This window comes from Gordonia sp. LMA484 (genome assembly GCF_058129505.1).
The window spans coordinates 1-115,343 of the sequence record NZ_CM176700.1; the positions used below are offsets into that span (position 1 = coordinate 1).

The following is a 115,343-nucleotide window of genomic DNA, read 5'->3' on the forward strand; positions in this document are numbered from 1 at the left end:
ATGCATTGTGTGGTCGTGGGTGGGGGACTGGCCGGAATGGCCTCGGCGGTGTGGCTCGCGGAGGCGGGCCAACGGGTCACCGTGCTGGAACGTCGCGGATCGCTGGGCGGACGTACCATCGCGATGCCGCTGGCCGCGGTCGACGATGTCCCCGACAACGGTCAGCACGTCTTCGCCAGCGGGTACGAGCACTTGATGCGATATCTGGACAGCGTCGGCACCCGCGAGCACGTGCGTTTCCCCGGCCAGATGACGGTGCGGATGCCCGGGGGAGCGTCGCGGCGGTCGTCCTTCGGCGGGGTGACGGGTGTGCGTGCGGCGGTCGGTGATCTGCCCGGTGTCCGCGGTCTGGACCGGCTGCGCACGGCTCGCGCGCAGGCAACGCTGATCCGGCAGGCGCTCCGTCAGCCCGCGTGGCTCGACGACATCACCGCCGACGAATGGTTCCGCCGCATCGGGATGCCGCAGTCGGCGCGGGACGCGCTGTGGGACGGCATCGTCATCGGTCTGACCGGTGACAAGCCCGACATCTCGTCGGCGAAGGTGCCGGCCGATCTGCTCGTCACCGGTATCCGGCGCGCGCGTGAGACCCGAACACCGATCTCGATCGGATACCCGACCGTCGACCTCGACACGTTGTTCGTCGACGGGGCGGAGAAGGTGTTCGCCGATTCCGGGGTGCAGGTGCGGCACCGGGCGGTGGTGGCCTCGATCGACGTCGCCGACGATCAAGTCTCCGGAGTCACACTTGCCGATGGGGAACGGATCGCCGCCGACGCGGTCATCTGCGCGGTACCGGTGTGGAACGTGACCGGCATGCTCGACCAGGTGCCGGGCCACGAAGAGATCTACGCGGCGGCCGAGCAATTGACCCCGGTACCCATCGTGAGCGTGAACCTCTATCTCGACCGGTCCATCGGCATGACGGACTGGGGCGAGATCCTGCACGGCGGTGAGGGTGTGCTCGAACAGGTCTGGGACCGCCAGCGCATGCACGGCCGCGACGCGTCACGACATCACCTCTACTCGACGACCGTTTCCGCCGCCTACGAGCTGACACACAAGCGGAATGACGAGATCACCGCCATCCAGATGGATATGCTGCGGCGGTACTACCCCGCAGCCGCCGACGCCGAGGTCATCCACAGCCATGTGGTGCGCATGCCGAAATCGACGTTCGCGCAACGACCGGGTACGGCAGGTGTCCGGCCCGATCAACGCACCGCCGTGCGTGGGCTCGCGCTGGCCGGTGACTGGACCCGCACCGACTGGACCACGACGATGGAGGGTGCTGCGCAGAGTGCTGCGCGTGCCGTCGAGGTCATTCTGGAGCACGTAGGACAGTCACGCTGATGGTGGAACCCGCGACGCGCGTTGCGCGAGTTCCGGCAGAAGATCGCCGCAAGACTCAGGTGCCGAGCCAACGCCGATGTCGCGACACCCGGCGCGTACGTGCGATCGACCGACTCGAGACATGCTGCGGGGGTTGGGTGTCGAGGATGTGATGGACCTGTGCGAAGAACTCGCAGGGCTCGACTCCGAACCGGGCGCGGATCTCCTCGGCCGACCCTCCGCCGAGACTGCTCCACGTCATCGCAAAGCTCAGCACGTCGTCATCGCTGTGCGTACGGGTCATCGATCGTCCTTCCGTCTCGTCGCTGCCGGGATCACCGACAGGTGGCCACGGCTTCGGAGACCTGACGCCACGGGGCGGTGAGGATGTCGAAGTCGTTCTGGGAGAACAAGCCGTGGCCGACCAGGTCGCCGACGCTCAGGGCCGCGGCGACATCACGCACGGCGAGCACGACCTCCCGCGCCGCCGGATCCTCGATCCGCAGCGGCGAGGTGTCGACATAGCGGGGCTCCCACGCGGCCGCCTGGGCGCGGTACCACTGGTCGACCCGCCCGAACTCCCAGGCGATCTCGCGCGCATGTAGCCAGGCGCCGAGACGTCGGTGACTGTCCGTGGCGGTGGGCACCTTCGCGGTGCCGTTGTCGTGCAGGAGGTCGGAGACCCGGAAGGCATGGCTGGTGACCGCCCGGAAGTTGGGCCCGAACGCGTACTCGAGTTCACTCTCGGACACCACGAACCGGTCGAGAACGTCTCGGACGTCTTCGACCGTGTCGAGACGGACATCGTTCGATCCGGGGAGAAACGGGGACAGCAACTGGAACACGACGAAGGCGGAGCCCCGGTCGGCGGCACACCGGAGCAGCACGTCGAGTGCGCCGGTGTGGACTCCGCTGCCGAAGATCGTGCGGCGTGGTGCAGGCGTCCTGCGGAGGAACGCCGCGGCTGCCGACGGCACCGGTGCCAGTCGCGCGATCAGGTCGTGGTCGGTCAGGGTCATCTCTACCTCCGTGTCCGTCAGCATTCGACGAAGTTGACCGGGACATTGACCGCCAGCCCACCGGTGGAGGTCTCCTTGTACTTGGTGTGCATGTCGGCGCCGGTCGTACGCATCGTCTCGATGACCTGATCCAGGCTGACGCGATGAGTCCCGTCGCCGCGAAGGGCCATCCGGGCCGCGTTGATCGCCTTGCCCGCCGAGATTGCGTTCCGCTCGATACACGGGATCTGGACGAGGCCTCCGATCGGATCGCAGGTCAGCCCGAGACTGTGCTCCATGGCGATCTCCGCGGCGTTCTCCACCTGCTCAGGGGTTCCGCCGAGTATTTCGGCGAGTCCTGCGGCGGCCATCGATGCGGCCGAACCGACCTCGCCCTGGCAGCCGACCTCGGCGCCCGAGATCGACGCCCGCTGCTTGTAGAGCGAGCCGATGGCGCCGGCGGTCAACAGGAACCGGATCGCGGTGCTGTCTGGGTCGTCGCGCCCTGTCGGCGTGTAGTGCAACGCGTAATGCAGTACGGCGGGGACGATACCGGCGGCACCGTTGGTGGGAGCGGTGACGATCCGACCGCCCGAGGCGTTCTCCTCGTTGACCGCGAGTGCGACGAGATTGACCCAGTCCTCGGCGAACTCGGGTCGACGGTCCGGGTCCTCGGCGTCGAGGCGTTCGAACCAGTCCTTCGCCCGGCGCTTCACCCGCAGGGCACCGGGCAGGTAGCCGTCTCGGGCGATGCCACGGTTCTCGCATTCGACCATCACGTCACGGATGTGGAGCAGACGGTCGTGGATCTCGGCCGTCGTTCGTAGGTCACGCTCGAGCGACATCATCACGTCGCTGATGCTGCAGTGGTCACGATCGCACATCTCCAGCAGTTGCTTGCCCGAGTCGAAACCGCGATCGCCGCGTGGGGCGTCGTCGCCCTCGGTCGCACGGCTCTCCGTCTCGGTCACCACGAATCCGCCGCCGACCGAGAAGTACGTCTCACGGTGTAGCTCCACGCGTCCGACCCCGTATGCCGTGATCGTCATCGCATTGGGGTGGAACGGCAGGACCGTCAGCGGACGCAGGACCATGTGGTCCTCGCCGTAGCGGATCTCGCGCACCCCGGCGAGCCTGATGGTGCCGGTTTCGCGCATCGCGTCGATGCGCGCTTCCATCTCGTCGGTGCGGATCTCCTCGGGCCGGTGGCCTTCGAGTCCGAGGAGGATGGCGGTCATCGTTCCGTGGCCGGCGCCGGTGGCTGCGAGCGAGCCGAAGAGATCGACGCGGATGCCCAGCAGATCATCGACCGCGCCGATGGTCTGCAGGTCCGCGACGAAGCGCGACGCCGCGCGCATCGGCCCGACGGTATGAGAACTCGATGGGCCGATGCCGACGGAGAAGAGGTCGAAGACGCTGACGGTCATACCGCCTCCTGTCCCGGTCGGATGGTGAGGGTGTGCACGATCATCCCCTTCGTCTCGACAGCTGAAGACTTATTGATCACCAAGTGATATATAAGTTGTGGGTCTGAACGGTAGAGTACCCGGGGACGCAGGTCAAGGGGTCCGGGACGCTCGACGGCGAGGTCGGATTTTGTGGTCCACAACCCTTGACCGCCAGGCTCCACGTGACATACATTTCCGGCAACATGATGTGTTAGAGAACGCATCAAATATTTCAGAGGGTCTAATCGGAATGTCACAACAGCTCATCGATCCGCTGCTTCAGCCGTTTCGCCTGAAGAATGTCACCCTGCGCAATCGCGTGGTCAGCACCTCGCACGAACCGTCGTACACCGAGGACGGGATGCCCAAGCGGCGCTACCGCCTCTATCACGAGGAGAAGGCGAAGGGCGGCATCGGGCTGACCATGATGGGCGGATCGGCCGTGGTTGCCCCCGACAGCCCCGCGGCATTCGGAAACCTGCATCTCTACAAGGACGAGATCGTGCCCTGGCTGCGGGAACTCGCCTACGGGGTGCACGAGCACGGCGCCGCTGTCATGTGTCAGGTCACCCACCTGGGCCGGCGCACAAGCAACTACGACGGGGACTGGCTACCGGTCATCGCACCCTCGCCGCTCAAGGAACCCGCGCATCGCTCGTTCCCGAAGGCGGCCGAGGAGTGGGATCTCGACCGCGTCGTAAAGGCCTACGCCGATGCGACCGCACGATGCCGCGAGGCCGGACTCGACGGCATCGAACTCGAGGCCTATACCCATCTGCTGGATTCGTTCTGGTCGCCGCTGACCAACCAGCGCGACGACGAGTACGGCATCGGCAGCCTCGAGGACCGGCTGCGCTTCCCGCTGCGGGTGATCCGCGCGGTCCGCGAGGCGGCGGGCCCGGACTTCGCCGTGGGCATCCGGATGTCGCTCGACGAGGACGAGCCCGGCGGGCTGCAGTGGGACGAGGGGCTCACCATCGCCAAGCGCGTCGTCGACGAGGGTATCGACTTCATCAGCGTCATCAAGGGATACATGGCCGGCGACGAGGCGCTCTCGCGGGTCATCCCGCCGATGGGTACGCCCGTGGCCCCGCACCTCGACTTCGCCGCCCAGGTCAAGCGCGAGGTGTCCGTGCCGGTGATGCACGCGTCCCGGATCAACGACGTGGCCACCGCGCGGCATGCCATCCGCGACGGCCTGATCGATCTCGTCGGCATGACCCGCGCACATATCGCCGACCCGCACATCGTCGCGAAGATCCAAGGCGGAGAAGAGGATCGTATCCGTCCCTGCGTCGGCGCGAGCTACTGCCTGGACGAGATCTACCAGAACCGCGACGCCAAGTGCGTGCACAATCCGTCGACCGGCCGTGAGGATCGGCTGCCTCATGAGGTACCGGCCGCCGACGGCCCGGCCCGGACCGCAGTCGTGGTCGGTGCCGGACCCGCCGGCCTGGAGGCCGCCCGCGTGCTCGGCGAACGTGGCCATCGGGTGGTTGTCTTCGAGGCCGCCGACGCGCCGGGCGGGCAGATCCGGCTGGCCTCCTCGGCCCCCCGGCGCCGCGACCTCATCAGCATCGTCGAATGGCGGCTCGACGAGTGCAAACGACTCGGTGTGGACATCCGCACCAGCGTGTACGCCGACGCCGCCGACATCCTCGCCGAGAATCCCGAGATCGTGGTGATCGCCACGGGTGGCGTGCCGGACACCCAATTCCTCACCGAGGGTGACGGTCTCGTCTCCGACGGGTGGGACGTGCTGTGTGGCGCGGTACGCCCGAAGGGAGAGGTCCTCTTCTTCGACGACAACGGTGGGCACCCGGGTCTGGATGCCGCCGAGGTGTTGGCGCGCAGTGGTGTGCAGGTCGAGTTCGTCACGCCGGAGCGGACTCTCGCACCAGACGTCGGCGGTGTCAACTATCCCGGCTACTTCAAGGTGTTCGCCGAGCACGATGTGCGGGTGACCCTCAACGAGCGGCTGACCGCGGTGCGCCGCAAGGACGGATGTCTCGAGGTGGACCTGTACAACGAGTACGCCCACGCGACGCGTCATCGCATCGTCGATCAGGTGGTCGTCGAACACGGCACGCTTCCGCTCGACGACATCTACTTCGAACTCGTCGCGGGATCGACCAACCTCGGCGAGGTGGATCAGCAGGCGCTGCTCGATCTGCGGCCGCAGGCGGTCGACAGGAACCCGCAGGGTACTTATCAGCTGTTCCGGATCGGGGACGCGGTCGCCAGCCGCAACATCCACGCCGCCGTCTACGACGCGTTCCGGCTCTGCCTGGTGCTCTGAGCACCAACCGATCTCCGCTCCACCATCCCCACACGCAAGCATCACCCCAAGGAGTTCTGCCATGTCACAACAGGTTCGCGGTGTCATCGCCCGGTCGGCGAAAGCCCCGGTCGAGGTCGCGATGATCACCGTTCCCGATCCGGGGCCGGGTGAGGTCGTCGTCGCGGTGCAGGCCTGCGGGGTCTGCCACACCGACCTCACCTATCGCGAGGGCGGCATCAACGACGAGTTCCCGTTCCTGCTCGGCCACGAGGCCGCCGGGCTCGTCGAGCAGGTCGGCGAGGGTGTCGACTCGGTGGCCGTCGGGGACTTCGTCGTGCTCAACTGGCGCGCGGTGTGCGGCCAGTGCCGCGCTTGCCGCCGCGGCCGAGGCCAGTACTGCTTCGACACCCACAACGCGAAACAGAAGATGACCCTCGACGACGGCACCGAACTCACGCCCGCACTCGGCATCGGCGCGTTCGCGGAGAAGACGCTGGTGCATGCCGGACAGTGCACCAAGGTCGACTCCACCGCCGATCCGGCCGTCGCCGGGCTACTCGGCTGTGGTGTGATGGCCGGTCTGGGCGCCGCGGTCAACACCGGCAACGTCTCCCGTGGCGACTCGGTGGCCGTCATCGGCTGCGGCGGGGTGGGTGACGCCGCGATCATGGGTGCGCATCTGGCGGGTGCGACGACGATCATCGCGATCGACCGTGATGCGCGAAAGTTGCAGTGGGCCAGAGACCTCGGCGCCACCCACACGGTGAATGCCGCCGAGGTGAACACCGTCGAGGCGGTGCAGGAACTGACCGGCGGATTCGGCGCCGACGTGGTCATCGACGCCGTGGGTCGACCCGAGACCTGGCGTCAGGCGTTCTACGCCCGTGACCTCGCGGGTACGGTCGTGCTGGTCGGTGTGCCCACGCCCGATCTGACCCTGGAGATGCCTCTGATCGACTTCTTCTCCCACGGTGGAGCACTCAAGTCGTCGTGGTACGGCGACTGTTTACCCGAGCGTGACTTCCCGATGCTGATCGACCTGCACCAGCAGGGTCGGCTTCCGCTGGACCGTTTCGTCACCGAGCGCATCAAGCTCGACGAGGTCGAAGAGGCGTTCCACACCATGCACAACGGTGAGGTGCTGCGGTCAGTGGTCGTGTTGTGATCCGGTTCGGGCGGGCGGCGAGGACCCTGACGTCGTGAAGTCATCCGACAGATACGAGTTCGACGAAGACGAGGTCGTCGTCACCCACGAGAAGTCCTATGCTGCGGGCGTTCCCGCGGTGATGGTATCGCTGCGGCGCGGCCTCGAGCAGATGGGGCCGGTGCGCACTGCGCGCACCCTGGCACGGCTGAACCAGCGCAACGGTTTCGACTGTCCGGGCTGTGCGTGGCCGGAGACCCCGGGTCATCGCAAGCACGCGGAGTTCTGTGAGAACGGTGCCAAAGCGGTCGCCGAGGAGGCCACCACCCGTCGTGTCGGCCCGGACTTCTTCGCCGCGCACCCGGTGTCGGAGTTGTTGGGCCGCACCGACTACTGGCTCGGGCAGCAGGGCAGGCTCACCCACCCGATGGTGTTGCGCCCGGGTGCCGACAACTACGAGCCGATCGGCTGGGACGAGGCCTTCGGTCTGATCGCCGACGAGTTACACGCTCTCGACACGCCGGACGAAGCCGCCTTCTACACCTCGGGCCGCACCTCCAACGAGGCGGCGTTTGTCTATCAGCTGATGATCCGCGCCTTCGGCACGAACAACATGCCCGACTGCTCCAACATGTGTCATGAGTCGTCGGGCACCGCGCTGGTCGACAGCATCGGCATCGGTAAGGGCTCGGTCTCGGTGCCCGACCTCGAGAACGCCGATCTGATTCTGATCGCGGGGCAGAACCCGGGGACCAACCACCCCCGAATGCTGTCGGTGCTGGAGAAGGCGAAGGCCAACGGCGCCAAGGTCATTGCGATCAATCCGCTGCCCGAGGCCGGGCTGCTGCGATTCAAGGACCCGCAGAAGGTCCATGGCGTCATCGGCGACGGCGTGCAGATCGCCGACGAGCTGCTGCAGATCCGCATCGGCGGCGATCAAGCACTGTTCCAGGGTCTGGCCAAACTACTGCTCGAGGCAGAGGATGCCGCGCCCGGAACCGTGCTCGACCACGCCTTCATCACCGACCACTGCGCCGGATTCGAGGCATTCGCCGACCACATACGGCAGGTCGACTTGGACGTGGTCGCCGAGGCGACCGGGCTGACCCGGGCGCAACTCGATCAGACGGCCGCGACGATGCTCGACTCGACCAAGACGATCATCTGCTGGGCGATGGGTCTGACCCAACAGACCCACGGCGTGGCGACGATCCAGGACGCGACGAGTCTGCTGCTGCTGCAAGGCATGATGGGCAAACCGGGTGCGGGTGTGTGCCCGGTTCGCGGCCACTCCAACGTCCAGGGCGATCGCACGATGGGTATCTGGGAGAAGATGCCCGAGTCCTTCCTCACGGCGCTGGACGCCGAGTTCGGGATCACCAGCCCACGGCGCCACGGTTACGACGCGGTGGACGCGATCCGGGCGATGCGCGACGGCCGGGTCGGTGTGTTCATGGCGATGGGCGGGAACTTCGTGTCCGCGACACCGGACACCGAACTGACCGAAGCGGCTCTGCGCCGCTGCTCGCTCACCGTGCAGGTGTCCACCAAACTCAACCGTTCTCATCTCGTCACCGGCCGCACCGGGCTCATCCTGCCCACCCTCGGGCGCACCGACAAGGACGTCGTCGACGGGCGCAAACAGCTGGTCACCGTCGAGGACTCCATGTCGGTGGTGCACCTGTCCCGCGGCGGGTTGACGCCCGCGAGCGACCAGCTGCGCAGCGAGGTCGCCATCGTCTGCGGTCTCGCGCAAGCCCTGTTCGGGCCCGACCATCGCGTCCCGTGGCAGGCCTTCGCCGGTGACTACGACCGCATCCGCGACTCGATCGCGCGGGTGGTACCGGGATTCGCCGACTTCAACACCCGGGTCCGGCAACCGGACGGATTCGTGCTGCCACATCCGCCCCGCGACGAACGACGGTTCGACACAGCCAGCGGCAAGGCGAACTTCTTCGTCAACGAGCTGTACCGGATCACCGTGCCGCCGGGGCGCCTTGTCCTGCAGACGATGCGCAGCCACGACCAGTACAACACCACGATCTACGGACTCGACGATCGCTACCGCGGCGTCAAGGGTGGCCGTCGTGTGGTCTTCGCCCACGCCGACGACATCACCGACCTCGGGTTCCGCCCCGACGACCGGGTCGATCTGGTGTCGGAGTGGCCCCTCGCGGACGGGACGGTGCAGGAACGGCGTGCCGAGGACTTCCGGCTCGTGCCGTATCCCACCCCACGCGGCAATGCCGCCGCCTACTATCCCGAGACCAATCCGCTCATCCCGCTCGATCACGTTGCCCGCGAGTCGAACACCCCGGTGTCCAAGGCCGTGACGATCCGCCTGGAACGTCGGTCCTGATGGGCCGGGTCACCACCCGCACCCGGGTGACCCGGCTCGATGTCGGCCGCACCATCCTTCGGCCCGACACCGTCGCCGTGGAGGAACCGCTGGAGATCCGGGTCGCCGGGCGTCCTCTCGCGGTGACGATGCGGACGCCGGGCTCAGATGTCGAGCTGGCACAGGGATTCCTGCTGACCGAGGCACTCATCGGCGGCCGCGACGACATCGTGTCGGTGCGGTACTGCAACAGTCGCGGTCCGGACGGGGTCAACACCTACAACGTACTCGACGTCGACCTCGCGCCTGGAATCGTGCTGCCGGACAACGGAATCGACCGCAATTTCTACACGACGTCCTCGTGTGGTGTGTGCGGCAAGGCGTCGCTCGAGTCCATCCGGCAGCGCACCCGTCACGATCCCGCATCCGATCCTGTCGAGGTCGAGCGGGCGACGCTGACGGGGATGCCGGACACGTTGCGCGCGGCGCAGAAGGTGTTCGACTCGACCGGCGGCCTGCATGCCGCGGGCCTGTTCACGGTGGACGGTGAACTTCTCGTGCTGCGAGAGGACGTCGGGCGTCACAACGCGGTGGACAAGGTCATCGGCTGGGCCATCGAGCACGGACGGGTCCCCCTTGCCGGGACGGTGCTGCTGGTCAGTGGTCGCGCCTCGTTCGAACTGGCGCAGAAGGCGGTCATGGCCGGTATTCCGATTCTTGCCGCGGTCTCGGCGCCGTCGTCGCTGGCCGTGGAGCTGGCCGCCGAGGCCGGCCTGACGCTGGTGGGATTCCTTCGCGGACCGACGATGAACATCTACGCCCACCCCGGCCGCATCCGCTCGTGAGCAGTTCGTCCCCGCTTGCTGTTGAGTGGGGGTTTCTGTCCGGTGGTCGAGTAGTCCGAGCCCCCTGGGGCGAGGGCGTATCGAGACCTGGTGACTGGTGCACCTCAACGGGTCTCGATACGCTGTCTCGCTGCCGCTCGCCGGCTACTCGACCGGCGGAAAACCACTGTCGCTCTATCGTCGGCGAGCAGTTCGTCCCGGTTGCTGTTGAGTGGGGGTTTCTGTCCGGTGGTCGAGTAGTCCGAGCCCCCTGGGGCGAGGGCGTATCGAGACCTGGTGACTGGTGCACCTCAATGGGTCTCGATACGCCGTCTCGCTGTCGCTCGCCGGCTACTCGACCAGCGGAAAACCACTGCCGCTCTGGCTCATTGTGCGGATCGGATTTCTGTGTGGACCGGCGATGGCATCTCGCATCGTCGGCGAGCAGTTCGTCCCCGCTTGCTAGAACATCGTGCGGATGCCGTCCTCGAACTCGCGCACGTGTGATTCGGCGAGGGTGCGGGCCCGGGCGCCGTCGCGGTCGAGGATCGCCTGGAGCACCTCGGTCTGACCGTGGACGTGGTGGTTCAGGTCGGGGAGGCGTTCCCGGGCGAGGTTCCACATGCGGACCGACAGATCCAGACTCTGGGTGAGACTGTCGAGCAGATAAGGATTGTGCGACATCCGATGGATCGCCCGGTGGACGTCGACGTCGATCTCGAGCAGCACCGCAGGGTCGTCGCAGGAATCGACCTTGTCGAGCAATGCCTGGAGTTCGGTGCGTTCCTCATAGGTCGCCGCCGTGGCCGCGCGCTCCGCGGCGAGCCCCTCGAGTCGCTCGCGCATGTCGCAGATCGCTTCGAGGTCGGCCAGGTGGAGGTCGGCGGCGTAGCTGCCGCTACGCGGGTAGATGACGACCAGCCGCCCGTACGCGAGGCGTTTGATCGCCTCCCGTACGGGTGTCCGGCCGAACCCGAGTTCGGCTGCGAGCTGCTCCTCCTCGATCGGCGCGCCCGGAGGTATTTCCAACGAGACGATCTTGTCCCGAATGGCCTCGAAGGCCTGGTCGGAGAGCAATCGTCCGCTCGCGGTCTGCCGGTCCGCAGCGCGTGGGGCGCGCACAGCCACGTCGATCACCTTCCTGGCGGATATACGACATCACCCAACTGAGATGTCAGCTCCCTTTGACCGTACATCAGATCCGGGTGTGGACGGCACTGCCGTCACCACTCGACGCCGAACTCCTCGGTGGCGTCGAGCAACCATTCCGCCAGGTAGCCGGCGAACGACGACCGGACGATGATCCGGTAGTCGGTTGCCGACTCGTCTCCGGGGATCAGGACCACGCCGGCCAGGGCGAGCGTGGTCTGCGCCGCAGAGCCCCGCCCGAACACGCTCGGGTGCAGGTCCAGGGAGCAGCCCTTGGCCAGCACATCCCGTGCGTGAGTCCCGCTGAGCCGGACGACCGTGCGCTGCGCCGAGACGTCCACAGCGGCGCCGCCCTGAGCGGCGACCGCATTGCGCAGCCGCGCCTCGAGGTCTTCACCGTCCAGGCTGGTCGAGATGATCAGCCACTCCTGCGGTCCCATCCAGATGACCTCGACGGCGTCGCCGGCGACCACGGTCGACGGCGTCTGCGGGAGTGCGTCGACGCCGAGCACCGACGCGGCAGCGGTACCGCCGTCCCCGGTGGGGTCCACCCACAAGTCGACCATGGTGACGAACGGCTCTTCGGCGATGCCGACGGAGTCGGGCAGCGCAGCGAATCGAGAGTGCCAGGCCTGCAACGGGCTCCGGCGGGTCAGTGTGTCAGCCATCGCGGCGTGCTCCTTCGGGGTCGACGAGGACGGTGCCGGTGACCTCCACCGGGACCAGGGTTCCGTCCACGGGGACGTGAACGGTGTCGCCGATACGGTCGCGGCCGCCCTTGAGCAGGGCCAGGCCGAACGGGCGACCGAGTTCGGCACTCCGATAGCTCGAGGTGACGTGGCCGAGCATCGGTACCGGCACGGGCGGCAACGCCCCGTCCTCGCCGGGCTCGATGATCTGCGAGCCCTCGGGCAGGACGGTCTCGGCGTCGAGCGGCAGGAGCCCGACGAACTGCTTGCGCAGGGGGTTGAGGTTCTCGCTCCTCGTGAACGAGCGCTTGCCGATGAAGTCGGTCTTCTTCTTCGACACCACCCAGTTCATCCCGAGATCCTGCGGCGTGACCGTGCCGTCGGTGTCCTGGCCGATGATCGGGTACCCCTTCTCGGCTCGCAGTACGTGCATGGTCTCGGTGCCGTACGGGGTGATCCCGTGGCGTTCACCGGCGGCGATGAGGCGTTCCCACACCTGCGTCGCGTACCACCCCATGACGTTGACCTCGTAGGCCAGTTCGCCGGAGAAGCTCACCCGGCCGACGCGGACGTGCACGCCGTCGAGAGTCGTGTCGCGCCAGGCCATGAACGGAAACGCCTCGTTGCTGACGTCGAGGTCACCGAAGACCGCGCCCACCACATCACGCGACCGCGGGCCGACGACAGGGAAGGTGTGCCACTGCTCGGTCACCGAGGTGAGCCGCACCTTCAGATGCGGCCACTCGGTCTGCAGCCACTCCTCCATCCAGTCCAGGATGTGCGCCGCACCGCCGGTCGTCGTGAAGACCTGGAAGCGGTCCTCCGCCAGGCGCATCACGGTGCCGTCGTCGATCACCATCCCGTCGACACCACACATCACGCCGTAGCGGATCATGCCGACCTTCAGCGTGCTCATCATGTTGGTGTAGAGCATGTCGAGGAACTCGCCGGAATCCGGGCCCTGCACATCGATCTTGCCCAGTGTCGAGCCGTCGAGGATGCCGACGGACCCACGTACGGCGGCACATTCGCGCAGCACGGCGTCGTCCATCTCTTCGCCGGGCAGCGGATAGAAGCGGGGTCGCTTCCACTGGCCGACGTCCTCGAAGACCGCGCCGCGGGCCACGTGCCACTCGTGCACCGCGGTGACCCGTTCCGGATCGAACAGGCTGCCTCGGCTGCGCCCGGCCAGAGCGGCGAACGCAACGGGCGTGTACGGCGGGCGGAAGGTGGTGGTGCCCAACGCCTGGACCGGTTCGCCGAGTAATTCCGCAGTGATCCCGGACGCGATGATGCCCGAGGTCTTGCCCTGATCGTGTGCCGTGCCGATCGTGGTGTAGCGCTTGATGTGTTCGACGGACCGCATTCCGGCGCCGATCGCGCGGGCGATGTCGGCGACGGTCGCGTCGCGCTGCACGTCGACGAACTGGGTGTCGGTGCCCTTCTCGTCGGGCACCCGCCACATGACCAGGGCAGGGCTGGCAGCGGTCGCCGGGTCGGCTTCGCCGGGCAGCGTTGTCGACCGCGCGGCGCGGCCCAGCGCCACCAGCACCTCCGTGGCCTTCTCCCGTCCGTTGCGGATGCAGCCGGGAAGGTCGAAGACGCCTGCGGCCGAACCGGTCACACTGATGCCGTCGAGATCGTCGCCGGGCAGGAACGCGCCGAGGGTGTCGTCGTAGCGCAGCGCGCCACGCGCCTGACTGAACAGATGGACGGCCGGATTCCAGCCGCCGCTGACCAGCAGGGTGTCGCAGGCCAGCACCGGCGAGCCGGGCGAGCCCGAGACCAGCGCGTGGCTGACCCGGCCGTTGCCGCGGGTGCCGTGCACCACGGAGCCCGCGCGCACGGCGATCCCACGCGTGTCGCAGCCGTCGACCAGATGCGCGGGTACCTGCGTACGGGCCTCGACGACCGCGTTGATCCGCACGCCGGCGTCGTGCAGGTCGAACGCCGCGCGGTAGGCGCTGTCGTTGGTCGTGAAGACCACCGCCTGTTCACCGACCCGCACGCCGTAGCGATGCAGGAACGTGCGTGCGCTGTGGGCGAGCATGATCCCGGGACGGTCGTTGTCGCTGAAGACCACCGGACGCTCGTGCGCTCCGGCGGCGACGATGATGTGCCGGGCGCGGATTCGCCACACCCGCTGTCGGCTCACCGCGGCGGGTGCCTCGTTGCCGAGATGGTCGGTGCGTCGCTGGACCGCGAGCACAAAGCCGTCGTCGTAGAGTCCGAACGCGGTGGTGCGCTGCAGGTGCACAACATCGGGATAGCTGGCGAGTTCGGCCACCGCATCGGCCACCCAGTCCAGTGCAGGTCGTCCGTCGATCAGGTCGTCGGAGCCGAGCAGCGCGCCGCCGGCCTCGGACTGCTCGTCGATCAGCGCGACCCGGGCCCCGCTGCGTGCGGCGGTCAACGCTGCGGCAAGTCCGGCGGGGCCGGCGCCGGCGATCAGGACGTCGGCGTGCACGTGCGTTGCGTCGTAGCGGGCGTTATCGGGGATCTCCGCCAGCCGACCCTGCCCCGGAATACCCCGTGCGACAAGGCCGTCGAAGAGCTCCACGGTGGTGGCGAGCAGCATCGGCTCGGGGAACGGGGCCTCGATCTGGACCAGGCCGCCGGTGTCCTCGGCCCAGGCGGCGGTGATGCCGCGCGGACGGCCCAGCTTGATGCTGGTGGTGACCTGGTGCAGCCCGTGGGCCAGCAGGGCCGAGGCCAGCGTGTCGCCGGGGTGTCCGGTCAGTTCCCGGTCACCGAAGGTGAAGCGCAGGGTGGTGTCACGGTCGACACGACCACCGCGGGGGGTACGGAAGGATGTGTTCATGAGGTCGCCGGCTTCTGCTCGTCGAGGCGGTACACGCCGTGGAATCGGTAGGTGGCGGTGTCACGCAGTGCGTTGAACCAGCGGCGGCAGCCGGCGCTGTGGCTCCACCGTTCGGCGAAGACACCCTTGGGGTTGTTGCGGAAGAAGACGAAGTGCGCCCACTGTTCGTCGCTCAGTGCCGCCGGGTCCTCCGGGTAGGCGATGTGTGCCTCTCCGCCGTAGTGGAACTCGGTCTCCTCGCGTGGTCCGCACCACGGGCATTCGATGAGTTGCATGTGCTCGCTCCAGTTCTCGTTCGGGTTCAGTGCGCGACGCCGGCCGCGCCGTGTTCGTCGACGAGGGCGCCGGTGACGAATCGGTCGAGGGAGAACGGTGCGACATACTCGTGCGGCTCACCCGAGGCGATCGTGTCGGCCAGACACCACCCGAGGCCGGGCGTGACCTTGAACCCGCCAGTGCCCCAGCCGGCATTGAGGTAGAGGTTCTCGTACTGCCCGCCACGTCCGACGATGGGCGATGCATCGGGGCAGACATCGACGATCCCGGCCCAGGTGCGCAGCAGGTGCGCGCGGGCGAAGACGGGGAACAGTTCTACCGCGGCGGCCATCTGCCGCTCGATGATGTGGAAGGCGCCGCGCTGGCCGTATCCGTTGTACGAGTCGACCCCGGCACCCATCACCAATTCGCCCTTGTGGGCCTGGGAGACATAGACATGCACGGCGTTGGACATGACGATGGTCGGGTGGACGGGCTCGAGGAGCTCGGAGACCAGCGCCTGCAGCGGGTGGCTCTGCAACGGTGTGCGGATGCCCAGCATGTCGGTCAGCGTCGAGGTGTGTCCGGCCGCGCACAGCGCGACCTGCCCGGCCGCGATGTCGCCACGGGTGGTGCGCACGCCGGTGACGCGGTCGCCGTCGGTGACGAAGCCGGTCACCTCGCAGTTCTGGATGATGTCGATGCCGGCCTGGTCGGCGCGGCGTGCGAATCCCCAGGCGACGTAGTCGTGTTTGGCGATCCCGGCCCGCGGCTGGTAGGTGGCACCGAGGACGGGGTAGCGGATCTCGTCGCTGATGTTGACCAACGGGCACAGCTTCTTGACCTCGTCCGGGTCGACCCACTGGGCGTCGATGCCGCTGAGCTTGTTCGCCTCGACGCGGCGGACGCTGTCCCGTACGTCCTGCAGGCTGTGCGCGAGATTGAGCACACCACGCTGGCTGAACAGGATCGGATACTCCAGGTCCTCCTCGAGGCCCTCCCACAGTTTGAGCGCATGCTCGTAGATGCGGGCACTCTCGTCCCACAGATAATTGGACCGGATCAGCGTGGTGTTGCGGGCCATGTTGCCGCCGGCCAGCCAACCACGCTCGAGCACAGCGACATTGGTGATCCCGTGGTTCTTGGCGAGGTAGTGTGCGGTGGCAAGCCCGTGACCGCCGCCACCGACGATGACCACGTCATAGGACTTCTTGGGTTCGGGTGTGCGCCAGAGAAAGTCCGGGTGATCCGGCAGGTGGGCGCCGGGCCGGTGAGCCGATGATGGTGAGGTCACAGGGTCGCCTCCGCGAAGTCGGGGTAGAGCGGGAAACGCTGGGCCAGGACGTCGACCCGGTCGCGCAGGGACTCGAGCGCGTCGTCGCCGGTGTCCGGACGCAACGCGAGGCTGATGATGTCGGCGACCTCGGCGAAGGCGTCGAGATCGAATCCGCGGGTGGCCAGGGCCGGGGTGCCGATACGGACCCCGGAGCTGATCATCGGCGGACGGGGATCGAACGGAACGGCGTTGCGGTTCACCGTGATACCCACCCGGTGCAGCCGGTCCTCGGCCTGCTTGCCGTCCAGTTCGGAGGCGGACAGGTCGACCAGTACGAGATGCACGTCGGTGCCGCCGGAGACCACGCTGATGCCGGCCGCCCGGGAGTCCTCGGCGAGCAGCCGCTCGGCGAGGATCTTCGCGCCATCGAGGGTGCGTTGCTGGCGCTCGGCGAACGCCGACTCACCGGCGAGCTTGAACGACACGGCCTTCGCGGCGATGACATGCTCGAGCGGTCCGCCCTGCTGTCCCGGGAACACCGACGAATTGATCTTCTTGGCCAGCGCAGCATCGTTGGTGAGGATGATCCCGCCACGCGGACCACCGAGGGTCTTGTGAGTCGTAGAGGTGACGACGTGCGCGTGCGGCACCGGTGAGGGATGCAACCCCGCGGCCACGAGCCCGGCGAAGTGGGCCATGTCGACCATGAGGTAGGCGTCCACCAGATCGGCGATGCGGCGGAACTCGGCGAAGTCGAGTTGACGCGGGTATGCCGACCATCCCGCGAGGATCAGCTTGGGCCGGTGTTCGAGCGCGAGACGCTCGACCTCGGCCATGTCGACGCGATGGTCCTCCTCGCGGACATGGTATGCGGCGACGTCGTAGAGCTTGCCCGAGAAATTCAGCCGCATGCCGTGGGTGAGGTGTCCGCCGTGGGCCAAGTCGAGGCCCAGGATGCCATCGCCCGGCGACAGCAGCGCCGACATCGCCGCGGCGTTGGCCTGTGCGCCGGAATGCGGCTGCACATTGGCGAATTCGGCGCCGAACAGATCCTTGAGCCGATCGATGGCCAACTGCTCGATCACGTCGACGTGCTCGCAGCCGCCGTAATAGCGGCGCCCGGGATAACCCTCGGCGTACTTGTTGGTCAGCACCGATCCCTGCGCCTGCATCACCGCCAGCGGCGCGAAGTTCTCGCTCGCGATCATCTCGAGGGTGCCCTGCTGGCGCGCGAGCTCCGCCGCGATGGCCTGGTGGACAGCGGGATCCAGCTCTGACAGATTCTCGCTCAGAGTCGGGTTGGCGGCGCTTGTCGGGGTTGGCGCTGCGGTGTTGAGAGTCATGCTCACCTTCCTGGGCTACCAGTTCAGAGGTAACTAATATATCAACTGTGGGTTAGACTAAGATCAGAATCCGGCCACGTCAAGCGGTTGGCCGGTGAGAATTCCGAGGGGAGTGGACATGACGGTGACCGACCTTGTAGCCATCGGCGTCGACGGCCAGGCAACCAACGCGGATCGGGCCTACGAGATGATCCGTGAGCGACTGGTGATGCTCGACATCCGGCCCGGCGAGCCGATCAACGACGATCACCTCGCGATCGAACTCGGCGTCGGGCGCACACCGGTGCGGGAGGCGCTGAAACGACTCGAGCGTGATCGACTGGTGGTCGCCTACCCGCGCCGAGGTACGTTCGCCACCGCGGTGGACATGACCGACCTGGCCGACATCTCCGAGATCCGCAAACAACTCGAACCGATCGCCGCCGCACGGGCTGCGCGCAGTGCCTCGGCCGGCGCCCGCGCACGACTGCAGGCGCTGACCGACGAGATCTCCCGACTCGTCGACGAGGAGGACCCCCGCGAGGTGCTGCGCCGCGATGTCCACGTCCATCGCGAGATCTATCGCGCGGCGGGCAACCCGCATCTGGAATCCATCCTGGTGAGCCTGGACGCCCATGCCACGCGGATCTGGTGCCTGCTGATCCATCGCCTCGACTACGTCGTCGACCATGTGCGCGAGCATGTTCCGCTGCTCGAGGCGATCATCGCCGGGGATGAGGAGTCGGCGTCCCGACTCACGCTCGATCACGTGATCGGTTTCGAGGAATCCGTTCGTTCGCAGCTGTGACGGCGGCGCCGGGTCCCAACGACCAGGTCCCTGACGCGCCGCCCTGAGGCGCCGCCCTGAGGAGCGAGCTTGCGAGCGTCACGAAGGGAGCGAGCTTGCGAGCGCCCCCCGGTCCCTGAGGAGCGAGCTTGCGAGCGCCCCCCGGTCCCTGAGGAGCGAGCTTGCGAGCGTCACGAAGGGCCCTTCGTGACGCATCCTCGCAGGCTCGGAGGCTCCTCAGCTCAGGGATCGGGTGGTTGGCATCCTCCCGGTCTTCCTCAGGGGGCGGGTGGTTGGCATCCTCCCGGTCTTCCTCAGGGGGCGGGTGTTGGCATCCTCCCGGTCTTCCTCAGGGGGCGGGTGTGGCATCCTCCCGGTCTTCCTCGGGGGGCGGGTGGTTGGCATCCTCCGGTTCCTCCTCGGGGGGCGGGTGGTTGGCATCCTCCGGTCCTCCTCGCGCGCTGGATGGTGACGGACCCCCGCGGGCGTCGGGGTGAGGTTGCCGCGCTCGTCCCCGATTGATATATCATTCTTCGCGCAAGGCCCTGTCAGCTGTCAGGCGCAGGGATCCGCGTGGGGAAGGATGAGCTGATGACTGTCCAGGATGTATCCGGCACGGAGACGGAGAACCTGTCGCTGGCCGACCGCGCCTACCTGGCCATCCAGGACAAGCTGATCATGCTCGACATCCGACCCAATGACGCGATCGTGGAGAGTGAACTCGCCACCGAGCTCGGCGTCGGGAGAACTCCCGTGCGCGAGGCACTCAAGCGGCTGGAGGCGGACCGACTCGTGGTGTCCTTCCCCCGACGGGGCACCTTTGCGACGGGAGTCGACGTCGCCGACCTGCGGCACATCTCCCAGATCCGCGTGAATCTCGAACCGGTGGCGGCGCGCACCGCGGCCGAATCGGCATCCTCGACGGTCCGCGACGAACTCTCGGATCTCGCGGATCGCACCGAGGCCCTCGACCTCGACAGCATCGAACACAATGAGCTGATGCGGTGGGATCTGCGGGTCCACCGGGCGATCTATCGGGCCGCCGGCAACCCGCATCTCGAGGACGTCCTGGTCCGGTACGACAACCTCGCCACCCGGATCTTCTGCCTCTTCCTGGATCGCCTGCCGAGCGTGGCGCACCACGTGGGTGAGCACGCCGAATTGCTACGGACGATCGCCGCGGGTGATGGGGATACGGCTGCCGCCATCGCCCTCGCGCACGTGACGGGATTCGAGGAATCGGTGCGAGCGGTCGTCTGAGCGATTCGCGCCGCCAGGGGCGTGTCCCTGCTCAGTTGAACACCACGGTTCGGTGACCGTGCAGCAACACCCGGTTCTGGCAGTGCCATCGCACCGCGCGCGACAGCGCGAGGGCCTCGGCGTCCTGCCCCACGGTGGCGAGGCGGGCAGGATCGAAGGAATGGTCGATCCGGATGACCTCCTGCTCGATGATCGGCCCCTCGTCGAGATCGGGCGTGACATAGTGCGCCGTCGCCCCGACCTGCTTGACACCGCGGTCGTAGGCCTGGTGATACGGCTTGGCTCCTTTGAATCCGGGCAGGAACGAGTGATGGATGTTGATCGCGCGACCACGCAGTGCGCGGCAAGCGTCGTCGGAGAGCACCTGCATGTAGCGGGCCAGCACCACCAGGTCGGCGTCGAATTCATCGACGAGGGTGAGTAAGCGGGCCTCGGCGGCCGGCTTGGTCACCGGCGTCACCGGGATGTGGACGAAGGGCAGTCCGGCGGCCTCGGCCATCGGGCGCAGGACCTCGTGATTGGACACGACCGCGACCAAGTCACCGCCCAGAGTCCCGGCGCGCCAACGGAAGATGAGGTCGTTGAGGCAATGTCCCATCTTCGACACCATCACCACGATGCGTGGGAGGTCGTCACCGTCGAAACGAAATGTCATGCCGAAGTTGTCGGCGATCGTGGCGAACTCCTCGGTCAGCCGGGCCGCGTCAACGTCGTCGGCACACACGAAACTCGTTCGCAGGAAGAAAGATTGGCTGGCGATGTCGTCGAACTGCTGGTGCTCGGCGATGTCGCAGTGCCGTGCGAACAGGAACGAGCTGATCGCGTGGACGATGCCGGGTCGCTGCTGGCAACTCAGAGTGAGGGTGAAGTGATTGGACATGGCAACTCCTGCCGGGGATGTGGGGAAGTGAGGGGTCGTGGCGTCCGCGGTCATGAGCGGATCTTCGCCATCTCCGGGTCCACGAGGGGTTCGGCGACGACGGTCGCTGAGATCCGCTTGTCGAAGTAGCCGATCTCCACCGCGGTTCCCACGACGGCGTCTCCGGGCAGCCACGCGTAGGCGATGGGCGCACCGACGGTGTGGCCGAAGGCAGCGCTGGTGACGTAGCCGGCCGGCACACCGTCCAGGAACACGGGCTCGGACCCCAGGACGACGGTCCGCCGGTCGTCCACCGACAGGCAACACAGCCGCCGGCCCACGGTCGCGTCGGAGATGCCGATGAGGGCGTCACGTCCGACGAATGCGTCCTTCTGTGCGCGGACGGCGAAACCGATGCCGGCTTCGAAGGGGTTGTGCTCGGTGGTCATGTCGGTGCCCCACGATCGATAGCCCTTCTCCATCCGCAGGCTGTTGAACGCCGCACGGCCCGCGGCGATGATGTCGAAGCGACGGCCGTGCGCCCACAGCACATCCCACAGGCGCAGACCGTTGTCGGCGGTGGTGTAGAGCTCCCAACCGAGTTCACCGACGTAGGACAGGCGCATCGCGGTGACCGGGACCCCACCGATGCGAACCTGCTTGGCACGGAAGTACTTGAAGCCCTCGTTGGAGAAGTCGTCGCGGCTCAACGCCTCGACGATGTCGCGGGCGCGTGGACCCCACAGGCCGATGCAGCAGGTGCCACCGGTGATGTCGCGGACGGTGACGGTGCCGTCGTCGGCGGCCGCGCGCTGGAAGTAGTCGAGGTCGAGATTACCGTTGGCGCCGACCTGGAAGGTGTTCTCGGCGAGTCGTGCGACGGTCAGATCGCTTCGCACACCGCCGGATTCGTCCAGTGCGAGGGTGTAGGTCACCGCGCTGACGGATTTGTCCATCTTGCCGGTGGTCAGGCGGTCGAGCAGTGCCAGCGCGCCGCGACCGGAGATCTCCAGTCGTTTGAGCGGTGTCATGTCGTAGAGCGCCACCGAGGTCCTGGTGCGCCATGCCTCGGCCGCGGCGATGGGGGAGTGGAACCTGGCCGCCCAGTCGTCGCGGTCCGGTGGCTGCCACTCGACCGGCAACTGCGCCACCAGTTCCGCGTTGGACTCGTACCACTGCGGCCGTTCCCATCCACCGCTCTCCAGGAAGACGGCGCCGAGTTCCACCTGCCGGGTGTGGAACGGGCTGACGCGCAGATCCCGTGGGGACTGCCTGGGCTGCAACGGATGCAGGACGTCGTAGATCTCCACGAAATTCTGTTGGGAGGTCTCGCTGACGTAGTCGGGATCGAGCTGGACCTCTTCGAAACGGTGGACGTCGCAGCCGTGCAGTTCGATCTCGGAGCGGCCGTCGGTCAGCAGCTGCGCCACCGACCGTGCCACGCCTGCCGAGTGGGTCACCCACACGGCCTCGGCGATCCAGAAGCCGGATACATCCGGCGACTCGCCGATCAGCGGTCCGCCGTCGGGGGTGAACGAGAAGATCCCGTTGAAACCGGAGTCGATCTGCGCGGTCCGCAGGCACGGCAGCAGTTTCCGGCACTCCTCCCAGGCCGGCGCGAAGTCGTCCTCGGTGAACTCGAGCATCGATGGCATCGCGTCCGGTCCGACGTCGCCGTCGGGCAGGTCACGCAGGTCGACCGGCATCGGGCGATGGGCGTAGGACCCGATGCCGAGGCGATCGACGTGCTCGCGGAAGTAGAGGTCCTGATCCTGATGGCGCAGGATCGGGAAGCCGGCCTCGGTGAGCTCGGTGTTGCGGCCGACGAGTTCGGGAATCTGGTGGGTCTTGGCGTACTGGTGGGCCAACGGCAGCAACGGGACCGACATCCCGATCAGCTCACCAAGTGCCGCGCCCCAGAATCCGCCGCACGACACGACGATGTCGGCGGCGATGACCTCGGTCGAGGTGGTGACGCCGGTGACCTTGCCCCCGCTGTGCTCGATGCCGACGACGCGGGTGTTGGCCCGGAACTCTGCGCCGCGGCTCTGCGCCCGGCGGGCGGTCGCGACGACGACGCGGGAGGCCTTGGCCAAGCCGTCGGATTCCACATAGAGACCACCGAGGACCTTCGCAGGGTCGAGCAGCGGGTGCAGCTTGACGCACTCGTCGGGGTCGATCACCCGACCATCGACTCCCCATGAGGTGGCCCAGCCCTGCTTGCGGTGCAGGTCCGCGAGGCGTTCGGGCGTGGTGGCGATCTCGAGGCCGCCGACCGGGTTGAAACACCACTGCCCGTCGACCTCGAGCGAGGAGAACTTCTCGACCGTGTAGCTCGCGAACTCCGTCATCGTCTTCGACGCGTTGGTCTGGAAGACGAGGCCGGGGGCGTGTGACGTCGATCCGCCCGTCAGCGGGAGTGGACCCTGGTCGAGGACGGTGACCCGATCCCAGCCGCGCGCGGTCAGTTCGTCGGCGAGGTTGGCGCCGACGATGCCGGCCCCGATGATCACGACACGTGGTGACCCCATGTGTGGTTCTCCTAGCTGTGGTGATGACAGGGACGTCGGCATACCGCGGGTGAATGGGTGCGGAGCGGGGATCTGGGTTTTCGCCGATACAACAGTGGTCAGCAACTGATATACCAACGTAGCCGGAGGGTTTTCGATGGTCAACCCCTTCGGCGGCATCGGGGCGTGTCGCGCGGCGGCTTGGGTAATGAAATGGTAAACGCGTAGGGTTGCGCTATGAGCAACGAGCGACAGGAGGCTTCCGGCGGGGGAGTCCAATCCGTTGATCGTGCTCTGACCTTGCTGGAGATCCTTGCTCGTCGTGGTGAGGCCGGGGTGACCGAGGTGGCTGCCGACATCGGCGTGCACAAGTCGACGGTCTCCCGCTTGCTGGCGTCGCTCGAAGAGCGCGAGTTCGTCGAGCAGTCCACCGAACGTGGCAAATACAAGCTCGGCTTCGGCATCCTCCGACTGGCCAGCGCGGTTCCCGGCAACCTCGACGTCACACGTCAGGGTCGCGAGATCTGCAATCGGTTGGCCACCGAGGTGGGCGAGACGGTGAACACCGCTGTGCTCCGGTCCCACTACGTGGTCAATGTCGACCAGGCTCGCGGTCCGTCCGCGGTCGGTACCCAGGATTGGGTCGGCCAGCTCACGCCACTGCACGCCACCTCCAGCGGCAAGGTTCTGCTGGCGTACATGCCCGCACCCTCCCGCGCCGAGGTTCTCGCGGCCCTGCCGCTCGAACGTTTCACCGAGCACACGGTCACCTCGCGCGACCTTCTCGAAAAGCAGCTGTCGTCGGCCGTGGCCGATGGCTACGTGGTCACCGTCGAGGAGTTCGAAGAGGGGCTCAGTGCGGTTGCGGCTCCGATTCGTGACCACATGGGTGCCGTCATCGCTGCCGTGAGCGTGTCCGGTCCGGTGTATCGGCTCTCCGCCGAGCGGACCCAAGAGATCGCGCCGGCGGTCGTCCGCGCAGCCGACGACATCAGCTGGCGAATGGGCTACCAGGGCTGAGCTCGACTCTTTGTCGATCGGCCAGTTGATGCCCCGACCAGGCGCGGGGCTTTCGCCGCATCGGTCATTCTGCTCGGAATCCCTGTAATACAAGGTATTTCGTTGCCACGTCGCGCGCGTGGTCGGGGGACCTCTCCACGTGCGCCGACGCTGTCGCGGCCGGCGATCTCGACGCCGGAAAAAAGCTCCGAAGATTGTTTGTCGACACCCTTGACACGCCCTCCCCATACCCCACAAACTGTTTCCTATTACGCGTCATGTTCCGTAATACGCATCAAAAAGTCCTCCGCTTGCCCCCTCCCCGTCGTAACTGAGAGGCCCCCAATGATCGACATCTGTCCCCTGTCCGAGCTGCTACCGGGCGACTCGCGCCGCGTGGAGACCACCCCGCCGATCGCGGTCTTCCACACCGAGGACGGAGAGGTGTTCGCCATCGACGACACCTGCTCGCACCAGGACGCTTCGCTGGCCGACGGCTGGCTCGAGGGCTGCGAGGTCGAGTGCCCGCTGCACGCCTCGAAGTTCAACCTGCGGACCGGTGCGGTCGACGAGCCGCCGGCCAAGTTGCCGGTGCGCACACATCAGGTGTCCGTTGAAGGCGGGATGATCCGCGTCGAACTCAGTACCGACAAGCCGAACCTGCCTCCGGACGTCCGTTCCCGACTGGCCGAGGAGGGTGCACGATGAAGCACATCGCGATCGTCGGTGCGTCGCTGGCCGGGCTGTCCGCCGCTCGTGCCGCCCGCGCGCAGGGCTTCGGTGGCCGGCTCACCATCATCGGCGACGAGGCGCGTCGCCCTTATGACCGCCCGCCCCTGTCGAAGGCGTTCCTTGCCGGCGAGATCACCGAGGCGGATCTTGCGCTGGAGTCCGAGGACGACGACCTCGACGCCGAATGGCTCCTCGGAAACCCCGCGGTGAAATTCGACAGTGAATGGGGTGCAGTCGAACTCGCTGACGGGACGCGTGTTGGAGCCGATGGCTTCGTCATCGCCACCGGGTCGCGGGCCCGCCGTTGGCCGGGCGCCGAACAGCTGGCCGGAGTTCACGTGGTCCGCACCATCGACGACGCGATCGCTCTGCGTGCCGACCTGGCCGCCGGCGGCCGACTCGTGGTGATCGGCGCTGGATTCGTCGGTGCCGAGGTCGCATCCACTGCCCGCAAGATGGGTATGGAGGTGACGGTGGTCGAGGCCGCGCCCACTCCGCTGTCGGTCCAGCTCGGCGTCTATCTCGGCTCTGTGGTCTCCAATGCCCACGCCACCAACGGCACGTCGCTGGAATGTGGTGTCGGCGTCGCCGGCCTCACCGGCACGCACCGGGTCACCGGCGTCGACCTCGCCGACGGCAGACACCTCCCGGCCGACACCGTGGTCGTGGGAATCGGCGGGGTGCCGAACATCGAGTGGTTGCAGGGCAGCGGCCTCGAACTGGGAAATGGTGTGATCTGCGGCCGCGGCGGCGAGACGTCGCTGCCCAATGTTGTCGCCGTCGGCGACTGTGCGGCCTGGCTGGACGACAGCACCGGAGCACCGCATCGCGTCGAGCACTGGACCGGCGCGCTCGAGCGGCCCAAGATCGCCATCTCGACACTGCTCGCGGGCGGTCTGCATCAGGGTGCAGTCGCCCGTGCCCCCTACTTCTGGTCGGATCAGTACGGCTCACGCATCCAGTTCGCCGGTATCGCACGGCCCGATGACGAGATCATCATCGAGGACGATTGCGGCAGTGGCTTTCTCGCCACCTACCGACGGGACGGTCGCGTCGTCGCCGTCCTCGGGATCAACGCGACCCGACAGTTCACCCGGTTGCGGCGCCAGCTCTGCGTCGTGCCCGCCGTGGCCGCCTGACGCGGTTCATTCACATCCGATGCGCGGCATCTCGCCGCGCGACACAAACCTCTCCGCGGTGACGTCTGCCGCGGACCGCTTGACCCTCAACTGATCTCCACAGGAGCCCCCGTGACCTCAGCCCCGTTGACCTCAGCGCCTTTGACGACTTCCCCGGGCCTGCCGGACAGTCTCATCTCCACCCTGCCCGGCCACTACTACACCGACCCCGCGGTGTTCTCCCTCGAACAGGCCAGGGTGTTCGAGCAGATGTGGTTCTGCACCGTCCGATCCGGCGACCTCGACAAGCCCGGCGCGTTCCGGACCGTCCAGGTCGGCCGGGAGAGCGTTCTGGTGACCCGCTCGCGCAAGGGCGACGTCAAAGCGTATTACAACGTGTGCCGGCATCGCGGTGCCCGCCTGTGCATGGAGGACAGCGGAGAGGTCAAGCGCGCCTTCCAGTGTCCGTACCACGCCTGGACCTATGACCTGGACGGCAAGCTGATCGCCGCACCCAATCTGACCAAGATGCCCGACATCGATCGGCAGGCGTACGGCCTCAGTACGATCGAGGTTCGCGAGTGGCTCGGATACGTCTGGGTCTGTCTCGCCGACGAGCCGCCCTCGTTCGAGGCGACGGTCATGCAGGAGATCGTGGACCGCCTCGGCGATGTGGAGTCGATCGACCACTACGCAATCGCCGACCTGAGCCTCGGCCGCCGGATCGTCTATGACGTCAAGGCCAACTGGAAGCTCATCATCGAGAACTTCATGGAGTGCTATCACTGCGCCACCATCCACCCCGAACTGACCGAGGTCCTTCCCGAGTTCGCCGACGGTTACGCCGCGCAGTACTACGTCGGGCACGGGGCGGAATTCGGTGAGGACGTCAAGGGATTCACGGTCGACGGTTCTGAGGGCTTCGAGCAGATCCCTGGCGTCGCCGAGGATCAGGACCGCCGCTACTACGCGATCACCGTGCGCCCACAGGTCTTCGTCAACCTTGTTCCCGACCACGTGATCGTGCACCGGATGTTTCCGCTCGCGGCCGACCACACCGTCGTCGAGTGTGACTGGCTCTACCTGCCGCACGTCGTGGAATCCGGCCGTGACGTGAGCAATTCCGTCGAACTGTTCCACCGGGTCAACCAGCAGGACTTCGACGCCTGCGAGCGCTGTCAGCCGGCGATGGATTCGCGAACCTATCGCAACGGCGGGGTGCTGGTCCCCAGCGAGCACCACATCGGCGAGTTCCACACCTGGCTCCAGTCGATGCTCGCCGACTGAGCCTGCGCAATGTGATGATCCCCGCGACCGAGACGGTAGCGGGGATCATTGCATGGAAGTGGTTGGAGCGCTAGCGGAGAACCGTCAGCCAGCCCCAGCTCCCTGAGGAGCCCCGGAGCGCTAGCGGCGCGCTAGCGAAGGGCCGTCAACCCCGATCCCTGGGGAGGGCCGGAACGCTAGTGGAGGGCCGTCACCCCACGGTCCCTGAGGAGCCCCGGAGCTTGCGACGGTGCGTCACGAAGGGGCCCTTCGTGACGCACGCTCACTTCGTTCGCGGGCTCCTCAGGGGGCGGGGGTACGCTCGCTCACTTCGTTCGCGGCTCCTCGGGGAGCGGGGGGTGACGCTCGCGAGTTCGCTTCTGTAGGAGAGGTGTTGGTCTGGGTGGCGCAATCTCTCCACGGTCCCTGAGGAGCCCCGGAGCTTGCGACGGTGCGTCACGAAGGGCGCCCTTCGTGACGCACGCTCACTTCGTTCGCGGGCTCCTCAGGGATCGGGGTACGCACGCTCACTTCGTTCGCGGGCTCCTCAGGGATCGGGGTACGCACGCTCACTTCGTTCGCGGGCTCCTCAGGGGCCGGGGGTGGCGCTCGCAAGCTCGCTCCCCAGGACCGGGGCGACCGGATCAGTCCTGCCGACGGGGCACGATCATGACCGGCACCGGGACGTGACGCAGAATCTTCGCGGCCGCAGAGCCGAGGAAGACGTGGGCGCGCTGGCCGGCGGCGCCCGAACCGAGTAGCAGGATCTCACCTGGTTCCCAGCCGACCTCGTTGATCGCCGCCGGCCAGTCGGCACCACTGCCGAACACGACGTCGACGTCGGGTATCGGGCCGTTCTCGAGGGCTTCGTCGAGTTGCCTGCGCACCGCGTCGGTGGTCCTGTCCTTCCACTGGCGGGTGACGAGATCCTCCGCGGAACGTTCGATCGCTCCACTGAACATCAGCGCCGGGCGGACGGTGAACGACGCGACGCGCATGGCCACGTGCCAGCGCAGAGCCAGCTCGGCCGCCGTGGGGATCAGTTGTGCGGCATCCGCGGCGCCGCCGTAGGCCACCGTGAGTCGTCGCAACGGCGTTGTCGTGGAGCAGAACCCGCGCGGTGCGATCGCGACCGCCACCGCGGCGGTGTGGACGAGCCGTTCGGTGACACTACCCAGCGCGATTCTCCCGAGCAGCCCCGACGACGAGGAGCCGAGGACGACGGTGCTCGCGTCGTACTTCTCGGCGAGTTCCATCAATCCGCGGGGTATAGAGCCGGCGCGGTGGACGACTATCGAGACCTCGACATCGTCGGAGGACTGCGCCGCAGCCTGTGCGAGCGAGCGCCTCGTCTGGGCGGCGAGGTGGGACTGGTATTCGCGATCGATCCGCGCTGCTGCGGGCGGCTCGTCGCCTTCCACCACTGCGGCCGCGACGACATCTTCACCGGTGGCCCGGCCGAGTTGAACGGCGAGATTGATGGGTGCGCTGCCGTGTCGGCTCGCGCTGAACCCGGCGATGATGGTCACGAGGTGCTCTCCAGGGCCGTGACGGGTGCGGCGACGATATGGGCGACGGGAATGCTCGGATAGTCGCTGCGCGCCCGATCGACGACGTCGAAGCGATGCCACACAGAGGATTCGGGTGGCAGGGTGGCGATGACGATGAGATCGGGATCGAAGGTCTCGACGGCGTTCGCGAGTGCACGCAGTGGACGGAAGTCGCCGCGCACGCCCTCGACATCGAGGTCGGCCGAGCGTAGGGACGAGACCGTGTGTTCGAGGCGTGCCTGGGCGGCCTCCTGCGTCGCCTCGAAGACGTCCAGCGGTCCGTGGGTGGCGGCGACGCCCGTCTCGACCGGGCTGTCGGGGACCACGACCAGGTAACGCGAGTCTGCCGCTGCACCGACGTCGCCGAGTTCGGTGAGTAGTTCGCGGGTCTCGGCAGTCTCGTTGGCGAGCACCAGTATCCGTTTCGGGTGAGCAGTCGCGGCCGCCTCGATGGGTTCGCCGCGTCGCGACAGGAACCACCGGTTCGTGTAGTACAGGGCGACGACAACGGCCCACGACAGCAGGCTGAGGATCAGTTGGGAACGTGAGTCTTCTCGGAGGCCCATCTGGGCGAGGATGGCGATGATGGCGCCCACCGTGAACAGCGAGAGCACCGGGAACATCCGCATCTTGACGCGCAGGTGTTCGGACCCATGCCGCCTGCGCAGCATGACCTGCGAGATCCCGATCAGGCAATAGACGAACAGGATCACCGCGCCGCTGGAGTTCAGCAGGAAGGTGAAGACGGTGTCGGGGGAGACGGCGGCTGCGATGATGCAGAGGAAGCCGACCACCGACGATGCGAGGATGGCGACCGCGGGCACACCGCGGCGGGTGACCCGGACGAGCTGCTGCGGCGCCTCTCGGCGGGCGGCGAGTACGAACAGCATCCGCGATGCGGTGTACATCCCCGAGTTCAGACAGCTCAGCACTGCCGTGAGGACGACCGCGTTCATGATGTGGTCGGCGTACGGCAGACCCATCTCGGTGAACGCGGCGACATAGGGCGACGCCGCCAGGCTGTCGTCGTTCCACGGGACGATGACGACCAGCAGGAAGATCGAGCCGACATAGAAGATCGCGATGCGGGCGATCACGGAGTTGGCCGCCTTCGCCACGGCACGTTCGGGGTCGTGTGACTCCGCGGCCGCGATCGTTGCCACCTCTGCGCCGGTCATGGAGAAGATGACGGTGACGATGGCCGCGGTGATCGCGAATCCGCCGTTCGGGAGAAAACCGCCGTGCGCGGTCAGGTTCGAGAAGTCCATGGATTTGTGCGGCCACAGTCCGAATACAAACGCTGCGCCGATGGCCAGGAATGCGATGATCGCGCTGACCTTGATTCCGGCGAACCAGAACTCGAACTCGCCGAAAGACGACACCGAGAACAAGTTGGTCGCGGTCATCAGGGTGAGCAGCACGAGCGAGCACAGCCACAAGGGGATGTCGGGGAGCCAGTACTGGATGATCTTTGCGCCGGCGATCGCCTCGAACCCGACGATGATCACCCAGAAGTACCAGTAGAGCCACCCGACCGAGAATCCGGCCCACCCGCCCAGCGCGTTGCGGGCATAGTCGGCAAAGGATCCTGTCGACGGGTCGGCGACGGCCATCTCGGCCAGCATCCGCATCACCATGATGACCAGGAATCCGCAGAGAGCATAGGGAATGAATGCTGCGGGGCCGGTCTCGTGGATCACCACGCCGGAACCGACGAACAGGCCGGCACCGATCACACCGCCGATCGCGATCATTCTCAGCTGTCTGTCGCTGAGTCCCTTCTTCAGGGCGGGTGCAGCACCCATGGGCATCTCCTTCATCGACGAGAGTGGCGAAGCCTGATGCCCGCCTGAGGCTGGATGGGATTCCGAGGCACGCCACACCCTGGTCAGGCGAGCGAAAGACCAGGTAAGCATATGACATGCAACTGATACATCAGTTGTACTGTAACCCTCATCACAGCGGGGTTCAAGACTGCGGGCGAAGTACGAGCTATGTCCGATTCGGTGAATCCATCGGAGCTGTCCCGGACCCACCCCGCGGCCAACGCGCATCGATCATTGGATCGGTCGCGTGGGTGAACTGAATCGACCGAATCCCCTCGACATGAGGGATAGGCTGAATATGCACTGACAAACGCGTCGCGTGCGATCGAGGACAGCCCCATGGCCGAGTACGATCCGCAGATGACTCAGCGCGATGTCGTACCCGACATCGCTGGAGATCTCGTGGCTGCCGGATTCACCGATCCGGTGCTGATCGGTCATGGCGGGTTCGGGGCTGTGTATCGCTGTACGCAGCCGGAATTGGACCGTACGGTGGCGGTGAAGGTGCTCACCGATCACCTCGACGAAGAGAATCTCGAACGGTTCGTACGCGAGCAGCGCGCGATGGGCCGATTGTCCGGCCACCCGAACATCGTCAATATCCTCGAGGTCGGCACCACGCCGGGCGGGTTCCCGTTCATCGTCATGCAGTATCACCCACATGATTCGCTGGATGCCCGCATCCGCAAGTTCGGGCCGCTGGCGTGGCAGGACGTGTTGCGGCTCGGGATCAAGGTTGCTGGTGCGTTGGAGACGGCGCACCGTTCGGGCACGTTGCACCGCGACGTGAAGCCGGGCAACATTTTGCTCACCGAGTACGGCGAGCCGCAGCTCACCGATTTCGGTATCGCCCGTATCTCGGGCGGTTTCGAGACGGACGCGGACATGGTCACCGGCTCGCCGGCGTTCACCGCCCCCGAATTGTTGACGGGATCGTCGCCGACGGTGGCCTCGGACATCTATGGATTGGGTGCGACGTTGTTCTGCGCGCTGACCGGGCATGCGGCCTTCGAGCGACGCAGCGGCGAGCAGGTGGTCGCACACTTCTTGCGGGTCGCCGCAGAACCGGTGCCTGATCTGCGGACCGCGGGTCTCCCCGACGCGCTGTCGGAGGCGATCGAGCACGCGATGGCTCGTGAGCCGGGCGATCGACCCATCTCGGTCGTCGAGTACGGCGAAGAGTTGCGCGAGGTGCAGCGCCGATTGGGTGTGGCGGTCGACGAGATGGCGCTGCCGCTGGCGGGTTCGGATGCACCGGTCCTCGGCGGTTCCGAACGTCGTCCGCGGATCTCGATCACGACTGCGCCCCCGACGCCGTCGACCAAGTTTCATCCGCCGTTGCGTCCCCGTACGCAGGTGCCGCGCGCGCGTCTGATGGAGATTCTGCGTGAGGGTGGGCAACGTCGGCTCATCCTGATCCACGCGCCCGCCGGCTACGGGAAGACGACGGTGGCCACACAGTGGGGCGAGGAACTGCGGGACAACGGTGTCATCGTGGGGTGGCTGACGGTCGATGACGACGACAACGACCTGGCGCGATTTCTCGCCAACCTGGTCGAGGCGATCCGGCGCGCCTATCCGGCGGTGGTCGGTGACCTCGCCGACGTCGTCGACGAGCACGGCGCGAAGGCCGAACAGTATGTGCTGACCTCGTTGATCAACGAGATCCATGCCCGCCACGAACATTTCGCCATCGTCGTCGACGACTGGCATCGGGTCACCAACTCCGCATCGATTGCGTCGATGGACTTTCTCCTCGAGCGTGGCTGCCACCATCTGCAGTTCATCATCACGAGTCGATCGCGATCCGGGCTGCCGATCAGCCGCATGCGCGTCCAGGACGAACTCGTCGAAATCGACATCGCCGGATTGTGTTTCGATGCCGCGGAAGCGCGGTCCTTCCTGCATGACTGTGCGGGACTGGAACTGCGCAACGACGAGGTGGCCGACCTGCGTAACTCGACGGAGGGCTGGGTGGCCGCGCTGCAACTGGCGTCGGTGTCCTTGCGCGGTTCGGACACGCCCGCGGAACTGATCAGCCACATCTCGGGACGTCACCACGCGATCGGCGACTTTCTGGCCGAGAATGTGTTGTCCACACTCGAACCCGATGTGCTGCACTTTCTGCTCACCGTGTCGTTGCCGGAGCGGATCTGCGCCGGCTTGGCGACAGCACTGAGCGGCGAGTCGCGCAGCCAAGCGCTGCTCGAGGACATCGAGGCACGAGATCTGTTCCTGCGCAGGGTGGATCAGGACGGCGACTGGTTCTCCTTCCATCCCCTGTTCGTGGAGTTTCTCCGTCGCCGGCTCGAACGCGACCAGCCGGACGCGGTCGTTGCGCTGCACTCGACGGCGTCGGTGTGGTTCGCCGAGCACGGCATGGTGGCCGAGGCGGTCAATCACGCGCTGGCATCCGGCGACACCGCTCGTGCCGTGACACTCGTCGAGAAGCACGGGCAGTCGCTGATCGAGCACGCGCACATCGCCACCTTGCTCGGAATGGTGGACAAGCTGCCGGGCGACGCCGTGACGTCCAGTGCACGCATGCAATTGCTGGTGGCGTGGGCCAATGTTCTCCTGCATCGTAACGAGCTTGCCAACGCGGCGCTCGCTCGCGTGGCCACGGCGCTGGCGGGCATGCCGGCCGAAGACGCATCGGTGCCCAAGATGCGGTTGGAGGCGCAGGTGGTCGACGCATGTGTGCGGGCCACCTCCGATGAGGTCGGGGTCCTCGACGACATGATCGCGGTGGTTGTTGAACAGTCGGATACGTTGCCGCCCTTCGCTGTTTCCGCCATAGCGAATGTCGCGACGATGAATGCCACATTCCGCTTCGACTTCGACGAAGCCCATCGCTGGCAGCAATGGGCGGTGCCCCACCATCAGCAGAACACCGGGCCGTATGCGGTCATGTACGGGTACGCACTCGATGGGGTCGCCTACTTCGAGGAACTGGACCTCGATCGGGCCGAAGAGTGTTTCCGTAACGCCCTGCGCGTCTCCACCGGGACAGGGACGGCCACCAAATCGCAGGCTGCGCGCCTGGCGTGCGCGGTGCTGGCGGACGTGCTGTACGAGCGGGGCCGCGTGGACGAGTCGATCAGATTACTCGACGAGAGTTTCAAGCTCGGGGCCACCGAAGGCGTCATCGACATGATCAAGGCGCGCTTCATCATCGGTGCACGTCTTGCGTTGATCCGTGGAGATCGCATTGCTGCTGCGTCACTTCTTGACGACGCGGCTGACATCGCCGATCGCCTGGACGCCGTGCGGCTACGGGCCTTCGTCGAAGCCGAGTACTCGGTCCAAGGACTCCCCGCCAGGCGCGGTTTGCGACCTCGGGGTGGATTTCGCCACCCGGCCGCATCCGACCCTTGGTGTTCCCGCGCTCGTGGCGCAACTCGAGTCCGGAATTGCGATCCGATTCCTGCTGGCGGAGGCCGATACAGCCGGTGATGTCGATGCCGCGGCGAAATGTGACATCGCGTGTCGATGGGCGCAAGAATGGGTCGATCAACTCGCCGATACCGGGCGCGAACGAGCGAAACTGCGCGCCGAACGGCTTCTCGCGGTCTGCCTATCGACGGCCGGCCGAACCGACGAGGCCAGGCGGCATGCTGCGCACCTGCTTGCGCGGTGCGAGGAGGTGGGGATGGTTCGCTACCCGCTCGACGGTGGGCCGCGGTTCCGCCGCCTCGTCGAGGAGATCAGATCGGACCTGTTGGCCGGGCGGTGGGACGACAGCGTCCCCGCCCCGTCGACCCAATTCCTCGACGAGGTCTTCGGCAGCGAATCCCACACCTGAGGGCCTACCCAGACACCGTGTCTACGGGCGGGTCAACGTCAGGATGCTGATCTCCGGCGGTGCACCCACGCGGACCGGTGGCCCCCAGGCACCCACGCCGCGGGTGGTGTAGATCGTGGTGTTCTCGATCCGGTCGAGGCCCTGCAGCGTCGGCTGTTGCAGCGTCACGAGATAGCGGATCGGCCACATCTGGCCGCCGTGCGTATGGCCGGACAACTGCAGGTCGACGCCGGCGTCGGAGGCGTCGAACGCCTGCAATGGCTCATGAGCGAGCAGCAGTACGAACCGGTTCGGATCGCGGCCTTTCAGCGCCACATCAAGGTCGGGCTCGTACGGAGTGGGTGCCGTCAGATCATGTACGCCCGCGACGTCGATGGTGGCGCCGTTCGTGTTGACCTCCACCCGCTCGTTCCGTAAGGACTTGACGCCCAGGCGGTCCCACACGTCGAGCCACTTGCCGCCGTCGTCGGCGTAGAATTCGTGGTTGCCGCTGACACCGAACACCCCCAAGGGTGCGGAGAGCTCGGCGAGGGGAGCGAGGTCATCGGCCACATATGCGACAGTGCCGTCGATGAGATCCCCGGCGATCACGATGAGGTCCGGCTTCTGCTCATTGACCTCATCAACGACGCGCTGTGTGAAGGCGCGTCCGCGCGCCGGTCCGACGTGCAGGTCGGAGATCAGCGCGACACGTGTGCCGTCGAACTGCTGGGGCAGTCGGGCCAGCGGGATCTCGGTGTGGGTGACCCGCGGCCGGGCGGCCTCAGCGACCCCGTAACTGACCGTCACGACCGAGGCCACCACGACGATCGCCGAGCCGATCTGAATCGTGCGGCGGCGCAACGTGTCGACACCGGCCCGCTTCTCGGAGCCGCGGATTCGCCCCACCAGGCGCAAGCCCAGCGACAAGAGACCGATCACGATGATCCCGAGGGCCAGGTAGAAGACGACACCGAGCCACACCCAGCCCGCAAACGCGGGAGCACGTGCCCAGGAGGGGTCGAGCACGACGCCGCTGCCGGCACCGATGATCGCGAGGACGTAGAGGATCAATAGCGTGACGTCGGCGATCGTCGACCAGGGACGAGGCATCCGTGTGGCGCGGACCAATCTGCGGTGCAACCAGAATGTGATGAGGGCAAGCACCACGGCCATGACGATGGGCATCAAGGTGCTCATCCCTCGCTGGAGTCGTCGAGTGCGCGGTCGAGTTGGCGTGCGAGTGAACTCCACTCGCCGAGTTCGTACGACACGATGATCGACACGGGCGAGAGGAGTACTACCAACAGACACGCCCACAGCGGCCACCCCACCTCGGCGAGGATCGCTGCGACCACCGGTGCCGCGAACGCGACCACGTGCGCCGGGTTCCGGGACGCAGCACCGACCAGCCAGGCATGGATCAGGAAGACCCCGGTCATGAAGATCAGCACGGGGACACTGATGGAAAGGATCGCAGTCACCGTGCTCACGTGATAATGGTCGTCATAGATGTACCCGAGCACGTGCAGTCCCGCACCGACCGCGGCGATGGCCGCGAAGACGATCAAGTGTCCGTACGCCCACGGGATGACCTTGACGCGGTGCATGTTCAAGACCGGCCCGGACGGCAGAAGGAAATATGTCCACCACAGGGCGAACGAGGTGAGGATGCCGGCACCGATCACGACGACCGAGTCGACACTCCAACCGCTTTGTCCGGAGATGACATCCGCCGCGGCCAGAGTGCCCGTCACGGTCTCGCCGATTGCGATGATCGCCAGCAGACCGTAGCGTTCGGCGATGTGGTGGGGGTGCCATGGTGTACCGCCATTGCCACGGTGGATACCGACTTGTTCGGCCGTGATCGGGCCCGCGAGGTCGATCACCCAGAAGACCACGATGAACACAAGGGCGGCGGGCAGAGACAACGGCAGCAGGATGAAGGCGACCCAACCGCACTGGGCGACACCGACGGTGATCACGTTGGCGAGGGCAAGGGCTCGGTGATCGCGGTCGTCCGATGCCACGCGTAACCACTGCCCGATCACAGCCACGCGCATCACGACGTACCCGGCGACCATCACGCCCCCGGTGAAGTGTTCGCCCTCTTCGATCGAGGCGAACATGTCCGGAATGCCGATGGCGAGGATGATCACGCCGGCCATCTGGACGAGCGTCAGAACTCGGAACAACCAGTCGTCGTTGTCGAATGCGGATGCGAACCACGTGTAGCTTGTCCATGCCCACAGGATCGCGAGCATGGCGATGGCGAATGCGGTTGTTGCCGTGCCGGTGTGATCATCGGCGATGCCGTGAGCGAGTTGTGAACCCGCGACCGCGAATGCCGTGACGAAGGTGAGGTCGAAGAAGAGTTCGAGAACACTGGCGCCTCGGTGATGTTCATTGATGTCGCGGCCGGTCATGCGGCGCAGCCCATGACAGTAGTACTCCTGGCCGGGCGTCATCGTCGAACGCGTGCTGTCCTTCGAGTCCATGGGGTCGATTCTTCCGAATGCGTCGTGAACAGTCAGCGCTTGCCATCGGCGGGTTGCGCACCACCATCGGCGACGAGGGAATCTGTTTCCTTGGTCGCAGTCAGGCTCGACAACAGGCGCAGCGATTGTTCTGACGACGACCCCGGCTCGGCCGTGTAACCGATCATGGCCAGTCCCGTCGCGCTGGTGAGATCGAGAACCTCGAACTGCAACGTCAGTTCGCCGACGTCGGGATGGATGAAGTGTTTGGTACCGCGACGGTGCGCCTTGACCCGTTGTGCGGCCCAGCGGGCTCGGAATTCGTCGCTCTTGGTGGCCAGTTCGCCGATCAGGCCGGTCACCGCTGCAGAGTCCGGTGATCTCGCGGCCTCCACGCGTAGTAAGGCGACGGCGTCGTCCGCCGATCGTCGCCAGTCGGGGAAGACTTCGTCGGCGCGAGGATCCAGAAATGTGAAGCGGGCGATGTTCGGTGGTGCAGAGCCGGCTCGCGTGTAGAGCGGTCCGTACACGGCGCGACCCAGCGCATTGGCGGCGATGATGTCGAGGTGACCGTTGATGACGATCGCGGGGGCCGTCATCATCGCGTCCATCAGGGCCTGGATCGTGCTGGGTACCTTCCGCCCGGCCCGGGCCGGGGATCGACGCGGACCACGCTTCGTGGTCGCGGCCCGGACCAGATCGAAGAGGTGTGACGTCTCCTCGTCAGTGAGTCGCAGCGTCGAGACGATGGCACCGAGTACCTCCTCGGAGACGCCGTCGACGTGGCCTCGTTCGATCTGTGTGTAGTACTCGGTGCTCACTCCGGCGAGCTGGGCCACCTCTTCGCGGCGGAGGCCGGGTACACGGCGGCGTCCGCCCGGCGGCAGGCCGACCTGATCGGGTGTGATCTCGGCGCGCCGGGCCATCAAGAAGTCTCTGATGTCCTTCGCGATCTGCATGTGGACAGCCTAGGGACAGGCGGACCCGGATGGGGAGGGTCTGGTGGTAACCCCATCCGGGTCCGCTGCGATGGCGAGATCAGGCGATCGACATCTCGGGTTCTCGGTCGAGGGATTGCTGGCGCGTCAGGAGCGGGACCACGGCGACCAGCGCCGCGCCGATGACCGCCGGGATCGCGAAGGCGTAGAAGCTCCACTGCACGCCCAGGCCGGCGTCGAGAATGAATCCGGCCATGGCCGGCCCGGCCATGGCACCGATGCGCCCGATACCCATGACGACGCCGAGCGCCGAGCCGCGGAAGGCAGACGGAAAGTTGTCGGCGACGAAGCCGTAGAGCACCGAGTTGGTGCCGGTGCCACCGATGCCTGCACCGAGGATCGCGAGCATGACCCAGCCGGTGTCCATCTTGTTGCTCAACGCCAGCAGCGAGATCACCCCGACGATGAACAGTGAGCCGACGACACGTGCGCAGCCGACCCGGTCGGCGAGATAGGAACCTGCGACCGCCCCGATCACCCCACCTGCTTGTAGGAGCAGCATGAACGTCAACGCCGAGCCGAGCGCGTACCCCTGTTCCCGCATCAGGGCAGGTGCCCAGGTGTTGAGTCCGTACACCACGACGTTGACGCAGATGCTGATCACTATGAAGATGAGCAGTCGGGCAACCAGCGGGCGGCGGAAGAGGCGACGCAGACCAGGCGTATCCGTGCTCGAAGCCGCTTCAGCACGGACGGTAGCGGCGATGCTGTCGTAGTCGAAGCCGTATGACTCGGCGAGCGCACGGCCCTGCGTGTCACGACCCCGGCCCGCAAGGTATCCGACCGATTCCGGCAGCCGGAAGTACATGATCGGGATAAGGACGACGAACGTGATGCCGAGTCCGAACAGCACGCGCCAGTCGTGGTGCGGCAGCAACCACATCGCGGCCAGCGCAGCGATGATGCCGCCGAAGGAGAAGCCGGTGAGCATCGACGCGTTGTACAGCTGGCGACGATTCTTCGGCGCGTACTCCATCGTCAAGGCAACCGCGGAGGGTACGACGCTGCCGATGCCGACACCGGTCAGGAATCGCGCGACACCGAACATCTCGACGTTGAGCGACACCGCCGACAGCAGTGAACCTGCCGAGATCCACGCGACGCCGATCAGCATGAGCTTGCGACGCCCGATGCGATCGGTGAGCGGGCCGGCTGTGAGGAACCCGACCATCAGGCCACCCAGGGTCCACGTGCCGATCAGACCGGCTGTGCCGTGGCTGAGCTGCCAATTCGGTTCGTCAAGGATCTTGGGAAGTGCGGCGCCGTAGATGACCATGTCGTAGCCGTCGGCGACGATCGTCAAGAAGCACAGGATCGCAACGGTCAAGCCGCTGCGAGATCGAGTCTGGGGCATGGTCACGACATTTCCTCCGGGGATTGTTGAGTGGCCGTGTGATGGCTTGCGCAGCGCGGGAGTGCTGCGACCTAGGTCACATTATATGTTATGCATAATGCTGGCAATGATGAGCCGGGAGGTTATCGATCACCGAGAAACCGTCTCCGGCGCCGCCGGTCGAATAGGTTTCCAGCCAAGGGCAACATCTGCTGGTCGAGTAGGTTCCGAGCTTGCCTGGCGGCTCGTCGGCGACTCGACCGGCGGTTGGGGCAGTGCGAGACAGGGGCCACCAGTACCCCGTATGAACAGCATCTGCCTGCTGCGCCCCGAGATGGGCAACATGGTTGTCGGCAGCCGAGAGACCTCGGACACTGACACGATCTCAGGAGCACCGACGTGGATGCAGTCTCATTTCCCAACGGCCCGATCAGCATGGCGGGCAACCTCTTTCTCCCTGCGGGCTTCAACGCGAATGGCAGCTATGCCGCGTTGGTGACGGTTCATCCGGGCGGTGGGGTGAAAGAGCAAACTGCGGGCCTCTACGCGACCAAGTTCGCCGACGAAGGCTTCGTGACCCTCGCCTTCGACGCCTCGTTCCAGGGCGAGAGCGGCGGCGAACCCCATCATCTCGAGGATCCGTACGCCCGTGTCGAGGACGTGCGCGCGGCCGTCGACTACCTGCAGTCGCTGGACTATGTGGATTCCGGCCGGATCGGGGTGGTCGGCATCTGTGCCGGCGGCGGCTACGCGATCAACGCCGCGATGACCGATCATCGGGTCAACGCCGTCGCCACCGTGAGTGCACTGAACATCGGTACCGCGTGGCGCGAGGGCTGGTATGGGCTCGACCCGGACTCGGCCGCCGTGCCGATGCTCGACCAGGTCGCGCAGCAGCGCACCGCCGAGGCCGAAGGCGCCGACATGGCGACCGCACCATATGTGCCGGCCGAGCCGGACAGCGACACCCCGTACGACCTCGCGCAGGCATCGGAGTACTACCTGACTCCGCGGGCCCAGCACCCGAACGCGCAGAACAAGTATCTGCTGTCAGCGAGTATCCCCCGCATCATGGGCTTCGACGCGTTCAACCTCGTCGAGGACCTGTTCACCCAGCCGGTCATCATGGTGGCGGGCAGCGAGGCCGGATCACTCTGGCACTCAACGGAACTGCACGCGAAGCTGAACAGCATCAAGAAGCTCGTGGTTGTCGACGGCGGTACGCACATGGACTTCTACGACGTGCCCAAGTACGTCGACCGCGCGGTCAGCGAGATCACGCCATTCCTGTCCGAGCACCTGGGCGCCGAGTGACGAACAGCAGTTGCAGATGCTGTCGTCCTCGGTACTGGCGGTGATCAATGACTGGCGATACATTATGTATAATGCGAAACGCGCCGCCAGAGGAGGTCTTGATGAGTGAGAAGCAGTCCGTGCACACCGCCCGGGTCGTGGTGTCAGGAGTCGATGCAGCGCACCGGTCGACGGTGGTCAGCGATGGTGACACCGCGACCTGGGCGAAGCGCCCGGACGGCTCACTGGTCATGGATCTCTGGCGGACCGAAGCGCTGCCGGTTCGAGTTGGCGCCGACAATACGCTGACCGGCGAGGTGGTCGATGTTCCGCGGGGCGGTCTGGTGGTGCGCATGTGCACGTTCGCGCCCAACAGCGACATGGACGCGGCGGCCTATTCGGTTGCGATCGCGGACGTATACGGCGAGCAGCCGGAGTCCGGCGACGTCGACGGAGTCCCGGGTATGCATCGAACCGATTCTGTCGATGTCGTGACCGTCGTCTCCGGAGAGATCTATGCCGTGCTCGAAACCACGGAGACACTCCTGCGTGCCGGGGACAGCTTTGTGCAACGCGGCACCGTGCACGCCTGGCACAATCGGTCGGGAGCGCCGGCGACGGTGGTGTCGACGATGATGGCGGCGCACAGATGACCGAACAGACCTCGGCTTCGCAGCAACTCGTCGGTGGTATCACGCCCAAACTTGCCGATCTCACCGACGCGGTCCTGTTCGGCGATATGTGGGCGAGGAAGCAGCTGTCACCGCGCGACCGCAGCCTCGTCACGGTCGCCGCGTTGATCACTGCGTACCGGCCGGATCAGCTGCGGTCGCACCTGAAACGCGCGCTCGACAATGGTGTGGCAGTTGACGAACTGAGCGAGGTCGTGACACATCTTGCGTTCTACGCGGGCTGGGCGAGTGCGGTCAGTGCGGCCGTTATCCTACAAGAGGTGGTCGCACAGCGCGACTGATCGCGTGGCACGAAGGGGATGTTCGTGAGGGCTCCGGCACTCTTCCATCGCATTGATCAGGACGGACGGGAAGTATTCATTCCCCAACCGCTTGCCGCGAGCGGTTGGGGATCCGACCACATGCGGGGTATCGCGACCAGTGGCGCTTTGGCGCGGGCCGTCGAGCAGACGCTTGCAGGACTTGATCGTGACGAATTACGTCCTGTCCGTTGGACACTGGATCTATTCCGGGTGGCCCGAATGGTGCCGTCCGCAGTTCGCGTCGACGTCGTTCGACTCGGTCGACGGATATGTCTGCTCGACGCCGCGCTCATCCAGGACGATCGGCCCGTCGCGAGGGCAAGCGCGCTGTGCCTTGCCGCCGGCACCAATCCCGGCGGCACGGTCTGGGCGCCGGGTCGAGTTCCGGAACCGCCTGCTGGTGACGTTCTCCGGCCGGATGAGGCGGAGAGGTTGTATCGCAGCGGCGCCGAGCGGTGGGTACCGCCGCGTGAGGCACCATATGACGTGAGGCAGAAAGTGCTGTGGCAGTTCCCGATCCCCGTTACTGATGATGCCGATCCGACGCCATTCCAGATGGCGGCGTGCGCGGCCGATCTCGCCAGTGCCACCACGAATCTCGGGACGGCCGGGCTTGAGTACGTGAACGCCGATGCCACGATGACGGTCGGACGAATGCCGAGTGGCCTCGAGATCGGTCTCGAGGCCACCGACCGTGTGGAGTGCGATGGGATCGCGGTGGGCACGGCCCGGATGTTCGACCGCTCCGGCGTCTTCGGCACGGTTACCGTCAGCGCGCTGGAGAATGCGGCCCACGCAGTTGACCTACGGCAACACGGGCACGGAATCTGATTTCGGTACAACGTGTTCTGAGCTCACTGCGGATCGCCGCCGACCAAGCGCGGGCACCATCAGCGCCGAGGTGCCCGCCGCGACGGCCAGCGGGATGACCGTGAACAGATAGAGCTGGCTCGGAGTGATCACCGACAGTGCGAATCCGGCGATCGCCGGTGCCACGATCGCACCGGCGCGACCCACGCCGAGCATCGTTCCGTAGCCCTTGGCGCGCGCCAGAACCGGATAGGCGAGTGGGATCATCGCGGTGTATCCGCACATCGCCGCGAAGACGGCAACACCGAGGGCGGCGGCGAAGATGTACGCCGATGCGTGGGGGAGCAGCAGCGCGAAGCCGAGCAGCGACACTATGGTGGCCGAGGAGAAGATCCAGGTCATCGTGCTCGCCTTGTAGCGCAAGCCCAGAACTGCGAAAGTGATGGCGCCGACGAGGGTTCCGAGGCCCACGATGAGCCCCGCCGTCGCGCCGGTACCTTTGTCGCCGGTGGCGTCGGTGATCAGCTGCGGAGTCCAGGTACCGATGAAGTTGAACGCGGCTGCCAGCATCGTGTAGCCGACACAGAGCAGAACAGTGCGCACCCACAGTTCGCGGCCCAACAGTGCAGGAGCTGTCTCGGTTCGCTGGGTGGGTTCGGCAACGGGTGCGGTGGTGCGTGTGCGGAACGCTGCGGATTCCGGAATGCCGAGATAGGCGGCGACCAGGGCGATCATCGAAGCAGCTGCACCCAACCAGAACAGGGCGTGCCAGTTCTCGCCGACCAACGCGACAATGGACACGCTTCCCAGCCCGGCGAGCGTGGTCCCCAAGGGATACCCGACCATCACGAGCCCGGTGGACAGGCTTCGGTGCGACGGCGGTGAACTCTCCTGCGCGACGACAACGATGACCACACTGATCATGCCGACGCCCACGCCGGTGATGAATCGTGCCGCCATGAGCATCTCAGCGTTCACCGACAGCGCCGAGATACCCAGTCCGACAATGTTGATCAGGATGCCGGCGAGCCCGACCGCACGACGACCGACGACGTCGGCGAACCGCGCGAGCCCGATCGCGCCGACCGCCATGCCGACCAACGCCAGGCTGATGATCAGCCCCTTCTGGCCGTCGGTGGCGAAACCAGCCGGGAGGTGGGGTAGTGCGAATCCGATGATGAACAGGTCGAAGCCGTCGATCATGTTGATGAACATGCACAGGATGACGATGCCGAAGGCTCGGATTCCGATGCGGGACTGCGGCGATGGCAGGCCTGGGTCGGCGGTGGTGAATGAGTTCATGGTTGGTCCTCAGGGTCAGGCGGTGTGGTCGGGGGTCAGCGGGAGTAGTAGGTCGTCGACGACATCGACGCTGTGTTCGAGTTCGAGGACGTGCTTGAGGATTGATTCCTGGACATCGATGCTCACCGGGAACACCGAGTAGGGGACGCACAGGCGGAACTTGTCGATGAAGTCCTGCTCGCTGAACGGGTTGTCGGGATGGCCCTTCACATAGACGTGTTCGGTGTCGATCTGCCGGCCATCGCGGAGTGTGGTGTGCACACGCGCGCCCCAGTCCGACACGGCCGGCACCTCTTCGGCGGTGATCCGGGTCATCAGTTCCCGAACATCGGTACGTGCTCGCGATTGCACGCTGTACGAGTCGAGGAAGACCTGCTGGTCGAAGGCGGCCGTCGCCACCGCGTAGGGCAGGCTGAACTGGCACTCGGGAACCGTCTGGGGATCCCATTTGCGGTCCAGCGGCTCGCAGACCGCTCGCCACCCCGACGTCGACACCTCGATGTGGATGCTCGCGATGTCGTCGGCGGAGAAGTTGTGATCGTGCATCTGCCCGATGATGCCGTCGATCGAGGAATGGGAGAAGTAGCACGCGCTGTAGCCCTTGGTCGTGATCCGGGTCATCTCCCAGTGCTCACCGAGGCCCCGCGTCAGCGCGTCAGGGTCGGTCTCCCAGTGTGCGGTACGCAGGAAGCCGTTGGGGCCCAGCAATACCGACTCCCGAGGTCCGGTGATGCCCTTCTGCACGAGAAGGCATGCGGTGATCGCGGACTGACAGACCAGGCCGTGATGGACGCGGACCATGAGTGTGGCCGGAGCGTAGATGCCCATGGTGTGAGGCTGGGTCATGGTGCGGGCGATGCCCTGGGCGTTCTCGAGCTGTTCGGCCGATAGTCCGATGAGCTTGCCGACGGCCGCTACCGCACCGAAAATGTAGTGGCCGCCGCAGTCGTTGGACTTCACCGCGGTACTGATGACCTTGTAGGCCGATCCGATCCGGATGAGGATCTCTTGTCCGACCACCAGAGCGGCAAGAAAGTCCTTTCCGCTCAAACTTTCCCGTAGTCCCGTGGCAGCGAGCAGACTCGCGACGATGTACTCGCTGATGTGGCCGGCCTCCTCGTGGAGATCACCACAATCCATGGCGCGTGGCATCGGCCCGATGGCGAGTGCGGCGTCCGCGGCCGGAACCCGCCCGCCGTAGAAGGGCAACGGAGTCTGCTCGATACCACCCTTCTCCTTCACCAGCTCGACGATCTCCGGGATGCCGTCCATCCCCGACCCCCCGATCATCACGCCTATGGCGTCGAGCAGGGTGTGCTTGGCATGGGTGATCACCTCGTCGGGAAGATCGTCGTAGGTCGTCTCCAGTGCCATCCGGCAGAGCGTCGACATCGGATCTTCGGAGTTCTGGATGGTGAAAGCTGTCATGCTGCGATGGTGTGGCATCCGTCACGACCGCAACACCCGGTTTCTCGATCAGCGAGAAGGCTACTTCACCTCGGTCGCGTGTCGCAGGCGCTGCTTGAGCAGCGTCACCTCGGGGTCGGTCACCTGGCGTGCAGCACCCGACCGCACGGCGCGCGCGATACCGCGGGCGGTAGTGTGCATGGCGGGCAGAAGGTCCGACGGCACACCCACCTCAGAGGGCTTGGTCACCGACAGCGCGGCAAACGCGGTGCCGTCCTCGCGGAGGATGGGCACCGCGACCCCGGTGGAATCCAGGTACATCCAGCGCGGGAGGACTGCGTGGCCGACGCGGCGGGCGTCATCGACGATGCGTCGCAGTTCACCGCGGTCGACCACCGTGTGCACCGTGAATAGGGTGACCTTGCAGGTCTCCAGGATCTGGGCGCGGACATCGGGTGGGGCGAAGGCGGTCAGGACGATCCCGGGGGATGACGCCAGTGCCGGCAGCCGGACCCCGGGTTGGGTCACGTTGGTGGCGCTGGGCCGTCGCGGCGTCAAGGTCTCGACATTCACCACGTCGTTACGGTCGAGAACCGACAGCAACGTCGGCTCGCCGACCACGGCCAGCAGGTCCTCCATATACGGAAGTGCGATGTCGCGGAGGTTCAACACTGGTGTCGAGCGTGCCGCGATCTCCCACAGGCGCATCCCGATGCGCAGCGTGAAATCCTTGTCGCGCTCCAGAATTCTGGTGCGAACCAGTTCGTTGACGATGCGGTGGGTCGACGGCATCGGGATGCCCGTGCTGCGCGCGATCCCGGATGCGGTCATGGGGGTGCCGGCGTTCTTGAGAGCCTCAAGCACCTCGATCACGCGATCTATCATCGATTCATTGCGCGCTGTCATCGCATTCACCCTGCTCCCGTCAAGCTTAGACACGCCCTGGACGCACGATAATGCACTATGTATTATTTTGGAATGGCCGCAACCAACGAAACCACCCTGTCGTCCGCGGTGGATCCCGCCGCCGATGTGCTCAGTCAACTCCTCGACGAGCGGTGGAGTTGCCGCGCCTTCGAGTCCCGCGACGTTCCTCGTGATCTCATCGAACGACTCCTGAACACGGCACAACGATCGGCCTCCTGGTGCAACACCCAGCCGTGGCAGGTCGTCGTGACCTCCGGCGATGCCACCGAACGGCTACGCACCGCGCTCGGTGAGCACGTGCGCAGCCATCCGGGCCAGTCCTTCGACTTCCCCGCGCCCGCGGAGTACACGGGGGTCTACCGTGACCGTCGCCGGGAGAGCGGTTGGCAGCTCTACGAGGCGGTCGGCGTGGCGCGCGGCGACCGCGAGGCGTCGGCGCGGCAGGCCTTCGAGAACTTCCGCTTCTTCGGCGCCCCGCACGTCGCCCTCATCACCACCGATGCCGAGCAGGGCACCTACGGCGCCGTCGATGCCGGCCTGTACGTCGCCACCTTCCTGCTCGTCGCCCGCAGCCTGGGCATCGCGACCATCCCGCAGGCCGCACTTGCCGGGCAATCCGACTTCTTCCGCGAGTACTTCGGTATCCCCGACGACCGTAAAGTGTTGGTGGGCATCTCCTTTGGCTACGCCGACGAAGCCCACCCGGCGAACAGCTACCGCACCTCGCGGGCGCCCTTGGAACAAGTGGTCACCTGGGCCGATTAGCGAGGGTACTCGCAGCAACTCCCTAACCGGAGTCGGCGTGGTTAGCCTCGTTCTATGACCTGGAACACACAACAACTCGACCGCATCGGCGGCAGCGAAGAACTGCATATCACCAGCTATCGCCAGGACGGTTCGCTCCGTAAATGGACGCCCATCTGGGTGGTTCGTGTCGACGACGACCTCTACATCCGCTCTGCCTATGGTGCCGATGGCGCGTGGTATCGCCATGCGACCGCCGGCACCGCGCGCGTTCAGGTCGGCGACATGGAATCCGATGCGATCCTGGAGAAGGTGACCGACTCCCAACTCAACGACCGGGTAGCCGAGGCCTATAAAGCGAAGTACCACAATCAGCCGGGCGCGCTGAAACCTATGCTCGACGCACCATCCGCGGCGTCGACGGTCCGCATCCTCTCTGCCTGAGACTGCAGGTCACAGCAGTCCCGTGCTATCCATTGACTCCGCATAATATATTAAGTAATGTGATGGCAGTCATACAAAGCCTTCTGATCAGCATCGATCACCCTCAACTCCCGAAAGCAGGAATGTCATGAGTGGAGAGCACCTCAGCGTCCAGTCGCGCATCGTCGTCTCCGGTCTCGACGCGGACGGCAAGTCGACCATCGTCTCCGATTCCGACAGCGTTGTCCGTACCGCGCAGCCGGGTTTCACCGTGAACGAGCTGTGGCAGATCGACAGCCTGCCCGCCAAGGTCAACAGCGAGTCGACCGTCGGCACCGAGCCCGTCCTCGATCCGCCCAACGGTGGCCTCGTGGTCCGGATCGCGGTGTTCCCGCCGGACAGCGAGTTTGACGCCGAGGCATATGCCGCGTCGCTCGACGCCTTCCATGGCGGTGACTCCCACGGCGGCGCCGGTGAGGAAGCGGCCGCGGTGTGGCACGAGACCGACACCGTCGACGTGGTCACCATCATCGAGGGTGAACTGTATGCGGTCACCGAGACCGGCGAGACGTTGCTGAAGCCGGGCGACACCTTCGTCACCCGCGGCGTCAAGCACATCTGGAGCAACCGCACCGAGAATCCGGTCACGCTCGTCGCGACCATGGTGAGCGGCACGCGCTGAGCGCGGGCACGGCAGGAGGAGCAGAGCAATGCGCGGAGTGGTCTTCAAGGGCGACCGTGAACTCGAGGTCACCGATTTCCCCGATCCCACACCCGGACCCGACGATGTGGTCATCGAGATCAAGGCGTCTGGTCTGTGCGGCAGCGACCTGAAGTTCTATCGTGATCCGCCGGGAGCGGCGCTGAAGGCGTTGGGCTTCAAGGACTTCGCCTCCCGCGGCATGGACGAGAACCCGGCGATCATCGCCGGCCACGAGCCGTGCGGTGTGGTGGCCGAGATCGGCTCGAACGTCAACCCGCAGAGCTTCACGCCGGGCGACCGCGTCATGGTCTTCCACTACGACGGCTGCGGCTACTGCGACCTCTGCCGCACCGGCTGGACGCAGATGTGTGAACAGGGTGCCACCATCTACGGCGCCACCGCGCACGGCGGTCATGCCACCTACATGGTGGTGCCGGCCCGCACCCTGGTCCACATGCCGGAGGGCATCTCGTTTTCGGCGGGTGCGGCCATCGCGTGTGGCACCGGTACCGCGTTCGGGGCGCTCAAGCGCGCCGACGTGACCGGCCGCGACACCGTCGCCGTGTTCGGCCTCGGTCCCATCGGGCAGTCGACGATCCAGTTCGCCAAGGCCATGGGTGCCGAGGTGATCGCCGTCGACATCGCCGCCGACCGCGTGGCCGCCGCCAAGGGGCTCGGCGCGCACCACGTCATCGACTCCAGCAGCACCGATCCCATCGAGGCGATCCGCGAGATCACCGGCGGCAAAGGGGCATCGGTGGCCATCGAGACCTCCGGCGCACCCGTCGCCCGCGCCGCGGCCACCCGCGCTCTCGGCGTCTGGGGTCGGATCGCGCTCGTCGGCCTCGGCGGCAACATCGACCTCGACGTGTCGCCCGACATCGTGATCAAGCAGATCTCGATCATCGGGTCCTACACCTTCTCCAACGTGGGGATGGGGGAGTGCGCCCGCTTCGTCGCCGCGCACGACATCGACGTCGACGCAGTGTTCACCGACCGCTGGAACATCGAAGACGCGGAAGAGGCCTACAAGGAATTCGACAAGCAGACGCGCGGCAAGGCCGTTATCGAGTTCTGACGAATCGCGGCGCTGGGATAGCGACGCTGAGTTATCTGTGTGGCAAGGAGAACGTCATGGTGTGGCAAGGCAACTTCGACAAGCTGTTCATCGGTGGAATATGGGTGGACCCCGAGTCCGCCGAGACCTTCGCGGTGATCTCACCGTCGACCGAGGAAGTCATCGCGAGGGTGCCGCAGGGCACCACCGCCGACATCGACAAGGCGGTCGCCGCGGCGCGTGCCGCATTCGACCACGGGCCGTGGCCGCGGATGTCGCTGGACGAGCGAATCGCTGTGCTGCGCAGACTCAGTGCGAAACTCGAGGAGAAACAGGACATCGCCGCCGAACTGGTGAGCGCCGAAATGGGTTGCCCCATCACGCTGTCGACCAAGATGCAGTCGATCGGTCCGCGCATGCTGCTCGACAGCTTCATCGAGCTCGCCCCGCAGTACCCGTGGCAGGACATCCGGCAGTCGGTCACCGGCAACGCTCTGGTCACTCGGGAGCCGGTCGGGGTGGTCGCGGCCATCGTGCCGTGGAACGCACCGCTGCTGATCACCATGATCAAGCTGGCGCCGGCACTGCTGGCTGGCTGCACGATGATCGTGAAGCCGACCCCGCAGACTCCGCTGGACGCCTACTTCCTCGCCGACCTGCTCGCCGAGGTCGGGCTGCCCGACGGTGTGGTCAACGTGGTGCCCGCCGACCGCGACGTCAGCGAGTACCTGGTTCGCCACCGTGGCGTCGACAAGGTGTCGTTCACCGGTTCCACCGCTGCCGGCCGCCGCATCGGCGCGATCTGCGGCGAGGACCTGCGACGGTGCACCTTGGAGCTGGGTGGCAAGTCGGCGGCGGTGTTGCTCGATAACGCCGACCTCGACCTGGCGATCCCGTCGATCCGGGCACTCTCGCTGCGCAACACCGGTCAGGTGTGCAGCAACAAGACCCGCATCGTGGTCGCGGCCTCGCGCCGAGATGAACTGCTCGACCGTCTCGTCGACATGGTTCATTCGATGCCGGTGGGTGATCCGTTCGACCCGGCCACCGAGATCGGTCCGGTGGCGAGTGCGGTGCAGCGTGATCGTGTCGAGGGCTATGTCAATGACGCCAAGGCCGCGGGGCTGAAACTCCTGGTGGGTGGCGGACGTCCGGATGGCCTGGACCGCGGCTTCTACGTGGAGCCGACGATCTTCGCGGACGTCGACCCGAACGCGAAGATCGCGCAGGAGGAGGTCTTCGGTCCGGTGCTGACCGTGCACACCTTCGGCGACGAGAACGAGGCGATCGACATCGCCAACAACTCCGAGTATGGGCTCAATGGTTCGGTGTTCACCGCAGACCCCGAACACGCTCTCGCGTTCGCCCGCAACATCCGCACCGGCACCGTCGAATTGAACGGCAGTGGGGTCGGCTTCCACGCGCCGATCGGTGGCTTCAAGCACAGCGGCATCGGTCGCGAAGCCGGACTCGAGGGCTTCGACGCCTACGTCGAACTCAAGTCGTACGGACTGCCGGCTGATCTGCTGGCGAAGCTTTCTTGACTCGTCTAAAGGAGAAGACCTTTCATGACCTCCATCGAAGAATCCGTCGCCCGGCTGGTCGTCGACCTCGACTACGACCAGCTCACTCCCAAGGCGCTCGAGGGCACCCGTCGCCTCATGCAGGATCAGCTCGGCCTGCAGGTCGGCTGCGCCACCCTGCCGTGGAGCCAGGCCGTCGTCGACCTGACCCGCCGCACCCATGCGCCCGGCACCGCTCGGGTCGCGCTATCCGGGGAGGCGATGAGCGCCGGCGACGCCGCGTTCGTCAACGCCACCTTCGGTCACAGCTTCGAGTACGACGACGCGCACGCGGCCAGCCTGAGTCACCCTGGGAGCGCGGTGATCTCGGCGGCACTCGCGGTCGGCGAAGAGATGGGCGCCACCATGGCCGACGTGATCGAGGGCATCGTCGCCGGGTATGAGGTCTACACCCGCATCGGCAGCCTCGCCTCTCCGGATCTGCTGCGCCGAGGCTTCCATCCGCACGCCGTGCTCTCCCCGTTCGGCACCGCCGCGGTGGTGGCGAAGATGCGCGGCTTCGACCTGCCGACCACTCTGAACGCTCTCGCCATCGCGTTCAGCCACTGCGCCGGCACCACCGAGTACACCTCGTCGGGTGGTTCGATCAAGCGCGTGCACTCGGGCATCGGTGCCCGCAACGGCATCCGTGCCGCGGAGATGGCCGAGGCCGGCATCACCGGACCGACCCGATTCCTGTCCGGCGCCAAGGGCTTCTTCCAGACCTTCGTCGTCAAGGACCTGAACGACGAAGACGCCGAGCGGTTTTCCCTGACGAGGCCGTACGAGATTGCCGATCCACTGTTCAAGCCGTATTGCTGCTGCGGTTTCAACCACGCCTTCATCGACGGCGCACGCCAACTCACCGACCGGGCCGCCGATATCGACCACGTCGACCTCGGGATCCGGGAGAGCGGCGACGTCGTCGTCGGCAACAGCAACGTCAATGCGTATGCGCCGCAACAGATCGAGCACCTGCAGTACAGTCTGCCGTTCCAGTTCGCGCTGTCGACGCTGGGCAAGGGCAACGGCTACGAGACCCATCGGCAGTACATGGCCGGCACCCTGGATCTGGGTCCCGACGGTGAGGTGGCCCAACTGGCGCAACGGCTGCGGATTCACGTCGACGCCGAACTCGACAAGAAGTATCCGACGAAGATGGTCGCTGACATCACCGCGACCTTCACCGACGGCTCCACCGAACATATCTTCGTCGAGGACTCCGTCGGATCGGCACCCAACCCGATGTCGCAGGCGGATTCGGACGCCAAGTTCCGTGACCTCACCACGACCAACCTCGGGGCGGCGCAGACCGAGGCGTTGCTGGCGGCGATCAAGAACACCGATCCGTCGGTGAAGGCTGCGGATCTGGTGGCGTTGCTCGTGGCCGGATAGGCAGGTGTGGGGCGAAGAGATTCGCCCCACACCCTTGTCTTTCAATTATAGATAATATATTCTTTGGTGACCGACGTCATACCAGACACAGGAGCGGACATGCAGCACAAACCCCTCGACGGGATTCGAATCCTCGAGATCGGCGGATATATCGCACTCCCGTTCGGCACCTCGATGCTCTGCTCGCTGGGAGCCGAGGTCGTCAAGGTGGAGAAGCCCGAGGTGGGCGAGGACTTCCGCCGGCTGCAGAACGACCAGAGCCCGTACTTCCGGCAGTACAACGCCGGTAAGCGCAGCCTCGCGGTCGACCTGAAGAAGCCCGAGGGCGTCGCCTTGGTCAAAGCGTTGATCCCGCATTTCGACGTGGTGCTGGAGAATCTGCGTCCCGGCAAGGCCGACGCACTCGGCCTGGGCCTGGAGGACTGCCGCGCACTGCGCCCCGACGTCGTCTACGGCTCGGTCACCGGCTTCGGCGAGGGTGGTCCGCTGGCCAACCGTCCCGCTTACGACACGATCGGCCACGCCTTCGGCGGCCTGTACTCGATCTTCGGCGACGCCGGCCATCCCCAGCTCGCCGGTGGTCTGTCCGCCGATTTGGTGACTGGGCTCTCGACCGCCACGGGCGTACTCGCGGCTCTCGTCGGACGCCTGAAGACCGGCGAGAGCCAGCACGTGCAGACCTCGATCATGGAGGCGGTCAGCGCGCTGACCACCGACTCGATCACCCAGGCCTTCGAACTCGGCAAGGACCCCGACCGGCAGAGCCGGCACCCGCAGGCGCAGAACTTCTGTGTGGAGACCTCCACCGGCGAGTTCATGGCCGTGCACCTGTCGTCGTCGCAGAAGTTCTGGCACGCCCTGTGTGCCGCGATGGAGCGGCCCGACCTGACCGAGGACCCGCGCTTCGCGATCTACCGGCCACGCGAGGCCAACTACTTCGAACTGGTCAAGATCGTCGAGGCCGAGTTCGCCACCCGCTCGTACGCGGAGTGGGAGAAGCGACTCACCGAACACGACGTGCCATTCGCCCCGGTACTCACCGTCACCGGCTACATCGAGAGCGAACAGGTGAAATGGCTGGAGCTCGCGGACATCCAGCCCGACGGACTGGCGCTGATGCGACCGCCGTGGCGCTTCGACGGGGAACGGCCCGAGCGCAATCCGCGCGCGCCGCGGGTCGGCGCGGACAGCCGTGCCGTCGCACGCGAGGTGTACTCCGAGGAGACCATCGACGGACTCGTCGCATCGGGTGTGCTCGACGACGACAGCTCGCAATCCTGATCCCGCCGAAGCCTTTCCCACACAGCGTGATCTGACTATTTCCACGAAGGAGAAACCGTGAATCCCTACCGTTCCATGCTGTTCGTCCCCGGCCACAAACCCAGCTGGGCCGACAAGGGCATTGCTTCCGGCGCCGACGCGGTGATCCTCGACCTCGAGGACTCGGTACCCGTCGCCGACAAGGACGAGGCACGCGTCACGGTCGCCGCCACCATCGACCGCCTGCATAACGACGGCATCCGCGCTGATGTGTGGGTTCGTCCCAACAGCAAGAGCAGCGGCATCCAGGCGCAAGATCTCGAGACTGTCGTCCGCCCCGGACTGGCGGGCCTGTTCCTGCCCAAGGTGTTCGACGCCGAGGAGATCGTCCGCATCGACGCGGTGGTCACCCACCTCGAAGAGGTGCGCGGCCTCGAACCCGGCACCGTCGGCCTGATCGTCAGCTACGAGACCGCTGTGTCGATGGCGCACTGCGAAGAGATCGCCGCCGCCAGTCCGCGTGTCTCGAGTCTTCTCGGGGCCACCGGTCCCAGCGCCGACGTCGGCCGCGAACTCGGCTTCGAGTTCACCCCCGGCGGGCTTGAGACCCTGTACCTGCGCAGCCGACTCGTGCTTGCCGCCCGCGCCGCCGGTCTGCACCACCCCGTCGCCGGTGTGTGGCAGGACATCAAGGACCTCGACGGCATGCGGCAGTTCTGCCTGGACAACCGGCAGCTCGGCTACCGCGGCATGGTGTGCATCCACCCCTCGCACATCGCCATCTCCAACGAGGTCTTCACCCCCGAACCTCAACTGGTCGACCGCTACCGCCGGATGATCGACGCCTTCCGTGAGGCCGAGGCGAAGGGCAGCGCCGCAGTCGATTTCGAGGGTCAGCACATCGACATTGCGCATGTGAAGACCGCTGAGGGAGTCATCGCGCTGGCGGACGCGGTGGGCGCTAACGCGTAGAGGCTGCGGGCGGATCTCGATGCGCTCGTCGCAAGCTCCTCGCTTACTCGATCAGCGAGAAGGGCACTCCGCCAGCCGAAGCCGCGACTCCCGCTGGTCGAGTAAGTGACCGAGCGCTAGCGAGGGAGCGCATCGAGACCACACACCCGTTGGTCGAGTAAGGCTCCGAGCGCTAGCGAGGCGCCGCATCGAGACCACCAGCGGAACCAAGAAAACACTATATTTTCAGGAAGGAACACCCATCATGCCCGGTCTGTATTTCGAAGAGTTCGAACCCGGTCAGGTCATTGAGCACGAAGTGCGTCGCACCGTCACCGAGACCGACAACGTGCTGTTCTCGACGATGACCCTCAACATGGCGCCGCTGCACCTGGATGCCGAGTACTCCAAGAACTCCATCCACGGGCAGCGCCTGATGAACAGCCTGTTCGTCCACGGCTTGGTCTGTGGCATCTCGATGCACGAGACCACCTACGGAACCACCCTGGGCAACCTGGGCTTCCAAGAGACCAAGTTCCCCAAGCCGGTGTTCCACGGCGACACCATCCGCGTGCGCACCGAGATCGTCGCCGTCCGCGAATCCAAGAGCCGCGACGACTCCGGCATCGTCACCTTCCGCCACCAGGGCATCAACCAGCGCGACGAGGTCGTCTGCGACACCACCCGCGTCGGCCTGATGATCAAGAAATCCAGCCTGGCGCAGGCACAGCCGGCCTGACCGGCCCCCGACCGCAACGAGTGGAGTGATTCCGAGATGGCAGACACCCAGGTGTTATCCACCGACATCGCCTGGACCCCAGACGAATCGGTCAAGCAACGCAGCCGACTGCTGGCCGCACTGCGCAAGTGGGGCTTCGCCGACGACCGCGCGGGATTTGAAGAGCTGAACCAAAAGGCGATCGCCGACCCGGAATGGTTCTGGCTTGCTGCCGCAGCGGATCTCGACGTAGAGTTCGGCACCGATTTCACTGCGGCGCTCGATGAGTCCGCCGGCAAGGAGTTCCCGCAGTGGTTCACCGGTGGTCAGATCAACGTCGCCACGCTGTGCGCGCACCGCCACGCCACCGGCACATACGCCGACAAGACCGCGGTGGTCTACGAGGGCGACAGCGGCCAGCGACGCACGCTGACCTTCGCCGAACTCGACACGCAGGTGCGGCGTTTCGCCGCCAACCTCGCCGGACTCGGTGTCGGCCGCGGTGACCGCGTGGCGCTGTTCATGCCGGTCGTCCCCGAAGCCGTGGTCGCGTTCCTCGCCATCGCTCAGCTCGGCGCGATCGCCGTGCCGACGTTCAGCGGCTACGCGGCCGACGCCCTGGCCACCCGGCTGCAGGACTCGGATGCGGTCGCGCTGATCACCGCCGACGGCACGACTCGTCGTGGCAAGCAGATCGACATGAAGTCCACCGCCGATGCGGCCGTGGCCGATTCACCGTCGGTACGGTCGGTCGTCGTCATCCGGCATCTCGGCGCCGACGTCCCGATGCAGTCCGGCCGTGACGTCTACTACGACGAACTGCCCGCCAACCCGGTGCCGGTGGAGACGGTGGCGACCGACGCCAACGACCCGCTGTGCATCGTCTACACCTCCGGCACCACCGGGCGTCCCAAGGGAATCGTCCACTCACACGGGGGATTCGCGCTCAAGACGGCCATCGACTTCGCCTACGGATTCGACGTGCACGACGATGACGTGGTCTGCTGGATCACCGACCTCGGCTGGCTCGTCGGCCCGATGCTGATGACCGGACCGCTGCAGCTCGGCGCGACGATTGTGATGATCGAGGGTTTGCCGACCTATCCGTCGCCGACCCGCATGTGGGATGTGGTCAACCGCAATGGCGTCACCGTCCAGGGAATCGCACCCACCGCGGCCCGCGCGCTGCGAGCGGCCGGCGACGAGGCCATCGTCGACGTCCCGACACTGAAATCCTTTGTCTCCACCGGCGAAGCCTGGGACGACCCCACCTGGTGGTGGCTGTTCGACGACTTCGGCGCCAAGCGTCGCGCGATCATCAACTACAGCGGCGGCACCGAAGTGGGTGGCGGACTCCTGGTCGGGTACCCGTGCTTCCCGGCGGCGGCCGCAGCCTTCAACGGCCCGCTGCCCGGCATAGACACCGCAGTGCTCGACGATGACGGCAACGCAATCGTCGGCGAGATCGGCGAACTGGCCGTCCGCAACACCTTCCCCGGGATGACACATAGCTTCTGGGGTGACCACGACCGCTACCTGGCCACCTACTGGCAGCGGTTCGACGGGGTGTGGATTCACGGCGACCTTGCCAGCGTGGACGTCGAGGGCATGTGGCGCATCCACGGACGGTCCGACGACACGCTCAAGCTGTCCGGACGGCGCGTCGGCCCCGCCGAGATCGAAACCGCGGTGCTGCGTGATCCGCGGGTCGCCGAGGTGGCCGTCATCGGAGTACCCGACGAGATGCGCGGCCAACGTGCAGTCGCATTCGTGGTGCTCAAGTCCGCCGCCGAGCACGCCGACCTGGAGGCCACGGCAGCGGCCAACGCGGGCAAATCCTTTGCACCCGCGGTCGTGGTGGTGCCGACCCTGCCGAAAACCAAGAACGGCAAGATCATGCGACGCGCGATCCGCGCCCGTTACCTCGGGCAGTCGGCCGGCGACATGTCGTCACTCGATCCGGCCACCCCACTCGAAGACATCCCGACCCAATCGAATTGAGGAGAGACCCATGACCACCACCGACGACCGCGTCGATGCCCCCGACCTGGACCTGATCCGCAACACCACGAGGGAACTGGCCCGTAAGTTCGACTACGACTACTGGCTCGACTGCGACAAGAACCACAAGTATCCGTGGGATTTCGTGAAGGCCTTCGCCGACGGTGGCTGGCTGGGCGCGATGATCCCCGAAGAGTACGGCGGCATCGGGCTCGGCCTGCAGGAGGCCGCGGTCATGATGGGTGAGATCTCCGCTTCGGGCGGCGGTATGAGCGGCGGCTCGGCCATACACTTCTACGTCTTCCCGCCGGCTCCCATCGTGCGGTACGGCTCGGAGGAGATGAAGAAGAAGTATCTGCCCAAGCTAGCCTCGGGCGAGATGCTGACAGCCTTCGGTATCACCGAACCGACTGCGGGCGTCGATACCTCGCGCATCAAGACCAAGGCCACCAAGGTCGACGGCGGCTGGGTCATCAACGGGCAGAAGGTGTTCATCACCAACGCGCAGAACGCCCACCGCATCCTGCTGCTGGCCCGGACGTCGCCGCGTGACAACGCTAAGCCGCTGAGCGGCATGACCATTTTCTTCGCCGAGATGGACCGCGAGCACGTCACCGTACGCGAGATCGACAAGCTCGGCCGCGCCGCGATCGACACCAACGAGCTGTTCATCGACAACCTCTTTGTGGCCGACGAGGACGTGGTGGGCGAGGTCGGCAAGGGCTTCTACTACATCATCGACGGCCTCAACCCGGAGCGCATCGTCGTCGCGATGGAAGGCGTCGGCCTGGGCCGCGCAGCCCTGGAGATCGGCACTGAGTACGCCAAGAACCGCGTCGTGTTCGACCGCCCGATCGGCCAGAACCAGGCTGTCGCACATCCGTTGGCCGACTCGTGGATTCGTCTCGAGGCCGCCGAGCAGATGGCCATGCACGCCGCAAAACTGTTCGACGAGAACAAGGATTGCGGCCACGAAGCGGCCGCCGCGAAGTATCTGGGAGCCGAGGCCGGGTTCGAAGCGTGTGACCGCGCGTTCTCCACACTCGGCGGCTACGCCTATGCCAGGGAGTATCACATCGAGCGCTTGTGGCGTGAGGTGCGCCTGTTGCGCAACGCCCCGTTCTCGCAGGAGATGGTGCGCAACTACATCTCTCAGCAGGTCCTCGGCCTGCCCCGTTCGTACTGATTCAACCACCAGACTGCCCGGCGTCCTGCTGCCTCCAGGGGGCGCCGGGCACCCACCCACCTCCAGGAGACATATCATGACCGGACCACTGCACGGAGTGCGCGTGCTCGTCCTCGCCGGCATGGGTCCGGTGCCTTACGTCTCGATGCTGTTGGCCGACATGGGTGCCCACGTGGTTCGTGTCATCCGGCCACCGCATCGCAGCGCCCGGGCGCTGAGCCAGACCGACGCCCTGCGTGATGACGCCGATCCGGTGAACCGCCATGTCGAGTCCATCGCCGTCGACCTCAAGGACCCGGCCGGTGTCGAACGAGTCATCGATCTGGCCACCGCGGCCGACGTGTTCATCGAAGGCTATCGACCCGGCGTGGTGGAACGACTCGGGCTTGGCCCGGAGGTGATGAGTGAGCACAACTCTCGGCTCATCTACGTTCGGATGACCGGCTACGGTCAGACCGGTCCGCTGGCGCACGACGCCGGGCACGACATCAACTATGTGGCGCAGACCGGTGCGCTGCATGCGATGGCGCGCCACGGTGAGGCGCCTCGCCCGCCGATCAATCTGCTCGGCGACTACGCCGGTGGCGGCATGACCGCCGCCTTCGGAATCGCCTGTGCGTTGGTCGAAGCCAAGACCTCCGGACAGGGGCAGGTGATCGACGCCGCCATGATCGATGGCGTCGCGCTGCTGACCGCCAAGCTGCAGGGTCTGCGGGCCGCGGGTCTCTACTCCGACGATCCGGGCACCAACTTCCTGGATTCCGGCGCCCCGTTCTATGACACCTACCGGTGCGCCGACGGCGGCTACCTCGCGGTCGGCGCCCTCGAGCCGGACTTCTACCGCGAGTTCATCTCCCGGCTCGGCGTCGACACGTCGGACTGGCCCGAGCAGAACGATCGCCGCGGCTGGAACCGACTGCGTGAACTGATCGCCGACGCCATCAAACAGCACCCCCGCGACGAGTGGGCGGGCATCTACGAGGACACCGACTCCTGCGTGACCCCGGTGCTGACCTTCGACGAGGCTGCCGTGTCGCCGCACAACCAGGCACGCAACATGTATGACACTGTGGACGGTGTGTTGCATTCGGCGCCGGCACCCCGGCTGAGTAGAACCCCGGCTCGCGGACCGGCGCGTCCACCGTCAGGTCTGCGGTCCGTCGACGATGTAGCCGCCGACTGGGGACATGCAGGCGTCCCCGTGCCCCACTGATCCTCCGACTCGGCAAGGAAACCCGATGAAGAGCTACGACGAGTTCACCACCCTGCAGATCGACCGTCCCTCCGAGGGCGTGCTGCGGATCGTGCTGGACGCTCCGAATCTCAATGCGGTTGGCCCGCAGATGCACACCGACCTCACCGACGTGTGGCAGGCGATCTCCAAGGACGACGACACCCGTGTCGTGGTGATTCGGGGCGCCGGGGAGAAGGCGTTCTCCGCGGGCGGTTCGTTCGATCTCGTCGAAGAGATGGTCGGTGACTTCAACTCGCGCACCCGCGTGATGCGGGAGGCACGGGACCTGGTGCGCAACATCATCGAATGTCCGCAACCGATTATCTCCGCGATCAATGGCCCCGCCGCCGGCGCCGGCCTGGTCTGCGCGGTGCTCGCCGACATCTCGGTGGCCGGACGCAAGGCCAAGATCGTGGACGGCCACGTGCGGCTCGGCGTCGCTGCCGGTGATCACGCCGCCATCGTCTGGCCGATGATGATGAGCATGGCCAAGGCCAAGTATCACCTGCTTACCAACGAGATCCTCACTGGCGAGGAAGCCGAACGCATCGGCATGGTGTCGGTGTGTGTCGACGACGATCAGGTGCAGGACCGGGCGATGGAGATCGCCGAGAAGCTCGCTCGCGGTGCGCGCAGCGCGCTGCAACTGACCAAGCATTCTGTGAACAACTGGTACCGGCAGGCGATGCCGCTCTTCGACGCCTCGTGGGGTCTCGAGTTCTACGGGTTCGGGGGGCCCGAAGTGATCGAAGGTGTGGCCTCCCACCGAGAGAAGCGGGAGCCGAACTTCCCATGAGTACACGAACCCCTATCCGCAGAAGACCACTGGACGGCATCACCGTCGTCGGCCTGGAACAGGCCATCTCGGCGCCGCTGTGCACTCGGCATCTGGCCGACCTCGGTGCACGGGTGATCAAGGTGGAGAACCCCGGATTCGGCGACTCCACAAGGCATTACGACACTGTTGTCGGTGGTATGTCGGCGCACTTCGTGTGGCTCAACCACGGCAAGGAGTCGGTCACCCTCGACCTCAAGGCGCAGGCTGATCTCCGGGTGTTGAACCGCATTCTGGAGACCGCCGACGTCATCGTGTCCAACCTGGCGCCCGGCGCACTGAGCCGACTCGGACTCGGTACCGGTGAGCTGGCGCGACGATTCCCACGCCTGATCATCGTCGACATCTCCGGCTACGGCAGCGGTGGCCCGCTGGACCACAAGCGAGCTTACGACCTGCTGATCCAGTCCGAAGGCGGCTCGTGCGCCATCACCGGAACACCGGGGCACCCGGCCAAGCCCGGTATCCCTGCGGCCGATATCGGCACCGCGTTGTACGCGTACTCGTCGATCCTCGCGGCGCTGTACGACCGCGAGAAGACCGGTCGCGGCACCGTCATCGCGATCGCCATGCTCGACACAGTCGCCGAGATGATGGGCTTCGCGCTCAATGGCTACCTCCATGGCGGTACCGAACCCGAACCGGTCGGAATGGGGTCGCCGATGATCGCGCCCTACGGTGCGTACGAGACCGCAGACGGTCAGACTGCGGTGCTGGGCACCACCAATGACCGCGAATGGGCCAGGCTCGCAACCATGATCGGCCGGCCCGAGCTCGCCGACGATCCGCGCTACGCCCACAACGACGATCGCGTCCGCGAACGCGCCGCGCTGGATGCGGTGGTCGGGCGGTGGTGCGCGCAACGGAATCTCGCCGACATCCAGAAGCTCGCCGACGAGGCAGGCATCGGCAATGCGCGTCTCAACAACGTCGCCGACCTGGCGCGGCACCCGCAACTCGCCGAACGTGGCCGCTGGCGCGACATCGGCACCCCGTCGGGCCCGGTACCGGCGCTGAAACACCCTGCCCTTGCGAGGGATTGGGAAGCGCGGTCGGGTTCGGTGCCCGCATTGGGGGAGCACACCGAGGCGGTGCGGGCCGAGTTCGGCTGAGCTGCGATATGTAACTCATTGCGGCAGCACCACAATCGGAACTCCAATGTCGGGTGACCGGGATAGTCGCGCATCAGAGGTGATGAGGTCAGCATCAAAGAATCTGGCGGTGGCGACATAGAACGCATCAGAGATACGCAATGACATTCTTAGATCCCATGCGGTGCTGGATATTTGAACACTCTCGGCACGGCGGATCGGAGCTGTCCACACCGCTTTGACCGCGCGCTCGGCCTCCGCGGAACTGATTTGCGATGTCCGCTGGAGTCGCCAGATCGCCGACAACGCTTCCATGTCCAGAATTGTCGGGGCCCAGAGCTCATAGCCCGACATTGATCGAAGGGCGGCAGCCTGCCGTACGGACGGCAGCACGGCGTCGACCAACGCGCTTGCGTCGACGACTCGCCTCATCTATCGCCGGCATCATATTCGTCGCGTACCGCGTCCAGGGCGCCCACGACGTCGATACCGCGTCCTGGTCCTTCGCTGCGGATAGTCGCGGCCCAGTCGTCGAACAATGGACGACTCATGTCGTCGCGCAGGAGCTTGGTGACGTACTCGGACATGGACATATGCAGCTTGGCGGAGCGCTCGCTCAGCTGAGCGTGAAGATCGTCCGGCAGGTTGCGGATCTGAAGTGTGCCCACTTCATGATACTAGCATGAAGAATGCATGCAGGCCTGCTGTAGCGGCACGTGGGTTCGTACCGCACCGTCCCCCTCGACGAAGCCCTCACCGAGCTGCTGTTGGGTGAGCGCGGCATCAGTCAAGCGGAAGGCCTGATCAGAGCTGGTGCCGCTCCAGGAACGATTCGATCGCCGAGGCGAATACCTGGTTGTCGTCGCCCGCGACCATGTGACCGGCGGCGCTGACGTCGGCAACCTCGGCGTGCGGAACCAACTTCAGCATGCTCGCGATGCCGGCGTCACTGACGACATCCGACTTGCCACCGCGAACGATCAACGTCGGGACGGTGACCTCACGTGCGGCCGCGGTCAGCCTCGCGGGGTCGGTGTGGCGGCGCGGCTCGTCGTCGTCGGAGCGGATGAACTCCGGATCCCAGTGCCAGTACCAGCGTCCGTCGTCGTGCTGCCGGACGTTCTTGCGGAGGCCGTCGAGATTGCGGGGGCGTTTGCGTTCCGGGTTGTAGGCGGCCACCGCGTCGGCGACCTCCTCGAGCGTGGCGAAGCCGTCGACGTGAGCGGTCATGAACTTCTTGATGCGGTCGATACCGGCCGGCTCCACGTCGACCACCACATCCACCAGGACCAGTGCCGTCGCGATGCCGGGATGTTCGCCGACGGTGCAGAGACTGGTGATGCCGCCGAGTGAGGCACCCACCAAGATCGGTGCCTTGTCCAGTGTCCGGACGAACCCGATCAGGTCTCCGACGAAGGCGCCGATCGCGTAGTCCTTGTCCGGCGCCCAGTCGCTGTCGCCGTGCCCCCGCAGGTCGAGGCTGTAGGCCTCATATCCGCGTCCGGCGAGCGCATTCGCGCTGCGATCCCACGAATGCCGAGTCTGCCCACCGCCGTGCAGGAGAACGATCGGCGATTCATGGTCGTGAGAGCGGTCGCCGACCCACTTATCACCGCAGATCTGCAGTCCATTGATCTCAAGCGAAATATTTTGTGCACTAAAGTCGACCATCTCTTGATCATAGGTGTCCCGATCTGGGACGGTCGAATATGTCGGAGATCCTGATAAGACAGAGCGAGAGTACCGGGCAACGACGCGAGGAGCACCGCAGCGATCGAAAATCCCTACTACAGCCAGGAGTTCCACGGTGACTACGACCTGATCAGTGTGGGGGAGTTGTCGCTGATGAGGGCGCAACCATCCCCGATTGCATCCTCGCGGTGGCCACCTTCGGTGAGCTCAACGCCGCCAAGGACAATGCGACCCTCATCCCGACCTGGTACTCCGGCACACACCAGATCTGGCGCGACGTGTACATCGGCCCTGATCATGCGCTGAACCCCGAGAAGTACTTCCTCGTCTGCATCGATCAGATCGGCAGTGGCCTGTGGGTATCCCCGCACAACGCCGACGGCGCCAACGCCGAGATCGCGATGTCGAAGTTCCCGCACATCCGGATCGGCGACAACGTCGTAGCCCAGGAACGACTGCTGCGGGAGCACTTCGATATCGACCAGCTTGCCCTGGTGATGGGCGGATCGATGGGCGCCCAGCAGAGCTATGAATGGGCCGTCCGTTTCCCGGACAAGGTGCTGCGCGCCGCGCCGATCGCCGGCACCGCGCAGAACACGCCCGGCGACTTCCTGCTCGCGGAGACGATGCGAGAGGCTATCCAATCCGATCCGCGCTTCAACGGTGGTGAATACAGCTCCAACGCCGACGTCGTCGACGGCCTCACCCGCCAGGCACACATTTGGGCCGTTGTCGGATTCTCCACAGAGTTCTGGAAGCAGGAGGGTTGGCGGTCCACGGAGTTTGAAACCCGCGAGGACTTCCTCGCCGGTTTCCTGGACCCGTACTTCACCGCGATGGACCCCAACGACCTGCTCACCCAGTCGTGGGCGTGGCAGCGCGGTGACGTTGCCCGGCACACCGGCGGTGACCTCGCCGCCGCACTGGCAGAATCACTGCCAAGACGTTCGTCATGCCGATCGATGAGGACCAGCTGTTCCCGGTTCGTGACTGTGCACCCGAACAAGCACTCATCGAGGGCAGCGAACTGCGTGTTGTCGAGGACGTGCTCGGACACCTCGGCTTGTTCGGCGTCGCCCGACCTACATGCCGCAAATCGACCAGCATCTGGGTGATCTACTCGCGACGAAGGCGTGACATCAGGTCGGCCCAGTGGTTTCGCCGAATCAGTCGGCGGCTCGGACCCCCTCCACCGGTTCGTACACCCGATATCCGTGCCGCCCAACATCTCTCGTGCAGTACAGAGTCAATTTGAGCGGCAGTTTCGGTCGTCCGGCCCAGAGCGTGCGCCGGCCAGAATGGACGCTGTCTTCGTGTCCCCGATGCACACGCAGATCAGGAGATGAGCACCGCAGATCTCGAGGAGATTGCTTCGCTGCCACGCCGTCGGAGACTGCGCGACGCGGACGCGGTTGACGCCGAGCGGCCTCAGGCGGTCGACTCCACGTCGTCGTCCCAAACCCCCTGCTTCTCGAGCATCGCGACGAGTTCGTCGGCGCCGGACATGATGTGATCGCGCATGAGGTTCGCGGCGGCCTTGGTGCGGCGTTTGCGCATCGCCTCGAGGATCTCCGGGTGCGCGTGCATCGTGTCGTCGCTGTGGCCTTCGATCTCGTTGTAGAAGCGGTTCGGGAGCTGTTTGACGATGCTGCGCAGCATCAGCGCCAGGCGGCGCGAGTTGGCGGCCAGGTTGATGGTCCGGTGGAATTCGTGGCCGAGCGATACGATCGTGTCCGAGTCGGCCTTGCTCCGCACCGCGTCCTGATGCTTGTGCATGACGTCGTCGAGATAGTCGAGCTGGGTGGTGCTGATCTGCTTCGCGGCGCGGCCGCAGAGTTCGGCAGCCAGTTCGGCCTGGGCCCAGAAGATGTCGCGGACGTCCTGCCGGCTGAACGCGGCAACGACGAAGCCGCGGCGGGGTACAAGCTCGACGAACCCTTCCCCGCTGAGCAGCAGCAGTCCTTCACGTACCGGCGTGTTGCTGACACCGACCGCCTCGGCGATCGGTTCGGTGCGCAGGAAGTCGCCCGGCTTCACCCGTCCGGAGATGATCAGTTCGCGAACATAGCCCGCCACATCTTCGGAAAGCTGCTGCTTGGGAGCACCAACGCGCGGGAGTGATCCAGCCGAGAAAGATTGCGTCGTCACAACCGGTCCTTTCAGCATCAAGTTCCGTACATTATGCCTCATCGGACTCCCTCGGGACGGCTCCGCGTGTGCCGAGGACGACCTGGTAATCGCACCGCAATGGATAGTATATTGTGCATTGGTTCACAGCGGAAGTTCTTTCCTGGATCCGCGCCTCGGCAGCGAGCATGTCCACGCCATTCTTCCAGGGTGTGTGCGGGGCCGGAGACGGGAACACCCGCGTCGAGCGATGGCTCGGCGCGGGTGAACTCTGGGTCGGTCGACCGCGTCGCGCGGTTTCGACGATGGTGGCCAGTCCGTGCGCGCCACCGATGCGCATCTTTGCCAAGCCCGTGCTCCTCCGCGCCTGCTCAGCGCGCGAGGTTGTGTTCTGCGCAACTTTATATATTATGCGTTGCAGCGATCACTATTAGGACAATTCCGGCGTACGGCCGGATTGAGAATTGGGAGTCGGTGTGCACACAGCACGATGGAGAACGGCAGTAGTTGGACTCGTTGTACTCATCCTCGCGACGGCAGGATGCGCTCGTGAGGCTCCCTCGGGCACTGTCACGCTGACGTTCTCTGACGGATTCTCGGCAACTCACCCGATCGGCAAGGGTGGGGCACAGCCCTTCTTGCGGTATCTGCGGGAGCACGGGCCGTCGGTGGGTCTCGACATCGACTACTTCGCGGCAGGGCAGCTTGGCACCGCCAAGGACGCTTTGCATCTGCTGCGTTCCGGCGCCGTAGATCTCGCGCCGGTCATCCCGGCGTATCTCGCCAACGAGTTGCCGATGTCGAGCGTCGGCGAGCTGCCCGGACTCGTCGAGGACACCTGCGCTGCTACCGACGCACTGATGCCGATGGTTCGTCCTGGCGGGATCCTTTATGCGGAGGAGGTCGAGCGCCAGGGCGTTCTACCGCTCTGGGGCGTTGCCATTCCTGGCTATGAGGTGTTCACGAGCGACCGACGAGTCACCCGTCCCGAGGATCTCCATGGTCTGCTGATCCGATCGTTCGGTGGAGTCGGCGACCGCGTGGTGAAGGGCCTCGGCGCGGCTCCGGTCCAGATCTCCGGTCCAGACCTCTACGAGGCGGTCGCACGCAACACCGTATCGGGCGCCGTCCTCACGACCATGAGTGTGACTCCTTACGGCCTGGAGGATGTGCTCCGCTACTCCACGTCGGGCGCCAACCTGAGCGCAACGACGGTCCTGTACTCGACCAGCCAGAAAGCCTGGGAGGGGCTCAATACCGCGCAGCGAGGTGTCCTGACGGACGCGTCGACGGTCGCTCAGAAGAGCGGCTGCGCCACCTTGACGAAGGTCTCGCAGGAGGCGATGGAGACGATGCGTAGCAGCGGTGTGCAGATCACCGCGTTGGCCGGAACCGACCGGCAGGCATGGGATGCCGCACTCGAACCGGTTCGCGAGCTCTGGGTCCATGACCTCACCTCCGTCGGTTTGCCCGCCGGGGCGGTTCTCAACGAGTTCGAGCAGCGTTTGAAAGGTGAGAACCGATGAGCGAGAGCATAGTTCACCCATTCCGGCAGGGCGCAGCCCGGCGGACGATGTTCGGTTATCGGACGTCGGACCACCCGACACTCGACCGCATTCAGAACGGCATCTCGGCGGTGTGCGGGGTGATCGCAGGCGCAGCCATTCTCACGATGACGATCCTGACAATCGTCGAGGTGTTCTCGAGGTCGGTGCTGTCCGCTCCGCTCGGGTGGTCGGTGTCGTTCATCGAGCTCTACCTGCTGCCGGCTGTCGCGTTCTTCGGCACGGTGACCGCCTATCGGAGCGGCGCCCATGTCGCAGTCGGCAGCATCTTCAACGGCCTGCGACCCATTTCGCGCAAACTTCTCTTGGTCACGGGATATCTGGTGGTGATCGTGGGGATGGTCGCACTGGGCTATCCGGGGCTGCAGGCGACCATCTTCTCCTTCACCACCGGCGAATCTCCGGTCCCCGGGTCATCCGAGCTCGTGATCCCGAGCTGGATGTGGCGGTCTATCGTGCCGGTGTCCATGACGGCAGGAGTGGTGATCGTGGCGATCGACTTGGGACGAGAATTACTCGCCCCGTGGTCGACGACGGCGACCGACTACGACCCGGGTGACAGGTCCGATCAGGTGGTAGACGAAGTCGCGGAGTTCGGGTCGTCAACATCGGCAACCGCGACCCAAACATCATCCGTACAAGCACAAGAACCGGAGGCGGTCCGATGATCGCGTTGCTGCTCCTCATCGTCCTCGTCGCCCTGATCATGATCCGGGTGCCGGTGTCGTTCGCGATCATGGCGTCCGGTCTGATCGGGCTGCTCATTCTCATCGGGGTGAAGCCCACCGAGGGTGTCCTCGAGGTGATACCGGTGACCTCGGTTCAGAGTCTGTCGCTGTCGGCGATCCCATTGTTCATCCTGATGGCGCACTTCATGTTGCTGTCCGGCATGGTCGACTCGATGTTCGACGCCGGCCGTGCCATCTTCGGCCGGACGCCGGGCGGAACCGGAATCGCTTCCACCATGGCCGGCGTCGGATTCTCGGCGGTCTCTGGGTCGTCGACTGCCGCCGCAGCCACACTGGCCAAAACGACCAGCGGACGGATGATCGAAGAAGGATACCGGCCGACCACCGCCACGGGGATCGTCGCGTCGGTGGGAACTCTTGCCGGGATGATCCCACCGAGCATCATCCTGGTGTTCTACGCGGTGACGGCGGAAGCGAGTGTCGGCGACCTCATCATCGCCGGGCTCGTGCCTGGCGTGATCATCGCGGTTGCTCTGCTGCTCACCATGTTCATCCCGATCCTGCGCGATCGGGCCAGTGCGCCGCGCGGGGAGCGATCGTCGTGGGCGGCGAAACTGCGGGCGACCATTCAGGCGCTGCCGGTGCTGGTCATCTTCGGCGCGGTGGTTGGTGCAATCTACTTCGGTGTCGCCACACCCACCGAATCCGCGGCGATCGGCTGCCTGGTGGCGCTGCTCCTGGTGATCGTCCGGCGCAGGATGTCATGGGTGGGATTCGTCGACGCTGTCGTCGAGACGGTGAAGTCGAGCGCGATGATCTTCGCCATCGTGATCGCCGCGCATGTGTTCGGCTATGCCTTCACCGAGACCAAGGCCGCCGAGTCGCTCGTTACCTGGGTCGGTGGGCTGGCCGTGCCCGCTCTCGTCATCATGGCCCTGATCACCTTGCTTTACCTGCTTCTCGGTTTCGTCATGGATCAGGTCGCGATCATCGCGTTGACGGTCCCGATCGTTCTTCCCCTGGTGGAAACCCTGGGATACGACGCCGTCTGGTTCGGCGTCTTCGTGGTCCTCATGGGTGAGATCGGATTGATCTCCCCGCCACTGGGGCTCAATGTGTTCGTCGTCGCGCGGTCTGCGGGACGTGACACGGTCGAGGTCTTCCGCGGCGCAGCGCCGTATGCGGCCGCGATGCTGGTTGTCGCCGTGGTATTCGTGCTGTGGCCGGAAATCGTTTTGTGGTTACCGAATTCGATGTAGAGATCGGAATGCCGGGCGGTGAAGGGGCGCCGGCCGGTGCCCTTTCATTGTGCGCCCAGCTGCGTCAGAGTCTGCGGCTCTCTGAGTTCGGCAACCGACGGTATCCACCTGAGCGTCGCCGCTCACGTTTCCGTTCGCTGGGCGTCGTCGCGCCCCAGATTCCGTACGCTTCCGGGCTTACCAGAGCGAACTCACGACACTGGCGTAGCACTGGACACTGGTTGCAAAGGTGTTTGGCGGCACGCTCGGTTGCGATGCGTTCGGTCGCGGTCAGGTCGGTCGAAGGAAAGAACAGCGATGGATCCGCACCTCGGCAGCGAGCATGTCCACGCCAATCTTCCAGGCTGTGTGCGAGGCCGGAGACGGGAACACCCGCGTCGAGCGATGGCTCGGCGCGGGTGAACTCGGGGTCGGTCGAACGCGTCACGCGCTCTCGACAACGGCGGCCAGTCCCTGCCCGCCACCGATGCACATCGTTACCAAGCCCGTGCCCCCTCCGCGCCTGCTCAGCTCGTGCATCAGCGTGGTCGTCATGCGCAATCCGGTGGCACCGATCGGATGCCCCAGTGAGATGCCGGAACCATTGACGTTAAGGCGATCGTGGTCATGCCATTTCCAGCCTTCGAGCACCGCGAGGACCTGCACGGCGAATGCCTCGTTGAGTTCCACCAGATCGACGGTATCCAGGAGAGCGGCCGGAGAATCCAGTCCGGCACGCGCCGCCAGCTTCTCGACGGCTGGCACCGGTCCGATACCCATGCGTGCCGGGTCGCAGCCGGCCGCCGCCCAGTCGGTGACATAGCCGATGGGTTCGAGACCGAGTTCGTCGAGCGCATCCTCGGCGACGACGAGGCAGCCTGCGGCGGCGTCGTTCTGCTGACTCGCGTTGCCGGCGGTCACCGTGCCGTCAGGTGTGAGTGTGCGTAGACGGGCCAGCGACTCGGCGGTGGAGTCGGGTCGCACACCCTCGTCCCGGGAGACCACGACGGGGTCTCCCTTGCGCTGAGGGACCGAGACCTCGACGACCTCGTCGGAGAATCGGCCTGCGTCCCAGGCAGCGGCCGCGCGCTGATGGCTGCGCGCGGCGTAGGCATCGGCGGCTTCCCTCGTGATGCCGTATTCGGCGGCGAGGTTCTCGGCGGTCTCGATCATTCCGGAGATCTCCCCGAATCGCCAGACCGGTTGGGAGCGTTCGCGTCCGCGGTCGAGGCGGTCGTAGAGACTGACGTTGCCGGCGCGGGCTCCCCACCGGTTGGTGGTCGAGTAGTATTCGATGCGGCTCATCGACTCGACCCCACCGGCGAATACCGCATCGGCGGCGCCGGATTGCACCATCATCGCAGCGGTCGCCAGCGCTTGGAGTCCGCCGCCGCAACGACGGTCGAGCTGCATGCCGGGGACGCTGATCGGGAGGCCCGAATGCAGTGCGACCCAGCGTCCGACGCAGGGGGTTTCGGAATTCGCGTACGACTGGGCGAAGACCACGTCGTCGATGCGTTCGGGGTCGACGCCGGAACGTTCGACGACCGCCTTGACGACGGTGGCGCCGAGATCCTCCACGCTGACGTCGCGAAGCGAGCCGCCGAAGGTGCCGACGGGCGTGCGGGTGGGCGCGACGATGGCCGCGCGGGGAAGGGGTGTGCGTGTGCTGATCATGACTGTCCTCTGGTTCTCGGGTCTCACATGAACCGTCCGCCGGTGACCTCGAGCACGGTCCCGGTCATGTACGACGACAGATCGGATGCGAGGAAGAGGGCGACGGAGGCGATCTCGGCTACCTCGCCCGCCCGGTGCATCGGGATCTCCGACATCTTCTGGTCCCACGCCTTCTGCGGCATGGCCTCGGTCATCGCGGTGCGGATCAGGCCGGGCTGGATGGCGTTCACGCGGACGCCATGGTGGGCAACCTCTTTGGCAGCGGCCTTGGTCAGTCCGACGATTCCGGCCTTGGCTGCCGAGTAGTTGGTCTGGCCCACCATGCCGACCTTGCCCGAGAGCGACGAGAGGTTCACGATCGTCCCGCTCTTGCGTTCGCGCATGATGGCCGCCGCCTTGCGGGTGCCGTTCCAGGTGCCCTTGAGATGCACGGTGATGACCTGATCGAACTGGTCCTCGGTCATGGTGCGCATGGTGGCGTCGCGGGTGATGCCGGCGTTGTTGACCATCACGTCGACGGGGCCGAATGATTCGGCCGCGGCGGCGAGGACGGCATCGACCTCGGTGGCGTCGGTGACATCGCAGCGCAGACCGCGGGCGACTTCGGGGCCTCCCAGCTTGTCGGCGGCCGACTCCGCTGCGGTGGCGTCGATGTCGGCGACGATCACGTGTGCCCCTTCGTCGATGAAGAGTTGTGCGATGGCAAAGCCGATTCCCTGTGCGGCGCCGGTGATGACGGCGGTTTTGTCCTTGAGGAGTGGTTCGGTCACGGTTGGTCCTTTCGGGTGTGAGTGCGGTGGTCTCGATACGTCACTGACTTCGTTCGCGGCTACTCGACCATCGGTTGGGAGGGTTCTTGGTCGGTGGTCTCGATACGTCACTGACTTCGTTTGCGGTTACTCGACCATCGGTTGGGACCTTCCCGCCGATCGAGTAGGTTCCGAGCGGAGCGAGGAGCAGTATCGAGATCACCCGCACGCGTTGATGAATTACTTCTTCTTCGCGGCGCGGACAAGGCCGCCGCCGATGATCAGGCGCTGGATCTCGCTGGTGCCCTCGTAGAGACGCAGCAGGCGTACGTCGCGGTAGATGCGTTCGACGGCGACTTCACGCATGTATCCGCTGCCGCCGTGGATCTGGACCGCGAGGTCGGCGACCTTGCCGGCCATCTCGGTGCAATAGAGCTTTGCCGCCGACGGTGCAATCCGGCGATCCTCGTCCGTTGCGTACTTGCGGGCCGTCTCTCGGACGAGGGCCCTCCCGGCCATGACCCCGGTTTGCTGGTCGGCCAACATCGCTTGCACCAGTTGGAAATCCCCGATGGGGGTGCCGCCTTGCGTCGCGGTTGCGGCGTATTCCACCGATTCGTCGAGTGCCCGTTGTGCCGTGCCGACGGCCAGGGCCGCGATGTGTACGCGGCCGCGGGCCAGCGACGTCATCGCCGCGCGATAGCCGGCATCCTCGTCGCCGCCGACCAACGCTGACGACGGCACTCGGACGTCGGTGAAGTTGACGTCGGCGGTCCACGCGCCCTCTTGCCCCATCTTCTTGTCCTTCACGCCGACCTCGAGGCCCGGCGTGTCGGCGGGCACCAGGAAGACCGCGATTCCCGTGCCGGATGCATCGGCCGGCCGGGTCCGTGCGAAGACCACGAAGAGATCGGCGATGGGGGCGTTGGTGATGAAGCGTTTCTGCCCGTTGATCACCCAGTCGTCACCGTCGCGGACGGCTTTGGTGCGCAAGCCGGCCGGATTGGAACCCGCCCCCGGCTCGGTGAGCGCGAAGGATGCCACGACCTCACCCGAGGCGATTCGTTCCAGCCAGTCCTGCTTCTGAACATCGGTCCCGAAGTTGACGAGGACTTGGCCGGCGATGCCGTTGTTCGTCCCGAACATTGACCGTAACGACAGCGAGGTGTACCCGAACTCCATCGCCAGTTCCACGTCCTGGGTCAGGTCGAGGCCCAGACCGCCCCACTCCTGCGGGATGGCGTATCCGAAGAGGCCGATCTCGGCCGCCTGTGTGCGGAGATCGGCCGGAATCGCGTTCGTTTCGGAGATCTCCTGTTCGCGCGGGACGACCTTGGAGCGGATGAAGTCGGCGACGAGGTCATGGATCTGGTGGAAGTCCTCGTCGGAGACGGTGGACGGTTGTATTGGAGAAGTCATGGCCGAAGAGTATCAAAAATATAATCCGTAGACCAGATCGGATCATATGAACTGCACAGATGAGCGCACGACCAGCGTTTCCGGACAAAAAATTATCAAAAAAGTCATGCACGATCGATTGTCGCCGCGATAGGGTTGAGCGGTGCGAGGGACAGAGGGAAACAGCAGCGCTTCGGAGGAGCCGTCATCGGTCCTCAAGCAGATCGCGGCGCAGGAGATCCGTCGGCTGGTGTTCGGTGGCGGTCTGCGCCCCGGCTCAAAGGTCGATCAGGAGGCGATTGCCAGACGGTTGGGCGTCAGCAAGCTACCGGTTCGTGAGGCCCTGATCGCGCTCGAAGGGGAGGGGATCATTCAGGTGATCCCACGTCGAGGGGCGTACGTCGCACAATTGTCGCGGGAGGACGTTCGGGACCATTACTGGATGCTCGGGGCGATCTCCGGCCTCGCCGCCGAACGCGCGTCGGTGAACCTTTCCGACGACGAGCTCATCGAGCTGGATCGGATCGCGACGGCTATGGAAACAGGCGACGCCGCAGAGTCGAACGAGCGCCTGAACTTCGCGTTTCATCGTGTCATCAATCGCGGCGCGCGTTCCCGTCGCCTTGTTTCCGAGCTGAAGATGCTCAGCAGCGCGATCCCGACGGGGTTCTACGACGCCCACCCCGACTGGGTCGCCTCCGGGCTCCGCGATCATCGAGAGATCTTGGACGCGCTGCGCGCCCGGTCAGGGGGCATGGCCAGAGTGCTGACCGAGGGGCACTTTCTGCGCGGGGGCAATCAGGCTGTTGCTCTCCTCGAGGGCCGAGGATTCTGGGACGAGTGATTTGGCGAAGGTGACGATGCCCCGGTGAACCGGTGAGCTGCCGGGTCACCAGGTCGCTGCGCCGTGCAGAGTCTCCGACGGGGTCCGACCGAAGCGGGACCGATACTGTTGGGCGAATCGTCCCAGGTGGAAGAAGTGCCATCGGTTGGCGATCTCGCTGACCGAAAGTCCCCGTCCGGCCGAGAGATCTCGATGTGCCCCGTCGAGACGGACAGCCCGGATGTAGGCGCTCGGAGTCATCCCGACCTCTCGCTGGAATCCGGTCTGCAGAGTGCGAGCCGTGATCCCGAACGACTCGGCAAGCATCACGATCGACAAGTCGTCACGCGCATGGCAGTCGATGTGGTCCATGACATCTCGGATCACCTTGTCGGGCCGGCGTGGCACGTCACGAACGAGTTCCGCGGTCAGGTTGCTCCGTGCGACGAGCAGGACCTGCGTCATCAGTGCCGATTCGAGTTCCCGCTGCACGGCCGGCATGGTCGCCAGCCCGCCGTCGGCGGCCAACTGGGAGTAGTAGAAGGCGACCGATGAGCACAACGATCGTCCCGCGGCAGAATCCAGCGGGAAGGTGAGGTCGAAGTCGATCGTCGACGGTGTCGTGTGCCCGACGAGTCGAGCTGCATGTTCCTCGAAGGTGGTCCGTGTCAGCTTCATGTGGTACTGCGCGCAATCCCCGCTCCAGTCGATCAGCACCGGGGCGTCGGGGCCGAAGACCACTCCCGCACTGCCCTCATCGGTGGAGAAGGACGCACTTCGGTCGTTCTGGGCGACGGTGCAACGACCCGACACGAGCAGATTCACGTGGTAGCAGTCGCGCATCGCGGGACCGTCGATATGAGCAGGTACCCCGTAGGCCATCCGCCCGACCGTCACCCGTTCGGTGGTTGCCGAATCGAGTCGGAAGCGCACCTGGTCATCGCTGTCGAGTGCCAAGTCGTGGACCGCGAAGGTGTCCTGGACGTGCTCATGCGCCAACCCGGGATCGGACGTGGTGAACGTTCGATGGACCGCGGGTGCGGCACGAGTCAGGAGCGGCATACAAACCTCCCGCTCGGTAGGTGACGGTCATCACAGCCCAGTGTGGCACAGCATGGCGCACGGTTGTCAACGCATTGCGGATGAAGCGTTACGCATTATGGACAAGATTTCGCTTTGGGGACATCGCGCTCGCATTGCGAATTGTGGGGCTCGTCACGCTCTCCTAGCGTGGCCGTACCCGATGTCGGAGAAAGAGATTGGAGCGACATGACCAAGTCCGCACCTGAAGTGGAGCGTGAGATCGTGCCGGGGCAATGCCCCCGCTGCCAAGCGGTGGATCTTGCTCGCTACGACGCCGTCAGTGAGTCGGGATGGGTCCGCGTCACGAAATGTCAGGCGTGCCTGTTCTCAGTCGATCGGACGCCGGCGAACCGCCTGGGTCCGATCACCCTACTGGTCGATCTCGTCTGATCGACGTGCTCGAAACAGAAACCACGATGAAGGGACAAGTCGAATGATTGCCGTAGATGTAGGGGGAACGTTCACCGATGTCGTCGGCTGGCGTGACGGACAGATCCTGACCACCAAGGTCTCCACCGCGTACGACGACGTCGCCGCGCCAGTCCTCGCCGGTGCAGCCCGTCTCGGTGTCGAGGACTCGACGGTCTTCAACCACGCCAGCACGCACGGACTCAATGCGATCATCACCCGCAACCTGCCGAAGATCGGATTCCTCACCACCGAGGGCCATCGAGACATCCTCGACATGGGGCGGGTCTGGCGACCGGCCGACGCGATCCTCAATCCGGGGTGGCGGCGCAGCTTCGGTGATGCCGCGCGCCCGCTGGTCGACCGGTACCTCCGCCGCGGGATTGCCGAACGCATGCTCGCCGATGGCGCGGTCCTGTTCGACCTGGACGAGGACCAGGCGCGCGCCGAGATCGAGGTCCTGCGTGACTGCGGGGTCGCGGGTGTGGCGATCTGTCTGATCAATGCCTATGTCAACCCCGCACACGAGCAGCGCCTGCGGGAGCTCGTCGTGGAGATCATCGGCGACGTACCCGTCTCCATCTCCAGTGAGGTCTCGCCCCTGGCCAAGGAGTATGCGCGGGCCTCGACCACCGTGGTCGATTCCCTCATGAAAATCATCTATGCCGACTACTCCCGCCGACTGGACACCGGACTGCACGACCTCGGATTCTCCGGCCAGCTCAACTTCGCCGACTGCGCGGCGACGCTCGTACCTGTCGAGCATGCGATGGCCCGGCCATTCCGAGTCGTGTTCTCGGGGCCCGCCGCAGGGACCGTGGCCTGCGCCCACTTCGGATCACTGATCGGCGAGAAAGACCTTCTTTGTGCCGACGTGGGTGGCACGTCCTGTGACATCAGTGTGGTCACCGCGGGCGAGCCGTTTGTGAACACCTCGTTCGAACTCGAGCACGATCTGGTGGTCAATGCCCTGGCCAACGACATCTCCAGCATCGGCGCCGGCGGTGGAAGCATCGTCCACATCGGTACTCACGGTGAGATCCTGGTCGGTCCGGACAGCGCTCGTGCCGAACCCGGGCCGGCCTGCTTCGACCGAGGCGGAACACAGCCGACCACCACCGACACGGCCTTGATGATCGGCATCCTCGACCCTCAGGGCTTCGCCGGCGGGGAGGTTGCCATCGATCGGCAGCTGTCGCGCAGAGCATTCGAATCGCTCGACTGTGACCTGTCGTTGGGCCGGCGAGTGCGTTATGCCTACGAGATGGCCGTGCACAACATGGCCGAAGGTGTCTTCAACGTCGCCATCAAGAACGGTGTGGACCCACGCGACCACAGCCTCATGGCTTTCGGCGCCGCCGGCCCGATGTTGCTGCCCGCCGTCCTCGACGCCGTGCAGTGCAAGCAGGTGATCATCCCGCCCAGTCCCGGACTCTTCTCGGCACTCGGTCTCCTCTCTGCCGATCAGGTGTTCGCGGTGCAGCGCAGTGCCTACCTGATGCTCGACGACTCGCACGCAGCACAGATCGACCAGATCTTCGCCGAACTCGACGCCGAACTCCGCGAACAACTTGGCGGCGCGACAGAGGTCGAGATCCATCGGAGCATGGACGCACATCTCGTCGGCCAGAGCTGGGACACCCCGTTTGTCCCCGTCCCCGACGGAACATTGGATGCCGCGGCGATCGCGACGATGGTGGCCGCATTTCACGAGACCTACGAGGGCCGTTCCGGCAACCGTTTCGAGATGATCCCGGTCGAGGGTGCCACCTTCCGTGTCAGGGCGGTGTTGCGTACCGACAAGGTCGAATACCCGCAACTGCCTGCGCGAGAGGGTGAACCGCTGGTGCCAAGCGGTACGCGAGTGCTGCGCTTCCTGGGTGACCTCGGCGAGGACGAGGGCGGTGAGCAGATCGCGAACGTTTATGACCGCGCGTCACTGCGTGCCGGAGATGTCCTGAGTGGGCCCGCGATCGTCAACGAAGGTCTGTCCACCACACACATCGGTGCCAGGCAGCACGCCATCGTCGGAACCTACGGCGAGATCGTCATACGGAGGAACAACGCATCATGACCAGCACACTCGAGCCAACGCAGACCACGGGCATGGGCAACGCCACCGATACCCTCGAGCGGAAGATTCGGGACCTGTCCGACGCCGACTTCGAGACGCGCTATCACTGTGACCGATTCACGGCATCGGTGATCGGTAATCGACTGGACTACATCGTCGAGCACATGTCGACCGGCTTCATGCGAGAGGCATTCTCGCCGATCATTCGTGACTGGTACGACTTCGCGTGCACCATCACCGGGCCGCCGGAAGCCGACTATCCGATGGCGGTGGTCAGCAACAGTCTGATGGTGTTCCTGGGCACCATGGGCGACGCGGTCCGCAACACGGTGGCCGAGTACGGTCCGCAGAACCTCAGGCCCGGGGATGTACTGATCTGCAACGACCCCTACCGCGGCGGGCGCCACGTCAACGACGTCGCCTTCATCCGACCGGTGTTCCGAGGCGAGGCGCTCGTGTCGTTCGTGACCATGTGCGCCCATCAACTCGACATGGGTGGCACTGTCCCCGGCGGATTCTCGGCCACCAAGACCAATGTGTACGAGAACGGTTTGGTCCTCCCGCCGATGCTTCTGTGGTCCGGTGACGAACCCGTGCGCTCCGCCTTCAGCCTCATCTTCGACAACACGCGATGGGGCGGAATGCTGCTGCCGGACTTCAAGAGCATCCTCGGCCAGCTCAAGTTGGGAGAGCGTCTCGTGCTCGGCAACATCGAGCGCTACGGTCTCGACGCGTATTTGGGAACCCTGACGTATGCCTGCGACAGTTCTGCCGAGAAGATGGGCGACGCCATCGAGGCCATTCCCGACGGTGACTACCACGGGACGGCTCTGATCGATGCCGACGGACTCGACGAGAGTATCGAATACCGTGTGCAGGTCGGGCTGCGCAAGCGGGGACGAGACATCGAGATCGATCTCAGCGGCACCTCGCAGCAAGCGCGTACATGCATCAATTGTGGTGTGCTGGATGCCAAGACATCGGTCGGTGTGGCCTTGACGATGCTGCTCGACCCGAGCGTGCCGTTCACCTCGGGAACGTGGCGCAGCATCGACCTGCTCACCCCGCCAGGCACGATCGTCTCCTCGCTTCCGCCGGACGGTGGGATCATGATGTTCTGGGAGTCGTCGGGTGCCGTGGTGTCGGCGATCTTCGACGCCCTCAACCCGGTACTCGGTTCCCGCGGCGTCGGCGGCGACTACGGGTCCACCAACACCCACAACGCTTCCGGGGTCACCGATGCCGGACTCCCGTGGACGAGCGCCACCCAGTGCGGCGGCGAGCACGGTCCGTGGGGCGCCACCGCCGAAGGGGACGGCGACAGCTACACGGTGTTGTTCACGCTCAACAATCTCGACCCCGCGACCGAGACCATCGAGCACGACTCACCGGTGGTGGTCCTCCGCAAGGAGCATGCGATCGACACCGGCGGCGCGGGTCGGCACCGCGGTGGCGCGGCCAATCTCAAGGACACCCTGTGGCTCACCGCCGCCGAACAATATCTCTCACCGTTCCGGACGAAGGAGCCGAGCGGGGTGGGGGCCAACGGTGGGCAGGCCGGACCGAACGGCGCGATGTGGCTGTTCCCGCCGCAGGAAGACGGTTTCGCGATGCGGGCAACCGACGACTCGGCCTACCACGACAGTGTGCCCGTCGCAGGTGTTCTCCACCCCGACACCAAGTGTGTGGATCCCGAGCACGGTAGCTATCACTACTTTGCGTCGCAACGGGTGTGGCGCACCGAAGCGAAGACACTGTTGCGGTGCCTGACCAACGGTGGCGGCGGTTGGGGAGACCCGAAGACCCGTGATCCCCAGGCAGTGTTGCGAGACGTGCGCAACGAGTACGTGAGCATTGAGGCGGCCGCGCGCGACTACGGCGTGGTGGTCCTCGGTGATCCGCACCGCAAACCCGAGGAACTCCGCATCGACACCGAGGCCACGGCACGACTCCGTGCAGACCAGACGGGAGGAGAAAGACGATGAAGGGCATAGTGTTCGCCGGCGATGCAACCGCGGCGCTGCAGGAGTTCCCAGAACCCGAACCTGGGCCTGGTGAGGTGGTCGTCGCGATCCGCGCGTCCGGGATGTGCGGCAGTGACCTGCACTTCTATCACGGCAGCTTCGAGTTCGATCACTCGGTGATCCAAGGACACGAGCCGTGCGGTGTGGTGCACACGCTCGGACCGGGTGTGCCCGATTCCCTCATACGCGTGGGTGATCCGGTGATGATCCACCATTACTGGGGGTGCGGCATGTGTCGGCGGTGCCGTGCGGGGTGGCCGCAGATGTGCGAAACGGCACCCGGAACCACCATGGCCATCCATGCCAACGGCGGTCATGCCCCGTACGCGGTGGTCCCGGCGAGCACATTGCTGCCGATGCCGGCCGGCCTCTCGTTTCGAGCAGGGGCGGCCATCGGCTGTGGTACCGGAACCGCTTGGGGTGCGATCAAACGTCTCGGCGGTGTCGAGGACACCGTGACCGTCGTCATCGGGCAAGGGCCGGTTGGACTCTCGGCGACCATGTTCGCCGCCTCGATGGGGGCCACGGTGATCGCGGTCGACATCGACGCGGCGCGACTTGCGCAGGCAAAGCGATTCGGGGCGGCACTCGTCGTGAACTCTCGTGAGGAGAACCTCGCCGAGATCGTCGCCGATCACACCGGAGGACGGATGGCGGACGTGGTGATGGAGACATCCGGCCGTGCGAGTGAAGATGCGTTGAGCGTGCTCGGAACCTTCGGGCGGGTGTCGTTCACCGGACTCCCGGGTCGTGTCGGGTTCACCACCCAGCAGATCTACAAGAAGCAGTGGACGATCATGACGTCGTGGACGATGTCATCGATCGAGCAGGCGCGTGCAGCCGACTACGTTGTCGCGCATGATCTTCCGGTGGACGACCTGTACTCGCACACCTGGACGATCGAGCAGGCCTCAGAGGCCTATGCCTGGTTCGACAAGCAAGACGCGGGCAAGGGCGTCTTCGAGTTCGCCGAGTAGGCGATCCCCAGCGCGCACAGCGCAGCGACCGAGACAGAACAGTGACGGAGACAGAACGGTGACGGAGACAGAACGATGACACTGACCACCACCCACCAGCTTCCCGCCTTCATCGGCGGCGACAAGACCAACTTGATCGGCGGGCAATGGCTGCCCGCCGCGTCGGGGAACACGATTGACGTCATCAACCCGGCGACGGGCGGGGCGTTGGGAACGATCGCAGCGGGCGATGCCGAGGACGTCGACCGCGCGGTGAAGGCCGCACGAACCGCGTTCGACGGTGAATGGAGTCGCTGGACCCCGCACGAGCGTCGCAAGTTGCTGCTGCGCGTCCACGATGTGGTGTTGGAGAATTTCGACGAGCTCGCCATGATCGAGACACTCGACATGGGTGCCCCGCTGTCGCGGACCAAGGGGTTGCGCGAATGGACCTCGCAGGTGTTGCAATTCTTTGCATCTCAGACCGGAGCGGGAGCCGTCTCCGCCCCGCCCAATTCGCTTCCCGGGCAATTCCTCACGCTCCGCTCGCTTCGCCCGGTGGGTGTGGTCGGCGGGATCATCCCATGGAACGGGCCGCTCATCGGGCTGTGGTGGATCTTCGGACCTGCCCTGGCAACTGGTTGTACCGCAGTTCTCAAGCCTGCCGAGGACGCCTCACTCTCTGTCCTGCGAGTGGCGGAGCTGATGACGGAAGCCGGTGTCCCGCCGGGCGTGATCAACGTCGTCACCGGCTACGGGAAGGACGCCGGTGCAGCACTGGCCGAGCATGACGGGGTCGATCGGATCGCATTCACGGGCTCGGTGGGTACCGCGCAGACGATCGTTCGCGCGTCGGCGGGAAACCTCAAGCGGCTGCAGATGGAGCTTGGTGGGAAGTCGCCCGACATCGTCTTCGCCGATGCCGATCTCGACAAGGCAGTACCGGGGGCCGCGATGGGTGTGTACACCAACAGCGGGCAGGTGTGCGTTGCCGGGACGCGCATCTTTGTCCAACGTCCGATCCACGACGAGTTCGTCGAGCGTATCGCCCAGTTCACCCAGACGATCCGCGTGGGCGACGGCCTCGATCCCGACACGCAACTCGGCCCGCTCATCAGCGGACGCCAACTCGACCGCGTGTTGCGTTATATCGACGTCGGCAGCGGTGAGGCGGAACTCATGGCGGGGGGACGCCGCCTGCAGGGTGAGGGGTCCGGGGGATTCTTCATCGAACCAACGGTGTTCGCCGGCGCCACCAATGACATGACGATCGCGCAGGAAGAGATCTTCGGGCCGGTGGCGACGGTCATCCCGTTCGACACCGAGGCCGACGCGGTTCGCCTGGCGAACGCGACTCCCTATGGCCTCGCGGGCGGGTTGTGGACCGAGAGTGTGGGCCGTGCGCACCGTGTGTCGCAGGCCATCGACGCCGGGACGGTCTGGGTGAACTGTTACGGCATCCTCGACCCCGCGATCGGCTTCGGCGGCACCAAGATGAGCGGATACGGATGGAAGGGCGCGCGCGACCACGTCGAAAGCTACCTCTACCCCAAGGCCGTCTACATGAACATCGGCGAATAGCGGTCTGGGCCGATAGATGTGGCAAATGTCTCATTTGTCGGCGCAGGCGGATCTTTGTATCGCCGACAACGATGTCATCGCAGATCAGTGCGCACGGGTCGTCACGAGAACGTCATTCCGCGAGGTCGTCGCCATTTCGGGAGTGCCTTGCACTGATGTGGTGACGTCTGCGAACCTCGGGTGGCGCGCGGCGCGTGAAACGCAAAGCCAAAGCCCGCGCAATACAAACGAAACACCACAACAGAACACGGCATAGATGCCGATTGAGGGAAAGGATCAACGCAGATCGTGATAACTCAAACAGCAACTAGACCAGTAGATGTCTATCGCACGCGTTTGAACGAGGCCGGCCAGATCGAGCCGCGGCCCCATCCGACGGTCTGGGGTGACACGTCGGGAAGCGGGCCACTGTCGTCAGAGCAGCTGTCGGCGTACGACGCTCGTGGGTACCACACCGCGTCGAATGTCTTGAGTGATCGGGACATCAGCGCATGTATGAACGAAGTCGATGTCATCACCGAGCGGCTCGGGCGTGACGAACGCGTGGTTCGCGAGTCGTCCTCCGGTGATGTGCGGTCACTCTTCGCGGTGCATCAGCTCAGCGACGTGATCGCCGAGATCTGTGCACGTGAAGAGATCGTCGGGGTCGCACGGCAGATCCTCGATGACGATGTCTACGTCCACCAGAGTCGGATGAACCTGAAGCCGGGCTTCGCCGGTGGGCCGTTCTATTGGCACTCGGACTTCGAGACCTGGCACGCCGAGGACGGGATGCCGAAGCCGCGAGCTCTCAGCGTATCTCTCGCGCTGACACCGAACTACGAGTACAACGGCGCGCTCATGATCATCCCGGGCTCGCACAAGAAGTTCCTGACCTGCGTCGGCGAGACGCCGGGGGACTATCACCGGGAGTCGCTGACCTCGTATCGGCCGCCGTTCGGCACGCCGGAGGAGACTGACGTCACCGAACTCGCCGAAGAGCACGGCATCGACATGGTCACCGGGCCGGCGGGATCGGCGCTGTACTTCGACTCGAACTGCATGCACGCGTCGTCGGGCAACATCACCCCGTTCCCGCGCAGCAACCTGTTCGTCGTGTTCAACGCGAAGTCGAATGCCATCGGCGAGCCGTTCGCGGCCGATCGACCGCGCCCGGATTACCTCGCGCACAGGTGATCTGACTTTCCTCCGGTCCCTGAGGGGCCTCGCGAGGAGCGGGCGACGCACTCGGTCCCTGAGGGGCCTCGCGAGAACGGGCGATGCACTCGGTCCCTGAGGAGCCTCGCGAGGAACGGGCTTGCGTCATCCCTTTCGGTCCCTGAGGAGCCTCGCGAGGAACGAGCGATGCGTCACGAAGGGCCGCCCTTCGTGACGGTCCTGCGCTAGCGCTCCGGACCTCCTCAGGGATCGGGGTGACGGTCCTGCGCTAGCGCTCCGGACCTCCTCAGGGATCGGGGTGACGGTCCTGCGCTAGCGCTCCGGACCTCGTCAGGGACCGGTGAATGGCTACACACGCAGAACTCCCACTTACACGCCATGCTTTGTGTGTAAGTGGGAGTTCTGCGTGTGTTCAGGTCATGACTGCGCCGCGGACACCGGCTGCTGGGTGGTCGCGGCCGCGCCGTCCTTCTGCTTGCGCGCCACCGGCACGAGCAGAGCGATCGCCACACCCACGAACGCGGCGATGGCGCCGATCAGGAAGCACCACCGGAACGCCGAATGGCTGGGCACCACAACCGCATCGAAGCTGACCGTCGAGCTGGTGAGGACCAGTGCCATCACCGCCGATGCGCTGGTCGTGCCGATCGACCGCATCAGGGCATTGAGGCCCACCGCCGCGCCGGCCTCGGTGATGGGCACCGAGTTCATGATCAGGGTGGGCATCGCGGCATAGCCGATGCCGACACCCGCCGAGCAGATCACCGACGCCAGCGCCAGCTGCCACGGGGCGTCCATCAGAAGGAACGCGCCGAGATAGCCCAGACCGAGCACCGACGCCCCGATCGCCATCGTCAGCTTGGCGCCGATCGTGTTGATCAAGGTGCCCGACACCGGCGCGAAGATCAGCATCATCAGGCCGCCCGGAGCCATCCACAGGCCGGCCGCGAGCAGTGTCTGTCCCATACCGCCCACGGCTTCGGGCAATTCGAGGAACTGCGGCATCACCACGGCCTGCGCCATCATGCCGAAGCCGATGGCGATGGCGGCGAGGTTGGTCAACAACACCGCGGGCCGCGCCGTGGTGCGCAGGTCCACCAGTGGATCGTTGTGGCGAAGTTCGTAAACGCCCCAGCCGATCAGGATCACCACGCCGCCGAAGAGCAGGCCCAGGGTGGTGCCGGTGCCCCAGCCCCAGGAATTGCCCTTCGAGATGGCGATCAGCACGCCGGAGAGGCCGACCGCGAGGCCGAGTGCGCCGACGATATCGAAATGCCCTCCGTGGCTGTCGTCGACATGCGGGACGAAGATCGCGACGAGTGCGGTGATCAGCACCGCGAGAGCGGCCGACCCCCAGAAGAGCATGTGCCAGTCCCAGGACTGTGCGACCCACGCCGACAGGGGCAGGCCGATCGCGCCGCCGACGCCCATCGTCGCGCTCATCGCGGCCACCGCCATCGAGTTCAGTCGCGGTGGAGTGACCTCGCGCATCAGGCTGATGCCGACGGGAATGAAGCCCATCGCCAGACCCTGAATGGCGCGTCCGACCACCATCGGGATCAGCGCGGTACTCAAGGCGCAGACCACCGAACCGACAATCAGCAGTGCAGCGCTCGCCAGCAGGACCCGCTGCTTGCCGAGCATGTCGCCGAGGCGACCGGCGACAGGCATCGCGACCGCCCCGGCCAACAGGGTCGCGGTGACCACCCAGGACGAGTTCGAGATCGACGTGTTCAGCAGGTGCGGTAGCTCGGACTGGATCGGGATGATCAGTGTCTGCATCAGCGATGCGACGAGACCGCCGAAGCACAGCACCGCCACCACCGCGACGGCGGCGCCGGTGTGATCGTCGCCGGTGAGTTCCGCGTCTACGGGAACGGCCGACGAACCGCCGGTGGGCGTCTTGCTCATGGGCATCCTCCTTCGTTGTGTGTAGCGTACATATGTATGATGCACATGCCAACTGCTGGGTAGATTGGCGACAGCGAACAGGGGAGGATGAGCCCATGACGAGTGCCGGTGACGATTGGGTCTGGCCGTCGCCGCTCTACCGCGACCTTGTCGAGGAACTCCTCCGGATGAGTCGGCGCAAGACCGACGTCTATGCGGGCGCGACCATGGAGGCGTCCGCCTTCGCCATTCTGTGGACGCTGTCCGAGAACGGCCCGCGCACACTGCGGGAGTTGAGCGAGGATCTCGACCTCGAACAATCAACCGTCAACCGACAGGTGAATGCGGCGATCAAGCATGGATACCTCGAGCGATTCGAGGTCGCCGGACAGGTGAGTCGGCGGATCCGGCCGACGTCCATCGGGATCGAGGCCTTCGAGCACGACGGCCATCTGCGTGCCGAACGCCTCAAGCGGGTCTTCGCCGATCTCGCGCCGGGTACGCCGGAAGCATTGCTGCACGAATTGCGCGCGTTCAACGACGCCTACGAGCGCACGTATGTGCGCCAGCACGAGCATTCGTCGCGGTGAGTACGAACTGATTGCAGAGGGGACTGGGGTGGGGACATTTGTGGTGACCGGTGCCGCCTCCGGCATCGGCTCGGCTGTTGCGCAGCGACTGCGCGAGGACGGTCATCGTGTGATCGGGGTCGACCTGCGCGACGTCGACGTCACGGCCGACCTCGCGACACCGGCCGGCCGACGATCGGCCGTCGAACGAGTCGACGAGCTGGCCGAGGGTCGGCTCGACGGCGCGGTGCTCGCGGCCGGTCTCGGCCCGACCAAGGGTCGTGAGCGGGTGATCTGCGAGGTCAACGTCCTCGGGGTCACCGAGTTGCTGGGCGGTTGGCGCAAGGCCCTCGCGGCCGGCGGCGATGCCAAGGTGGTGGTGCTGGGGTCGAACTCGACCACGACCACTCCGTTCGTACCGCGACGGGCCGTGCATCGGCTCGTCGAGGGCGACCTCGACCGCGCCGTCCGGCAGATCCGGCGACGACGGGGTTTGTCTGCTCCGGTGGCGTATGCGGCGGCGAAGCTCGCGGTGACCCGATGGTGTCGCGAACGGGCGGTCTCCGACGAGTGGGCCGGCGCAGGCATCCGGTTGAACGTGATCGCGCCCGGACCGGTGATGACGCCGCTGTTGCGATCGCAGTTGGACAGCCCCACCGGGTCCCAGGTTCGATCGTTTCCCCTGCCGATCCGTGAGTTCGGCACGCCCGCACAGATCAGTGAATGGGTGATGATGATGGTGTCACCGGCTGCGGATTTCCTCGTCGGCAGCGTGGTCATGGTCGACGGAGGGACCGACGCGCTGATCCGTCCGGGCGGATGGCCGCGTCCGCTGCCGCTTCGATCTGTCCCGGGTTTTCTGGTGAAGATGTACCGTGCTCCGCGAGAGGGTCGCGTCGCCACGTACTGACCGTCCCGCAGTCTTTGTACCGACCAGAAGGATCACCGAGTGATGTCGAGTTTCCGCGAGGCCATCGATGCCCGCGACATGGACGCCGTCGAGGCGATGCTCGCCGACGACGTCGTCTTCCGCAGCCCGGTCGCATTCAAGCCCTACGAAGGCAAGGCGATCACCAACGCGATCCTGCGGACCGTCGTCGAGGTGTTCGAGGACTTTCGTTACGTCCGCGAGATCGGGCAGGCCGCCGATCGCGATCACGCGCTGGTGTTCGAGGCGAAGGTCGACGGACTGGCCGTCACCGGTTGCGACTTCCTGCGCTTCGACGACGACGGCAAGATCGTCGACTTCATGGTGATGGTGCGGCCGCTGCGGGCCGCCGAAGCGCTCGCGCGCGAGATGGGTGCACGCTTCGCCGACATCACCGAGAGGGCCGCGCGGAGCAGCTGAATCAGCGCTCTGCTGCCAACGGTTCGCCGCTCACACCCGGCAGGACAGCTCCATCGTGTCCGAACCCTTGCCGGGGAAATTGACGCTGGTGTAACCGTTTTCGGGAGCACGCACGCGCTCGAGATACCCGATTGCGTCGGGGCTCTCGGTATTGTCGGCCACCACCAGAGCGCCGACGGGCAGTCGCGGCTCGAGGAGCTCGAGCACCGGCAGATACATCTCCTTCCAGCCGTCCATGAAGACGAAACCGATCTCGGAGTCGATCGTCGTCAAGGTCTCGAGGGCGTCGCCGTCGAGCACGGTGATCACGTCGTCGAGGCCGACGTCGGCGAAAGTTGCTGTGGCGGTGGTGATCTTCTTCGTATTCAGCTCGGTGGTGTAGACATGACCGAGCCCGTTGTCGCGCACCGCTGCAGCCAGATGGAGCGTCGAGATGCCATAGGACATACCGAATTCGACGACCGTGGCGGGTCGGGTCGCACGGATCAGCGAGTACATCAGGCGACCGGCCATCGGGCTGACCGGCATGTACCGGTCCTCGGCGGCATCGGCGCGTTCGGCGGCGGTGGCCCCGGATGCGCGGTGCCGCCCTCCTTCCGACGGTCGGCCGGTGGGAGGCGTCGTCGCCCTCGCGTAGAGCGCGGCGATCGTGCGCGCGACGGGATCGGTGTCGAGGGTGGTGGTCATCTGACCACGGTAGAGCGGTTACCTTGCGATTCGCTGAATGTGCCGACTCGCTGCAGTTCTGCTCTGCACAGCGCGCTCAGGCGTCTGCGCGGAGGTCGTCTCGGGCGAGATCCCGCCAGCCGGCAAGCACACGATGGACGGCCTCGGCGCCGTGGATCGGTTGCGGTGGATCCGGCAGGTCCATCGGGTAGAGGAGGAACGGGGTGCTCTGCGGGCCGCCCATGCCGCCGTGGGAGCCGACCTGATTCTCGAACGCGGCGACCTCGTCGGTCTCCGGCCAGTAGGCGCCGCCGACCATGATGTCGGCGACGTTGTCAAAAGAGTCGGTCCGTCGGATCTTGTCGAGTGCGTCGTCGCCGAATCCGCACAACGGATCGGTGCCGATGACCACTCCGCTGGTCAGATCGACGGTGCCGTCGGCGCCGAGAACCACCGACCCGCCGTCCGGTGACGCGATCAGCAGGAAGCCTATGCCCGGGTGGCGTCGCAGGTCATCGATGAGTCCGGGGTAGGCGGCCTCGATGGTCGCCGTGTCGGCCCGCCCGGTGATGGCGGGGAAGCTGATCAGGCCGAGATTGCCGGAGCCGAGCACCACCGGGCGGTCGGGTGACGGCGCAACCTGCTCGGTCGGCTGGGTCGACCCGATGCTGGCGGACGCGTACAGCTGTCCCTCCGCGTCGAGCCCCGACGTGAGATCCTCGGCGTCGGGACGCTCGGGTGCGCCGCACAGCCGGTCGACGAGGTGACCGAGACTCTCCCCGTAACGCAGGCTGAAGGTGGCGCCCTGGCTCTGCCCGTGATCGGAGAGCAGCACGACCCGATAGTCGCGCTCGGCCTGGTCCACCGTCGCGAGGATCAGGCGAATCGTCTCATCGATCTTCGTCAGCACCGCAAGCGTTTCCGGCCGCGAGATCCCGGAGTGGTGGGACACCTCGTCGTAGCCGATCAGGTCCGCGTAGATGATGCTGCGTCCATCGATCAGATCGCGGACCACGGCGGCCACGGTGATGTCGTTGGCGACCACGGTGGTGAACGCGCGGACGAACGGGTACACGCCGCCGCGACCGACTCGCGGCCGGATGTCGCGGCGGCGCTGGTGCAGGGCCTGCCGCAATTCCCGCTGGATCTCGGCGATCATGCGCACCACGGTGCGCAGCGCACTGGACGGATCGAGGAAGTACGACGAGTAGCCGGCGCCGCCACCGAGTCGCGCACCGCGCATCCGGCTGACCACGAGGACGTTGTCGTCGGCGCCGCCGGTGAACAGGTTGCCGCGACTCGCGCCGTCCACCGACAGCAATCCGGGGATGTCGGAGCGCTCGATCTCCCGTTCCTCGTTGTCGCGGGGATTGCTGAACACCGAGATGGTGCCGGTTGCCTTGTCGTACCAGCGGAACGCGGGCACGTTGCGATTCGACCCGTGCAGGATGCCCAGTTGTGACGCGCCGGTCTGACTGCTCCAGTCGGTGTGCCACGGGGTGAGCCGATGGCTCTCCCGCACGAGTTTCGCGATGGTGGGCGTGACACCGTCGGCGATGGCGCGACGCAGCACGCCGTGGCCGAGGCCGTCGATCTGCAGGCACAGCAGGCCGGGAGCCTCGGCAACCGCCGGCGCCCGGCGGCGCCGGAACCGTTGGCGTCGGACCTGCATGAGCCGATACGACGTATCCGAACGGGACGCGATGACGCCGCCGACGACAGAACTGAACAGCGACAACAATGCGGCCATGACGAAGAGGTCGAGCGTGCGGTCGACGGTGGCCACCGGCACCAGGACCAGCGACAGGGTGAGCAGCACACCGCCGGCCAGGAACACCGACACGAACAGGATCACCGGCCCGACCCACGACATCGCGCGGACGACCAGCGGCCACAGGACCGCATTGAGCAATCCGAACACCAGGGCGAGAGCCAGTGCCGCCGGCACCGTCGTCCGATGACCGTCCACCGTCACCGAATCGAGTGTGACCCCACCGAACACCGCATCGAGCACAAGCAACGCGAGTGTGGTGGTCAGCCACAGGACGACAATCTCGACGATGATGCCGAGGACTCGGGCAGTACTGCGCATGGCGTCCTTTCGCTCGTTTTGCGATCGTAGTGGCATGAGCGGTGCACCGGACGACCACAGCGCGCGATGCCCGCGCGTCGACTGGCTCGGACACGCCACCACACTGATCCGCGATGGTGCGACGACCGTGCTCACCGACCCGGTGCTGACCTCCCGCGTGGCACACCTGCGGCGACGCCGCGGTCCGGTACCGGCCACAGCGGCCGTGCGCGCCCCCGATGTCGTCGTGCTCTCGCATCTCCACGCCGATCACACCCACCTGCCGTCGTTGAGCATGATCGCCGACGACGTCCCGATCGTGGTGCCCGCTCGCGCGCCGGATGTCCTGCCTGCACTCAAGACGCTCGGTGACCGGCTGATCGAGGTCGAACCCGGGGACGAGACGGCCATCGGTGAGCTCACCATCCGCGCGGTCCCCGCCGAACACGACGGGAGGCGATGGCGGCGGGGACCGTTTGTGACGTCGGCGCTCGGGTACGTCATCTCCGGCGAGGCGACCACCTACTTCGCCGGGGACACCGACCTCTATCCGGATCTCGCCGACTGGGCGGGCGACTGCGATGTCGCGTTGCTACCGGTCGGTGGGTGGGGGCCGACACTGGGAGCCGGTCACATGGATCCGCAGCGTGCCGCCTTGGCAGCGGAGTCGCTCAGGGCGCGTCTGACCGTGCCGATCCACTTCGGCACCCTGTGGCCGATCGGCCTGAACCGTATCCGTCCCGACCGTTTCTACGGTCCCGGCTCGGACTTCGTCCGGCGTGCACGCGAACGTGGTTGTGCAGCGACCGAACTCGATCCGGGCGCTCGGCTGGGCGCGGGGCCGCGATGAACTGGTGTGAGCACAGACCCGATCAGTCGATGAACATCTCCCCGAACCGTTTGATGTAGTTCAGTGCGGCCTGTGGGGTGGAGCCGTCGACGTGCACCACGGCCCACGTGGCACCGCGGCCGCTGAGATCGGTGAGAAAACCTCGCGCCGCCTTCACCGACTCCGTGTCGTCCAGATCGGTTGGCGGGCAGATCACCTGGATGTCGATCGAGTCCGGATCACGGCCCGCGTCGGCCAATCGTGTCCGGAGCACACCCAACTCCTCGGAGAACTCGGCCGGCGTCTCGATGGCCGCCGTGCGGATGGCCGACGCCATCGCCTTGTCGACGATCAACGGCATCCATCCGTCACCGTGCTCGACCACCCGACGTATCGCGGCCCGGCTGTTGCCACCGATCCAGATCGGCGGGTGTGGGCGCTGCGTCGGATGCTGCAACCAGAGCGGCCCGGTCGCAGCGAAGCCGCGCCCGCTCACCGGCGTCTGTGGATCGGTCCAGATCGATCGCAGAGCGGTCAGGGTCTCGTCGAACAGTGCTGCCCTGCGCTCGAAGTCGACACCGACCGCGGAGAACTCCGATCGCAGATAGCCCGCGCCGACCCCGGCCACCAGCCGACCGCCCGAGATGATGTCCAGGCTGCCCAACGCTTTCGCGGACAGATAGGGAGTGCGAAACGGCAGTACGTACAGGTTCGTCATCAGCCTGATCTCGGTGGTGACGGCGGCCATGAAGCTCAGTGCGGCAATCGGATCGAGGGTATTGTGTCCGCCGTTGCCACGCCACTTCGCCGACGGCGCGGGGTGTTCGCTCAGTGCGATGCCGGAGAACCCCGACTCCTCCGCCTGGATGACGGTGTCACGGACGACATGGGGGTGCAGGAAGTCGTCGGGTGCGGACGGCAATTCGCTCGGGTACTCGAGAACGAACCTCAGCTGACCGACCGATGTCATCGGCGCACACTCCTTTGTCGAACGTGTAGAAATCTATACTGTATGCGCTACAGTAGGAGATGTGCCAGCGTCTGCGGTTGTTTCGGGGGATCTCACGTGGCGTCACCGCCGGGTGGGATCACCGTCGGCTGTCGCTCGCCGTCTGGACCCTCACGCCGGCGAGTATCCACCGGATCGACTGCACGAACGTGGCCTGGTTCTTGACGTCGGCATCGGGATCGCGCTGGGAGAGTTCGGCGTTGTGCAGGCCCCGCACCTCCATGATCGTGTGGTTGATGGTGAGGCTGACCAGCGCTCGGCAGCACTCATCGGCCAGCGCGGGATCGAACCCCTCCCTGCGTGCGGCCGTCGCCAACTCGTGCACATATCCCAGGACGGCATCTCCGTCGTCGATCGTCATCAATTCGGTCAGGTAGGGATGCGCGCGCAACGCGTCGTGCAGGCCCAGACACCACTGCAGCGCCGTGGTCTCCCACTCGTCGTACGTGTGGAAATCGAGCGTCAGTCGCGACAGGTGGCGGGCCACCAGCGCGCGGATCAACTGCTCCCGATTGCCCACCTGCTGATAGAGGGTCCGCGTCGAGATCCTCAGGTCAGTCGCGATGCGGCGCGTGCTCAACGCCGCATCTCCCTCCGCGTCGAGAAGTTCCAGCGCGTGCTCGTAAATCGTGTCGACCGGGATCAGCGGCTTGGCCATGGACGCATCGTAGCCACGGTGTCGACGGCCTGGGGACCACCGCCGGGGGCCGTGAGCGGCCGGCGAACCCGTCATCCGGGCGCAGAGACATCGAGCCGCCAACCATGCCGACGTCATCCCTCAACCAGGAGTCGCCGATGAGCGCACCCACGATCGACGAAGCCGCACGGACCGTCGCCGATCCCACGGCGTATGCCGACGACGACCGAATCCACCAGGCACTGCGCCACCTACGTGCCCACGCGCCGGTGTCCTACATCGACGCGCCGGGCTACCGTCCGTTCTGGGCGGTGACCAAGCACGCCGACATCATGGCCGTCGAACGCCAGAACAACCTCTTCACGAACTCGCCGCGGCCGGTCCTGATGACCGCGAACCAGGAGGAGCTCCAGGCGGCGGTGCAGATCCGCACGCTGATCCACATGGACGATCCCGAGCACCGCGTCATGCGGGCCGTGGCGTTGGATTGGTTTCGTCCCACGGCGCTCAAGGCGATGAAGGAGCGGATCGACGAACTCGCCAGGATCCATGTCGACAAACTGCGCGACGCCGGCGGCGAATGCGACTTCGTCCGCGAGGTCGCGGTCAATTTTCCGCTGTACGTGATCATGTCGCTGCTCGGCGTACCTGAGTCCGACCTACCGCTGATGCTGAGGCTGACCCAGGAACTCGTCGGATCCCAGGACTCGGAGTTCCAGCGCGGTGATGCCGATGATCAGATGGCGGCGCTGCTGGAGATGTTCGAGTACTTCACCGCGCTGACCGCGCGCCGCCGCCAACAGCCGACCGACGACATGGCGTCGACGATCGCGAACGCCACCATCGGCGACGAACCACTCGGCGACATCGACACCGTCTCCTACTACGCGTTGATCGCCACCGCCGGCCACGACACCACGACGTCGACCATCTCCGGCGGCTTGCGTGCCCTCATCGAACATCCCGACCAGCGCCGCAGGCTGACCGACGAGCTCGAACTGATGCCGACCGCGACCGAAGAGATGATCCGCTGGGTGACCCCGGTCAAGGCGTTCATGCGGACTGCCGCCGTCGACACCGAAGTCGGTGGCGTGCCGATCGCGGCAGGCGACTCGTTGCTGCTGTCGTATGTGTCCGGGAACCGTGACGAGGACGCGTTCGTGGACCCGTTCCGGTTCGACGTCGGACGAGAGATCAACAAACACGTCGCGTTCGGGTTCGGCGTGCACTTCTGTCTCGGGGCCGCGCTCGCCCGGATGGAGGTCAACAGCTTTTTCACCGAACTGCTGCCCCGACTTCGTGATGTCGAGCTCGCCGGGCAGCCGGAATCGACCGCCACCACGTTCGTCGGCGGGCTCAAGCGACTTCCGATCAGATACGAGGTGATATGAGCGACAACGTGAACCACGTGCACACCGACACGGTCGCGGCGATTCCGCGATTCCCGGCCGACGTCACCGGCGAATGGCTGACTTCGGTCTTGCGCTCCCACGGCCACGACGTGGCCATCGACGGCGTCGACGTTACGGCGATCGGCACCGGGCAGGTCGGCGCGACGTTCCGGGTGGTGCCGCGGTATCTGACGCGGCCCACTGAGCTGCCGGATACCTTCGTGGTCAAGCTGCCCGCCGCCGACGACGAGGTGCGTCGCTCCGTCAGCTTCGGCTATCGCAGCGAGTGCGCGTTCTACGCGTCGGTCAACGAGCACGTCGGTGTGCCGGCACCCGAGTGCTATCACGTCGAGATCAGCGAGGACGCCCTCGACTTCGTCCTGCTCCTGGCCGATCAACACGGGGCGGTGCAAGGGGATCAGCTCGCCGGGTGCGGCCCGGCCGACGCCGAGTTGGCGGCCCGCGCGCTCGCCGGACTGCACGGGCCGACGTGGAATGATCCTTACTGGCGAGACTTCGACGGCCTGGCCTTCAATCTGCGCGATCACGACGCCATGCGCGGCCTGGGTGATTTCGCGGTGATGAGTGTCGATCTGACCCTGGGCAAGATCGGCGACCGACTCCGTCCCGAGGATCACACCACCCTGGCAGCGGCGATGGGATGCGTGCTCGACTGGTTGATCACCGAACCCGCCAGGTACGCGCTGCTGCACGGTGACTATCGGCTCGACAACCTGCTGTTCCACGAGGGCGATGAGCGGCTGGCGGTGGTGGACTGGCAGACCCTCGGTGTCGGCCTCCCCGCACGCGATCTCGCCTACTTCGCCGGAACCAGTCTGGAACCGGCGCTGCGTCGTTCGATCGAGGCGCACCTCGTGGACGTCTACCACGAGCAGCTCCGCGGGTACGGCGTCGTCGACTACCCGCGTGATCTCTGCTGGGACGACTACCGCCGGGGGATGATCCAGGCGTTGTTGATCCCATGTATTGCCGTGGCCACCTCGGTGGAGACCGAACGGGGCAGCACGATGTTCGTGACGATGATCGAACGCGGATGTCAGGCGATCCGCGACCTCGACACCCTGTCGTTGGTTCACGCCTCCACGTCCGGCGTGGGACCCGTGGAAGCGCAGGAGGCGTGATGGCGTCGTCACCAGGGCCGCGCACGGCGATCATCGGCGCGGGCATCAGCGGCCTGACCGCGGGAAAGATGCTCGGCGACTACGGTATTGAGTACACCACGTTCGAGTCGTCAGACCGGATCGGCGGTAACTGGGCCTTCGGCAACCCGAACGGACACAGCAGCGCCTACCGGTCGCTGCACATCGACACCTCCAAACATCGGTTGTCCTTCAAGGACTTTCCGATGCCGGAGGACTATCCGGACTTTCCTCACCATTCCCAGATCAAGGCCTACCTCGACGCCTACGCCGAGGCGTTCGATCTGCTCGATGCCATCGAGTTGACCAACGGTGTCACCCATGCGGAGCGGGCAGGCGACGGTCGGTGGCTGATTGACGACCAGGCCGGCCGGCGTCGCGAGTTCGACTTTCTGGTGGTGGCCAACGGTCACCACTGGGATCCGCGGTATGCCGACTTCCCGGGCGAGTTCTCCGGCGCATCGATACATTCCCACAACTACATCGATCCGCACACGCCACTGGAACTGACCGGCAAGCGGATTCTGGTGGTCGGGATCGGTAACAGCGCCGCCGACATCACCGTGGAGCTGTCGTCGAAAGCGTTGGCCAACAAGGTCACCCTGTCCACTCGTTCGAGCGCATGGATCGTGCCCAAGTACATCGCCGGCAAGCCGGGCGACAAGTATTGGCGGACCACTCCACATCTGCCGCTGTCCTGGCAACGCAAGGCATTGCAGAAGATGATGCCGATCATGGGTACCGACCCCACGCTCTATGGGTTGCCGCCGGCCAACCACAAGCTGTTCGAGGCGCACCCCACCCAGTCTGTGGAGCTCCCGCTGCGACTGGGCTCCGGGGATGTCATCCCGAAGCCGAACGTCGCCCACCTCGACGGCGACACGGTCCATTTCGACGACGGCACCAACGACGTGTTCGATGTGATCGTCTACGCCACGGGCTACAACATCACCTTCCCGTTCTTCGACCCGGATTTCGTCAGCGCACGCGGCAACCAGATCCGGCTGTACAAGCGGATGTTCAGACCCGGCATCGACAATCTGGCGTTCATCGGGTTCGCGCAGTCGGTGCCGACCCTCTTCCCGTTCGTCGAATGTCAGTCCCGCCTGCTGGGCGCCTATGCCGTCGGCCGGTACGCATTGCCGCCGATCGACGAGATGGAACGCACCATCGACGCGGACATGCAGATGCACAACGGGCACACCACGCCGTCGCCCCGCCACACACAGCAGGTCGACTACTTCGTCTACGAGCACGACATCCGCACGCGCGAACTTCCGGCCGGCGTCGCACGCGCCAGGCAGCAGGAGCCGTCGTTCACGAGGTCAGCGCTGAGGCCCGCGTGAGGCGGGCGCTTTTCGCTCTCTGAGGAGTCAGGGGGCGGCGGAGTGTCACGAAGGGGGCGCCCTTCGTGACGCATCCTCGCAGGCTCGGAGGCTCCTCAGGGAGCGGAGTCGGTGCTGCTGTTTATCGCAGGCTCGGAGGCTCCTCAGGGAGCGGAGTCGGTGCTGCTGTTTCTCGCAGGCTCGGAGGCTCCTCAGGGAGCGGAGTCGGTGCTGTTTCTCGCAGGCTCGGAGGCTCCTCAGCCTGGATCTTTCATGTTTGTTTGGGGTGTTCGGCGTGGGAAATGCGAAAGTGCCTACCTGGCAAGGGATTATTGAATCTCCACAACACAATAATTCCTGGCAGAAAGGCACTTCGCAGGTGAAGCATAACCGCTATCCCCGTCTGGTTGTCGATGATCAACGCCGCGAGTCGCTGACGAGTTCGTCGGGGGCGTTGCTGCTGCGTGACGCGGCGCAGGTCGCGGGCCTGGACGAGGCGTTATCGGCGGCGTTGGCGCCGTGGACCTCGCCGCGGGCCACCCATGATCCGGGCCTGATGCTGCTGGATCTGGCGATCGCGTTGGCTCTGGGCGGTGACTGCGCGGCCGACGTGGCGATCGTGCGAGCCCAACCCGACCTGTTCGGGCCGGTGGCCTCGGATGCGACGTTCTCCCGGCTGATCAGCGTGTTGGCCGACGACCTGAGCACGGCGCTACCGGCGATCCGCGCCGCGCGTGCCGCGGCCCGCACCCGGGTATGGACGCGGGCGCGCCCGCTGGCCGGAACACCCGGCACCCGCGATGGGGGGCAGGTGATCGTCGATCTCGACGCCACCACCATCGGTGCGCATTCACTCAAAGAACACGCCCAACTGACCTACAAACGCCAGTTCGGGCATTCCCCGATGTGCGCGTTCGTCGATCACGGCCAGTACGGCACCGGCGAACCACTGATCATCGATCTACGCCGCGGCGGCGCCTCCCCACAAGGCGCCGACCTGCACATCAACACCACGACCGCCGCGCTGGCCCAACTGCCCGCCGCCGAACGCCCCCAGGTGCTGCTCCGCACCGACGCCGGCGGCTGTTCCAAAAAATTCCTCAGGTTCCTGCGCGCCGAGAAACTCGCGTACTCGATCGGGTTCACCCTCTACGACAACGTCAAAACCGCCATCGCCGCGCTGCCCGAGCAGGCCTGGCGCGATGCGTTCAACGGTGACGAACAACCCCGCAACGGCGCCCAGGTCGCCGAGCTCACCGACCTGATCGTCCCCGCCGCCGACCCCACCGACCCCTGGCCGGCCGGGATGCGCGTCATCGTGCGCCGCGAATACCCCGACCCCGGCGCCCAACTACGCCTGACCGACATCGACGGCCGCCGCTACACTGCGTTCGCCACCAACACCCGCGGCACCGGCTGGACCCTGCCGGTCCTGGAACTACGCCACCGCCAACGCGCCCGCGCCGAAGACCGCATCCGCAACCTCAAAGACACCGGCATGGCCAACCTGCCCTTCCACGAGTTCACCAAAAACCAGATCTGGCTCGAAATCGTCTGCCTGGCCGCCGAACTCTTGGCCTGGACCCAAACCCTATGCTGGCCCGAACACCACCCCGCGCGCCTCTTCGAACCCAAACGCATGCGCCTATGCATCCTCGCCGTGGCCGGACGCACCATCCACACCGGCCGACGCCACCTGCTACGACTACCCCGCGGCTGGCCCTACAACGACCTCATCTACCAGGGCTACACCGCCCTGCACGCCGCCTGACACACCACACAGCAGCCCCTGCCCCTCAACCCAGGACCCGAAGAACCGGCGAACACCAGCGCCGGCGATCACCCACACCCACACCACACCAACCCCACACCCAGCCGCCGAAACCCCCAACCCACCACCACATGAAAGATCGAGGCTCAGGGAGCGGAGTCGGTGCTGTTTCTCGCAGGCTCGGAGGCTCCTCAGGGAGCGGAGTCGGTGCTGCTGTTTCTCGCAGGCTCGGAGGCTCCTCAGGGAGCGGAGTCGGTGCTGTTTCTCGCAGGCTCGGAGGCTCCTCAGGGAGCGGAGTCGGTGCTGTTTCTCGCAGGCTCGGAGGCTCCTCACGGCCAGCGGTTGTCGACGCTCCGCCAACGTTTCGGATCAGTACTTGGTGCTGCCCTGATCGACCGGGATCGCGCACGCGGTCACGAGCCGGGACTCGTCGCCGGCCAACCAGAGCACGGTGTCGGCGATGTCCTCGGGCTCGGCGACCCAGTCCGGCAGGAACGGCGTCAGCATGTGGGCGAGTTGCGGATTGCTCTCGGTCGCACTCATCACCCGAGCGGCCATGTCGCCGGTTCCCATCGGGGTGTTCACCGGGCCGGGATGAACGCTGTTGACCCGTATCCGGTGCCTGCCGAGTTCGGCGGCGAAGGCGCGTGCGAGACCGGTGACCGCGTGCTTGCTCGCGGTGTAGTGAACCATGAACGGCTGCAATTTCAGTCCCGCCGCAGAGCTGATCAGGATGATCGAACCCCCTTGTCCACCATCGATGATCCGCTGTGCCCCCGCCATCACCGCATTCCAGGTCCCGGTCACGTTGATGTCCACGAGTTCGCGAAAGTGTTCGGCGGTGATCTGGTCCCAGGGTTGTGGTGCGGCGATCCCCGCGTTGGCGACGATGACGTCGAGCCGTCCGAACTCGGCGACGCCGGCCTCGACAGCTGCCCTGAGAGCGTTGAGGTCGCGGGTGTCGGCGACCGCGATGCAGATGCGACCACCCGCTGCCTCCACGAGCTTCACCGTCTCGTCGAGGTCATCACGCGTCGCCGACTGATAGGGCACGAACTCGGGTAGCGGACCGGCGAGGTCCACCCCGATGATGTCCGCGCCCTCGGCGGCCATGCGTATCGCGTGTGCGCGCCCCTGGCCACGCGCGACACCGGTGATGAAGGCGACCTTGCCGGAAAGACGATCTGCCATGTCGGCTCCTGTTCGTCGGCCGCACCTGCGACCGCTCAGCGGGTGCTTGAGGTTCGTTAGTGGGCAGCCGGAGTCGTGATGCGGGCGAAATTGACGGTGGCCAACGCCGCGAGTTTCTCCGGCTCGGTGCCGTAGACCTCGACCTGGACGATCGCCGATCGGCGTCCGGAGTGAACGATCCGGGATCGGGCGCGGGCCGTGCCCGACACGATGGGTCGCAGGCAACGGATGTTCATGTCGGATGTGACCGCACCGTTCTCGGGTGTGCTGTTCTCGGTGACGTGCAATCCGGCGACGACGTCGATCAGAGTCGCGATCAGGCCACCCTGGATGCCGCCGCGGGTGTTGATGATGTGCGGTGCGACCGGCAGTTCCACGACCAACTCGTCGCCGTCGTGAAAGGCCTCCCCGAACCCGATCTGTCCGAAGAGATCATGGATGTCCGACATCTCCGTGAGACTCATACGTTCTGCCGATCCTCGTCGGTGAAACGAATCACTCCGCGGATGTTGCGGCCATCGATCATGTCCCGGAACCCGTCGTTGATCTGGTCCAGACGGTACTCACGCGTGACAATGTCGTCGATCCGCAGATCGCCGAGCTTGTACAGCGCCAACGTCTCCGGAATGTCCAGATGCGGGTTGCCGCCACCGAAGACGCTGCCGCACAGCTTCTTCTGCGTCGTGGACAACAGTGACAGATTGAGCGCGGCCTCGCTGGCGGTCACGCTACCCATGCCGGCGATCACGCAGGTACCGTTCTTGGCGGTGAGGTTCAGCCACGACTCCACCTCACGGCCATCACATCGGCTGACCGTCACCAGCACCGTCTTGCACATACGCCCGCCGGTGGCCTCGGCGATGGCAAGTGCGGCCGATGAGAGATCGCCGAACGCCTCAGTCGCGCCGAACTTGCGGGCCTGCTGCTGCTTCCACTCGTCCGGGTCGACCACGAACACCCGGCGGGCACCCGACAACAGCGCACCCTGCAGCGCTGCCGAACCCACCCCGCCCGCACCGATCACGGCCACGTCGTCGCCGGGCCGGATGTCGGCGGTGTGCACCGCGGCCCCGTAGCCGGTGGTGACACCGCAGCCCACCAGACAGGCGATCTCGAACGGGATGGACGGATCGATCTTCACGACCGACGTCTGATGGACGACGGCGTAGGGCGCGAAGGTGCCGAGCAGAGACATCGGATAGACGTCCCGCCCGGAGGCCTGAATGCGGAACGTGCCGTCCGAGATCGACCTGCCACCGAGGAGATCGGCGTCCATGTCGCACAGATTTCGGTTGCCCGACTGACACGATCGGCACTTGCCGCAGGACGGGATGAACGACATGACGACGTGGTCGCCCACGGCGAGATCGTCGACGCCCGCACCGACCGCCGTGATGACCCCGGCACCTTCGTGACCGCCGAGTATCGGGAACGCGGCCTTCGGTATGTCACCGGCGGCCACATGATGATCCGAGTGGCAGAGACCCGCGGCCTCCATCCGCACCAACACTTCGCCCTTGTGCGGCTCGCCGATCTCGATCTCGTCGACCGACCACCGTTGGCCGGACTCCCACATGACAGCGCCTCTGGTCTTCATGGCTTCTCCGATCACCTCGTCCCGGCCGCTGCCGGTTGTGCTCTGCTGGAATGCTTGTCGACCCGGTCGAGCAGCTCCCGTAGCCCACGGGCGTCGACCTTGCCGGTGCCGCCGCGGGGGATCGTGGCGTCGGATTCCAGCAGCAGCCAGACGGTGGGCACCTTGAACGTGCTCAGGACCTGCTTGGCCGAATGCCGCAGGTCGTCGGCGGTCATGTCCGCTCGGCAGACCACGGCCGCGGCCACCTGGGGTCCGGTGGGACCGTCGACGTGCGTCACGAACGCGTTGTCGACTCCCTCGATCGTGGTCAAAGCGGCTTGGACCTCACTCGGATACACCGTTGCGCCACTGACCTTCACCATGTCGTCGGAGCGGCCGTGATAGAACAGGAAGCCCTGATCGTCGAGATGACCCAGGTCGCCGGTGGGGTAGAAGCCGTCGGCCGTGAACACCTCCTCGCGACCGCGACGACAGATGCCCTGCAGCACATGTGGGCCGCGCAGCCGGATCTCACCGGTGCGTCCGGGGGCCAGCGGCGCGCCGGTGTCGGGGTCGGCGATCCGCACCTCCATCCCGTCGAACGGTTGTCCGCAACTCCCCCAGGCGGACCGGGGCATGTCGAGGTCGGCGGGATATCCACAGTAGGGTCCGAAGGATTCGGTCATGCCGAACAGGTTGGCGCGGGCGCCACGCTCGGCCTGCATGCCCGGCGGCAGCAGCGCGTCCAGGCTGCCCACACGCAGCGAGGAGAGATCGGTGTCGAAGTCCGGCGCCCGCTTCGCCAGCGCGGCCGCCTGATCCGGCCAGCCCCGGAACAGGGTGACCCGCTCGTGTTCGAGTAATCGCAACGTCGATTCGGGGCTGGGGATCTCCTCGGTCACCAATGTCGCCCCGGCTAACAGCGCCGAGAGAATCCCGGAACCGAAGCCGCCGACCCAGAAGAACGGCATCGGCAGGTACAGCCGGGTGTCGGCGTCGATACAGCGCGCCCGCAGTCCCGCCCCCACGGCACCGAGAGCGCCGGCGTGGGAATGGATCACGCCCTTCGGGGCTCCGGCGCTGCCGGAGGTGAAGATGATGACCATCGGGTCACTCGGTGCGACCGAGTCGGCAAGAGCGTCGACGATGGTCCGCACCTCGGGAAAGCGCTGCTCCCGGAACACCTCGTCGACGGTCCAGATCCGCCGCAGCGCGGGCACTGACGGATTCGCGACGCCACCGGGCCGCAGGGCGTCGACGTCGAGTGCAGTGGCGAGCTCGTCGAGGTACCGGTGCGAACAGAATTCTTCGACGGTGATCAGATGCGCGACGCCGGATATGGTGAGCTGCGCTGTCAGTTCGCGTGCGGGCAGCAACGTACTGAACGGCACGAGCACGGCGCCGATCCGGGTCACGGCGACAGCGATCTGCACCCATCGTGTGTTGTTCGGCATGATCAGGCCGACGCGGGTTCCTGGGCCGATCCCGGCTTCCACGAAAGTAGCCGCCAGCGCGCGGGTCGAGTCATCGAGGTCTCGGTAGCTGACCCGGGTGGTCGGGTCGACGACCATGGGCTTGTGCGGGTATTGGGCGGCGCGCTCACGGATCAGCGTCGCGATGGTCGGCGTCGTGATGGTTGCTGTCGGATCATCCGGCACGGATCATTCACCTTCCTCGAAGTGACGGCGGACGGCCGTCAGATCGGCTTTGCCCGAAGGGGTGCGCGGGATGGCACGCACCACGGCGATGACGGTGGGGACCTCGTAGCGGGCCAGGCGCTGCGACAGATAACTCCCCAACTCGGCCGGGGAGACGTCTGCATCGGATCGCAACTCCACCATCGCCACCGGCGTCGCCCCGAGGCGGGCATCGGGACGTCCGACCACGGCCGCGCCCCGGACGGCGGGGTGACTCTCCAGGGCGGTGCGGACATCCTCTGGGATGACCTTGAAGCCACCGCGGATGATGGCCTGGTCGGCGCGACCCAGAATCCAGAGGAATCCGTCATCATCGATTCGCGCGAGATCTGTGGTGCGTATCCACGGCGCCGACGAACCGTGTTGAGCGGGTTGGACCTCGAGGAGTCCGGGCTCGTCGGGCCCGAGTTCGGTGCCCGAGTCGCTCACGATACGGAGCCGTGATCCGGGCGTGGCACGGCCGACGCTGCCACGCTTGCGGGTCCAGTACTCACGATGGTCGGCGAGACTCCAGCCGGCGACGCCGCCACCGAACTCCGTTGCAGCATAGGAGGTGAGTACCGGAATGCCGAACTTCTCGGTGAACGCATCGGCGTCGTCGGCCGACAGTGGGGCGGTCCCCGAGGTGACCACTCGGATGCCGGCGAGGTCCTCACGGGTCAGATCGGAATGCAGTACCATCCGCACTGCGGTCGGGACCAGCGACACCGCCTTGGGACGATGCCGCCGGACCGCGTCAGCCCACGTGGCGAGTTCGAAGCGGGGCAGCAGCGCATATGGCCGCGCCGCGACGATGCATTGCAGCGTGCGAAAGACGCCGCCGATGTGCACCAGCGGAGCGTTGACGATGGCGACCCCGGAACTGAGCCGGGTCGGTGCGGAGTCGTCGTCGGTCTCGGATCCCAACACACTGTGCGCGAGCATGTCGTAACCGAGTTCCACTCGCTTGGGGGGACCTGTGGTCCCGCTCGTCAACATCAGAACGGCGACTCCCGGGCGAGCATCGGTGTCGGTGACCGGTTGGCGGGCGGCGGCGATCTCTGGTCGGGAGGTCATCTCGCCGACGGTGACGACCGTGGTCCGGGGATTCGGTTCGACGAGCTGGGCGAGGTCGGCGGCGTCACCGATGATCAGAGGCAAGCCTAGTGCGGTGATGTCCGACCGGGTCCGCTCGTCGCCCCGGGACGGATTGATCGTCACCACGCACCCGCCGGCGAGCAGCACACCGAGAACCGCGGCGACGTGGGTGGGTTTGTTGCGCAGCAGGATTCCGACCCGCGGTGTCGGACTGCAGCCGTGCTGAGCACTGATGGTGGCCATATCGGCGGCGAGGTCGCCGAGCTGACCCCAGGTGATCCACTGCTGCTCGTATTCGATTGCGCCCGCGTCGCGATCGAGGTCCAGGACGGCGGAGATGCGGCGGGTGAGGCGATGTGCGGTCGTGGTGTCTACGCCGGTGTCGGTCATCAGTGAATCCCCCATCAGTGCATCCCCATCAGCGAATCCTCGGAATTGCGGTGGCCCCGGCCTGGGTGGTTCCGGGTGCCGGCCCGGTGAGTTCCGATCGGGCGATCGGGTTGCCGAGACGGGTATAGATCAGGCCCTGATCCATCGCCGCCCGGTACGGTTTGTCCAGCGACTCCCAGATCGCCTTCACCGTGCCCTGGGTGGCGGTCGGTGGCTTGGCGGCAATGCCGGCGGCGATCTCATGGGCCCGCGGCCAGAGGTCGTCGGGCGCGGTGATCTCGGTCACCAGCCCGATCCGCAACGCGGTCTCCGCGCCGACCCGCTCATCGTTGCCCATCAATGCGATGCGCAGGGTATCGCCGAGCCCGACCCGGCGCATCAAACCGACCGGCTCGAGGGCCGAGATCAATCCTGCGGTGACGTGGGAATCGAAGAAGGTCGCCGACGAGGAGCAGATCACCACATCCGATTCATTCACGAAATACAGTGCGCCCGCGGTGCACATGCCCTGCACGGCGCACACCACCGGCTTCCACATCTTCTGCCACTTCGGGCTCAACAGCTCGCCGGGATCCTCATGGTTCCAGATGTTGTCGGGCTGGCCGTACGGCGATCTGACATCGAGCCCGGCGCTGAAGGCGCGGTCGCCGGCCGCGCGTAGGACCACCGCGTTCACCCGCTCGTCGAACTTCACCAGATGCCAGGCCCGCCGCATCTCATGGCACATGGTGCGGTCGAAGGTGTTCAGCCGATCGGGGCGGTTCAGCGTGATGGTGCCGACATGATCGGCCTCATCGACCGTGAGGGTGATCGTCTCGAAATCGGTCTCGTCCGACGCGTCGGCGATCATCGGCACTGCCACTCGGGTGCGCGCTTCTCGACGAACGCTCGGGGCCCTTCGAGCGCGTCCTCGGTCCGGGTGACCCGTTCGCGGAAGGATTCGGCGAGCATCTCGGCCTCGTGCAACGGGAGGTCGATGCCCTTGAGGATCGCCAGGCGTGTGCCGCGGACCGCCAGCGGTGCATTGGCATTCACGATCCCGGCGATCTCGTGGGCGCGTTCGACGAGCTGGTCGTGATCGACGACCTCGCTGATCATGCCGAGTTCGAGCGCGCGGGCGGCACTCATGCGTTCGTGCTTGCCCATCAGCGCCATCCGCAGGGCCACCGACCGGGGCAGCACGCGCGCCAGACGGACGACCTCGCGTCCGGCGACCAGCCCGATGCTGACGTGGGGATCGAAGAAGGTGGCCTTGTCCGATGCGATGACGATGTCTCCGGTGGTCACCCAGTCGAGGCCGGCGCCGCAGCAGATGCCGTTGATGGCTGCGATGACCGGCTTGGCCATGGTCCGAAACGGCGGGGTGCCCTCCTGCGGTGCCTCCCACTGCTCGTAGGTCGACAGGTAGGGGCGTTCGTTGATCACCTTGCCGTCGCCGGGGATTTCCTTGACGTCGGCGCCGGTGCAGAACGCACGTCCACTGCCGGTCACGATGAGGGTCCAGACCTCGTCGTCGTTCTCTGCCTCGGCGTAGGCGCTGCGCAGCTCGGTGATCATGTGCGGACTGAGCGCGTTGAGAGCATCGGGACGGTTGAGCGTGATGGTCGCGGTGTGACCATCGACCTCGTATTTTATGGTGTCGAACGACATTCGGTATTCCCTTCGTGCTGAACGGTGCCGGACGGGCCGGCAGGGAGGTGTCGGTGCGACCGTTGTCATCGCCCGCCGAACTCGGGTGACCTGCGCTCGCGGAATGCTGTCAGACCCTCTTTGAAATCTCCTGTACGACAGGAGAGCTCGAGCGCATAGAGTTCGTGGTTCATGGCCTCGGGCAAGGTGGCGCGCTGACCGTGGCTGATGGCCTGTTTCGCGAGGCCCAGGGCGATGGTCGGTCCGGTGGTCAGGCGCGTCAGGAGTTCAGCGGCGGTCGCGTCCAGTTGGTCGGGAGGTACGGACTGGTGGATCAGACCCCAGTCCTCGGCGTCTCGCGCCCCGACCTTGTCGCCGAGGAGCAGCATCTTCTTGGCCCGCGCGATGCCGATGAGCCGGGGTAGCAGCCAGGTCGAACCCGAATCCGGACTGAACCCGCGGGACATGAACGGCTCCCAGAACACAGCGTCGTCGGCGGCGACGGCGAAGTCGGCGGCCAGCGCGAGGTTGCAGCCGAGTCCCACCGCCCAACCGCGAACGGTGCACACCACGGGTAGATGGATGTCCTGGACCAGTTCGATGATCCGGTGCGCCGCGTGCGGGATGCGACGGACGAGGTCCCCGGACCGGGGGCGCTTCCGCTCGCCGCTGTTGGTCGCGATCCAGTCCGCGCCACCGCAGAAGTTCTCTCCTTCGCCGGTGATCTCGATGGCCCGGAGCGCGTCGTCGGTCGCCGCGGCGGTGAGCGCACCGATCACGGTCTCGACCATGGGCGGGGTGAGGGCGTTGCGCGCATCCGGGCGGTCGAGCACGAGACGTAACAGCGGACCGTCTCTCTCGACCCGGACCTCGCCGGCCGGTCCCGGCGGACCGCCATTTTCCTTCACCGTTGAGCCCCATCTTCCGGAGGGATACTGTTACCTATACGGTAGGCAATACCGTTATAGCTTTCCACAAGTTAGCAAGGAATCGCGATTGGCGGTACCGGCCACCATAGAAAGAGGTCACATGGCGCAGGAGGAAGAAGCGTCTGGGGTGGGTACGGTTGACGGCCGCACCGATCTCCGTTTCGGGGAGGAGCCACTCGCGCAGACCCGGGAGGCCGCTGGAGCGCTCCGCCGCCTCGCAGGTCTGCTGATCTCGCTGGAACACGAGCACCCCGTTGTCGAGGAGCTGATCGGTCGGGTACGGACCTGGGAAGATGAGCTGGCGATGTCGGTGCCGCCGGATCCCCGGCCGCGCTTCGGCCCCGACCAGACCGATGACCAGCGGGTCTACCTCAATCACGCCTTCGACATCGGATCGTTCAACCCGAGTTTCCCGGAATACCGTCTCGACGAGATCGAAGGGGACAGCGCTCGCGGAACGGTCACCTTCCCGGTGCTCTACGAGGGTCCACCCGGACTGGTGCACGGTGGGTTTCTCGCCGCGTTCTTCGACTGCGTGATCCAGCACCACAACTGCGCGGTCGGTGTCGCGGGCAAGACGCGGTCGCTGACCCTCACCTATCGCCGGCCGACCCCGCTGTTGGTGCCGTTGGACTTCGACATCACCCGGGAAGCGACCGAGCGTGGACTACATTGCACGGCCCGCCTGCTTCTCGACGGCCGGCTGCTGTGCACCGGTGAACTCGACTCGGTGGCCATGTCCACCGAGCAGCTCTCGCAGCGCCGGTACGGTGCCCGACGAGCCGAGCCCCGATGACCGGTAGCAACGCAACTCGAACCGATTCGGGGCTCGCCCCGAATTCGGACTCATATCAATTCGGACTCGCCGAGCTCGGCGTAGCAGCTTGAGGAGAAGAGGAATCACATGGCCGACGCCACTGCCGATGCCACTGCCGACGGTCGAGTGTTGTTCGACCTCGACAAGGACAGCCGAATCGCCACGATCACGTTCAACAACCCGGCACAGCGCAATTCCTACGACAAGGCGATGCGGGACGAGATCGCTCGGTGCCTCGACATCGTGGTCGACGACGATGACATCACCGTGGTCATGCTGCGGGGCGCCGAGGGGGTGTTCAGCACCGGGGCGAACATGAACAACGCCTACGGCTGGTACGGCGGGCAGACAAACGGTTCGACACCACCCGCCAAGAGCCGGCCGAGTCAGCGTCGGCGACTGATCGTGGACCGCAAGACGTTTGACTTCTACCACGAGTTCCTTGGCTTCCCGAAGGTGACGGTGGGTGAGATCAGCGGGTTCGCTCTCGGCGGCGGGTTCGAGATGGCCCTCATGACCGACATCTCGGTCATCGCACGGGATACCCGAATCGGCATGCCGGCCACGCGCTTCCTCGGTCCGGCATTGGGCAGTCTGCACATGTTCTTCCATCGTCTGGGGCCCGTCCTGGCCCGACGACTCTTGTTGACCGGCGACATCGTGGACGCCGCCTCGGTGGAACATCTGGGTGTCTTCACCGAGACCTGCGATCCGACCGTCGTCACCGCGCGGGCCCGCTACTGGGCGGAGAAGGCGGCCAAGATGCCGGCCGACGGTGTCGTCATCGCGAAAGAGGCCTTCCGCCTGGTCGAACAGAGTCAGGCCTACCAGGGGGAAGAGGTCGCCAGCTACATGTTCCACGCCTACGGCACCAACTTGCAGTTCTCTCCCGGCGAGTTCAACTTCGTGAAGACGCGCGCCGAACACGGCACCAAGGAGGCGTTCCGGCTTCGCGATGAGCATTTTCACGTCCCGGAGCCGGAACTGTAGCTCGCGTCGATCGGAAGCGAGGGGTTCACGCAGGCCGCCGAAGCCTATACTGTTGCCTATACGGTAACTACCCGATAGTCGCTCCACCCACCGAACCACGTCCGTCGCTGCGTCCGCAGCCCGTTGAACCGAGGTCGAGAACCGATGCCCACACCCGTCCTAGTCGGTGCCGTACGCACTGCGATCGGGCGTTCCTTCAAGGGAACGCTCGTGAACACGTCCGCCGAACAACTCGCCACCGCGATCCTGCCGGAGGTGATCCGCAGATCTGGTCTCGAACCCTCCGACGTGAACGACATCATCTTCGCCGAGACCAACTACGGCGGCGGTGACCTGGCGCGATATGCGGCCGCCGCCAACGGGATGGATGATGTGCCCGGGCAGGCCGTCAGCCGCCACTGCGCGGGCAGCCTGACCGCGATCGGAAATGCCGCCGCACAGATCGGTTCGGGCATGGAACAGGTCGTCGTCGCCGGTGGTGTGCAATCCCTGTCCACCGGCCCGCTGATGAAGTGGCGGGTACCTGAGCCGGGGCCCGAGATGACGTTCCGTGAGCCCTGGATTCCGCCGAGTCATCCGGAGACCCCGGATGCACCCACCATGGACATGGCCATCACCGTGGGCTGGAACACCGCGAAGAAAGTCGGTATCACCCGGCCCGAGATGGACGCCTGGGCGGTTCGTTCCCACGAGCGGGCCATCGCAGCAATCGACGCAGGCAAGTTCGTCGACGAGATCATGCCGCTCAAGGTCACGTTGCCCGACGGTGCGATGACCGATTTCGTCGTCGACGAATTCCCGCGCCGGGGTACGTCGCTGGAGAAGCTGGCATCGCTTCCGGTGCTGCATCCGGAGATCGAGGGCTTCTCGATCACCGCCGGTAACAGCAGCGGCATGAACGATGCTGCTGCCGCAGTCACCGTGGTCGACAACGACTTCGCCGCCGCGCGTGGGCTTGACGTCATGGCGTCCGTCCGGGCGTGGGCATCGGTCGGTGTGCCGCCGCGTGATTGCGGCCTCGGGGCGGTCAAGGTGATCGGCCCGGTCCTCGAGCGAGCAGGTATCGGGGTCGGGGACGTCGATCTCTGGGAGATCAACGAGGCCTTCGCATCGGTGCCGATCGCCGCATGCCGCGAATACGGCATCGACGAGGATTTGGTGAACTTCTCCGGCAGCGGCTGCAGCCTGGGCCACCCCATCGCCGCATCGGGGGCACGCATGGTGACCACCTTGCTCTACGAGTTGCGGCGGCGCGGCGGCGGTATCGGCGTCGCCGCCATGTGCGCGGGGGGCGGACAGGGCGGTGCTGTCGTCATCGAGGTGAAGGGCTGAAACGACATGTCAGATGAAGTGCTACTCGAACGTCGGGGTCGAATCCTGATCATCACGATCAACCGACCACAGGCACGTAATGCGGTCAACCGCGCGGTGAGTCAGGCGATCGCGGACGCGGTCGACGAACTCGATGAGGATCCGAACCTGTCCGTCGCGATCATCACCGGTGCCGGCGGTAACTTCAGCGCCGGGATGGATCTGAAGGCCTTCGCGGCTGGTGAGATCGTCGCCATCGAGGGCCGGGGCATGGGATTCACCGAGCGGCCACCCGCCAAGCCGATCATCGCGGCCGTCGAGGGCTACGCCCTGGCCGGTGGAACCGAGATCGTGCTGGCGACCGATCTGATCGTGGCGGCCAGGTCGGCCAGGTTCGGCATCCCCGAGGTCAAACGCGGTCTCGTCGCCGGTGCCGGCGGCTTGTTCCGTCTGCCCGAACGAATTCCGTACCAGAAGGCCCTCGAGTTGGCGTTGACCGGAGACAGCTTCACGGCCGAGCAGGGCGAGCAGTACGGCCTGGTGAATGTTCTGGCCGAGGATGGCAACGCGCTGGACGAGGCGATCGCTCTTGCCGAACGCATCACCGAGAACGGGCCGCTTGCCATCGCCGCGACGAAGGAAGTGATCGCCAAGTCGCGCAGCTGGTCCGAGGATGAGAAGTGGCAGAAGCTGATCGAGACGATCGTCCCGGTTTTCGCGTCGAAGGACGCTCAGGAGGGTGCGGTCGCGTTCGCGGAGAAGCGTAAGCCGAACTGGACCGGCACCTGACATCCATCTGCACGTTTGAAACATCGATCATCACACGAATCTCGGAGGGGACATTCATGTCATTTGAAGGTGAAGTGGTTCTGGTCACCGGCGGTGCTGGTGGGCTGGGCGCCGCGACCGTGCGTAAGCTGCACGCCGAAGGGGCGGCGGTGGTCATCGCCGACGTCAACGACGAACCGGCACAGGCGCTTGCGGACGAACTGGGCAACAAGGCCGTCTATGTGCACACCGATGTGCTCGATGATGACTCGGTCAACGCCGCACTGGCCAAGGCCGACGAACTCGGAACGCTGCGGTACGCCGTGATCGCGCACGGCGGAATCGGTGTGCTGGAGAAGATCGTCAATCGAGACGGGAGCCCGCACAGCAGCAAGGGTTTCACCGATACCATCGCCCTGTACCTGACCGGGACGTACAACGTGCTGCGTCTGACCGCGGCGAAGCTGGCCACCCAGGAGAAGAAGCCCAACGGGGAGCGTGGCGCGATCGTCATGACGAGTTCCATCGCGGGATTCGAAGGTCAGATGGGTCAGTCGGCGTACTCGGCTGCCAAGGGCGGGGTCATCTCCCTGACACTCACCGGTGCGCGCGACCTCAGCTCGGTTGCGATCCGACTCAACAGTATTGCGCCGGGAACCATGCGTACCCCGCTGTTGGAGTTGTTGGGCGATGAGGCGCTGGACAAGTTCGCGGCGAACATCCCGTTCCCGAAGCGGCTCGGCACCCCGGACGAATACGCGGGTCTGGCGCAGTATCTGTTGGAGAACACCTACATCAACGGCGAGGTCGTCCGCATCGACGGCGCTCAGCGTTTCCAGCCGCGCTGAGTCGGCTTTCCGGGTAGCAGCTGTGGATCTGGGATTGGGTGATGCTTCCGTCGTCGTGGCCGGCGGCGCCCGCGGGATGGGCTTGGCCGCCGCGCGGTGCTTCGCCGATGAGGGGGCACGGGTCGCGTTGCTGGCGCGAACCCGTGCCGACCTCGACACCGCAGTCACCGAACTGAAGGGTCGGGGCAGCCCGGATGCGGTGGGCATGGTGGTCGACGTGCGTGACAGCACCCAGGTTGACCAGGCTTTCGACGACCTCGACAGTCGTTGGGGCTCAGTGAACGTTCTCGTCAACGCGGTGGGCCCGAATGTACGCGGCACGGTGGAGAGTCTGAGCGACGAGCAGTGGCGGACCGCGTTCGACGACGGAGTGCTCGGCATCGTGCACTGCGTCCGGTCTGCGTTGGACCTGCTGCGTCGGGCAGAGTGGGCACGAATCGTGAACTTCTCTGCGAGTTCGACTCAGCGACAGACGGTATCGCTGGCCGCCTACACCGCGGCGAAGTCGATGGTGACCAGCATCTCGAAGAACCTGTCGCTGCAACTCGCACCCGACGAGATCCTGGTGAACGTGGTGTCACCGGGCAGCGTCGCATCCGATTCGCTCCTCGCCTGGGCGCGGTCGGTCGGCGTGGACACCGCCGATCCCTACGCATTGATGGCTGCGATCACCGAGCATTTCGGACACCCGGCCCACCTGCCGCGGGTCGGCCTGCCCGAGGAGGTCGGCCCGGTCGTTGCGTTCCTGGCGTCACGGCGAAACTCGTACATGACCGGCGCCAACGTCAACGTCGACGGTGGTACCGACTTCACGTAGATGCAGATCGGTCGACCGGCAGAGACGGTGCCGGCGGCGGTGGCGCGTACCGCGCATCACGTGGGTCCGGTCGCATCTCGCTGGTCGAGTAGCATCTCGTTGGTCGAGTAGCAGCGAACGAAGTGAGTCGCGTATCGAGACCTGGGGTGGGTGATCTCGATACGGTCCCTCGCCTAGCGGCTCGGGACCTACTCGATCAGCGGATGGGTTCCCTAGCCTAGCGGCTCGGGACCTACTCGATCAGCGGATGATGTCCCTCGCCTGGCGGCTCGGAATCTACTCGATCAGCAGGGGCCCCTCGCCTGGCGGCTGTTGTCGCCGGGTGCGCTCAGGCGGCGGTGGGCACGTTGTTGAGGTTCATCGTGCGCCGGTTCTGGGCGGGGATGGGGCGATCGTGACTCGGCGAACGATTCGGTCAGCGCCTCGGTCGCGTAGCTCCGGTCCCTGAGGAGCCTCCGAGCTTGCGAGGATGCGTCACGAAGGGCCGCCCTTCGTGACGGTCCTTCGCTAGCGCTCCGGACCTCCTCAGGGATCGGGGAAGCGTTGTGCGCGAAGCGATGCGCCGGGCAGCGGATGTCGAAGGCCGACTGTTTGATCAGCTCATCGTGGGCGATGGCGTTCTTGGAAGAACGTGCAAGAGAATTCTTCGGGGCGGTCGGGGTCTGTTTGCGTCGTGGCTGAACGGTTGAGCGGCAGGGGATCTCGATACGTCTCCTCGCTGCCGCTCGTCGCCTACTCGATCAGCGAAAGGGGGTCTCCGTTGCCGCTCGTCGCCTACTCGATCAGCGAAAGGGGGTCTCCGTTGCCGCTCGTCGCCTACTCGATCAGCGAATGGGGGGCTCCGCTGCCGCTCGTCGCCTACTCGATCAGCGAACGGGGGGCTCCGCGTTCGCTCGTCGCCTACTCGATCAGCGAATGGGGGGCTCCGCGTTCGCTCGTCGCCTACTCGATCAGCGAAAGGGGGGTCTGTTGCACGCTTGTCGTCTACTCGGCAGCGGACGAGGCCGTCTTGCTGCCCTTTGTCGTCGACTCGGCAGCGGAAGGGAATTGCGCTGCCGCTCGTCGACTACTCGATCTCAGGATGGGGCTCCCCGTCAGCTGGCGACCTCACGACAAGCGGCATCGCGTGCGTCAGAGCTGGATCGGCGGGCCCGCGATCATTGACGCGATGAAGCCGCCGTCGACCTCGAGGTTCTGTCCGGTGAGCCAGCGTGCTTCGGGGGAGCCGAGGAAGGCGATCGCCGGCACGATGTCGTCGACGGTGCCGTGTCGTCCCACGGTGGCGCGGACCATCTCCAATGTGTCTTTGCCCATCGACTTCTCGAAGTCGACCAGGATGGGTGTCTCGACGGGGCCCGGGCTCACCGTGTTCACCCGCACGCCGTACTTGGTCCACGCCGGGCCGGACAGACGTTTGGCGTAGGCGAGCACGGCTTCCTTCGAGGCGTTGTACGCCGGGTACCCCGGTTCCTGGGTAGCGAGCCACTGCTCGACGGCCTCGGCATCGGTCGCTGCCAGCAGGCCTTCGAGTTGGGGGAGGCGCTGCTGCCACGCCATGCCGGCCGTGGAGGCGACGGCGACGATGGCCCCACCCGGGTTCAGTAGTGGCAGCATGCCCTCGGCCATGAGGCGCATGCCGAGGTAGTTGATCCGCAACACGTCGGCGTCCGGGGCGGTGCCGGGTACCCCGGCCACGTGTGCCAGTAGATCCCAACCCGAACCGATGGATTGCAGTAGGGCGGCAATCGAGTCCGCGTCCCGCAGATCGACATCACGGTGTTCGGTTGCGGGGGTGTCATTGCCGCGGATGTCGACGGCGAGCACGTGGTCGCCGAGCTCGTGAAAGTGGGCGGCGGTCGCCGCCCCGATTCCCGACCCCGCGCCCACGACGACGACCTTGCGTTGTGGCGATCCCATGCTTGTCTCCATTCCAGTGCAGTGCGTCAACAGTTGGCCCCAGGCCCGTGGTAACTATAGTATGGCTTACAGTAAATATGCGAGGATCATGCCGAGCGAGGCGCTGGTGTACAGGAGGATGCAGGTGACCGACACGAAGCTCGTCTTCGATCCCTTCTCGCGGGAGTTCTTCGACAATCCGTACGACATCTACCGGCGCATGCGCGACGAGGCGCCGGTGTACTACAGCGAGCACTACGACTTCTACGCGCTGAGCCGGCATGAGGACGTCGCGCCCGCGTATCGCGATTTCGACACCTACTCCTCGGCCCGCGGCATCGATCTCGCAACGGTACGTGAGGGAAAGATTCCGCCGCACAAGTCGATCATCGTGCTCGACCCACCGGAGCACCGGCACATGCGCCGCCTGGTCAGCAAGGTGTTCACCCCTCGCGCGATCGCCGAATTGCGGGACATGGCCGCCGAGCAGATCGACCGATTTCTCCAGCAGGTGGATCCTACCGGTTTCGACATGGTCCACGATTTCTCGGCGCTGTTCCCGATCGAGATCATCTCGCGGATGCTGGGGGTGCCGGAGGATGCGCGCACGCAGGTGCGGTTGTGGACCGATGACCTGCTCCAACGTGAGGTCGGGCAGATGGAGATGTCGGAGGTGGGGTTCAACGCCGTCGTCGAACTGGCCAGGTTCTACTACGGTCTCGCCGCCGAACGTCGTGAGAACCCGGCAGACGACATGATCACGAAGCTGACGCAGGCCGAGATCGAGCGAGACGATGACGAACCGCCGACGTTGAGCAACATGGAGATCGCGATGTTCGCCTCGTTGCTCGGTGGCGCCGGCGCCGAAACCGTCGCCAAGCTGATCGGCGGTGCACCGGTCACGTTCGCCCGGTTCCCCGACCAATGGAAGAAGTTGCAGGAAGACCGCACCAAGGTGCCGGACGCGGTCGAGGAACTACTTCGATTCGAGTCGCCCAATCAATACAACGTCCGCTACTCCATGAAGGAGGTCACCCTCCACGGGGTGACGATCCCGGCGGGCAAACCGGTGTTCCTGATGCTCGGATCGGCCAACCGGGACCCGGATGCGTTCACCGACGCCGACACCTTCGACATCGACCGTGACCGGTCCGAAGCGCAGAACCTCGCCTTCGGCCTGGGGATTCACAGCTGCCTCGGAGCGGCCTTGGCGCGCCTCGAGAGTTCGATAGCGCTGGAACGGATTCTCGACTTCATGCCGCAGTTCGAGGTCGACCTCGAGCACTGCACCCGCGTCAGCATGCAGAACGTGGCCGGCTACGACCGTGTTCCGGTCAGGGTACTGAGGTAGTCGTCCGACCCGACTCAAGCGGGTGCGAGGGGTGGTCAGAGGGCGGCCGGTCGACAGACCAGCCGCCCTCTGACGTATCCCTGTGAGAGGAAACTCTTCTCGCGTGTCTGCAGGTCAGGTGGTGACCACGGTCGCGCCGGCGGTGCCGGGCGCACCATAGAGGAGCGCGAAGCCTGCGGTCGGGTCACCGGGAACCTGGCGATCGCCGGCCGTTCCACGTAGTTGCAGGACCAGCTCGTGCAGCTGACGCAATCCGGATGCACCGATGGGTTCGCCGTTTGCGATCAGCCCGCCATCGGTGTTCACCGGCATCGACCCGCCGATCTCGGTGGCGCCGTCGGCGATCAGCTTCTCCTGGTCGCCGTCGGCACAAAAGCCGGCTTCCGCCATGTGGATCACCTCTGCGCCGGCATCGGTGTCCTGGAGCTGGATCACGCCGACGTCCTCGGGGGCGACCCCGGCCGACTCGAACGCCGCGCGTGCGGCGAACACTGATGGCGAGGCGACCTCGTCGACGGGTGCGAAGGTCGTGTTGACCTCGTATGCGCCGTAGGTGCGCGTCCGGACCTCCACCGAACGCACATAGACCGGCTTCGTGGTGAATCGGTCGGCGATATCGGCCCGGCACATGATCACGGCGGCCGCACCCTCGTCGGGCGCGCAGAACATGTAGTGCGTCAACGGATAGTTCAGCATCGGGGCGTTGAGGATCTCCTCCTCGGGAACCGGCTTGCGGCGGAACGCATTGGGATTGAGCGCACCGTTGCGGTAGTTCTTGGCCGCGACGCGGGCAAGGGTCTCCTGCGAGATGCCGTGCTCATGCAGGTATCGGTTGGCCTTCTTCCCGAAGAACTTGGTGGTCAGGTACTGGCCGTTCTC

The 115,343-nt window shown here is 65.8% G+C and carries 97 protein-coding genes and 2 pseudogenes (1 of these 99 running past the window's edge); 55 read left to right on the forward strand and 44 right to left on the reverse strand.

Annotated elements, in window-relative coordinates:
- Positions 1-1,353 (forward strand): hydroxysqualene dehydroxylase, encoded by a 1,353-nt coding sequence (locus AC4AMJ_RS00005; protein WP_489916479.1) that lies wholly within the window; start codon positions 1-3, stop codon positions 1,351-1,353.
- Positions 1,354-1,408: 55 nt separating this feature from the next.
- Here the strand turns inward: AC4AMJ_RS00005 and AC4AMJ_RS00010 are convergent, their stop codons facing one another.
- The 3 genes from AC4AMJ_RS00010 to AC4AMJ_RS00020 are packed head-to-tail and all read right to left on the reverse strand — an operon-like array spanning position 1,409 to position 3,757.
- Complete coding sequence (locus tag AC4AMJ_RS00010; protein ID WP_489916481.1) at positions 1,409-1,636, reverse strand: DUF3263 domain-containing protein; 228 nt, start codon at positions 1,634-1,636, stop codon at positions 1,409-1,411.
- Positions 1,637-1,667: 31 nt separating this feature from the next.
- Complete coding sequence (locus tag AC4AMJ_RS00015) at positions 1,668-2,351, reverse strand: hypothetical protein (protein ID WP_489897618.1); 684 nt, start codon at positions 2,349-2,351, stop codon at positions 1,668-1,670.
- 17 nt (positions 2,352-2,368) lie between these two features.
- Positions 2,369-3,757: an L-serine ammonia-lyase gene (locus tag AC4AMJ_RS00020; RefSeq protein ID WP_489916483.1), complete on the reverse strand. Its 1,389-nt coding sequence runs from the start codon at positions 3,755-3,757 to the stop codon at positions 2,369-2,371.
- Positions 3,758-4,028: 271 nt separating this feature from the next.
- Here AC4AMJ_RS00020 and AC4AMJ_RS00025 point away from each other — a divergent pair, with 271 nt between their 5' ends.
- From AC4AMJ_RS00025 to fdhD, 4 genes are all read left to right on the forward strand, one after another.
- Entirely contained in the window at positions 4,029-6,077 is a 2,049-nt protein-coding gene (locus AC4AMJ_RS00025; RefSeq protein ID WP_489916485.1) for an oxidoreductase, read from the forward strand.
- A gap of 61 nt (positions 6,078-6,138) precedes the next feature.
- A complete protein-coding gene (locus tag AC4AMJ_RS00030) occupies positions 6,139-7,224 on the forward strand; it encodes an S-(hydroxymethyl)mycothiol dehydrogenase (protein WP_489916487.1) in 1,086 nt (361 codons plus the stop codon).
- 34 nt (positions 7,225-7,258) lie between these two features.
- On the forward strand, positions 7,259-9,562 hold the full coding sequence (locus AC4AMJ_RS00035) for an FdhF/YdeP family oxidoreductase (protein WP_489916489.1): 2,304 nt from the start codon (positions 7,259-7,261) through the stop codon (positions 9,560-9,562).
- The gene (gene fdhD, locus AC4AMJ_RS00040) at positions 9,562-10,386 is read left to right on the forward strand and encodes a formate dehydrogenase accessory sulfurtransferase FdhD (protein ID WP_489916491.1); all 825 of its coding nucleotides are present in this window, start codon (positions 9,562-9,564) and stop codon (positions 10,384-10,386) included. Before AC4AMJ_RS00035 ends, fdhD begins: the two co-directional genes overlap by 1 nt.
- A 441-nt stretch (positions 10,387-10,827) precedes the next feature.
- Here the strand turns inward: fdhD and AC4AMJ_RS00045 are convergent, their stop codons facing one another.
- The 6 genes from AC4AMJ_RS00045 to glyA all read right to left on the reverse strand — a co-directional run bounded on the left by AC4AMJ_RS00045 (position 10,828) and on the right by glyA (position 17,898).
- On the reverse strand, positions 10,828-11,493 hold the full coding sequence (locus AC4AMJ_RS00045; protein ID WP_489916493.1) for a GntR family transcriptional regulator: 666 nt from the start codon (positions 11,491-11,493) through the stop codon (positions 10,828-10,830).
- 95 nt (positions 11,494-11,588) lie between these two features.
- Positions 11,589-12,182: a sarcosine oxidase subunit gamma gene (locus AC4AMJ_RS00050; RefSeq protein ID WP_489916495.1), complete on the reverse strand. Its 594-nt coding sequence runs from the start codon at positions 12,180-12,182 to the stop codon at positions 11,589-11,591.
- The gene (locus tag AC4AMJ_RS00055) at positions 12,175-15,024 is read right to left on the reverse strand and encodes a 2Fe-2S iron-sulfur cluster-binding protein (RefSeq protein WP_489916497.1); all 2,850 of its coding nucleotides are present in this window, start codon (positions 15,022-15,024) and stop codon (positions 12,175-12,177) included. Before AC4AMJ_RS00055 ends, AC4AMJ_RS00050 begins: the two co-directional genes overlap by 8 nt.
- Positions 15,021-15,299, reverse strand: coding sequence for a sarcosine oxidase subunit delta (locus tag AC4AMJ_RS00060; RefSeq protein ID WP_489897609.1), 279 nt, complete (start codon positions 15,297-15,299; stop codon positions 15,021-15,023). The genes AC4AMJ_RS00055 and AC4AMJ_RS00060 overlap by 4 nt, the downstream gene beginning before the upstream one ends.
- A 26-nt stretch (positions 15,300-15,325) precedes the next feature.
- Entirely contained in the window at positions 15,326-16,573 is a 1,248-nt protein-coding gene (locus AC4AMJ_RS00065) for a sarcosine oxidase subunit beta family protein (protein WP_489897608.1), read from the reverse strand.
- On the reverse strand, positions 16,570-17,898 hold the full coding sequence (glyA, locus tag AC4AMJ_RS00070) for a serine hydroxymethyltransferase (protein ID WP_489897607.1): 1,329 nt from the start codon (positions 17,896-17,898) through the stop codon (positions 16,570-16,572). Before glyA ends, AC4AMJ_RS00065 begins: the two co-directional genes overlap by 4 nt.
- A 118-nt stretch (positions 17,899-18,016) precedes the next feature.
- On the opposite strand from glyA, the gene AC4AMJ_RS00075 reads away from it, so the two are divergent.
- Together AC4AMJ_RS00075 and AC4AMJ_RS00080 are read left to right on the forward strand one after the other, a co-directional pair.
- Positions 18,017-18,685, forward strand: a complete 669-nt coding sequence (locus AC4AMJ_RS00075) for a GntR family transcriptional regulator (RefSeq protein WP_489916499.1) — start codon at positions 18,017-18,019, stop codon at positions 18,683-18,685.
- A gap of 570 nt (positions 18,686-19,255) precedes the next feature.
- Positions 19,256-19,924: a GntR family transcriptional regulator gene (locus AC4AMJ_RS00080; RefSeq protein WP_489897605.1), complete on the forward strand. Its 669-nt coding sequence runs from the start codon at positions 19,256-19,258 to the stop codon at positions 19,922-19,924.
- Between the two features lie 31 nt (positions 19,925-19,955).
- Here AC4AMJ_RS00080 and purU read toward each other — a convergent pair whose 3' ends face one another.
- A complete protein-coding gene (purU, locus tag AC4AMJ_RS00085; RefSeq protein WP_489897604.1) occupies positions 19,956-20,804 on the reverse strand; it encodes a formyltetrahydrofolate deformylase in 849 nt (282 codons plus the stop codon).
- A 50-nt stretch (positions 20,805-20,854) separates the two neighbouring features.
- The gene (locus tag AC4AMJ_RS00090) at positions 20,855-23,314 is read right to left on the reverse strand and encodes a GcvT family protein (protein WP_489916501.1); all 2,460 of its coding nucleotides are present in this window, start codon (positions 23,312-23,314) and stop codon (positions 20,855-20,857) included.
- Between the two features lie 216 nt (positions 23,315-23,530).
- On the opposite strand from AC4AMJ_RS00090, the gene AC4AMJ_RS00095 reads away from it, so the two are divergent.
- From AC4AMJ_RS00095 to AC4AMJ_RS00110, 4 genes are all read left to right on the forward strand, one after another.
- Positions 23,531-24,313 carry an IclR family transcriptional regulator gene (locus AC4AMJ_RS00095; protein ID WP_489897602.1) on the forward strand — a complete coding sequence of 261 codons (783 nt, stop codon included), beginning with the start codon at positions 23,531-23,533 and terminating at the stop codon, positions 24,311-24,313.
- A gap of 324 nt (positions 24,314-24,637) precedes the next feature.
- Positions 24,638-25,000, forward strand: coding sequence for a bifunctional 3-phenylpropionate/cinnamic acid dioxygenase ferredoxin subunit (locus tag AC4AMJ_RS00100; RefSeq protein WP_489897601.1), 363 nt, complete (start codon positions 24,638-24,640; stop codon positions 24,998-25,000).
- A complete protein-coding gene (locus AC4AMJ_RS00105; protein ID WP_489897600.1) occupies positions 24,997-26,163 on the forward strand; it encodes an NAD(P)/FAD-dependent oxidoreductase in 1,167 nt (388 codons plus the stop codon). The genes AC4AMJ_RS00100 and AC4AMJ_RS00105 overlap by 4 nt, the downstream gene beginning before the upstream one ends.
- Positions 26,164-26,274: 111 nt before the next feature.
- Positions 26,275-27,429 (forward strand): aromatic ring-hydroxylating oxygenase subunit alpha, encoded by a 1,155-nt coding sequence (locus AC4AMJ_RS00110; protein ID WP_489897599.1) that lies wholly within the window; start codon positions 26,275-26,277, stop codon positions 27,427-27,429.
- Positions 27,430-28,052: 623 nt separating this feature from the next.
- Here AC4AMJ_RS00110 and AC4AMJ_RS00115 read toward each other — a convergent pair.
- Positions 28,053-28,937 carry a universal stress protein gene (locus AC4AMJ_RS00115; protein ID WP_489897598.1) on the reverse strand — a complete coding sequence of 295 codons (885 nt, stop codon included), beginning with the start codon at positions 28,935-28,937 and terminating at the stop codon, positions 28,053-28,055.
- The gene (locus tag AC4AMJ_RS00120; protein ID WP_489916503.1) at positions 28,934-30,763 is read right to left on the reverse strand and encodes an amino acid permease; all 1,830 of its coding nucleotides are present in this window, start codon (positions 30,761-30,763) and stop codon (positions 28,934-28,936) included. Before AC4AMJ_RS00120 ends, AC4AMJ_RS00115 begins: the two co-directional genes overlap by 4 nt.
- Before the next feature lie 360 nt (positions 30,764-31,123).
- Here AC4AMJ_RS00120 and AC4AMJ_RS00125 point away from each other — a divergent pair.
- A pseudogene (locus AC4AMJ_RS00125) lies at positions 31,124-34,589 on the forward strand (protein kinase domain-containing protein).
- Between the two features lie 21 nt (positions 34,590-34,610).
- Here AC4AMJ_RS00125 and AC4AMJ_RS00130 read toward each other — a convergent pair.
- The 4 genes from AC4AMJ_RS00130 to AC4AMJ_RS00145 all read right to left on the reverse strand — a co-directional run bounded on the left by AC4AMJ_RS00130 (position 34,611) and on the right by AC4AMJ_RS00145 (position 39,397).
- Positions 34,611-35,756 carry a metallophosphoesterase gene (locus tag AC4AMJ_RS00130; RefSeq protein ID WP_489916505.1) on the reverse strand — a complete coding sequence of 382 codons (1,146 nt, stop codon included), beginning with the start codon at positions 35,754-35,756 and terminating at the stop codon, positions 34,611-34,613.
- Between the two features lie 8 nt (positions 35,757-35,764).
- Complete coding sequence (locus tag AC4AMJ_RS00135; protein WP_489916508.1) at positions 35,765-37,066, reverse strand: low temperature requirement protein A; 1,302 nt, start codon at positions 37,064-37,066, stop codon at positions 35,765-35,767.
- Positions 37,067-37,098: 32 nt separating this feature from the next.
- The gene (locus AC4AMJ_RS00140) at positions 37,099-38,004 is read right to left on the reverse strand and encodes a helix-turn-helix transcriptional regulator (RefSeq protein WP_489916510.1); all 906 of its coding nucleotides are present in this window, start codon (positions 38,002-38,004) and stop codon (positions 37,099-37,101) included.
- Between the two features lie 79 nt (positions 38,005-38,083).
- Positions 38,084-39,397, reverse strand: coding sequence for an MFS transporter (locus AC4AMJ_RS00145; RefSeq protein ID WP_489901063.1), 1,314 nt, complete (start codon positions 39,395-39,397; stop codon positions 38,084-38,086).
- Between the two features lie 378 nt (positions 39,398-39,775).
- Here AC4AMJ_RS00145 and AC4AMJ_RS00150 point away from each other — a divergent pair, with 378 nt between their 5' ends.
- The 4 genes from AC4AMJ_RS00150 (at position 39,776) to AC4AMJ_RS00165 (ending at position 42,494) form a co-directional block, all read left to right on the forward strand.
- A complete protein-coding gene (locus tag AC4AMJ_RS00150; protein ID WP_489916512.1) occupies positions 39,776-40,690 on the forward strand; it encodes an alpha/beta hydrolase in 915 nt (304 codons plus the stop codon).
- Positions 40,691-40,791: 101 nt separating this feature from the next.
- The gene (locus AC4AMJ_RS00155) at positions 40,792-41,322 is read left to right on the forward strand and encodes a cupin domain-containing protein (RefSeq protein WP_489916514.1); all 531 of its coding nucleotides are present in this window, start codon (positions 40,792-40,794) and stop codon (positions 41,320-41,322) included.
- Positions 41,319-41,642, forward strand: a complete 324-nt coding sequence (locus AC4AMJ_RS00160) for a carboxymuconolactone decarboxylase family protein (RefSeq protein ID WP_489916516.1) — start codon at positions 41,319-41,321, stop codon at positions 41,640-41,642. The genes AC4AMJ_RS00155 and AC4AMJ_RS00160 overlap by 4 nt, the downstream gene beginning before the upstream one ends.
- Positions 41,643-41,762: 120 nt before the next feature.
- The gene (locus tag AC4AMJ_RS00165; RefSeq protein WP_489916518.1) at positions 41,763-42,494 is read left to right on the forward strand and encodes an acyl-CoA thioesterase domain-containing protein; all 732 of its coding nucleotides are present in this window, start codon (positions 41,763-41,765) and stop codon (positions 42,492-42,494) included.
- Here the strand turns inward: AC4AMJ_RS00165 and AC4AMJ_RS00170 are convergent.
- From AC4AMJ_RS00170 to AC4AMJ_RS00180, 3 genes are read right to left on the reverse strand one after another with little or no spacing between them, the layout of a single operon-like run.
- Positions 42,468-43,775, reverse strand: a complete 1,308-nt coding sequence (locus AC4AMJ_RS00170) for an MFS transporter (protein ID WP_489897588.1) — start codon at positions 43,773-43,775, stop codon at positions 42,468-42,470. The genes AC4AMJ_RS00165 and AC4AMJ_RS00170 overlap by 27 nt on opposite strands.
- A 15-nt stretch (positions 43,776-43,790) precedes the next feature.
- Entirely contained in the window at positions 43,791-45,203 is a 1,413-nt protein-coding gene (locus AC4AMJ_RS00175) for an MmgE/PrpD family protein (protein ID WP_489916520.1), read from the reverse strand.
- A 60-nt stretch (positions 45,204-45,263) separates the two neighbouring features.
- Positions 45,264-46,055 carry an IclR family transcriptional regulator gene (locus AC4AMJ_RS00180; protein ID WP_489897586.1) on the reverse strand — a complete coding sequence of 264 codons (792 nt, stop codon included), beginning with the start codon at positions 46,053-46,055 and terminating at the stop codon, positions 45,264-45,266.
- A 105-nt stretch (positions 46,056-46,160) separates the two neighbouring features.
- Between AC4AMJ_RS00180 and AC4AMJ_RS00185 the strand changes: the two genes are divergently transcribed.
- The 14 genes from AC4AMJ_RS00185 (at position 46,161) to AC4AMJ_RS00250 (ending at position 61,290) form a co-directional block, all read left to right on the forward strand.
- Entirely contained in the window at positions 46,161-46,874 is a 714-nt protein-coding gene (locus AC4AMJ_RS00185) for a nitroreductase (protein ID WP_489916523.1), read from the forward strand.
- 54 nt (positions 46,875-46,928) lie between these two features.
- Positions 46,929-47,297 carry a DUF2255 family protein gene (locus AC4AMJ_RS00190; protein WP_489897584.1) on the forward strand — a complete coding sequence of 123 codons (369 nt, stop codon included), beginning with the start codon at positions 46,929-46,931 and terminating at the stop codon, positions 47,295-47,297.
- A 127-nt stretch (positions 47,298-47,424) separates the two neighbouring features.
- Positions 47,425-47,958, forward strand: coding sequence for a cupin domain-containing protein (locus tag AC4AMJ_RS00195; protein ID WP_489897583.1), 534 nt, complete (start codon positions 47,425-47,427; stop codon positions 47,956-47,958).
- A gap of 28 nt (positions 47,959-47,986) precedes the next feature.
- Positions 47,987-49,057, forward strand: coding sequence for a zinc-dependent alcohol dehydrogenase family protein (locus tag AC4AMJ_RS00200; RefSeq protein WP_449738417.1), 1,071 nt, complete (start codon positions 47,987-47,989; stop codon positions 49,055-49,057).
- Positions 49,058-49,113: 56 nt separating this feature from the next.
- Positions 49,114-50,580: an aldehyde dehydrogenase gene (locus AC4AMJ_RS00205; RefSeq protein WP_489897582.1), complete on the forward strand. Its 1,467-nt coding sequence runs from the start codon at positions 49,114-49,116 to the stop codon at positions 50,578-50,580.
- Between the two features lie 24 nt (positions 50,581-50,604).
- Positions 50,605-51,993 carry an MmgE/PrpD family protein gene (locus AC4AMJ_RS00210; protein WP_489916525.1) on the forward strand — a complete coding sequence of 463 codons (1,389 nt, stop codon included), beginning with the start codon at positions 50,605-50,607 and terminating at the stop codon, positions 51,991-51,993.
- A gap of 99 nt (positions 51,994-52,092) precedes the next feature.
- Positions 52,093-53,274, forward strand: a complete 1,182-nt coding sequence (locus AC4AMJ_RS00215; protein WP_489916527.1) for a CaiB/BaiF CoA transferase family protein — start codon at positions 52,093-52,095, stop codon at positions 53,272-53,274.
- Between the two features lie 57 nt (positions 53,275-53,331).
- Positions 53,332-54,225, forward strand: coding sequence for an HpcH/HpaI aldolase/citrate lyase family protein (locus AC4AMJ_RS00220; RefSeq protein ID WP_489916529.1), 894 nt, complete (start codon positions 53,332-53,334; stop codon positions 54,223-54,225).
- Between the two features lie 244 nt (positions 54,226-54,469).
- Entirely contained in the window at positions 54,470-54,943 is a 474-nt protein-coding gene (locus tag AC4AMJ_RS00225) for a MaoC family dehydratase (protein WP_489897578.1), read from the forward strand.
- A gap of 36 nt (positions 54,944-54,979) precedes the next feature.
- Positions 54,980-56,923, forward strand: a complete 1,944-nt coding sequence (locus AC4AMJ_RS00230; protein ID WP_489916531.1) for an AMP-binding protein — start codon at positions 54,980-54,982, stop codon at positions 56,921-56,923.
- A 10-nt stretch (positions 56,924-56,933) separates the two neighbouring features.
- On the forward strand, positions 56,934-58,109 hold the full coding sequence (locus AC4AMJ_RS00235; protein ID WP_489897576.1) for an acyl-CoA dehydrogenase family protein: 1,176 nt from the start codon (positions 56,934-56,936) through the stop codon (positions 58,107-58,109).
- 76 nt (positions 58,110-58,185) lie between these two features.
- Positions 58,186-59,322: a CaiB/BaiF CoA transferase family protein gene (locus AC4AMJ_RS00240; RefSeq protein WP_489916533.1), complete on the forward strand. Its 1,137-nt coding sequence runs from the start codon at positions 58,186-58,188 to the stop codon at positions 59,320-59,322.
- A 25-nt stretch (positions 59,323-59,347) separates the two neighbouring features.
- Positions 59,348-60,139: an enoyl-CoA hydratase/isomerase family protein gene (locus tag AC4AMJ_RS00245; RefSeq protein ID WP_489916535.1), complete on the forward strand. Its 792-nt coding sequence runs from the start codon at positions 59,348-59,350 to the stop codon at positions 60,137-60,139.
- Entirely contained in the window at positions 60,136-61,290 is a 1,155-nt protein-coding gene (locus AC4AMJ_RS00250; protein WP_489916537.1) for a CaiB/BaiF CoA transferase family protein, read from the forward strand. The genes AC4AMJ_RS00245 and AC4AMJ_RS00250 overlap by 4 nt, the downstream gene beginning before the upstream one ends.
- Positions 61,291-61,305: 15 nt before the next feature.
- Here AC4AMJ_RS00250 and AC4AMJ_RS00255 read toward each other — a convergent pair whose 3' ends face one another.
- From AC4AMJ_RS00255 to AC4AMJ_RS00265, 3 genes are all read right to left on the reverse strand, one after another.
- A complete protein-coding gene (locus AC4AMJ_RS00255; protein WP_489897572.1) occupies positions 61,306-61,701 on the reverse strand; it encodes a type II toxin-antitoxin system VapC family toxin in 396 nt (131 codons plus the stop codon).
- On the reverse strand, positions 61,698-61,937 hold the full coding sequence (locus tag AC4AMJ_RS00260) for a FitA-like ribbon-helix-helix domain-containing protein (RefSeq protein ID WP_489897571.1): 240 nt from the start codon (positions 61,935-61,937) through the stop codon (positions 61,698-61,700). The genes AC4AMJ_RS00255 and AC4AMJ_RS00260 overlap by 4 nt, the downstream gene beginning before the upstream one ends.
- A 136-nt stretch (positions 61,938-62,073) precedes the next feature.
- On the reverse strand, positions 62,074-62,940 hold the full coding sequence (locus tag AC4AMJ_RS00265; protein WP_489916539.1) for an alpha/beta fold hydrolase: 867 nt from the start codon (positions 62,938-62,940) through the stop codon (positions 62,074-62,076).
- A 102-nt stretch (positions 62,941-63,042) separates the two neighbouring features.
- On the opposite strand from AC4AMJ_RS00265, the pseudogene AC4AMJ_RS00270 reads away from it, so the two are divergent.
- A pseudogene (locus tag AC4AMJ_RS00270) lies at positions 63,043-64,098 on the forward strand (alpha/beta fold hydrolase).
- Between the two features lie 291 nt (positions 64,099-64,389).
- Here the strand turns inward: AC4AMJ_RS00270 and AC4AMJ_RS00275 are convergent.
- Positions 64,390-65,109, reverse strand: a complete 720-nt coding sequence (locus AC4AMJ_RS00275; protein ID WP_489897569.1) for a GntR family transcriptional regulator — start codon at positions 65,107-65,109, stop codon at positions 64,390-64,392.
- Between the two features lie 455 nt (positions 65,110-65,564).
- Between AC4AMJ_RS00275 and dctP the strand changes: the two genes are divergently transcribed.
- The 3 genes from dctP to AC4AMJ_RS00290 are packed head-to-tail and all read left to right on the forward strand — an operon-like array spanning position 65,565 to position 68,601.
- Entirely contained in the window at positions 65,565-66,614 is a 1,050-nt protein-coding gene (gene dctP, locus AC4AMJ_RS00280; protein WP_489897568.1) for a TRAP transporter substrate-binding protein DctP, read from the forward strand.
- On the forward strand, positions 66,611-67,321 hold the full coding sequence (locus AC4AMJ_RS00285) for a TRAP transporter small permease (protein WP_489897567.1): 711 nt from the start codon (positions 66,611-66,613) through the stop codon (positions 67,319-67,321). The genes dctP and AC4AMJ_RS00285 overlap by 4 nt, the downstream gene beginning before the upstream one ends.
- Positions 67,318-68,601 carry a TRAP transporter large permease gene (locus tag AC4AMJ_RS00290; RefSeq protein ID WP_489897566.1) on the forward strand — a complete coding sequence of 428 codons (1,284 nt, stop codon included), beginning with the start codon at positions 67,318-67,320 and terminating at the stop codon, positions 68,599-68,601. The genes AC4AMJ_RS00285 and AC4AMJ_RS00290 overlap by 4 nt, the downstream gene beginning before the upstream one ends.
- 64 nt (positions 68,602-68,665) lie before the next feature.
- On the opposite strand, the gene AC4AMJ_RS00295 is transcribed toward AC4AMJ_RS00290, so the two are convergent.
- From AC4AMJ_RS00295 to AC4AMJ_RS00310, 4 genes are all read right to left on the reverse strand, one after another.
- Positions 68,666-69,073 (reverse strand): WhiB family transcriptional regulator, encoded by a 408-nt coding sequence (locus AC4AMJ_RS00295; protein WP_489916541.1) that lies wholly within the window; start codon positions 69,071-69,073, stop codon positions 68,666-68,668.
- Entirely contained in the window at positions 69,025-70,257 is a 1,233-nt protein-coding gene (locus tag AC4AMJ_RS00300) for an acetyl-CoA C-acetyltransferase (RefSeq protein ID WP_489916543.1), read from the reverse strand. Before AC4AMJ_RS00300 ends, AC4AMJ_RS00295 begins: the two co-directional genes overlap by 49 nt.
- 23 nt (positions 70,258-70,280) lie before the next feature.
- Positions 70,281-71,027 carry a 3-oxoacyl-ACP reductase FabG gene (gene fabG / locus AC4AMJ_RS00305; protein ID WP_489916545.1) on the reverse strand — a complete coding sequence of 249 codons (747 nt, stop codon included), beginning with the start codon at positions 71,025-71,027 and terminating at the stop codon, positions 70,281-70,283.
- Between the two features lie 219 nt (positions 71,028-71,246).
- Positions 71,247-72,425 carry an acyl-CoA dehydrogenase family protein gene (locus tag AC4AMJ_RS00310; protein WP_489916547.1) on the reverse strand — a complete coding sequence of 393 codons (1,179 nt, stop codon included), beginning with the start codon at positions 72,423-72,425 and terminating at the stop codon, positions 71,247-71,249.
- 142 nt (positions 72,426-72,567) lie between these two features.
- Here AC4AMJ_RS00310 and AC4AMJ_RS00315 point away from each other — a divergent pair, with 142 nt between their 5' ends.
- Entirely contained in the window at positions 72,568-73,248 is a 681-nt protein-coding gene (locus AC4AMJ_RS00315) for a GntR family transcriptional regulator (RefSeq protein ID WP_489897561.1), read from the forward strand.
- 45 nt (positions 73,249-73,293) lie between these two features.
- Here AC4AMJ_RS00315 and AC4AMJ_RS00320 read toward each other — a convergent pair whose 3' ends face one another.
- Positions 73,294-74,289 (reverse strand): AraC family transcriptional regulator, encoded by a 996-nt coding sequence (locus AC4AMJ_RS00320; RefSeq protein WP_489897560.1) that lies wholly within the window; start codon positions 74,287-74,289, stop codon positions 73,294-73,296.
- A gap of 454 nt (positions 74,290-74,743) precedes the next feature.
- Between AC4AMJ_RS00320 and AC4AMJ_RS00325 the strand changes: the two genes are divergently transcribed.
- From AC4AMJ_RS00325 to thpD, 5 genes are all read left to right on the forward strand, one after another.
- Positions 74,744-76,792 carry a hydantoinase/oxoprolinase family protein gene (locus AC4AMJ_RS00325; RefSeq protein WP_489897559.1) on the forward strand — a complete coding sequence of 683 codons (2,049 nt, stop codon included), beginning with the start codon at positions 74,744-74,746 and terminating at the stop codon, positions 76,790-76,792.
- A complete protein-coding gene (locus tag AC4AMJ_RS00330) occupies positions 76,789-78,777 on the forward strand; it encodes a hydantoinase B/oxoprolinase family protein (protein ID WP_489897558.1) in 1,989 nt (662 codons plus the stop codon). The genes AC4AMJ_RS00325 and AC4AMJ_RS00330 overlap by 4 nt, the downstream gene beginning before the upstream one ends.
- Entirely contained in the window at positions 78,774-79,793 is a 1,020-nt protein-coding gene (locus AC4AMJ_RS00335; protein WP_489916549.1) for a zinc-binding dehydrogenase, read from the forward strand. Before AC4AMJ_RS00330 ends, AC4AMJ_RS00335 begins: the two co-directional genes overlap by 4 nt.
- Before the next feature lie 75 nt (positions 79,794-79,868).
- Positions 79,869-81,353 carry an aldehyde dehydrogenase family protein gene (locus tag AC4AMJ_RS00340; RefSeq protein ID WP_489897556.1) on the forward strand — a complete coding sequence of 495 codons (1,485 nt, stop codon included), beginning with the start codon at positions 79,869-79,871 and terminating at the stop codon, positions 81,351-81,353.
- A gap of 288 nt (positions 81,354-81,641) precedes the next feature.
- Complete coding sequence (gene thpD, locus AC4AMJ_RS00345) at positions 81,642-82,529, forward strand: ectoine hydroxylase (RefSeq protein ID WP_489897555.1); 888 nt, start codon at positions 81,642-81,644, stop codon at positions 82,527-82,529.
- Between the two features lie 399 nt (positions 82,530-82,928).
- Here the strand turns inward: thpD and AC4AMJ_RS00350 are convergent, their stop codons facing one another.
- On the reverse strand, positions 82,929-84,428 hold the full coding sequence (locus tag AC4AMJ_RS00350) for an MFS transporter (protein WP_489897554.1): 1,500 nt from the start codon (positions 84,426-84,428) through the stop codon (positions 82,929-82,931).
- Positions 84,429-84,517: 89 nt separating this feature from the next.
- On the opposite strand from AC4AMJ_RS00350, the gene AC4AMJ_RS00355 reads away from it, so the two are divergent.
- From AC4AMJ_RS00355 to AC4AMJ_RS00365, 3 genes are read left to right on the forward strand one after another with little or no spacing between them, the layout of a single operon-like run.
- On the forward strand, positions 84,518-84,991 hold the full coding sequence (locus AC4AMJ_RS00355; protein WP_489897553.1) for a MarR family winged helix-turn-helix transcriptional regulator: 474 nt from the start codon (positions 84,518-84,520) through the stop codon (positions 84,989-84,991).
- Positions 84,960-85,880, forward strand: a complete 921-nt coding sequence (locus AC4AMJ_RS00360; RefSeq protein ID WP_489916551.1) for an SDR family oxidoreductase — start codon at positions 84,960-84,962, stop codon at positions 85,878-85,880. The genes AC4AMJ_RS00355 and AC4AMJ_RS00360 overlap by 32 nt, the downstream gene beginning before the upstream one ends.
- Positions 85,881-85,922: 42 nt before the next feature.
- The gene (locus AC4AMJ_RS00365; protein ID WP_489916553.1) at positions 85,923-86,318 is read left to right on the forward strand and encodes a nuclear transport factor 2 family protein; all 396 of its coding nucleotides are present in this window, start codon (positions 85,923-85,925) and stop codon (positions 86,316-86,318) included.
- 30 nt (positions 86,319-86,348) lie between these two features.
- Here AC4AMJ_RS00365 and AC4AMJ_RS00370 read toward each other — a convergent pair whose 3' ends face one another.
- On the reverse strand, positions 86,349-87,005 hold the full coding sequence (locus AC4AMJ_RS00370; RefSeq protein ID WP_489916555.1) for an O-methyltransferase: 657 nt from the start codon (positions 87,003-87,005) through the stop codon (positions 86,349-86,351).
- A 76-nt stretch (positions 87,006-87,081) separates the two neighbouring features.
- Positions 87,082-89,076: an alkaline phosphatase family protein gene (locus tag AC4AMJ_RS00375; protein ID WP_489916557.1), complete on the reverse strand. Its 1,995-nt coding sequence runs from the start codon at positions 89,074-89,076 to the stop codon at positions 87,082-87,084.
- 34 nt (positions 89,077-89,110) lie between these two features.
- On the opposite strand from AC4AMJ_RS00375, the gene AC4AMJ_RS00380 reads away from it, so the two are divergent.
- Complete coding sequence (locus tag AC4AMJ_RS00380) at positions 89,111-89,905, forward strand: MBL fold metallo-hydrolase (protein ID WP_489916559.1); 795 nt, start codon at positions 89,111-89,113, stop codon at positions 89,903-89,905.
- Positions 89,906-89,927: 22 nt separating this feature from the next.
- On the opposite strand, the gene AC4AMJ_RS00385 is transcribed toward AC4AMJ_RS00380, so the two are convergent.
- Both AC4AMJ_RS00385 and AC4AMJ_RS00390 read right to left on the reverse strand, forming a co-directional pair.
- Positions 89,928-90,836, reverse strand: a complete 909-nt coding sequence (locus tag AC4AMJ_RS00385; protein WP_489901062.1) for an LLM class F420-dependent oxidoreductase — start codon at positions 90,834-90,836, stop codon at positions 89,928-89,930.
- Between the two features lie 136 nt (positions 90,837-90,972).
- Positions 90,973-91,551 carry a TetR/AcrR family transcriptional regulator gene (locus AC4AMJ_RS00390; RefSeq protein ID WP_489916561.1) on the reverse strand — a complete coding sequence of 193 codons (579 nt, stop codon included), beginning with the start codon at positions 91,549-91,551 and terminating at the stop codon, positions 90,973-90,975.
- 137 nt (positions 91,552-91,688) lie between these two features.
- Between AC4AMJ_RS00390 and AC4AMJ_RS00395 the strand changes: the two genes are divergently transcribed.
- The 4 genes from AC4AMJ_RS00395 (at position 91,689) to AC4AMJ_RS00410 (ending at position 97,177) form a co-directional block, all read left to right on the forward strand.
- Positions 91,689-92,921 carry a cytochrome P450 gene (locus AC4AMJ_RS00395; RefSeq protein ID WP_489916563.1) on the forward strand — a complete coding sequence of 411 codons (1,233 nt, stop codon included), beginning with the start codon at positions 91,689-91,691 and terminating at the stop codon, positions 92,919-92,921.
- Positions 92,918-94,063 (forward strand): phosphotransferase family protein, encoded by a 1,146-nt coding sequence (locus AC4AMJ_RS00400; protein ID WP_489916565.1) that lies wholly within the window; start codon positions 92,918-92,920, stop codon positions 94,061-94,063. Before AC4AMJ_RS00395 ends, AC4AMJ_RS00400 begins: the two co-directional genes overlap by 4 nt.
- Positions 94,063-95,427 carry a flavin-containing monooxygenase gene (locus tag AC4AMJ_RS00405; RefSeq protein ID WP_489916567.1) on the forward strand — a complete coding sequence of 455 codons (1,365 nt, stop codon included), beginning with the start codon at positions 94,063-94,065 and terminating at the stop codon, positions 95,425-95,427. Before AC4AMJ_RS00400 ends, AC4AMJ_RS00405 begins: the two co-directional genes overlap by 1 nt.
- 358 nt (positions 95,428-95,785) lie before the next feature.
- Positions 95,786-97,177, forward strand: coding sequence for an IS1380 family transposase (locus AC4AMJ_RS00410; RefSeq protein WP_489897037.1), 1,392 nt, complete (start codon positions 95,786-95,788; stop codon positions 97,175-97,177).
- A 369-nt stretch (positions 97,178-97,546) separates the two neighbouring features.
- On the opposite strand, the gene AC4AMJ_RS00415 is transcribed toward AC4AMJ_RS00410, so the two are convergent.
- From AC4AMJ_RS00415 to AC4AMJ_RS00450, 8 genes are all read right to left on the reverse strand, one after another.
- Positions 97,547-98,368 (reverse strand): mycofactocin-coupled SDR family oxidoreductase, encoded by an 822-nt coding sequence (locus AC4AMJ_RS00415; protein ID WP_489897544.1) that lies wholly within the window; start codon positions 98,366-98,368, stop codon positions 97,547-97,549.
- A 56-nt stretch (positions 98,369-98,424) separates the two neighbouring features.
- Positions 98,425-98,832 (reverse strand): PaaI family thioesterase, encoded by a 408-nt coding sequence (locus AC4AMJ_RS00420; RefSeq protein WP_489916569.1) that lies wholly within the window; start codon positions 98,830-98,832, stop codon positions 98,425-98,427.
- The gene (locus AC4AMJ_RS00425) at positions 98,829-99,965 is read right to left on the reverse strand and encodes an NDMA-dependent alcohol dehydrogenase (protein WP_489916571.1); all 1,137 of its coding nucleotides are present in this window, start codon (positions 99,963-99,965) and stop codon (positions 98,829-98,831) included. The genes AC4AMJ_RS00420 and AC4AMJ_RS00425 overlap by 4 nt, the downstream gene beginning before the upstream one ends.
- Positions 99,966-99,976: 11 nt before the next feature.
- Positions 99,977-101,602 (reverse strand): class I adenylate-forming enzyme family protein, encoded by a 1,626-nt coding sequence (locus AC4AMJ_RS00430; protein WP_489916573.1) that lies wholly within the window; start codon positions 101,600-101,602, stop codon positions 99,977-99,979.
- Positions 101,603-101,605: 3 nt separating this feature from the next.
- The gene (locus tag AC4AMJ_RS00435) at positions 101,606-103,123 is read right to left on the reverse strand and encodes a class I adenylate-forming enzyme family protein (RefSeq protein ID WP_489916575.1); all 1,518 of its coding nucleotides are present in this window, start codon (positions 103,121-103,123) and stop codon (positions 101,606-101,608) included.
- Between the two features lie 13 nt (positions 103,124-103,136).
- The gene (locus tag AC4AMJ_RS00440; RefSeq protein WP_489918543.1) at positions 103,137-103,958 is read right to left on the reverse strand and encodes an enoyl-CoA hydratase/isomerase family protein; all 822 of its coding nucleotides are present in this window, start codon (positions 103,956-103,958) and stop codon (positions 103,137-103,139) included.
- A complete protein-coding gene (locus AC4AMJ_RS00445; protein ID WP_489916577.1) occupies positions 103,955-104,758 on the reverse strand; it encodes an enoyl-CoA hydratase/isomerase family protein in 804 nt (267 codons plus the stop codon). Before AC4AMJ_RS00445 ends, AC4AMJ_RS00440 begins: the two co-directional genes overlap by 4 nt.
- 65 nt (positions 104,759-104,823) lie before the next feature.
- A complete protein-coding gene (locus AC4AMJ_RS00450; protein WP_489916579.1) occupies positions 104,824-105,645 on the reverse strand; it encodes an enoyl-CoA hydratase/isomerase family protein in 822 nt (273 codons plus the stop codon).
- 121 nt (positions 105,646-105,766) lie between these two features.
- Here AC4AMJ_RS00450 and AC4AMJ_RS00455 point away from each other — a divergent pair, with 121 nt between their 5' ends.
- The 6 genes from AC4AMJ_RS00455 to AC4AMJ_RS00480 all read left to right on the forward strand — a co-directional run bounded on the left by AC4AMJ_RS00455 (position 105,767) and on the right by AC4AMJ_RS00480 (position 111,217).
- Positions 105,767-106,462, forward strand: coding sequence for a PaaI family thioesterase (locus AC4AMJ_RS00455; RefSeq protein WP_489897537.1), 696 nt, complete (start codon positions 105,767-105,769; stop codon positions 106,460-106,462).
- Between the two features lie 108 nt (positions 106,463-106,570).
- Positions 106,571-107,473, forward strand: a complete 903-nt coding sequence (locus AC4AMJ_RS00460; RefSeq protein WP_489916581.1) for an enoyl-CoA hydratase/isomerase family protein — start codon at positions 106,571-106,573, stop codon at positions 107,471-107,473.
- Positions 107,474-107,617: 144 nt separating this feature from the next.
- Positions 107,618-108,805: a thiolase family protein gene (locus AC4AMJ_RS00465; protein WP_489916583.1), complete on the forward strand. Its 1,188-nt coding sequence runs from the start codon at positions 107,618-107,620 to the stop codon at positions 108,803-108,805.
- Between the two features lie 6 nt (positions 108,806-108,811).
- Complete coding sequence (locus AC4AMJ_RS00470; protein WP_489916585.1) at positions 108,812-109,573, forward strand: crotonase/enoyl-CoA hydratase family protein; 762 nt, start codon at positions 108,812-108,814, stop codon at positions 109,571-109,573.
- A gap of 56 nt (positions 109,574-109,629) precedes the next feature.
- Positions 109,630-110,400 (forward strand): SDR family NAD(P)-dependent oxidoreductase, encoded by a 771-nt coding sequence (locus tag AC4AMJ_RS00475; protein WP_489897533.1) that lies wholly within the window; start codon positions 109,630-109,632, stop codon positions 110,398-110,400.
- Between the two features lie 22 nt (positions 110,401-110,422).
- Positions 110,423-111,217: an SDR family NAD(P)-dependent oxidoreductase gene (locus AC4AMJ_RS00480; RefSeq protein ID WP_489916587.1), complete on the forward strand. Its 795-nt coding sequence runs from the start codon at positions 110,423-110,425 to the stop codon at positions 111,215-111,217.
- A gap of 1,131 nt (positions 111,218-112,348) precedes the next feature.
- Here the strand turns inward: AC4AMJ_RS00480 and AC4AMJ_RS00485 are convergent.
- Positions 112,349-113,134, reverse strand: a complete 786-nt coding sequence (locus AC4AMJ_RS00485; protein WP_489897531.1) for a coniferyl-alcohol dehydrogenase — start codon at positions 113,132-113,134, stop codon at positions 112,349-112,351.
- A gap of 124 nt (positions 113,135-113,258) precedes the next feature.
- Here AC4AMJ_RS00485 and AC4AMJ_RS00490 point away from each other — a divergent pair, with 124 nt between their 5' ends.
- Positions 113,259-114,464: a cytochrome P450 gene (locus tag AC4AMJ_RS00490; RefSeq protein WP_489897530.1), complete on the forward strand. Its 1,206-nt coding sequence runs from the start codon at positions 113,259-113,261 to the stop codon at positions 114,462-114,464.
- Positions 114,465-114,578: 114 nt separating this feature from the next.
- Here the strand turns inward: AC4AMJ_RS00490 and AC4AMJ_RS00495 are convergent, their stop codons facing one another.
- Positions 114,579-115,343, reverse strand: the 3' portion of a protein-coding gene (locus tag AC4AMJ_RS00495) for a thiolase family protein (protein WP_489916589.1). 381 nt of this gene lie beyond the right edge of the window; the window shows 765 of its 1,146 coding nt (coding positions 382-1,146); its start codon lies off the right edge, out of view — the gene reads right to left on this strand; the stop codon is at positions 114,579-114,581.

Coding starts and splice junctions, on each gene's coding strand:
- AC4AMJ_RS00005 (WP_489916479.1), top strand. CDS start 1: ATGCATTGTGTGGTCGTGGGTGGGGGACTGGCCGGAATGGCCTCGGCG.
- AC4AMJ_RS00010 (WP_489916481.1), bottom strand. CDS start 1,636: ATGACCCGTACGCACAGCGATGACGACGTGCTGAGCTTTGCGATGACG.
- AC4AMJ_RS00015 (WP_489897618.1), bottom strand. CDS start 2,351: ATGACCCTGACCGACCACGACCTGATCGCGCGACTGGCACCGGTGCCG.
- AC4AMJ_RS00020 (WP_489916483.1), bottom strand. CDS start 3,757: ATGACCGTCAGCGTCTTCGACCTCTTCTCCGTCGGCATCGGCCCATCG.
- AC4AMJ_RS00025 (WP_489916485.1), top strand. CDS start 4,029: ATGTCACAACAGCTCATCGATCCGCTGCTTCAGCCGTTTCGCCTGAAG.
- AC4AMJ_RS00030 (WP_489916487.1), top strand. CDS start 6,139: ATGTCACAACAGGTTCGCGGTGTCATCGCCCGGTCGGCGAAAGCCCCG.
- fdhD (WP_489916491.1), top strand. CDS start 9,562: ATGGGCCGGGTCACCACCCGCACCCGGGTGACCCGGCTCGATGTCGGC.
- AC4AMJ_RS00050 (WP_489916495.1), bottom strand. CDS start 12,182: ATGGCTGACACACTGACCCGCCGGAGCCCGTTGCAGGCCTGGCACTCT.
- AC4AMJ_RS00055 (WP_489916497.1), bottom strand. CDS start 15,024: ATGAACACATCCTTCCGTACCCCCCGCGGTGGTCGTGTCGACCGTGAC.
- AC4AMJ_RS00060 (WP_489897609.1), bottom strand. CDS start 15,299: ATGCAACTCATCGAATGCCCGTGGTGCGGACCACGCGAGGAGACCGAG.
- glyA (WP_489897607.1), bottom strand. CDS start 17,898: ATGACTCTCAACACCGCAGCGCCAACCCCGACAAGCGCCGCCAACCCG.
- AC4AMJ_RS00075 (WP_489916499.1), top strand. CDS start 18,017: ATGACGGTGACCGACCTTGTAGCCATCGGCGTCGACGGCCAGGCAACC.
- AC4AMJ_RS00080 (WP_489897605.1), top strand. CDS start 19,256: ATGACTGTCCAGGATGTATCCGGCACGGAGACGGAGAACCTGTCGCTG.
- purU (WP_489897604.1), bottom strand. CDS start 20,804: ATGTCCAATCACTTCACCCTCACTCTGAGTTGCCAGCAGCGACCCGGC.
- AC4AMJ_RS00090 (WP_489916501.1), bottom strand. CDS start 23,314: ATGGGGTCACCACGTGTCGTGATCATCGGGGCCGGCATCGTCGGCGCC.
- AC4AMJ_RS00095 (WP_489897602.1), top strand. CDS start 23,531: ATGAGCAACGAGCGACAGGAGGCTTCCGGCGGGGGAGTCCAATCCGTT.
- AC4AMJ_RS00100 (WP_489897601.1), top strand. CDS start 24,638: ATGATCGACATCTGTCCCCTGTCCGAGCTGCTACCGGGCGACTCGCGC.
- AC4AMJ_RS00105 (WP_489897600.1), top strand. CDS start 24,997: ATGAAGCACATCGCGATCGTCGGTGCGTCGCTGGCCGGGCTGTCCGCC.
- AC4AMJ_RS00120 (WP_489916503.1), bottom strand. CDS start 30,763: ATGGGTGCTGCACCCGCCCTGAAGAAGGGACTCAGCGACAGACAGCTG.
- AC4AMJ_RS00130 (WP_489916505.1), bottom strand. CDS start 35,756: ATGCCCATCGTCATGGCCGTGGTGCTTGCCCTCATCACATTCTGGTTG.
- AC4AMJ_RS00135 (WP_489916508.1), bottom strand. CDS start 37,066: ATGGACTCGAAGGACAGCACGCGTTCGACGATGACGCCCGGCCAGGAG.
- AC4AMJ_RS00140 (WP_489916510.1), bottom strand. CDS start 38,004: ATGCAGATCGCGAAGGACATCAGAGACTTCTTGATGGCCCGGCGCGCC.
- AC4AMJ_RS00145 (WP_489901063.1), bottom strand. CDS start 39,397: ATGCCCCAGACTCGATCTCGCAGCGGCTTGACCGTTGCGATCCTGTGC.
- AC4AMJ_RS00155 (WP_489916514.1), top strand. CDS start 40,792: ATGAGTGAGAAGCAGTCCGTGCACACCGCCCGGGTCGTGGTGTCAGGA.
- AC4AMJ_RS00160 (WP_489916516.1), top strand. CDS start 41,319: ATGACCGAACAGACCTCGGCTTCGCAGCAACTCGTCGGTGGTATCACG.
- AC4AMJ_RS00165 (WP_489916518.1), top strand. CDS start 41,763: ATGCGGGGTATCGCGACCAGTGGCGCTTTGGCGCGGGCCGTCGAGCAG.
- AC4AMJ_RS00170 (WP_489897588.1), bottom strand. CDS start 43,775: ATGAACTCATTCACCACCGCCGACCCAGGCCTGCCATCGCCGCAGTCC.
- AC4AMJ_RS00175 (WP_489916520.1), bottom strand. CDS start 45,203: ATGACAGCTTTCACCATCCAGAACTCCGAAGATCCGATGTCGACGCTC.
- AC4AMJ_RS00185 (WP_489916523.1), top strand. CDS start 46,161: ATGGCCGCAACCAACGAAACCACCCTGTCGTCCGCGGTGGATCCCGCC.
- AC4AMJ_RS00190 (WP_489897584.1), top strand. CDS start 46,929: ATGACCTGGAACACACAACAACTCGACCGCATCGGCGGCAGCGAAGAA.
- AC4AMJ_RS00195 (WP_489897583.1), top strand. CDS start 47,425: ATGAGTGGAGAGCACCTCAGCGTCCAGTCGCGCATCGTCGTCTCCGGT.
- AC4AMJ_RS00200 (WP_449738417.1), top strand. CDS start 47,987: ATGCGCGGAGTGGTCTTCAAGGGCGACCGTGAACTCGAGGTCACCGAT.
- AC4AMJ_RS00205 (WP_489897582.1), top strand. CDS start 49,114: ATGGTGTGGCAAGGCAACTTCGACAAGCTGTTCATCGGTGGAATATGG.
- AC4AMJ_RS00210 (WP_489916525.1), top strand. CDS start 50,605: ATGACCTCCATCGAAGAATCCGTCGCCCGGCTGGTCGTCGACCTCGAC.
- AC4AMJ_RS00215 (WP_489916527.1), top strand. CDS start 52,093: ATGCAGCACAAACCCCTCGACGGGATTCGAATCCTCGAGATCGGCGGA.
- AC4AMJ_RS00225 (WP_489897578.1), top strand. CDS start 54,470: ATGCCCGGTCTGTATTTCGAAGAGTTCGAACCCGGTCAGGTCATTGAG.
- AC4AMJ_RS00230 (WP_489916531.1), top strand. CDS start 54,980: ATGGCAGACACCCAGGTGTTATCCACCGACATCGCCTGGACCCCAGAC.
- AC4AMJ_RS00235 (WP_489897576.1), top strand. CDS start 56,934: ATGACCACCACCGACGACCGCGTCGATGCCCCCGACCTGGACCTGATC.
- AC4AMJ_RS00240 (WP_489916533.1), top strand. CDS start 58,186: ATGACCGGACCACTGCACGGAGTGCGCGTGCTCGTCCTCGCCGGCATG.
- AC4AMJ_RS00245 (WP_489916535.1), top strand. CDS start 59,348: ATGAAGAGCTACGACGAGTTCACCACCCTGCAGATCGACCGTCCCTCC.
- AC4AMJ_RS00250 (WP_489916537.1), top strand. CDS start 60,136: ATGAGTACACGAACCCCTATCCGCAGAAGACCACTGGACGGCATCACC.
- AC4AMJ_RS00255 (WP_489897572.1), bottom strand. CDS start 61,701: ATGAGGCGAGTCGTCGACGCAAGCGCGTTGGTCGACGCCGTGCTGCCG.
- AC4AMJ_RS00265 (WP_489916539.1), bottom strand. CDS start 62,940: ATGGTCGACTTTAGTGCACAAAATATTTCGCTTGAGATCAATGGACTG.
- AC4AMJ_RS00285 (WP_489897567.1), top strand. CDS start 66,611: ATGAGCGAGAGCATAGTTCACCCATTCCGGCAGGGCGCAGCCCGGCGG.
- AC4AMJ_RS00290 (WP_489897566.1), top strand. CDS start 67,318: ATGATCGCGTTGCTGCTCCTCATCGTCCTCGTCGCCCTGATCATGATC.
- AC4AMJ_RS00300 (WP_489916543.1), bottom strand. CDS start 70,257: ATGATCAGCACACGCACACCCCTTCCCCGCGCGGCCATCGTCGCGCCC.
- AC4AMJ_RS00310 (WP_489916547.1), bottom strand. CDS start 72,425: ATGACTTCTCCAATACAACCGTCCACCGTCTCCGACGAGGACTTCCAC.
- AC4AMJ_RS00320 (WP_489897560.1), bottom strand. CDS start 74,289: ATGCCGCTCCTGACTCGTGCCGCACCCGCGGTCCATCGAACGTTCACC.
- AC4AMJ_RS00325 (WP_489897559.1), top strand. CDS start 74,744: ATGATTGCCGTAGATGTAGGGGGAACGTTCACCGATGTCGTCGGCTGG.
- AC4AMJ_RS00330 (WP_489897558.1), top strand. CDS start 76,789: ATGACCAGCACACTCGAGCCAACGCAGACCACGGGCATGGGCAACGCC.
- AC4AMJ_RS00335 (WP_489916549.1), top strand. CDS start 78,774: ATGAAGGGCATAGTGTTCGCCGGCGATGCAACCGCGGCGCTGCAGGAG.
- AC4AMJ_RS00340 (WP_489897556.1), top strand. CDS start 79,869: ATGACACTGACCACCACCCACCAGCTTCCCGCCTTCATCGGCGGCGAC.
- AC4AMJ_RS00350 (WP_489897554.1), bottom strand. CDS start 84,428: ATGCCCATGAGCAAGACGCCCACCGGCGGTTCGTCGGCCGTTCCCGTA.
- AC4AMJ_RS00355 (WP_489897553.1), top strand. CDS start 84,518: ATGACGAGTGCCGGTGACGATTGGGTCTGGCCGTCGCCGCTCTACCGC.
- AC4AMJ_RS00360 (WP_489916551.1), top strand. CDS start 84,960: ATGTGCGCCAGCACGAGCATTCGTCGCGGTGAGTACGAACTGATTGCA.
- AC4AMJ_RS00365 (WP_489916553.1), top strand. CDS start 85,923: ATGTCGAGTTTCCGCGAGGCCATCGATGCCCGCGACATGGACGCCGTC.
- AC4AMJ_RS00370 (WP_489916555.1), bottom strand. CDS start 87,005: ATGACCACCACCCTCGACACCGATCCCGTCGCGCGCACGATCGCCGCG.
- AC4AMJ_RS00375 (WP_489916557.1), bottom strand. CDS start 89,076: ATGCGCAGTACTGCCCGAGTCCTCGGCATCATCGTCGAGATTGTCGTC.
- AC4AMJ_RS00380 (WP_489916559.1), top strand. CDS start 89,111: ATGAGCGGTGCACCGGACGACCACAGCGCGCGATGCCCGCGCGTCGAC.
- AC4AMJ_RS00390 (WP_489916561.1), bottom strand. CDS start 91,551: ATGGCCAAGCCGCTGATCCCGGTCGACACGATTTACGAGCACGCGCTG.
- AC4AMJ_RS00395 (WP_489916563.1), top strand. CDS start 91,689: ATGAGCGCACCCACGATCGACGAAGCCGCACGGACCGTCGCCGATCCC.
- AC4AMJ_RS00400 (WP_489916565.1), top strand. CDS start 92,918: ATGAGCGACAACGTGAACCACGTGCACACCGACACGGTCGCGGCGATT.
- AC4AMJ_RS00405 (WP_489916567.1), top strand. CDS start 94,063: ATGGCGTCGTCACCAGGGCCGCGCACGGCGATCATCGGCGCGGGCATC.
- AC4AMJ_RS00415 (WP_489897544.1), bottom strand. CDS start 98,368: ATGGCAGATCGTCTTTCCGGCAAGGTCGCCTTCATCACCGGTGTCGCG.
- AC4AMJ_RS00420 (WP_489916569.1), bottom strand. CDS start 98,832: ATGAGTCTCACGGAGATGTCGGACATCCATGATCTCTTCGGACAGATC.
- AC4AMJ_RS00425 (WP_489916571.1), bottom strand. CDS start 99,965: ATGAAGACCAGAGGCGCTGTCATGTGGGAGTCCGGCCAACGGTGGTCG.
- AC4AMJ_RS00435 (WP_489916575.1), bottom strand. CDS start 103,123: ATGGGGGATTCACTGATGACCGACACCGGCGTAGACACCACGACCGCA.
- AC4AMJ_RS00440 (WP_489918543.1), bottom strand. CDS start 103,958: ATGATCGCCGACGCGTCGGACGAGACCGATTTCGAGACGATCACCCTC.
- AC4AMJ_RS00445 (WP_489916577.1), bottom strand. CDS start 104,758: ATGTCGTTCGACACCATAAAATACGAGGTCGATGGTCACACCGCGACC.
- AC4AMJ_RS00455 (WP_489897537.1), top strand. CDS start 105,767: ATGGCGCAGGAGGAAGAAGCGTCTGGGGTGGGTACGGTTGACGGCCGC.
- AC4AMJ_RS00460 (WP_489916581.1), top strand. CDS start 106,571: ATGGCCGACGCCACTGCCGATGCCACTGCCGACGGTCGAGTGTTGTTC.
- AC4AMJ_RS00465 (WP_489916583.1), top strand. CDS start 107,618: ATGCCCACACCCGTCCTAGTCGGTGCCGTACGCACTGCGATCGGGCGT.
- AC4AMJ_RS00470 (WP_489916585.1), top strand. CDS start 108,812: ATGTCAGATGAAGTGCTACTCGAACGTCGGGGTCGAATCCTGATCATC.
- AC4AMJ_RS00475 (WP_489897533.1), top strand. CDS start 109,630: ATGTCATTTGAAGGTGAAGTGGTTCTGGTCACCGGCGGTGCTGGTGGG.
- AC4AMJ_RS00485 (WP_489897531.1), bottom strand. CDS start 113,134: ATGGGATCGCCACAACGCAAGGTCGTCGTCGTGGGCGCGGGGTCGGGA.